A 114,857-nucleotide genomic window follows, 5' to 3' on the forward strand; every position below is an offset into this window, starting at 1 on the left:
ATACCAGGTGCTCGGCTTCATGATGGTGACCGCGGTGTTCATCATCGTGTTCAACCTGATCGCGGATGTCCTTTACGCCTACCTGGACCCGAGGATTCGCCTTGACTGAGATCGGTTCGCCTGTGGCGCAGGCTCCAACGCCCACCTCGGCCGAGGCAAGTCAGTTCGACACCACCTCGGCCCGCAAGCAGTGGCAGGTCATCCTGCGCCGCTTCCTGCGACACCGCGCCGCCGTCGTCGGCCTCGCGTTGTTCGTCGTGCTCGTGCTGTTCGCCTTCCTGGGCGGGCTGATCTGGAAGTACTCCTACACCGACCTGGGCTTCCAGCGGTACCTGCCGCCCAGCGGCGACCACCCGTTCGGCACCGACCGGCTCGGCGGCGACATGGTCGCGCTGATCATCCGCGGCTCGCAGTTCTCGTTGCAGATCGCGATCGTCGTCGCCCTGGTGTCCACGGTGATCGGTGTCGTGCTCGGCGCGCTCGCCGGGTACATGCGCGGCTGGGTCGACAGCCTGATCAGCCGGTTCATCGACCTGCTGCTGGTCATCCCCGCGTTCGTGATCGCGGCCGTGCTGGTTCGCAACAGCTTCGTGCTCTCCGTCGCGGGCGGCAGCGGCAGCAACTGGCTCATCGTGGCGCTGTACCTCGGCCTGATCGGCTGGCTGTCGATCGCCCGGGTGATCCGCGGCATGGTGCTGTCGTTGCGGGAGAAGGAGTTCGTCGAGGCGGCCCGCGCGCTGGGCGCGTCCACCTCGCGGATCGTCTTCCGGCACATCCTGCCCAACACCGTCGACGTGATCATCGTGAACGCCACGCTGGCGGTGGCCCAGGCGGTGCTGCTGGAGGCCGCGCTGTCGTTCATCGGCCTCGGCGTGCAGCCGCCGGACACCTCGCTCGGGCTGATGATCAGCCTGAACAAGAACGAGCTGACGCTGCACCCGTGGTTGTTCTTCATCCCGTTCGCCTTCATCGTGCTCATCTCGCTGTCGGTGAACTTCATCGGCGACGGGCTCCGGGACGCCTTCGACCCGAGGCAGAAGAGGGTGAAGGCATGAGTGAGGTGGACGTGATGGGCGCACCGGAGTCCTCGGCGTGGCAGAGCACCGCCGGGAGCGGTGAGAAGCTGCTGCGAGTCGAGAACCTGTCGGTGGACTTCCCGACCGACGACGGCACCGTGCACGCCGTGCGCGACGTGTCGTTCACCCTCGGCCCCGGCGAGGTGCTGGGCATCGTGGGCGAGTCGGGTTCCGGCAAGTCGGTGTCGTCGATGGCGATCATGGGCCTGCTGCCCAAGACCGCGAAGATCGGCGGGTCGATCAAGTTCAAGGACCGCGAGCTCGTCGGCCTGAACTACAAGGAGATGCAGCCGGTACGCGGCAACGGCGTCTCGATGATCTTCCAGGACCCGATGACCTCGATGAACCCGGTCTACACGGTGGGCTGGCAGCTCGCCGAGGCGCACCGGGCGCACCACGACGTGTCGAAGAAGGCCGCCTGGGCCAAGGCCGTCGAGGCGCTGGAGCTCGTGGGCATCCCGCAGCCGGACCGCCGCGCCGCGCAGTACCCGCACGAGTTCTCCGGCGGCATGCGGCAGCGCGCGATGATCGCGATGGCGATCATCAACGACCCGGACGTGATCATCGCGGACGAGCCGACCACGGCGCTGGACGTGACCGTGCAGGCGCAGATCCTGGACACGCTGCTGCGCATCCGGGACGAGACGAGCGCGGGCATCATGGTCATCACGCACGACCTGGGCGTGGTGGCGGGCATGGTGGACCGCGTGCAGGTCATGTACGGCGGCACGGTCGTCGAGCAGGGCGCCGTGGACGAGGTCTTCGAGGCCCAGCGGATGCCGTACACCGTCGGCCTGCTCGGCTCGATCCCGAACCCGAACATGCTGGGCAAGCGGCTCACGCCGATCAAGGGCGCCCCGCCGTCGCTGATGAACCTGCCGCGCGGCTGCTCGTTCTCGCCGCGCTGCCCGTTGGCGATCGACGAGTGCCGCGAGACCGAGCCGCTGCTGCTGGAGACCGACCGGGCCGGCCACTTCGCGCGGTGCCACCGCTCCGCGCACCTGGCGACCATCGAGAACCCGCAGCGGCTGTTCGCCCACGACGAGATCGGCGTGGTCGAGAACCCCGCGTCGCTGACCATGGCGAACCCGGACATCCCGGTGAGCGAGGACGTCGACGTGGTCGAAGCTCGGTTGCACGAAGAGGAGAAGCCGACCTCATGACCTCGACAGAGATCAACGCCCAGGCCGGTGGCCTCGAGTCCGGCGCACGTCCGGGCGAGTCACCGCTGCTGGAGGTCAAGGACCTGGTCAAGTCGTTCCCGGTGCGCGGCGGTGGCATCATCCCGCGCACGGTGGGGCAGGTCCAGGCGGTGTCCGGCGTCAGCTTCGCGCTGCACCAGGGCGAGACGCTCGGCCTGGTCGGCGAGTCCGGCTGCGGCAAGTCCACCACCGGTCGGGCGATCCTGCAGCTGCACAAGCCGACGTCGGGCTCGGTGAAGTTCGAGGGCCGCGAGCTGACCACGTTGCGGGGCAAGGGCCTGCGGTCCGTGCGCCGGGACATGCAGATCGTGTTCCAGGACCCGTACGCGTCGCTGAACCCGCGCTGGCAGATCAACGAGCTGATCTCCGAGCCGTTCAAGATCCACGGCATGCCCGAGGGCAGCGGCACGGACGTGCAGGGCCGGGTCAACGAGCTCATGGAGCTGGTGGGCCTGAACCCGGAGCACCGCAACCGGTACGCGCACGAGTTCTCCGGCGGCCAGCGCCAGCGCATCGGCATCGCCCGGGCGCTCGCGCTCAACCCGAAGCTCGTGGTGCTGGACGAGCCGGTGTCCGCGCTGGACGTGTCGGTGCAGGCGGGCGTGGTGAACCTGCTGGAGGAGCTGCAGGAGCGCCTGGGCCTGGCGTACCTGTTCGTGGCGCACGACCTGTCGGTCGTCCGGCACATCTCCGACCGGGTCGCCGTGATGTACCTCGGCAAGATCATCGAGATCGGCGACCGGGAGGACATCTACGCCCGGCCGATGCACCCGTACACGCAGGCGCTGCTGTCCGCGGTGCCGGTGCCGAACCCGAAGCTGGAACGCGGGCGTCAGCGGATCGTGCTCACCGGTGACGTGCCGTCGCCGGTGAACCCGCCGTCGGGCTGCCGCTTCCGCACCCGGTGCTGGAAGGCGCAGGACATCTGCGCCGTCGAGGAGCCCAAGCTGGAACGGCGCGGCGACGCCGAGGGCACGCTCTCGGCGTGCCACTTCGCCGAGGTGGCGCCCGCCTTCGGCGGCTGAGCCAGAGGTCCCCGCCGCTGCTCCGCCGCCTGCGGAGCAGCGGCGGTTCCCCACCGATTACTCTCTTCCGGTGACGCTCACCGCTCCACCACGGTTGCTGCTGGTACACGCACACCCCGACGACGAGAGCCTGTGGACGGGGGGCACCATCGCCCGCTACTCGGCGATGGGCGTGCACGTCACCGTGGTCACCTGCACCCTCGGCGAGGAGGGCGAGATCATCCCGCCGGCGCTCCAGGAGCTGACCGCGGACGCCGCCGATCAGCTCGGCGGGTACCGGGTCGCGGAACTGAGATCCGCCTGCGCGGCGCTCGGCGTGACCGACCACCGGTTCCTCGGCGGCATCGGCCGCTGGCGGGACTCCGGGATGGCGGGCGTCGAGGCGAACGGGCACCCGCGCGCGTTCGTCAACGGCTCGCCCGACGAGCAGGCCGCCGCCCTGGCGGAGATCATCGCGTCGGTGAAGCCGCAGGTCGTCGTCACCTACGACGCCTTCGGCGGCTACGGGCACCCCGACCACATCCGGGCGCACGAGATCACCATGGCGGCGGCGACGGACGTCGACCGGGTCTTCCACGCGGTGACCTCCCGGGCGGCGACCGAGGCGGGCGCGGCGGCGCTGGCGGAGATCCCCGACCTGCCGTGGCGGCTGCCCGCCGAGGGCGAGCTGGCGGTCACCGACGACGCCGCGATCACCACCACGATCGACATCTCCGAGCACCTGGTCGCGAAGCTCAGGGCGTTGCGCGCGCACTCCACGCAGATCAGCGTGTGGCAGGACGGCTCGGGCCGGGCCGCCTACGCGCTGTCCAACGGCATCGCGCAGCCCGTAGTGCAGGCCGAGCACTACGTGCTGGCCAAGGGGCCCGCGGAGGGCGCGGAGGCCGACCTGTTCGGAGGGCTCGATTGACCGATCGCCTGGCTCTCGTCGGGATCGGGCTCGCGGCGTTCGCGCTCGCGGTGCTCGAGCTGTTCTTCCTGCCGATGCGGTTGGACGGCACGCTGCTGCCGCGGGTGGACGACCTGCCGTTCCCGATCACGGTGGTGCTCGCGATCGTGACCACGCCGATGCTGGTCGTCGCCGCCTCGCGGCACGCGCACCGCACGTTGGCCGCCGTGTCGCCGCTGCTGGTGTGGATCGGCACGTTGCTGCTGTTCGGCCTGTTCGGCCCGGGCGGCGACGTGGTACTCCTCGAAGACTGGCGCACCCTGGTGCTGTTCGCCGGGGGCGCGCTGCCGGGCGCCATCGCGGTGGGCGCGCACATGGGGAGGACGGCCGGTGCCGGAGACGATCACTGACCGGGACGTGGTGCGGGCCCTGCGCCCGTTCGTGCGGGCCACCGGTCCTCTGCTGGACACCCTGCGCGACGCGAACCTGCTCGGCCTGCGCGACCGCGAGGCGGAGCGCGACGCCGACCGCAAGCTCGTCGACAAGCTCTGGGACCAGCTGGCCGCGGTGAAGGTGCCGGGCACGGCCGCGTGGACGCGCATGGACGTGCTCCAGCGCGACGAGTTCTGGCTCAACCGGGTCGGCCGGGTGGTGTCGCTGGTCGCCGCGCTGCCCGGCATCGGCGGCGTGCTGGCCGACCGGCTGCCGATCCAGTCGGCGCTGGGCGCGGCGGGGCAGGGGCTGCTGCTGTCGGCGATCGCGGGCGAGCACGGGTTCACCTCGACCGAGGACCGCGTGCGGCTGCTCGCGCACGTGCTGTTCCAGCGGGAGGTCGACGGGCTGCCGGTCGACTCGGCCAAGGAGGACGAGCAGACCGCCGTGCTGACCGAGGAGCTGCGGGAGCGGTCCACGTTCCGGGCGATCGGCGCGACGATCTGGAAGCTCGCCAAGGTCCTCTGGAAGCTGGAGGACGAGCTGGACAAGCGCCCGCAGGGCCGGCTGTACCACCAGGCGCTGGGCATGCTGCCGGTCGTCGGCGTGGTGGGCGACTACTTCGGCGAGCGCTCGGCGTTGAAACGGGTCCGCAAGGCCGCCTACGCGTGGTTCGACACCCAGTAGCGGTAGCGGTGGTGCTCGACGCAGCCCAGCGACTCGTAGAGCGTGATCGCGGGCTTGTTGTGCTCGGCCACCTGGAGCGCGCACGTCGTCGCGCCGCGGTCGACGCCCCACGCCGCCAGGCCGCCCATCAGCCGCCGTGCCAGCCCGAGCCGGCGCGCCTCGGGGCGGACGGCGAGCCGCGCCACGTGGAGCAGGTCGCCGACGACGGCGCCGCGCACGGCGGCGAGCACCCGGCCGTCCCCGACGACCGCGCCGAAACCGACCTGTCCGCCGGACGCCAGCACGTGCCGTTGCGCGGGGGTCGGGTCGGGTTGCGCGGCCAGCTCCCACCATCCGGGAGACGGGAAGTCCGAAATGACCACGTCGGCTTCCTTCGGGGTGGCGAACCCAGCCGTCGAGCCGGTCATCACCAGCGATTCCGCGCCGCCCGGGTGATCGACGTCGATCCGCCATCCGGCCGCTTCGACGCCCGCCTCGGCGGGTGCGCCGATCACCACGTGGGCGGCCGGCTTGATGCCGTTGGCGGTCGCGAAGTCGATCACCTCGGCGAGCGCGTCGGCGACCGGGATCCCCGGATCACCCGTGGTCAGGGCGCTGTTGGCACGTCCGGTGAAGCCGCCCGCGGCCCTGAGCCGCCACTGCCCGAGCGGCCGGTCGACCAGCGCCGGCCACGCGTCGGCACACCGTTGCTCCAACTCGGTGACGTGCTGCACCCCCGCATCGTGCACCGCGCAGGTGAGCGGCGGTCTGTGAGGTGGAGCACGGTGCTGATAAGGCAAGCCTGCGCGTTGGACAATCGACTCCGCCGCGTACTCTCCGGCTTGCGCGGTGTGGACCAGAACAAGAGCAGGAGAGCGCAGTGACCTATGTGATCGCCCAGCCGTGCGTGGACGTGCTCGACAAGGCGTGCATCGAAGAGTGCCCCGTCGACTGCATCTACGAAGGCGACCGGATGCTCTACATCCACCCGGATGAGTGCGTCGACTGTGGTGCTTGCGAGCCGGTGTGCCCCGTCGAGGCCATCTACTACGAGGACGACGTGCCGGACGAGTGGAAGGAGTACACGAAGGCGAACGTGGACTTCTTCGACGAGCTGGGCTCACCCGGCGGCGCCTCCAAGGTCGGCAAGGTCAGCGCCGACCCCGCGTTCATCAAGGCTCTCCCCCCGCAGGCGTCGCACGAGTGACGTCCAGCAGGAGGCTCCCGGACTTCCCCTGGGACTCGCTGGCCGACCACGCCGCCAAGGCGCGCACGCACCCCGGCGGCGTGGTCGACCTGTCCATCGGCACCCCGGTGGACCCGGTCCCGGAGCTGATCCGGCACGCCCTCGGCACGGTGGCCGACGAGCCGGGCTACCCGACCACGCACGGCACGCCCGCGTTGCGCGAGGCGGTCGTCGGCGCGCTGGCGCGGCGGCACGGCGTCGTCGGGCTCGACCCGGCGGCGGTGCTGCCGACCATCGGGTCGAAGGAGCTGGTGGCGTGGCTGCCGACGTTGCTGGGCCTGGGGCCGGGCGACGTGGTGGCCATCCCGGCGTTGGCGTACCCGACCTACGAGGTGGGCGCGCGGCTGGCGGGCGCCACCCCCGTGCGGCTGGCCGACGGCGAGCCGCCGCCGCCCGGGACGTCGCTGGTGTGGCTGAACTCGCCGTCCAACCCGACCGGTCGGGTGCTGTCGGAGGCCCAGTTGGCGCAGGCCGTGGCCGACGCGCGGGCGGTCGGGGCCCTCGTCGCGTCCGACGAGTGCTACTTGGCGCTCGCGTGGGACGCGCAGCCGGTGTCCGTGCTGCTGCCGTCGGTCAACGGCGGATCGTTGGACGGCGTGCTGGCCGTGCACTCGTTGTCGAAGTCGTCCAGCCTGGCCGGGTACCGGGCGGGGTTCGTGACGGGCGACCCGGCGCTGGTGGCGTCGTTGCTCGAGGTGCGCAAGCACGCGGGGATGATCGTGCCGCGGCCCGTGCAGGCGGCGATCACGGCGGCGATGAACGATGACGCGCACGTGGCCGAGCAGCGCGAGCGGTACCGGGCGCGGCGTGCCGTGCTGCTGCCCGCGCTGACCGCGGCCGGCTTCACCGTCGACCACTCGGAGGCCGGCCTCTACCTGTGGTCGACCCGCGACGGCGAGAACGCCTGGGACACCATCGGCTGGCTCGCGGACCGCGGCGTCCTGGCCGCCCCGGGCACGTTCTACGGCCCGACGGGCGACCGGCACGTCCGCATCGCGCTGACCGCCACCGACTCCGCCATCACCACGGCCATCGCCCGCCTGAGCGACTGACCGCCTCCTCCGCCCGGCCGTAACGTCCCGCCGCCTCACCCGATGGTGAGGTCGATGGCGCTCGGCACAACGGTGCCGCGGGTCACCGGAACGGCGGGACGGGCGTGGCACGCAGAACGACGGAGCAGGGCCTCCGATTACGCCGTGACGAGCGGTCGGGCAAGCACGTCTGGCGCTGGTCCGCCGCCGCGGTGTTCGTGGCGGGCGCCGCCGTCGTGCTCACGCAGGCGCCGCCGGCCGACCTCGGCAACGGGTGGACGGGGTCGGCTCCCCAGGTCAGCGCCGCCGCGGCCACGTGCGCCATGGTCGTCGCGCTGCTCACGTTCGTCTGCGTGCAGGTGCGGGAGACCCGCAAAGAGCGGCGCGAGCGGCGGGCGCGGGAGAGCGCCGAGTGGACGAGCTTGCGCGAGCACATCCACCTGTTCGTGGACGGCCGCTGCCCGACGGTGCGCGAGGTGACCGACCACGCCGCGGTGGGCGTGACCAGGTCGCTCGACCTGCCCGGTGCCGGTGGCGCGGCCGCTTACGTGCCGCGTGACCTGGATGAGAAGCTGGTCGCGCTGCTGAAGGAGTCCGCTTTCACGCTGCTGCTCGGGGAGTCGAAGGCGGGCAAGACGCGGACGGCGTTCGAGGCGGTCCGGGCCGCGCACCCCGATCGGGCGCTGGTCGTGCCGCGCACCCCGGGCTCGCTGGACGAGCTGATCTCCTTGGGGGTCGACTTCGGCGACTGCGTGGTGTGGCTGGACGACCTGGACCGCTACCTGGGCGCCGGTGGCGTCTCGTTGCAGACCATCACCGCCCTGACCGCCGGCACCTGCCGCGTCGTGGCCACCATGCGCAACAACGCCAAGAGGGTCTACGCGCCGGTCAACGGGCAGGACGGCCCGGAGTGGCGGGTCATCCGGCAGGCCGAGTCCCGGTCGCTGGAGCGGGTGCTCACCGAGGGCGAACTCGACCGGATGGCCGCGGTGCTGCCCCACGTCCCACCGTCCGCGCTGGCGGACCGGGGACTGGCGGAGTACCTGTCCGCGGCGCGTGACTTGGTCGACCGCTTCGACGACGCTGCCTCCGCCAACCCTTGCGGGCACCACCTGGTGCTGGCTGCGGTCGACCTGATGCGCTGCGGGCTCCGCGTCCCCACGACCGCCGACGTGTTCGCGGTGGCCCGGGCGATCCGGCCCGCCACCGAGCCCGAGTGGTCCGACGACGACCTGCACGAGGCGCTGCGCTGGGCGTGCGAGGCGGTCTACGGCACCAGCGCGCTGGTGCGGTCGGCGGACACGGGTCTGCGGGTCTTCGACTACCTGGTCGACGAGGTGGACGCCCGCCGCCAGGACGTCCGCGACGAGGCGTGGGAGTTCGCGGGGGCTGTGACCGGGGAAGCCGAGCGGGTCGACGTCCTGCGGGCCGCCATCGCCTACGAGCGGGTGGACGTCCTCGTGCCGCTGTGCCGCCGGCTGGCGACCAGCCCCGACCCGACGCTCGCCGGCAACGCCCTGTACAACCTGGCGATCCACGAGCGCCGCGGCGGTGACCGGGCGGAGGCCCTGCGGCTGCTGCGCGAGAGCCAGGCGCTCGACTTCCCGTTCGCCTACCACCGGGAGGCCGTGTGGGAGCTGCGGGCGAAGCACTGGCGGAAGGCCGACCGGCTCGCGGAGAAGGCCTTCAAGCTCGGCGACCGGGACGTCGCGTCCATGATGGGGCACCACGCGATGCGCCGGAACGACATGCCCCGGGCCCGGCTTTGGTTGGCGCGCGCGGCCGACCAGGGCAACCGCGACTGCCTGCGGCACCTGGTGGGCATCGAAGCCGAGCTGGGCGCGTCGCCGACCGCCCGGACCCGGATCGAGGAAGCGGCGCGTGACGGCGACCCGTTCAGCAGGTTGGCGTTCGCCGAGATCCTGATGCACGAGGGACGCCGGCGCGCGTCCCGCGCCCTGCTGCGCGACCTGCCGTCGGACGACGAGGCCTACCAGCGGCACGCGATGTTCATCGGGCGGATCCACGCCGGCACGGGCAGCACTGCGAAGGCGCTGGAGTGGTACCGGCTGGCCGTCGCGCGGGGCGTCGAAGCCGCCCGGGTGGACCTGGCGATGCTCCTGCTCAAGCGGCCGGGCGAGGCGGGGGAGGCCTGGGACATCCTCCAGGGCGAGGCGGCGGCCGGGTCGCGCAAGGCCAAGCGGGTGCTCGCGCGCGAAGCGGTGCGCCGCCGTGACTGGGCCGAGGCGGAGCGGTGGCTGGTCGAGCTGGCGGGGGGCGACGACCTGCGGTCGACGCACGACCTCGCCCGCCTCTACGAGGTCACCGGCCGCTTGGATGAGGCCGAGAAGCACTTCAGGCGCGCGTTCAAGCAGGGGCACCACCACTGCGCCGACCACGTGGCCGTGCTGGTCCTGGCCCGGCGCGGCTACGAGGAGGCCCGCACGTGGTTGGAGCGGGTGGCGCGCGGGTCGACGTCGATCGCGCGGGTCGTTCCCCTGATCGACGAGCAGTCGGCGCCGTTGATCGCCAGGATTGTCGGCTGGCAGTTCACGCCTCTCGGCCTGCGGGTCCAACGGCTGCTGTGGTCGTCACCGCTGCTGGGCCGCGTGCTGCGGAAGGTGACCGAGACCATGGACGTCCGCCTCTCGGACGTCAAACTCGTCGCCTTCCACACCGACGACTGACCGCGTGTCGAACGCTCAGGACCCCCGAGTTCGACGCTCAGGTCGCCTGAACGCGAACTCGGGGGTCCGACGCGCGGGGTCAGTCGTTGGCGTGCAGGGCGGCGTTCAGCTCGATGCCCGTGCCCTTGCGGGGCAGGACCTTGACGACGCCGGTGGTCGAGTCGCGGAGGAACAGCAGGTTCGACATGCCCGACAGCTCACCGGCCTTGACGACCGCGCCGTCCGCGCCGGTGACCTTCGTGCCCGCCGTGATGTAGAGGCCGGCCTCCACCACGCAGTCGTCGCCCAACGAGATGCCCACGCCGCCGTTCGCGCCGATCAGGCACCGTTCCCCGACCGAGATGACCTGCTTGCCGCCACCGGACAACGTGCCCATGATCGACGCGCCGCCGCCCACGTCCGAGCCGTCACCGACGACCACACCGGCCGAGATGCGGCCCTCCACCATGGACGTGCCGAGCGTGCCGGCGTTGAAGTTCACGAAGCCCTCGTGCATCACGGTCGTGCCCGACGCCAGGTGCGCGCCCATGCGCACGCGGTCCGCGTCCGCGATCCGCACCCCGGACGGCACGACGTAGTCCACCATCCGGGGGAACTTGTCGACCCCGTACACGGTCACCGGACCACGCGCCCGCAGCCGCAGCCGGGTCTGCTCGAACCCCTCCGCCGCGCACGGGCCGAAGTTCGTCCACACCACGTTGTTGAGCAGCCCGAACAGCCCGTCCAGGTTCGCGCCGTGCGGCCGCACGAGCCGCGACGACAGCAGGTGCAGCCGGAGCCACACGTCGTAGGTCGAGGTGGGCGCGTCGGCCAGCGAGCCGATGCCGACCCGGACGCCGACGACCTCGACGTCGCGCTCGGCGTCCGCGCCGAGCTGCTTGGCGGCGGCCTCACCGAGCGCGGCCGAGACCTCCGCGGACGACAGCAGCGCCACACCGGGCTCCGCGTCCCCGAGGGACGGCGACGGGAACCACGTGTCCAGCACAGCGCCGGTAGGGGTGACGGTGGCGAGTCCGACGCCGTACGCGCCGGTGGGGTTTGCGGTGCTCACGGGTGTCAACGGTAACGTGCGCCGCGTGGCCGACACCTTGCACCTCGCCGCCGATCCCGTCGAGCTGACCGCCGCGCTGGTCGACACGCCCAGCGTCTCCGAGGACGAAGCGCGGATCGCCGACCTCGTCGAACGGTCCCTCAAGGACCAGACCGCCCTCGAAGTCACCAGGTCCGGCAACGCCGTGCTGGCCCGCACGAACCTCGGCCGCCCGTCCCGCGTCGTGCTCGCCGGCCACCTCGACACCGTGCCGATCAACGACAACCTGCCGTCCCGCCTGGAGAACGGCATCCTGCACGGCTGCGGCACCGTCGACATGAAGGGCGGCGACGCGGTCATGCTGCACCTCGCCGCCACGGTCGCCGACCCCCGCCACGACCTCACCTTCATCTTCTACGACTGCGAGGAGATCGAGGCCGTCCGCAACGGCCTCGGCCGCATCGAGCGCGAGCTGCCCGAGTGGCTGCACGGCGACCTCGCGATCGTGTGCGAGCCGTCCAACGGCGTGATCGAGGCCGGCTGCCAGGGCACGATCCGCGTCGAGCTCCGCACGAAGGGCGTCCGCGCCCACACCGCGCGCGGCTGGATGGGCGTGAACGCCATCCACGCCATCGGCGACGCCCTGAACCGCCTGGCCGCGTACGAGCCGCGCCAGGTCGAGATCGACGGCTGCCTGTACCGCGAGGGCCTGCAGGCCGTGAAGATCAGCGGCGGCGTCGCGGGCAACGTCGTGCCGGACGAGGCCGTGCTCACGGTCAACCACCGCTTCGCCCCCGACCGCACCCCCGAGCAGGCCGAACAGCACCTGCGCGAGGTGTTCGAGGGCTACGACCTCACGGTCACCGACAGCTCGCCGGGCGCGCTGCCCGGCCTGAACGCGCCGACCACGAAGGAGCTGGTCGACGCCGCCGGCGGCACCCCCGTCGCCAAGCTCGGCTGGACCGACGTGGCCCGCTTCGCCGCCCTCGGCATGCCGGCGGTGAACTTCGGGCCGGGCGACCCGACGCTCGCGCACACGCAGCAGGAGAACGTCCCGGTGCACCAGATCCGGCAGTGCGCCGACGTGCTGCGCCGCTTCCTCGGCCCGGCGCGCGGCTAGACTCCGGCCAATGACGGACAGCGTGGACGAGCACCCCAAGGAGAAGCAGCGCGGACCGGTCGTCCTGCGGCGCGAACGCCGCGACGAGCTGACCACCACGGACCAACGGCTGCTGGACTCGCGCGGCCCGAGCGACTGGGTGCACACCGACCCGTGGCGCGTGCTGCGCATCCAGGCGGAGTTCGTCGAGGGCTTCGGCGCGCTGGCCGAGGTGCCCAGCGCGGTGACCGTGTTCGGCTCCGCCCGCACCGGCCGCGACCACCCCGAGTACGAGACGGGCCGCAAGCTGGGCGGCGCGCTGGCCGAGGCCGGGTTCGCGGTGATCACCGGCGGCGGGCCGGGCGCGATGGAGGCGGTCAACCGGGGCTGCTCGGAGGCGGGCGGGTTCTCCATCGGCCTCGGCATCGAGCTGCCGTTCGAGCAGGGCCTGAACCCGTGGGTCGACCTCGGCGTGAACTTCCGCTACTTCTTCGTGCGCAAGACCATGTTCATCAAGTACTCGCAGGCGTTCATCTGCCTGCCGGGCGGGTTCGGCACGCTCGACGAGCTGTTCGAGGCGTTGACGCTCGTGCAGACGAAGAAGGTCACCAAGTTCCCGGTGGTCCTGTTCGGCAAGGCCTACTGGCAGGGCCTCTACGACTGGGTCCGCGACTCCGTGCTGGCCAGTGGCAAGGTCGGCGAGAAGGACCTCGACCTGCTGTACCTGACCGACGACATCGACGACGCGGTGCGCGTGGTGAACGACGCGCACAAGGCGTGGGCGGACGCGCACTGACCTGGTGGGGTCGCGCGCGTCCCGTCAGCTGACGCGCGCCTCCTCCAGGCCTCGTGCGGCGGCCAACCGCGTCGCCTCCTCCGCGAACATCCCCACGTCCAGCGGCACGAACGGCGACACCTTGACGTCCAGCCGCGCGCCCGTCGCCCTGGCCTGCCAGGTGCCCAGGATCTCGCCGTCCACGAGCAGCGCGCCACGGCGGCCCAGGATGCGCCACACCTGCTTCTGGTGCGCCTTGTCCGGCACGAGCAGGTCGCGGTCGCGCGCGTTCAGGTAGGGGTCCAACGGCGGCAGCAACCGCACCACCTCGGGCTCCGGCGGGTTCTCGAAGGCCGCCATCCGATCGGCCGGCAACCACGCCCGCTTGGACACCGCCACCAGGTCGTCCGGCCACACGTCCTTCACCTCGCGCACCGGCGCGCCGAAGTAGTGCGCCACCTCGGACGGCCCGGCGGGACCGTGCAGCCGCAGGTAGTCCGCGATCAGCGCCTCGAAGCCCTCGTTCGCCCGGGGCACCTCGCGGCGGCCCTCCAGCGGCACGAACGTCACCGTCCTCTCCGCCGGGTCGAACCGCAGGCCGGCGGGCAGCACGGCGAGGCGAAAGACCGGGTCCAGCACGTGCGTGGCGTCGCACCCCCGGCACCAGGCGGTGACCTCCGGCCGCACCTTCGCGGTGAGCCGGGACGACGCCTCACCCTTCGTCATCGGCCCGCTCACCACCTCGCGCAACGCCGCCGCGACCTCGTGCAGCACCTCCAGCCCGTCCGCCACCGGCGGCCGGTTCATCCGGGTCACCGCGTCGGCGTCGCTCAACGGCCACAACCGAGCCGCCAACGCCGCCACCTCGTCGGTCCGGTGCCAGTGCGGCGCACCCCGCACGCTCCACGTGAGGGTGAACGCGTCCAACTCCGGCACCGTCGCCAACCGCGCCGCCAACCCCACCACCGCCGACCGCTCGGAGTCCTGGAGCCCGAGGTCGAACACCCGCAACCGGGACGCGTCGGTGACGGACCGGTCGAACTGGTGCGCCGCGACCCGGTACGCGATCACCCGTTCGCGGTCAGCCAAGGTCGGCGTCCAGGATGATGAGCTCGTGCTCCAACCGGGCCGTCCCGGAGATGCCGGCGAGCTCACCGGTCCCCGACCCGGGCACGATGTGCCCCCAGAACTGCGCCCCGTCCGGCGACATGATCGCGCCGTGCTGGAGCACGAACGTCCCAGCCTTCCCCTCAACCGTCCCGGTGAACCTCTCGGTGCCCACGTACCCGGCGGCGCCGTCCGACGGCTGGCACATCGTCAACTCGGCGGTGCTGGTGCCCTCCATCGCGCCGCTGTACGCCTTGTCCACGAGCGCCCGGCCCAGCTGCGGCTCCGCCTCGTCGTAGACGGTCTGGTCCCATCGGGTGATCTTGAACGTCGCCTTCGCTTCCATGCGGGTGATCCTCGCAGGAAATCCTGTCACCCGCTGTCAGCTACCCCCGTCCACTGACGCGCGTTGCCCACACCCTTCCCCAAAGGAAGGGCTTCGTGTCATCCCGCCGACCTGGCTCCGCCCTACCGCGCGTGTCAAGGGGGGCGCTGTTCACCGATGCCCGCACCGTCCACTGATGTCGCCCCCCTTGATACGTGTGGTAGCCCGTAGGAGGTCGGTGGGATGACACGAAACCCGACCAACAACGGACCCGGCACATCCCCACCCACCGGCCGTCATCCTGCTGATCTGCCCGTCCGGCGAGGACTCTTTAGCTTTCAGCTTTTCGGCCCTCAACCCTTCGGACCTCACCCGCCCGCGAACACTCACCCTCGCGGCACCGTCAACCACGACTCCGCCCCGAACGTCACCGACGACCCCAGCACGCTATACCCCTCGTACCGGGCATCCACGGTGTCCACGACCAGCACCAACCGGTTCCCGGCCGCCACGTCCCACACCACCGGCTCCAACTCCACGTCCACCACCCGCGTCCCGCTCCCCGCCACCGTCACCGGCTTGTGCGTGACCAACGCACCCAACCCCAGCGCGTTCACCTCGTACAGGTACGCGTACAACGTCGTCCGAGCCGCACTGGGCGTCACCGTCAAGCGCACCCGAGGCGTCCCGCTGACCGTCGTCCCGCGCCACTCCACCGGCCCCCGCCACACCGCCGCCGCACCCCGGTCGATCAACGGCGTGGCCACCCCGACCGGCACCCGCAAGAACCCCTGCAACGCCCCCGACACCAGCACCACCCCGCTCTCCGCGAGCGTCGGCCACCCAGCCGCGATCCGATCACCAGCTCCGAACCGATCCGCCGCCAACGCCACCACGTCCGTCCGAGCCGTCACCGCCGCCCACGACGCGAACGATCGCCAACCACCACCGTTGTTCGGCTTCACGTGCACGGGCAGCTCCCGCTCGACCCCGTTCGCCGCACCTTTCAAGTGGTGGTCGAACCAACGCCCCACCGACGTCCAGATCTCGTTCGGCAACCCGGCCGCCCCGAACAGCTCCGCCGTCGCGTGGTCACCCGGCGACAGCATCAACCGCTTCGGGCCGGTCAACGCGCCGAAGAAGTCCGTGATCTGGCTCGGCGGGAACAGCCCGTCGTTCCACGCGTTGCCGATCATCACCGCCGCCTTGATCGACGACACGTGCGAAGCGGGTGACCGCGGCGGCGAGATCGGCAGCACGTCGGCGAACCGGTCGTCCCGATAAGCGGCTTCGGCCTCGCGCAGCACCGGCCCCGGCCGTCCGGTCAGCTTCCCGGCCGCCAGCAGCAACTCCACCGCCTGCGCGCTGACCGTCTCGTTCGGGTACAGCGAGCGCCCGAGGTCGGTCCACGTGCTCAGCGCCGCCACCGCCTTGATCCGGGGGTCGCGCGCCGCGGCCAACAACGACTGGCCCGCCCCGTACGAGATCCCCCCGACGCCGATCCGCGCCGGGTCACCGCCCGCGTGCGCCAAGCCCCAGTCGATCACCCGGCTGACGTCGGCCACCGTGTCCGGCCCGGCCACGTCGATCTCACCCGCCGAGTCGTGGAAGCCGCGCGACGTGTAGCTGATCACCGAGTACCCGGACTCGTACGCCAGCTTCGCCGCCGCCCCGACGTACTCGATGTTGTTCACGCCCCAACTCGACGGCAGCACGATCAACGGGAACGGCCCGCTGCCCCGCCCGGTCGGCGTGACGACGAACGCCTTCAACGGCGTGCCACCCTCACCGGGAACGGTCTCGTACGCGACCGCGAACCCGGGCTCCACCGCCCGGACCGGCGGCGCCACCACGAGCGCCACCACAGCGGCGAACACCAGGGAAAATGATCGGCGCACGAGGTCCTCCTTGACCTTGCCCTTGACTGACCACACCCGCACCCGCACCCGCACCGGAACCAAAACCGGCACCCGCATCAGGACCGTGACCGTGACCGGGATCACGCACCACGCTACCGGCGAGTAAACACGAACCCTACTCACCAGTAGCAGTACACTGTGACACGGATCACGCCACCACCCGACATGGCACGATGCCGCTCATGCGGTTCGGCTCACGAGAAGTCCCCGGAGATCGCGCCCTGGTGATGGCGATCGTCAACCGGACGCGCGACTCGTTCTACGACCGCGGCGCCACGTTCTCCGACGACGCCGCGATGGCCGCGGTGGACCGGGTCGTCGCCGAGGGCGCGGACATCGTCGACATCGGCGGGGTCAAGGCGGGCTCCAAGGGCGAGGTGGTCGACGCCGCCGAGGAGGCGCGCCGCGTCGTGCCGTTCGTCGCCGCGGTCCGCGAACGGCACCCGGACCTGGTCATCAGCGTCGACACGTGGCGGCACGAGGTGGGCCGCGCGGTGTGCGAGGTGGGCGCGGACCTGATCAACGACACGTGGGCGGGCGCGGACCCGGCGCTGGCCGACGTGGCGGCCGAGTTCGGCGTCGGCATCGTCTGCTCCCACACCGGCGGCCTCCCGCCGCGCACCGACCCGCACCGCGTCCGCTACGCCGACGTGGTCGCGTCCGTGGTGGCGGAACTGGTCGAGCGGGCCGAGCGGATGGTGGCGCTGGGCGTGCCCGCCGAGGGCGTGCTGATCGACCCGACCCACGACTTCGGCAAGAACACCTGGCACGGCCTGGAACTGCTCCGCCGGCTGGACGAGCTCGTGGCCACCGGCTGGCCGGTGCTGATGGCGTTGTCGAACAAGGACTTCGTCGGCGAGACCCTGGGCGCCGACGTCGACGACCGGGTCGACGGCACGCTGGCCGCCACCTCCGTGGCCGCGTGGGCGGGCGCGAAGGTGTTCCGGGCGCACCAGGTGCGCCAGACCAGGCGCGTGGTCGAGATGGTGGCGAGCATCGCGGGCACGCGTCCGCCGGCGCGCGTGCTGAGGGCGCTGGCCTGATGGCGGACTGGTTCGCGGCGAACACCTGGCAGCATCCACAGTGGACTGTTCAAGAACTCCTGGCGCACAAGGGCACTCGCACGGTCAGCGTGGTCCTGCCCGCGCTCGACGAGGAGGGCACGGTCGGTGACGTGGTGGCCGTCGTGCGCCCGCTGCTCGGCGGCCTCGTGGACGAGCTCGTCGTCATCGACTCCGGCTCCACCGACAACACCGCCGAAGTCGCGGCCGCCGCCGGCGCGCGGGTCGTGCACCGGACCGACGTGCTGCCCGACCTGGAACCGCGCCCCGGCAAGGGCGAGGTCCTCTGGCGCTCGTTGGCCGCCACCACCGGCGACCTGGTCGTGTTCCTCGACTCCGACCTGGTCGACCCCGACCCGGAGTTCGTGCCCGCCCTGCTCGGCCCGCTGCTCACCCGCGACGACGTGCACCTGGTGAAGGGCTTCTACCGCCGGCCGCTGCGGCTGGAGAGCACCGGCGGCGGCCGGGTCACCGAACTGGCGGCACGGCCGCTGCTCAACGCCCTGCGGCCCGAGCTGGCGGGTGTCGTGCAGCCGCTGGGCGGCGAGTACGCGGGCACTCGAAACTTCCTCGAGTCGGTGCCGTTCGCGCCCGGCTACGGCGTCGAGATCGGCCTGCTGCTCGACGCGCACACCCGGTACGGCCTGGACGGGATCGCGCAGGTCAACCTGGGCGTGCGCAAGCACCGCAACCGCGACCTGCGCCAGCTCGGGCCGATGGCGGCTCAGATCGCGGTCACCGCGCTGCGCCGCTGCGGCGTGCCGGTGGCGTCGTCGACGCTGACGCAGTTCGTGCCGTTCGACGGCGAGTGGCTGCCGTCGCCGGTGGACGTGCCCGCCGAGGACCGGCCCGCCATGCGCTCGGTGCTCCAGCGGTCGCGGTAGTACCCGTCAACGGCGACCAACTCCTCGTGCGAACCCTCCTGCACCACCCGACCGCCCTCGAGCACCACGATCCGGTCGAAGTCGACCAACGGCGCCAGCCGGTGCGTGACCAGCACGACGGCGCCGACACGATCGAGCACCCGACGCAGCACGGCGTCACCGTGGTCGACGGCCAGGCCCTCGACCGGTTCGTCCAGCAGCAGCACGTCCGGGTCGGCCAACAACGCCCGCGCCAGCAGCAGGCGTTGCCGCTGACCGCCGGACAACGCGTCCCCGTCCTCACCCACGACGGTGTCCCACGGGACGTCCAGGTCCACCACCCGGGCGACCCGCTCCAGCTCCTCCCGCGACGCCTCGGGCCGGGCGAGCCGCACGTTCGCCTCCACGGTGGCGTGGAAGACGTGCGCGTCGTCCAGCACGCCCTTGGCGACGCCGGGGTGCGCGGCGGCCAACGCCCGCAGGAACGTGCTCTTCCCGGCCCCGCTGGCGCCCACCACCCCGACCCGGCCCACGGGCAACGCCACGTCCGGCACGGGCGCCGGCACCGCCCGCACCGCCTCCCGCACCCGCCCGACCGACCCGCGCACCTCGGCCCACCGCTGGGCCGCCGCCGCCAGCGGCACCGCCACCTCCAGCACCGCGACCGAGCCGAGCACGACGTGCGCCGGCGCGCCGGACCGCAGGAACGCCACCGCCACCCCGAACTGCACGACCACGGCCACCGCCGCCAACGCCGCCGCGCCGAACCCGCCCCGCCGCTCCCGTTCGGCCACCGCGTCGACCACCCGGCCGGTCGCGTCCAGCTCGCGGTCCAGGGCGCCGAACGCCGTCAGCTCCGCAGCGCCGTCCAGCAGCACGACGGTCCGCTCCGCCAACTCCGACCGCAACGGCGCCAGCGCCCTCAGGTGCCGCACCGCGAGCCCGTACGCGGCCCACGGCACGAGGAATACCGTCACCACCAACCCGATCGCCAACGGCCACGCGAAGCCCGTCGCGACCAACGCCACCGCACCCACCACGACCGCCACCGCGGCGGGCAACGCGCACCGCAGCAGCGCGTCCTGCACACCGTCCACATCGGACACCAGTCGGGTGAGCGCGTCGCCGTCGGCGAGCGGACGGCGCAGCAGCGCGTCGTACACCCGGCCGCGCACCTCCGCCAGGTGCCGCAGCACGGCCGAGTGCCCGGCCAGCCGCTCGGCGTACCGCAGGCCGCCGCGCGCCAGGGCCAGCGCCCGCACCGCCACGATCGCCACCGTCAACGCCGACAGCGGCGGCTGCCCGGCCGCGCGCACCACGAGCCACACGGCGGTGGTCATCAGCCCGATCCCGGCCAGTTCGGCGGCCACGCCGGCGACCACCGCGAGCGCCAGTCGCCTCATCCGAACGCCACCACCCGGTCCACCTCGCCGAGCATCACGGGCCGGTGCGCCACGACGACCGCCGTCCGCCCGGCCGCGAGCCGCCGCGTCGCCCGCAGCACCGCGTCCTCCGTCCCGCCGTCCAACCGGGACGTCGGCTCGTCCAGCAGCAGCATCCGCGCGTCGTCCCGCACCAGCGCCCGCGCCAACGCCACCCGCTGCCGCTCACCGGAGGACAACGGGTGCTCGGCGTCGACCAGGTGCGCCAACCCCATCTCGGCCGCCGCGGTCCGCACGTCTCCCGACGACCCCAGCGCGATGTTCTCGCCGACCGTGCCGGGGAACAGCGTCGGCCGCTGCGGCACCCACGCCACCTGCCGCAACCACGACTCGCGGTCGATCTCCCGCAGGTCCACCCCGCCGACCAGCACCCGTCCCGACGCGGGCGTCACGAACCCCATCAGCACGGCCAGCAACGTGCTCTTCCCGACCCCGCTGGGCCCCACCAGCCCGACCCGCTCACCGGCCGCGATCCGCAACGACACCTCGCCCAACGCCTCCCTGCCCGGGTACCGGACCACGACCCGCTCGACCACGATCTCGGCCGTCCGAAGATCGGGCGCACGCATCCCACCGACCACCACGGTGCTCGCCCGCGACGTGGCTTGCGCACCTGCGGAGGCCTGCGGCGTGGCCCGCGGCACGGCCTCCAGCACCGCCTGGCCCTCGGCGGAGGCGTGGAACTGCGAACCCGCCGCCCGCAGCGGCAGGTAGGCCTCCGGCGCCAGCAGCAGCACCAGCAGCGCCACCTGCAACGTCACCCCGCCGTGCAGCAGGCGCAACCCCACCGGCACCGCCACCAGCGCCACCGACAACGTCGCCACCAGCTCCAGCACCAACGCCGACAGGAACGCCACCCGCAGCGTCCGCATCGTCGCCGCCGCGTGCGCGCCCGCCATCGCCCGCACGGTCGCCGCCTGCGCCGTCGCCCGCCCGAACACCTTCAACGTCCCCAGCCCGCGCACCACGTCCAGGAAGTGCCCGCCCACCACCGCCAACCCGGCCCACTGCGCGCGCGTCCGATCACGGGTGTGCAGGCCGACCAGCGCGGCGAACACCGGCACCAGCGGCAACGTCACCAGCACCACCACCGCCGACGTCAGGTCCGCGAACGCCAACCGCACCACCACCGCGACCGGCACCACCGCCGCCGCCACCACCTGCGGCAGGTACCCGGCGAAGTACGGCTCGACCGCGTCCACCCCCTTCACCACCAGCGTGGTGACCGCCCCGGACGACCCCTCCGCCCCGGACGCCTTCGAAGCCCCGGACGCCCCCTCCGCCCCGGACGCCCCCTCCGCCCCGAACGACCCCTCCGCCCCGGAAGAAATGCAAGACCCCGAAAACTCACGCAACACCCGCTTCCGCAACGCACCCTTCATCGAACTCGCGCAGCGCTGCGTCACCACCCGCCCGCCCCACACCAAACCCCCGCGCACCAGGACCACCGCCATCACCCACCACGCCGACAACCCACCCGCCACCACCGCCGCCACCACCTCGGCCTGCGCCAACACCACCGCCGCCGTCAGCACCGCCAGCACCACCAAGACGACGACGTACCCCCGGTCAACGTGCCGCACGGGACATCCGCCAAGTCGCCCACTGGAACCCGAGCACCAACGGCACCACCACGACCGCCGCCCAGGTCAGCACCCGCAACGTCGACACCTCCGCCATCACCGACACCGTCACCACCGACCGCGCCCCGAACACCCCCACCACGGGCACCGCGCACAGCACCGCGCCGCACCCGAAAGCCACCCGGTACCGCCCCGCCCGCAACGCCGCCCACACCCCGCCCAACAACCCCAGCGCGACCACCGCCGCCACCCCGAACGCGGGCACGGGCACCGACCCGGCCGTGACCACCGCCGCCACCGCGAAACCCGCACCCGGCAGCACCAGGAACCCCGCGATCCGCACCGCCCGCGCCCGCAACCCGCCCGACAACCGCCAAGCCAGGAAAACCGCCCCGTGCAACGAGAACAACACCAGCATCCCCGCGCCCCACAACCACACCGGCCCGCCGAGCACCCGCCCCAGCAGCACGCCCCACCCCACGGCGACCACCAGCGCGCCGCCCACCAGCGGGACGTCCCAACCGGGTGACCGCAACTGCACCGCCACCGTGAAGCACACCAGCCCGGCCAGCAGCACCGCGAACACCGTGTGCTGCGACGACAGCAGCTCGCCCTCCAACCGGGGGAACGCGCCGAACAGCACGCCCACCGCCGCGACCAGCCACACCTCGTTGCCGAGGAAGAACGGCGTCACCGCGCGCAGCACCGCCCGTCGCGCCGGCTCGTCCCGCCCGACCAGCCGCAACAACACCCCGACCCCGTAGTCGAACCCGGCCAACGCGAAGTAACCGCAGGTCAGGAACGCCAGCAGGGCAACCCAGACACCTTCCACGACACACCCCTCACAGAGCCGGGACGAGCGGCGACACCGGCGCCTCGTCCGAGGAAACGGGTCCACGGCGCGCCAGCCGGGCGATCAGCACCCAGTCGGCGACCGCCAGCACCGCGAACACGGACGTGAACGCGATGAACGACACGAGCATCTGCTCCGCGCTCACGTGCGACATCGCGTCCTGCGTGGTCAGCACCCCCTGGATCAGCCACGGCTGCCGCCCGACCTCGCGGAACAGCCACCCGCCGATCGCCGCCACGAACGGCAGGGGGATGCCGAGCACCATCAGGTACAGCGGGAACCGCAGCCGCACCACCCAGTCGCGGACCAGCAGCGGCACGGTCGCCCAGCTCACCAGCAGCAGCACGAACCCGATCTGGATCATGAACCCGAGCCCGGCCCCGTCCAGCGCGCCGACCGTGTCGAGCTTGTCCGGCTGGTAGCGCTCCACGATCGGGAACTGCCCGAACCCGAACCCGATCAGCATCGGCGTGGCGAGCGCCGTGAGCACCACGCCCAGCCGCAGCGACCGGCGGAAGAAGTCGACCTCCGTCGTGCGCCGCAGGAAGTGGTAGGCGCTCACGCCGGTCAGGAACACGCCGCCGACGGTCAACGACGCGAAGCACACGTGCAGGAACGCCGTGCCGAACGTCGGGTTGGCCACCAGCGCCGAGAAGTCGACCAGCCGCAGCACGCCGTCCCGCGCCTCGTGCCCCGCCGGGTGCTGCAGGAACGCGTTCGCCATCATGATCCAGAACGCCGAGGCGAACGCGGTCAGCGCGACCAGCCAGATCAGCGCCAGGTGCGCCCACTTGTTCAGCCGGTCCCAGCCGAAGATCCACAGGCCGAGGAACGTCGACTCCAGGAAGAACGCCACCAGCGTCTCCAGCGCCAGCGGCGCGCCGAACACGTCGCCCGCGACCGTCGACAGGCCCGACCAGTTCAGCCCGAACTGGAACTCCATGACGATGCCGGTCGCGATGCCGAGCGCGTAGTTCACCACGTAGAGCCGACCCCAGAAGCGCGTCATCCGGGCGTGCACGGGGTCGGCGGAGAGCGTGGCCCGGGTCTGCATCACCGCCACCGACGTCACCAGTCCGAGCGTCAGCAGCACGAACAGGAAGTGGAACGACGTCGTGGTGGCGAACTGGAGCCGGGCCAGTCCGAGAGCATCCATGAGTAGGGACGGTATATGTAGGCAGACAACCCAACATCGGGGATGTCCCGGATTCCGACCCCGGCCCTGGATCAGTAGAGTGCCTACCCATGAAGTCCGACGCGTTGCGGGGGCATCTGGACGCGCTCCTGCTGGCCACGCTCGACGGCGGCCGGCTGCACGGCTACGCCATCATCGAGGCGCTGCAGCGGCGCAGCGGCGGCGCCCTCGACCTGCCCACCGGCACCGTCTACCCGGCCCTGCGCCGGCTGGAGACCGCCGGCCTGGTGGCCAGCGAGTGGAGCACCGTCGGCGGCCGGCAGCGCCGCACCTACCGGCTCACCAAGGCGGGCCAGCGTGCCCTGGCCGCCGAGCGCACCGCGTGGCGCGAGTTCACCACCGCCATCGAGGGCGTGCTGGGAGGTGGGCCGTGGCCGGCCCAGGCGTGATCGACGACTACGTGACCGCCCTGGACCGGCGGCTGCGCGGACCGGACCCGGTCAAGGACGACCTGCTCGCCGAGGCCAGGGACAGCCTCCACGACGCCGCCGCCGCGCACCGCGACCAGGGCTTGGCGGAGGAGGACGCGCAACGCCGCGCCGTCGCCGAGTTCGGCCCGGTCGCCGCCATCGCCCGCGAGTACCAGGGCCTGCTCGGCCTCGCCTACGGCGCCCGCACGCTGCGCTCGGTGATGCTGGTGATCCCCCTCGCGTACGTGATGTGGGAGCTCAACCGCCGGTTCTGGATCGGGGCCTGGAACGACTTCGACGCCCCGCCGCCCGACTGGTACCTCGTCGTCGCCCGGTTCAACGACACGTCGGCGTGGCTCGTGGCGGGCGTCGCGGTGCTCGCGCTGCTCGTCGGGCGGCGCCTGGCCCGCACGACGGTCAGCACCCTCACCCTGGCCCGGCTCGCCGGCGTGGTGGCCGTCGTCGCGGTCGGCGTGTCCCTGCTCGGCAACGTGGCGATCCTGGCCGCGACCGCCTACCTGGACGCGACGAGGCTGCTCATGTCGCCCCCGGTGGCCGCCGCGACCGCGTTCTCGTTCGCGATCGCGCTGCGGCTGGCCGTGCTCGCCCGGCGCTGTGTGGTGTTCTCCTCGGTCTGACCGGCGGGGCATGTGTCACGATCGTCACGTGACCTCAGCGCTCATCTACATCGTCGTCATGGCGCTCGTCGCGGCCGTGGTCTTCCTGCTGGCCGCGTTGGTGTTCGGGCGCGGCGAGGAACTGGCGCCGCTGCCGCCGGGTGCGTCGCCGACCCGCCTGCCGTCCGACGACGTGACCCCGGACGACGTGCGCGACCTGAAGTTCCAGCAGGTCCTGCGCGGCTACAAGATGACCGAGGTGGACTGGGCGCTGGACCGCCTGGCCGGCGAGGTCGAACGGCTGCGGGACCGCGTCGCGGAACTGGAGGCCGAGCTGGGCGTCGACCACCGGGCGGCGGCCGACCCCGACCAGGTGGCGGCCGACCCCGACCAGGTGGCGGCCGACCCCGAGCGGGAGCCGGAGCATGACCCGGCTTGACCTGCGCGTCGAGGTCGAGGCGCCGGCCGCGACCACCTGGGCCGCGCTGACCGACTGGGCGCGGCAGGGCGAGTGGATGCTCGGCACCACCGTCCGCGTGACCAGCGGCGACGGCGCGAGCGAGGGCAGCGGGCTGGCGGCGTTCACCGGCCTCGGCCCGCTCGGGTTCACCGACACCATGCGCATCACCGCGTGGGAGCCGCCGGTGCGCTGCGCCGTGGAGCACACCGGCCGGCTCGTGCGCGGTACCGGCGAGTTCGTCGTCGTCCCCCGCGGTGACGCGCGCAGCGAGCTCGTCTGGTCCGAGGACATCGCGCTACCGCTCAACCTGGCCTTCGCGCCGGGTGTGAAATGGTCGCTGCGCCGCTTCGCCGCCTTCGCCCGGGAGTACTCCGCATGACCGACCTCGTCCGCTGCCCGTGGGGCGACAGCACGCCCGACTACGTCGCCTACCACGACACCGAGTGGGGCGTCGAGCTGCACGGCGAGGCGGCCCTGTTCGAGCGGATGTCGCTCGAGTCGTTCCAGTCGGGCCTGTCCTGGATCACCATCCTGCGCAAGCGCGAGAACTTCCGGGCGGCCTTCGAGGGGTTCAAGCCCGAGCTGGTCGCGCAGTTCGACGCCGCCGACTTCGACCGGCTCATGGCCGACGCGGGCATCGTCCGCAACCGCGCCAAGATCAACGCCACGATCGCCAACGCCCGCGCCGTCGGCGAGCTCGACGTGCCGCTGGACGACCTGCTGTGGTCGTTCGCCCCCGAGCGGCACGAGCGCCCGGCCACGAGCGCCGACGTGCCCGCCGTCACACCCGAGTCGAAGGCGATGGCCAAGGAGCTCAAGCGCCGCGGCTTCGCGTTCCTCGGCCCCACCACCTGCTACGCGCTGATGCAGGCCACCGGCATGGTCGACGACCACATCGCGGCCTGCTTCCGCGCCGCGCCCTAGCCCCCCGGCCGTCCGCTCAGGAAGGGGGCCGACCACCCGCACGAGTGATCCGCCCTGGCCGGTCGAGCCGTCAGCGCCCGGTGAACGCCGGCTTCCGCTTCGCCACGAACGCGGCCACCGCCTCCCGGTGGTCGGCCGTCGCTCCCGCCTCCGCCTGCGTGCGCGCCTCCACGTCCAGCGCCGCCGCCAGCTCACCGGAGAACGCCATCGCCTCCTTGATCTTGGCGTACGCCGTGGTCGGCCCCGCCGCGAGCTGACGGGCCAGCGCCTGCGCCGTCGACAGCACCTCGCCGTCCGGCACGACCTGGCCCACCATGCCGATCCGCAACGCCTCCTCCGCGCCGACCGGCTGCGCGAGCAGCATCATCTCCATCGCCCGGCCGTGCCCGATCAGCCGCGGCAACGTCCACGACGCGCCCGAGTCCGCGGTCAGCCCCACGTTCGCGAACGCCATCAGGAACTTCGCCCCCGCCCCGGCCACCCGCAGGTCGCACGCGTACGCCAGCGACGCCCCCGCGCCCGCCGCCATCCCGTTCACCGCGGCGATGACCGGCTTCGACATGCCCACGATCGCCTTGATCAGCGGGTTGTAGTGCTTCTCCACCGTGGTCAACGGCGCCGGGTCGCCCGCCTCCAGCAGCGCGACGTGCTCCTTGAGGTCCTGACCGGCGCAGAACGCCTTCCCCGCGCCGGTGACGACCACCGCCCGCACGGCGTCGTCCGCGGCGGTCTCGACCACGGCCTCGAGGAACCGCTCCTTCAACGCCACCGTGAACGAGTTGAACGACTCGGGCCGGTTCAGCGTGAAGGTGCGAACGCCGTCAGCGTCGTCGATGAGGAGTTCGGACACGGGGTGACCTCCGGTTAGTGGTGTGCGAGGCAGTCGTCGACGAACTTGGCGACCGCCGGCGCGAGGCGGTTGGTGTGCCGGTCGAAGAACTCGGCCGCCTCCGCGCCCGGCCAGCCGGCGGACAGCAGCTCGCGCGGCAGGCCGGGGTCGCGGAACAGGAACTTGCGCCAGGCGTGCAGGAACCGCTGCGAAGCCGCGAACGCCGCCGCGGGCGACGTACCGTCCACAGCGGACATCACCGGCTCCCACTCGGCCACGAACCGCGCGTAGTCGCGCCCCAGCGTGGCCAGGTCCCACGCGCGGGCCGCCAGCTCCGCCGGGTCGCCCTCGTGCTCGCCGTGGAACGTGCTGCCCACCACGTTCTCCGCGGTGAGCACGTCCGCCAGCTCCGGCGACGGGCGCGGTGCGATCCACGTCACGGGGCCGAGCGCGCCGTAGCCGAGCAACTGCAGCGAGGAAGCGAGCCGGTCGCGCGCCTCGCGGGCCGGCAGCTCCTCCAGCACCACCACGTGCCACCGACCGTCCCAGGTGGACGGCCGGGTGCGGTAGATGCGGGCCGCCGCCTCGTCCAGCCGACGTTCCGCGCGAGGTGTCATCGCGTAGCCGGGGCCGTCCGGCAGGCGGACCGGTTCCAGCCAGCCCTGCCGCACGGTGCGCGACACGGCCGTGCGCACGGCGGGCGCGGCGAAGTCCAGCGGCTCCAGCAACCGGACCAGCGCGGCGATCGTCGCCGCGCCACCCCGCTCGCGGAGGTGGCCGCCGTAGACGTCGAAGAGCGCGGAACGGGCTCGCACGAGAGCCGAGTCTGTCAGGGCCACCCCGCGACACGCCACAAAGCGGTGCACGGTCACGACCAGGTGACGGTCGGCGGTCGTCGCGGAAGTCGTTGGCGCACGGCGATCCTGGCCGTGATCTGCGGCTTGGCGAAGATCGCCTGACCGTCGCCGGCGGGCCGGAAAGATCGGTTCGGTTTCGCTGCCGAGTCCGCATAGGGGAGAATGGCCGGAGTATCCGGCCCTGGTCGGACGGGGAAGATGTTGACGGAGGGAGCACGCGATGGCGGCCATGAAGCCCCGGACCGGCGACGGTCCCCTCGAGGTGACCAAGGAGGGGCGCGGCATCGTGATGCGCGTTCCGCTCGAGGGTGGTGGGCGCCTCGTCGTCGAGATGTCGGCGGACGAGGCCAACGCCCTGGGCGACGCCCTCAAGGCAGCCGCCGGCTGACCAGCCGGACAAGAGAAAGCGTCGACGCCCCGGTTTCCACTGTGGAACCGGGGCATCGCTACGTCGTGCCGCGCCGGTGACGTGCGCACTCGCCCGTAGGCGCTGATCTGCGGTTTCTCCAGTTCCACCCCCTGCCCGGCCCTATCGGAGGTCCCCCCGTGCGAGCACCCCTGCCCACCCCGCTGGTCACCGTCGAGGTGGCCGACACCCTCCGGCGAGGTGTGCCCGCGGTGCTCGTCGCGTTCCCCGGCGACCCGGTGCGGCTGGGGCCGGGCGCGGAGGACGTGGACGACCTCGGTGACGTGAGCGGCACGGCCGGTGCGACGTCCAGGCAGGGGCGGACCTGGGTCGTCGGCGTCGGCGACGGCGGGGCGGGTGACTGGCGCAAGGCGGGCGCGTCGCTGGTGCGGGCGCTGCACGCGGACGCCGAGAAGAAGGGCGGGACCACGTTCGACGTGCGGCTGCCCGCCGACGTGACGGCCGAGGCGGTGGCGGCGTTCACGCTGGGCGCGGCGGTCGGCGGCTACCGGTTCAAGGTGACCGCCGAGGAACCGCCGCCGCGGGTGAAGTCGTTGCGCCTGGTCACCGGGGGCGCCGGGCTGGCGGACGCGGTGCGGAAGGCGAACACGCTGGCCGCCGCGACGTCGTTGGGGCGCGACCTGGCGAACACGCCGTCAAATGTGAAGGATCCGTCGTGGCTGGCCGCCGCGGCGGTGAAGGGCGCGCGGGCCGTGCCGGGGCTGCGCGTCGACGTGCGGGACGAGAAGTGGCTGGCCGAGCAGCGGTTCGGCGGTGTGCTGGCGGTCGGCGGCGGCTCGGCCCGGCCGCCGCGGTTCATCGAGCTGACGTGGCCGGGCACCGGCGCCGGGCAGCCGCACCTGGTCCTGGTCGGCAAGGGCATCACGTTCGACACCGGCGGCATCTCGATCAAGCCGGCCGAGGGCATGCACCTCATGCGCACGGACATGTCCGGCGGTGCGGCGGTGGTGGCGGCCCTGGTGGGGATCGCCCGGCAGAGCCTGCCCGTCCGGGTGACGGGGCTGGTGCCGGCGGCGGAGAACCACGTGTCGGGCTCGGCGTACCGGCCGGGTGACGTGATCACCCACTACGGGGGCACGACGACCGAGGTGACGAACACGGATGCCGAGGGCAGGCTGGTCCTGGCCGACGCGCTGGCCTACGCGGTGCGGAACCTGCGGCCGGACGTGCTCGTGGACGTGGCGACCCTGACCGGTGCGATGAAGGTCAGCCTGGGGCTGCGCACCGGTGGCCTCTTCGCCACCGACGACGACCTGGCGGCACGCGTGGCCGAGGCCGGCACCCGCGTCGGCGAGTCGTGGTGGCGGATGCCACTGCTGGAGGACTTGGTCGAGGACGTCCGCAGCGACATCGCCGACGTCCGCCAGTGCCCGCCCGGACCCGGCGGCATCACCGCGGCGCTGTTCCTCAAGGAGTTCACGGGCGACGTCCCGTGGGCCCACCTGGACATCGCCGGTCCCGCGCGCGCCGACAAGGTCTACGACGAGGTGGTGGCGGGCGCCACCGGCTTCGCCGCCCGGACCCTCATCGAACTGGCCGAGACCTACGCGCCGTCGAACACGATCGGGTGATCATGGCCCGAAAATGTACGGAAACACCGTTACCGTCCCTCGGTTGAATCGAGGAACCGCAACCACCCCCAACCACGGCCTCACACGGATGGCGGGGCCTGCGCGGCGGACACGGGAAGGCGGGGTGCGAGCGGTGGGCGCGGACGGCGGGCGTGGACACCGGCGAGCGCGGACGGCGGGCGCAGATGCCGGCGAGCGCGGATGCCGGGCGCGGACGCCGGGCGAGTGCAGGCGCGGAAGCCAGACGGCACCCGAACCCGGAGCCAGACGACAGCCGGACCTGGGGCCAGTCGGGCAGCCGGACCGGGGCCAGTGCGGCAGCCGGACCGGACGCGGGTGGTCCAAGCGGCGAGCCGTGGGCGCGGACACCTGGTCGGGCCGAGTCGGGTCGGGTCGGGTCGGGAAACGCGATCAGGTCGCCAGCGCGTGGTCGCGGAAGGCTTGGACGGCGGGTGGCAGGGGTGCGTCGGCCGGCCAGACCAGCGCGATCTCCCGCGCCGCACGCGGGCTGAGCGGGATCTCCGGCAGGCCCGACGGCGAGTCGGCGTGCGGCAGCAGGGCGACGCCCAGGCCCGCGGCGACCAGGCCCCGGACGGTCTCGGTCTCCTGGCCCTCGAAGGCCGGCGTGGGCACGAAGCCGGCCGCCGCGCACAGGTCGTCGGTGATCTGCCGCAGGCCGTAGCCCGGTTCGAGGCCGACGAACTCCTCGCCCGCCAGCTCGGCCACCCGCACCGACGGCCGGCCGGCCAGGCGGTGGCCCGGCGGGACGACGAGGATCAGCTCCTCCTCGCGGACGACGGCGTGCGCGAACGCGGGGTCGGTCGGCGGCGGGGAGACGAGGGCCAGGTCGACGACGCCGTCGGCCAAGTGGGCGAGGATGTCCTGCCGCGAGTTCTGGACCAGGCGGAATCGCACGGACGGGTGATGTTCGCGGAAGCTGCTGACCAGGGCCGGGACCACCGACCTGCCCAGGAGGTGGAGGAAGCCCAGCGCCACCTGGCCACGTTCGGGTGACACCTCCTCCGCCGCGGCGCGGTGGCCCGCTTCCAGGACGGTCAGCGCGCGGTCGGCGGCTTCGCAGAGCAGGCGGCCTGCCCTGGTCAGGCGGACCCGTCGCCCCGATCGGATGACCACCGGCGCGCCCAGCGACGTGCCGAGCGCGGCCAGCCAGCGGCTCACGGTCGGCTGCGGCACGCCGGCCGCCTCGGCGGCGTGGGTCACGTGCTCGTCCGCGGCCAGCGCGCGGAGGACGGCCAGACGCTGGACCAATTCATCCATCACCGCATGGATTCTGGCAAACCGGCGCATTGGACGCATCGATTAGCGTCGAAGACGTGCCCAGCCGCCTCACCACCGCCGTCGCCGCCACCGGCCTGGCCACGTTCGCGCTGCTCTACGCGCCGCAATCGGTCCTGCCCGACATCGCCCGCGACTTCCACCTCACGCCGGCCGAAGCGTCCCTCGCCATCAGCGCCGCGACCGGCGCCCTGGCCCTCGCGATCATCCCGATGGCCGCCCTCGCCGACCGCGTCGGCCGACGCCGCGTCATCGTCTGGTCCGTCCTCACCGCCGCCGCCCTCGGCCTGCTCCTCCCGCTCGCCCCGACCTACGAAACCCTCCTCGCCGCCCGCGCCCTGCAAGGCGTCGCCACCGCGGGCGTCCCGGCCACCGCGATGGCCTTCCTCGCCCAGGAAGCACGCAAGGCGCACGTCGGCGCGGCCATCGGCGCCCTCGTCGCGGGCAACAGCGCGGGTGGCATGCTCGGCCGCCTCATCACCGGCTTCACCACCGACGGCACGTCGTGGCGCACCGCCCTGGCCCTCGCCGGCGCGTTCGGCGCGGCCTGCGCGATCACCGCCGCCCTCCTGCTGCCCCGCGGCCACCACGCCGAACGCCGCCCGAGCGCCCTCAAAGACGCCCTCACCGACCGCGTCCTGCTCTGCCAGTACGCGATCGCGATCCTCGCCGTGGCGGCGTTCATCTCCGTCTTCAACGTCATCGGCTTCCGCCTCACCACCGACCTGGGCCTGCCCACCGGCGTGGCCACCCTGGTCTACCTCGCCTACGCGGCGGGCGGCGGCACGTCCGCCGCCGCGGGCCGCCTGGCCGACCGCCACGGCCGCGCCCGCGTCGCCCTCGCCGGCCTGGCGCTGGCCGCCGCCGGGGCCGCGATCACCCTCCCCGACCACGTGGCCGCGATCGCGGTCGGCCTCACCCTGTTCACCGGCGGCTTCTTCGCCGCGCACGCGGTCGCGAGCGGCTGGGTCGGCGCCCACGCGCTCGAGCACGTCCGCGGCCAGGCCTCGGGCGTCTACCTGTTCGCGTTCTACGTCGGCAGCAGCACCGGCGGCACCGCGGGCAGCGCCGCCTACCAGGCCCGCGGCTGGCCGGGGTTGACCGCCCTGGTCGCGCTGTGGCTGGCGCTGGCGGCCGTCGCGGTCGTGACCGCGCGCAAAGCCCAGGCCGGTCAGAAGTCCAGCGGCACCTCGACCCCGGTCCCACCGGTCACCGCCACCTCGCCCAGCTGCGGCAACGACACCGTCCCCGGCGTGACCGAGAACGTCGCCGACCGCACGTCCTCCGGCACCTCGTACACGACCGCCACCGGCACCGTGTCGCCGCCGTAACGCGCGCCGACCTGCCGCGCCGCCTGCCCGCCCGGCACCGTCAAGGTCAGCAGCGGCGACGTCTGCCCCGCGCCGACCACGCTCGGCAGGCCGTGCCCGACCATCCGCAGCTCCACCAGCGCCATCCCGGCGCCGGCCGTCGCCAGCTCGTACTGCCCGCCCGCCGACACCGGCCGCTGCCGACCCACCTTCGCCCGCACGACCTCCACCGACCCGGCGGACGCGCCCACCGCCATGGGCGTCGACACCGAGATCGCCTCCGGCCCCGGCGCGCGCCGCAGCACCTTCGGCGCCTCGCCGACGACCACCCCGGTCGGCACCTCGACCCGCTGCTGCAGCGACTTGGCCCCCACGGTGTCGAGCACCAGCGACTCCTGCCCGCCCGCCACCGGCACGGTGTAGACGATCAGCGCCGACCCGTTGTCCGGCAGCCGGTCGGCCGGCAGGCGGTGCCGCCGACCCGGCACGTCCAGCGACAGCTCCGGCGGCTGCGGCAGCCACCCGCGCCACGGCGTCTGCCCGAACGCCGAGTCGACCTCGCTGTGCCGCGTCACCCGCACCCGCAGCACCCGCAGCGCCACCCCGTGCTCGGCCCGCAGGTCACCCTCCGCGGTCGGCCACACCGACGGTGACGCGTACCCCGTCACGTGCACTTCGAGCTGGTCGTCGCGCACCATCGCGGACGCCGCGTCGAGCACCTGCCCGTCGTCGGGCAGCACGGCCAGGAAGTCCGGCCCCGCCTGCCCGACGCCCTGGTCGGCGTCGGCCTCCCGCCCGTCGGTGCGCACCAGCTTCCCCACCGGCGTGCTCCGGGCGCCCTGCGCGGGCACCTGCGGCGGCTGGACCTCGAGCCGGATCCCGGCCGCGCTGCGCTCGACCTGCTTCAACGGCACCGGCACCCAGTCGGTGGCCGCGGCCGTGCCGGGCACCTGCACGGGACCGCACCACAACCGCGTGTCGACCTCGAACGCCTCACCCGTGCGCGCGAACCAGCAGCTCACCGCGTCCAGACCGGTCCGGGCGACGTACCCGAACGACAGCGTGTAGCTCAGCTCCGCCTCGGCTCGCGCCTGCAGGGCGGGCGCGTCCAGCACCGCCTCTCCCTCGATCGTCAACCTGACCTGCTCCGCGCTGAACGCGGGCGTGGCGCACCCACCGGCCACCAGCGCGAGCAGGAGCACAAGCCACCGCATACCGCCCCCAGTAGTCGCCCCTACTGGTTAAAGGCGGTCGGCACCCCATACCGTTGCATCACGATCGAGTGGCGCACATCACACCGTGCGGTCAGGTGATCACCGGGAGCCGTTGAGCGCCGCCGAGTACACCGCCACGGTCTGCTCGGCCACCGTCGCCCACGAGAACTCCTCGATCGCCCGCGCCCGCCCGGCCTCGCCGAACGCCGCCGCCCGCGCCGGGTCCCCGAGCACCTCGTTCACCGCGTCGGCCAGCGCCACCCGGTACGCCTCGACGTCCTTCTCGTCGTAGTGCACCAGCAGCCCGGTCCTCCCGTGGTCCACGACCTCCGGGATGCCGCCCACGTCGGAGGCCACCACCGCCGTGCCGCACGCCATCGCCTCCAGGTTCACGATGCCCAGCGGCTCGTACACCGACGGGCACACGAACACCGTCGAGTGGCTCAGGATCTGCCGCACCTCGGCCGGCTGGAGCATCTGCTGGATCCAGAACACCCCCGGCCGCGACGCCGCCAGCTCCGCCACCGCCAGGCGCGTCTCCTCGGCGATCTCCGGCGTGTCCGGCGCGCCCGCGCACAGCACGACCTGCGCGTCCGGCGAGATCCGGTGCGCGGCGGCGACCAGGTGCCCGACGCCCTTCTGCCGGGTGATCCGCCCGACGAACGTCACGATCGGCCGCGCCGGGTCGATGCCGTGCCGGAGCAGGGCGTCGGTCTCGGGCACGGGGTGGTAGGCCGACGTGTCGATCCCGTTGCGCACCACGTGCACGCGGGCCGGGTCCAGCGCCGGGTAGCAGTCCAGCACGTCGGCGCGCATGCCCTCGCTGACCGCGATCACCGCGTCCGCCGCCTCGTACGCGGTCCGCTCCACCCAGGAGGACACCCGGTAGCCGCCGCCGAGCTGCTCGGCCTTCCACGGCCGGCGCGGCTCCAGCGAGTGCGCGGTCACCACGTGCGGGATGCCGTGCAGCAGTTTCGCCAGGTGACCGGCCATGTTGGCGTACCAGGTGTGCGAGTGCGCCAGCTGCACGTCGCCCAGCGCGGCGGCCATCTCCAGGTCGACCGACAAGGTGGCCAGCGCGGCGTTCGCCTGCTCCAGGCCGTGCGCCGGGTTGTGCGCCCTGGCGTCCGCGCGCGGCCCGCCGAAGGCGTGCACGTCCACGTCCACCAGCTCGCGCAACCTCGGCACGAGGAAGCCGACGTGCACCCCAGCGCCGCCGTAGACCTCCGGCGGGTACTCCCGTGTGAGCAGTCCAATTCGCACGACGCTCACCGTAACCCGGTTGCCGGGGTCAGCCGGGTGAACGAGCGGAGTTTGCGTTACTTCGCCGTTGGTGGGGCGGTGCTCACCCGGTTAGGGTCGTTGTCGTGAAAGGGCAACCGCACGTTCTAGGAATTGTCCTCGCCGGTGGCGAAGGCAAACGGTTGTGGCCGTTGACCGCCGACCGGGCAAAGCCGGCGGTGCCCTTCGGCGGTAACTACCGGCTGGTGGACTTCGTCCTGTCCAACCTGGTGAACGCGGGTTTCGTCAAGCTCTGCGTGCTCACCCAGTACAAATCCCATTCCCTGGACCGGCACATCTCCACGACGTGGCGACTGTCCAATGTGCTCGGCCAGTACGTCACGCCGGTCCCGGCGCAGCAGCGGCTCGGGCCGCGCTGGTACACCGGCAGCGCCGACGCCATCTTCCAGTCGCTGAACCTCGTCAACGACGAGAAACCCGAGCACGTGATCATCTTCGGCGCCGACCACGTCTACCGGATGGACCCCGGCCAGATGGTGGAGCAGCACGTGGAGACCGGCGCGGGCGTCACCGTGGCGGGCATCCGGGTGCCGCGGGCGGAGGCCAAGGCGTTCGGCTGCATCGACTCCGATGCGACCGGGCTGATCACCCGTTTCCTGGAGAAACCGGCCGAGCCGCCGCACGTGCCGGACGACCCGGAGGTCACCTTCGCGTCGATGGGCAACTACGTGTTCACCACCGAGGCGCTGATCGACGCGTTGCGGGCGGACGCGTCGAACCCCGACTCCGACCACGACATGGGCGGCGACATCATCCCGATGCTCGTCGACCAGGGGCAGGCGCACGTCTACGACTTCGCCGACAACAAGGTGCCGGGCGAGACCGACCGCGACCGGGGCTACTGGCGCGACGTGGGGACCATCGACGCCTACTACGAGGCGCACATGGACCTGGTGTCGGTGCGGCCGGTGTTCAACCTCTACAACCAGGCGTGGCCGATCCGGACGGCGACCCCGCCGCTGCCGCCCGCGAAGTTCATCGCGGGAGGCAGCGCGGAGGACTCGATGGTGGGGCCGGGTTCGATCATCTCCGGCACCATCCACGGGTCGGTGATCAGCTCGGACGTGGTCGTGGAGTCCGGGTCGGTGGTGCAGGGGAGCGTGCTGCTGCCCGGCGTGCGGATCGGGCGCGGCGCGGTCGTGCGGCGGGCGATCCTGGACAAGAACGTCGTCGTGCCCGACGGTGCGCTGATCGGCGTGGACCCGGCGACGGACCGGCAGCGCTACACCGTGTCGTCCGGCGGGGTGACGGTGCTCGGGAAGGGCGTCACGGCGCACTGACCCGGTCGGGGACCGTCCTCGCGACGGTCCCCGCTTTCACCCACACGGGTGACCCCGGCCGGGTGAGGTTGCGGAGTTGTCCACAGCCCGCTTCCGCGCGCTCCACATCGTCGTACCCCGGTGGCAAGATCAAAGCAGGGGTCCCCTCGGCGAGGACCCCTGCGAAGCCTCAGCCGACCTTCGCGGCCACCAGCAGGCCGTCGCCCAGCGGCAGGATCACCGGCACCAGGCGGTCGTCCTCGCGGACCGAGCGCGCCACCTCCCGCATCGCGACCGTGTCCGGGTCGCGGTGCGACGGGTCGACCACCCGGCCGTGCCACAGCACGTTGTCGAACGCGATCACGCCACCCGGCCGCAGCAGCCGCACGCCCTCCGCCAGGTACTTCGGGTACTCCGACTTCGCCGCGTCCACGAACACCAGGTCGTACGCGCCGTCGGTGAGCCTGGGCAGCACGTCCAGCGCCCGACCCATGATCAACCGGGTCCGCGACACCGCGATGCCCGCCTCCGCGAACGCCACCCGCGCCGCGCGCTGGTGCTCCGGCTCCACGTCGATCGACGTCAGCACCCCCGCCGCGGGCATGCCGCCGAGCAGGTACAACGCGCCGACACCGGCCCCGGTGCCGATCTCCACCACGGCCTTGGCCTGCAACGCCGCCGCGAGGAACCGCAACGCCGCCCCGCCGCCGGACCCGATCGGCACGCACCCCAACTCGGCGCCACGAGCCCTGGCGGCCGTGATGACGGCGTCCTCGGGCAGGTAGCGCTCCACGTACTCGCGCGTCGGCGCATCCACAGCACGAAGGCTAACGCCGCCGGCGGCGGTTCGGGTGAATCTCGCCGACAACCCGGATTCTCAGCCTGCTCTCAGCCGCCTCTCACGATGGTTATAAGGGAGAAGGTCAGACTGGCTCCAACGCATGACGAGCAGGACCAACGGGAACACGTCAGGGGAGCCGAGCGTTGACCCGTGCAGCAGGGCAGCCAGCCCAGTGGAGGTGCTTAACCGCCCGATGCCAAAGCAGCCGACCGCCGCACTGACCGCGCCCATCGAGGACGCGGACTGGATCGCGCCCTCGTGGGACCAAGTTGTGCGCGAGCACGCCGACCGGGTGTACCGGCTGGCCTACCGCCTGTCCGGCAACCAGCACGACGCCGAGGACCTCACCCAGGAGACCTTCATCCGGGTGTTCCGCTCGCTCGCGTCGTACAAGCCCGGCACGTTCGAGGGCTGGCTGCACCGCATCACCACGAACCTCTTCCTCGACATGGCCCGCCGCCGCTCGCGCGTGCGCATGGAGGCCCTGCCCGAGGAGACCGACCGCATCCCCGGCGACGACCCGACGCCGGAGGAGATCTACGACGACACGCACCTCGACCCGGAGCTGCAGGCCGCGCTGGACGAGCTGCCGCCCGAGTTCCGCGCCGCCGTCGTCCTGTGTGACGTGGAAGGGCTCTCCTACGAGGAGATCGGCGCCACCCTCGGCGTCAAACTCGGTACCGTGAGAAGCAGGATCCACCGGGGCCGCCAGGCCCTGCGGGTCGCACTGGAACGCCGTCGGGGTCTGGCCCAGGAGGACTCTGCATGACCGACCTGCGAGGTTGGCAACTGCCCGAGCAGCACCTGCTGCCCGACGCGGTCGTCGCCTTCGTCGACGGCGAGCTGTCCGCCTCGGCGCACAACAGGGCGTCCGCGCACCTGCAGCGCTGCCCTTTCTGCGCGGCCGAGGCGTACTCGCAGCAGCAGGCCCGCTCCGCGGTGCGCGCCGCCGACGCGCCGTGCGCGCCCGCGAGCCTGCTGGCCAGGCTGGGCGCGATCCCGCAGGAAGTGGAGCTGCCCAGCGCGCCGGACGGCCTCGCGGTCAGCGAGGACGGCCAGCTCGTCACGGTCCAGCGGCCCGACCGGGTCGCGTTCGGCAGCGGTCCCGTGCTGGGGTCCGGCCGCCCTTTCGGAACCGGCGGCGGTAGCCGCTTCGGAGCCGGTCTGTTCGGGGGACGACGTGCCCGCCAAGGCGCCGGCGTCGTCGTCTCCGGTCTCATGCTCGGCGCGCTCGCCCTGGTCGCACCGGGCAGCGAGGACAACGCGCCGCCGCCCGCCCAGGGCAACTCGCCGCAGCCCTCGCCCGTGGTCGCGCCGTCGTTGACCGACGACCGCGAGCCCGTCGGCGTGCTGCGCCCGGCCGCGGACACCGGCCTGCCGGGCCGCTGACCGGCCCGCTGACGGCAACTTCACCGGTCACCCGGCACGATTGCCCCGCGACAACCATGGTGTGACGACGTGCGGGGAGCGATGAGCGAGCCAGAGCAGGGCAACGGGACCCCCAGGTCGGGCGTGGACGACGGGGCGCACCGCAGGCTCGCACCCCGTCCGCTGAACCGCCCGGCCGTCGACCTCGGTCAGCAGGCCGTGTTCGGTCGACCGCGGGGCGTGGCGGGCGCGTTCTCCGCCGACCGCCCGAGCCCGAACGGCAACTCGTCCGTGCGACTCGCGCCGCCGCCACCGGAAGCGCTGAGCACGGCGTTCGGCCGGCCCCGCGGCGAGGACGACACGCTGCTGCAACGCCCGCCGGTCGACCTGAACGGCGAGCCCGAGGTGGAGCCCGTCTTCTGGGAGGGCAAGCCGGCGGGCGACTCGTGGCGCGACCCGGGCGCGTCGGCCGTCATCGGCCCGCCCGCCGTCACGGAGCAGCCCGACACCGAACCCAAGCCGGAGCCGCCGGCCGGGCCGCAGCTCAGCGTGCCCGAACTGCTGTTCGGGCGGCGCGTCAAGCCGATGGCCCTGGTGCTGCTGATGGTGGCGGCGCTGGTGATCGGCGCGGGCGGCGGCGTGGTCGGCTGGCTGCTGGGCCGGGTCGGCAACCCGCTCACCGACGGCGGCGTCACGCTCGCCGAGGTCAAGCCGGGCAAGGAGCGCCCGGTCGGGTCGGTCGCCGAGATCGCCCAGCGCGTCACGCCCAGCGTCGTGTCGATCGAGTTCAAGGGCGCGAACGTGGCCGGCGTCGGCTCCGGCGTGGTCATCGACGGCGAGGGCTACGTGCTGACCAACGACCACGTGGTCGCCCCGGCGGTGCAGGACACGTCGGCGAAGCTGACCGTGGTCTTCACCGACGGCAAGCGGGCCGTGGCGCAGGTCGTCGGCCGCGACTCCAAGACCGACCTCGCGGTGATCAAGGTCGAGGTGGACAACCCGACCGTGCTGCAGTTCGGCGACTCCGACGAGCTGGCGGTCGGTGACACCGTGCTCGCGATCGGCTCGCCGCTGTCGCTGTCGAACACCGTGACCGAGGGCATCGTCAGCGCCCTGCACCGGCCCGTGACGGCGGCGGGCGAGAACGGCGGGCCGCAGGTCACCTACGACGCGATCCAGACCGACGCGGCCATCAACCCCGGCAACTCCGGTGGCGCGCTGGTCGACTCGTCCGGTGCGCTGGTCGGCATCAACTCGTCGATCCGGACCGAGACCGGCGGCTCGGTCGGCCTCGGGTTCGCGATCTCCGGCAACTACGCGCGCAAGGTGTCGCAGGCGTTGATCCGCGACGGCGAGGTCAAGCACGCGGACATGAACATCAACGTGCGGTCGGCGTCGGCGGAGACCGCGGAGGGCGCGCAGGTGCAGAACGTGCCCGAGGGCGGCGCGGCCGACGCGGCGGGCATCGAGGAGGGCGACGTGATCACGCGCGTCGGCGACCGGATGGTGCGCAACGCCGCGGAGCTGACCGTTGCGGTAAGGGACCATGAAATCGGCGAGACGGTGCCGGTCGTGCTGGCCAGGCAGGGTCGCGAGCTGACCGTGCAGGTGACTTTGCGGTCCGACTGACGGCTACGCTGGCGGTCAGGGCTTGGGGCGCGGAAGGTGGGGCACGAGGGTGTTCGACAGCATCGGGTGGCTTGAGATCCTCGTCATCGTCGTGGCGGGCCTGTTCATCCTGGGCCCGGAACGACTGCCCGACGCGGCCGCGTGGGTCGGCAAGACGGTCCGCCGGGTGCGCGACTACGCGACCGGCGCGCGGGAGCAGTTGAAGCAGGAGATGGGACCGGAGTTCGAGCAGCTGCGCAAGCCGCTCGAGGACCTCCGGGAACTGCGCAACTTCGACCCCAAGCGCGCGATCACCAAGCACTTGTGGGAGGACGAGCCGAGCGAGAAGCCGAACGGCCACCCCACCGTGCCGCCGGTGCGCGACACGACGAGCCGGGACCGTCCCCTGGAGCGCGGCGAGCGTCCCCCGTACGACCCGGACGCCACCTGACACGCACCCGGGCCGCCGCTGACCGCGGTGTGCCGAACGGGCTGTCCGCACTGTCACGGCCCGGAATTGTCGTACCCGGCCGGCAGAATCAAAGCAGGGGTCCCCTTGGCGGGGACCCCTGCGATGCGTTCGAGGGGGAGCGGGTCGGTCAGGCGACGCCCCGGCCGCGGTGGGTGGTGGTGGTCGGGGTGCCGGTGATGGTGAACTGCGAGCCCGGTTCGACGACGACCGCGCCGGCGGCGGAGTTGGTGATCCGCACGTTGGTCAGGGTCGCGCTGCCGCGGGCGCCGCCCATGGCCAGGATGCCCGCCCCGTTGTTCGAGCGGTCGATGAGGACGTTGCCGATCACCACGCCCGGCACGTTGCCGCCGCCCGTCTTGAACTGGATGCCGTCGTAGGTCGAGTCGTGGATCTCGGTGTCGCGGATCGTCACGCCGGTGATGTCGCGGCTCTGCGCGAACAACGTGATCGCGCCGAACTCCTGCGCCTCGCCCCAGAACGCGCCACCCGTCCGGAACAGGGCGTTGTTGGCGATCAACGTCTGCCCGGAGAACGGCAACGGGTCGTGGTCGGTCGCCAGCATGATCCCGGGGTAGTTCATGGTGTCGTGGATCAGGTTGTTCTCGACCCTGTTGCCGTAGCCGCCGTAGATCGCGACGCCGTTGGCCCGCCACGGCAGCTGGATCGTGTTGTTCACGAACGCGTTGTCGTGCGCGACGTCGACCGCCTGGTCCTTGACGTACCGGTTGGCCCACACCGCCAACGAGTCGTCGCCGGTCGTCCGGAACGACGAGTTGAACACCCGCGAGTTGCGCGTGCCGTTGGTGAAGTTGATGCCGTCGGCGTAGGTGTCGCGGATCCTCATGCCGCTGAACTCGACCCCGTCGGCGGGACCCCACAGCTCCGGGATGTTGTCGTAGTCACGACCGACCCACACGCCGACGTTGGCGTGCTCGATCCACACGTTCGTGATCTTCGTCCCGGCGCCGAACCGCCCGTTGAGGCCCACGCCGCCCTCGGCGCCGCCCGCGCCGCCGCGGATCCGGCCCGAGCCGAAGATCGCGATGTCCGAGATCTTCGTGTTGGCGTCGATGTCGAACCCGAAGTTGCCCTCGTGCGGGTGGTTGATGCCGCCCTGGGCCAGGTGCGGCTCGGTGAGCGTGTACAGCTGCGAGTGCCACATGCCCGCACCGCGGATGGTGACGTCGCGGATGCCCACCTGGTTGTGCTGCCCCCGGTCGAGCGGGTCGTCGGTCAGGATCTTCCTCTCCTGCCGCCACTGCCCGGCCGGGATCCACACGCAGCCGATCACGCCGTTCTGGTCGTCGGTCACGGCGCGCTGGATGGCGTCCGTGTCGTCGCCGCCGTCACCCGGCACGGCGCCGTAAGCGGTGATGGACGTGCAGCCGGCGGGCTGGTCGGTCGGCGGCGCCACCTGCTCCAGGTCGATCAGGTCGATGACGTAGAACGCCGCCGCGTCACCCGCGTCGCGTTGCAGCTTGAACCGGGTTCCGGCCGGGTAGGTCCGGGCCAGCAGGGCGTTCGCCTCGTCGAACAGCCGCCGCGCGTCGGCCTGCGGCGTGTTGGTGAGCCCTTCGGGGTCGTCGGTGTTGCCGTAGAGCCAGCTGTGCTTGGACGACAACGTCAACTTCCGCACGAACACGTCGTCGGCGTACAGGCTGATGGTCGCCTCGATGCCGCCGCCTCCGGGCGCGTCCGGGATCGAGTTGCGCACCACGATCGAGTTCGACGCGATCGTCGACGTGAACTCCACGAACTGGCCGGTGCCGTCCAGCCGCACGGACTTGCGGCCCGACGACTCGGTGGCGAAGTTGGTGTGCCCGAACCGCCGCAGCGGGTCGGCTTCCAGCAGGGTGCCCTGGTACCGGGCGGCTTCCGCCTCGTGCTCGACGTACGGCACCGCCGCGCCGCGACCGACCACGATCGACTGCGACGTCGCGTTGTTGGTCTCGTTCGTCTCGGCGACGACGCCGGTCGCGTCGGCGGTGGCGGTGATCGTCGCGCCGCCCGCGGTGGCCGTCCACGTGCCGCCGACCGGCACGGTCACCGTCGCGCCCGCCGCGATGGCCGGGCTCTGCCCGGTGAGCGTGACGCCGCCGACCGCGACCCGCGTGACGGTGCCCGCGCCGACCGCCGACGTGCCGCGGTTGTGCACCGACACGGTGAACGACACCGGCGCGCCGACGGCCGGGTTCGGCGGGGTGGGCGTGATGCCGACGACGGTCAGGTCCGGGCCGGGCGCCTGCGCCACCACCAGCGGTGACGGCGCGGTGTGCGCGTTGTTGCCGTTGTCCTGCTCGACGACGGCGTCGGTCGGGTCGACCACCGCCCTCACCGGGTAGCTGCCCGTCGCCCGCCTGCCCGCGTTCACCGACACCGCGGCCGACGCGCCCGCGGCCAGCCCGGCGACCGGCGCGCTGCCGACGACCGTGCCGCCGAGGCTGAAGTCGACCGAGGTCGCGCCGGCGGCGGCCGTGCCCGTGTTGCGGACCGTGGCCGTGAGGGTGACGGCGTCGAGCTCCGACGGACTGGCCGGCGTCCACGACACCGCCGCGACGGTCAGGTCCGGGTTCGGCGCCGGCGTGCCGACGACCTGGAACTCGGCCACCTGCCCGCCGGGCGCGCCGGTGTTGCCGAAGAACTCCAGCCGCACGTCCGCGACCCGGCCGGCGACCGCGACCGTCACCGAGTTCTGGTTGCCGGCCGGGCTGAACGCGTGCTCGGCGCGGGGGGCCAGCGACGTGAAGCCGGTCGCGCCCTGCTCGCGGCCCAGCACCTGGAAGCTCTGCGTGCGCGGCCCCCACACCGGGTCGGGGTTGAGCTTGACCACGACCGCGCTCACGTCGGCGTTCGCGCCGAGCTTCACGGTCAGGGTGGCCGACTGGCCGCCCGCCTCCCAGTACGTGGCGACGTTGCCGTCGTTGGCGTTGGTGGCGACGAACCCGAACGTCGACGACGACGCCTCGATCGGCTTGCCGGCCGCGAGGTTCGTGCCGCCGCCCTGGCCGACGCGCGTCACCGCGTTGCTGTCGCCGGACACGTTGCCCGCCGCGTCACGCGCCCGCACGGTGTAGGTCACGGTGGCGGTGGCCGGTTGGCTGTCGGTGTAGGTCAACGTCGTGCCCGGCACGGTGGCGCGCGCCGCGCCGTTGGCGAAGACGGTGTACCCGGTCACGCCGGTGTCGTCGGTGGACGCGGTCCAGCTCAGCCGGACCTGCCCGGCGGCGGGCTCGGTCAGCGACAGCCCGCCCGGCGCGGTCGGGGCCTGCCCGTCGCCGGTGGTGGCGCCGTAGACCTCGAACTCCGAGACCTGGGCGGCGGGCCAGCCGGTGTTGCCGGTGACGTGCAGCCGCACGTGCCGGGCGGCCCTGGCGGCGAAGTCGATGGTGGCCGTGTTGCCGCTCGCCGGGGTGAACACCCGTGCGGCGGACGGCGAGAGGTCGGTGAACGTGGCGCCGTCCGTGCTGCCCTGGACGGCGAGCGTCTGCGTGCGCTCGCCCCAGCCGGTCGGCAGCTTCAGCACGACCCGGCTCACGCCGGCGGTCGCGCCGAGGTCGACCTGGAGCCACTGCGGGAACGCGTGGTTCGCGCTCTCCCAGTAGGAGGCCTGGTTGCCGTCGGTGGCGTTGGCCGCGGGGTAGCCGGCCTGCGAGCCGCTCGCCGACGTGCTCTTGCCCGCGGCCAGGTCGACCGCGATGGCGGTGACGTCGCCGGGCGCTCCCGAGGCGGGGGAGAGGCCGAGCGCGGTCAAGCCGACCGCGAGGATGCCGCCGATCAGTCGCCGGCTGCGCTGCTTCCGTGTCATCGGTGTCCTCTTCGTTGGGGACGACGGTGCGCTGACGGCAGACTGCGGCGGAGCGCCTGCCGCTAAGTTGCGAGTCGATATGGAGATTTTGAGCTCTGACTGTCAACTTCTTGCGGGGTTGAGTACAAAGGTTTCAGACGGGCGGCGGTTCGTCAACGGCCGACCGGACGCGGGCAGCACGAAACGGGGGCCCCCGGATCGGGAGCCCCTGTCGTGGGGTTCAGGCCGTCAGCGGCCGGCGGGCGAGACGTTCAGCAGGCGGCCGGCGAGCCCGCGCGACCGCGTCGACAACTTGCCGGCCACGGTCGTCAGCACCTGTCCGGCGGCCGACTCCGGGTGCGCCAGCACGATCGGCGTGCCCGCGTCGCCCTGCTCGCGCAGCCGCGGGTCGAGCGGGACCTGGCCCAGCAGCGGCACGTCCGCGCCGACCGCCTGGGTCAGCGAGTCGGCCACGACCTGCCCGCCGCCCTCGCCGAACACGTCCATCCGGGTGCCGTCCGGCAGCTCCAGCCACGACATGTTCTCGATCACGCCGGCGATCCGCTGCCGCGTCTGCAACGCGATCGACCCGGCCCGCTCCGCCACCTCGGCCGCCGCCTGCTGCGGCGTCGTCACGACCAGGATCTCGGCGTTCGGCACGAGCTGCGCCACCGAGATGGCGATGTCGCCGGTGCCCGGGGGCAGGTCGAGCAGCAGCACGTCCAGGTCGCCCCAGAACACGTCGGCCAGGAACTGCTGCAACGCGCGGTGCAGCATCGGGCCGCGCCACACGACCGGCGTGTTGCCCGGCGTGAACATGCCGATCGAGATCAGCTTCACGCCGTGCGACTGCGGCGGCATGATCATCTTCTCGACCTGCGTCGGCCGCGCGTCCGTGCCCAGCATGCGGGGGATGGAGTGGCCGTAGATGTCGGCGTCCACCACGCCGACGGACAGCCCGCGCGCGGCCATCGCGACGGCCAGGTTCACCGTCACCGACGACTTGCCGACGCCGCCCTTGCCCGACGCGACGCAGTAGACCCGCGTCAGCGAACCGGGCTGGGCGAACGGGATCACCGGCTCCTCGACGCCGCCGCGCAGGGTCTTGCGCAGCTCGGTGCGCTGCGCGTCGCTCATCACGTCCAGCTCGACGCGGACGCCGGTCACGCCGTCGAGCGCGGACACGGCGCCGGTCACGTCGGCGGTGATCTTGTCGCGCAGCGGGCAGCCGGACACGGTGAGGAAGACCGCCACGTCCACGACCCCGTCGTCGCCGACCACGACGCCCTTGACCATGCCGAGGTCGGTGATCGGACGCCGGATCTCCGGGTCCTGGACACCGGCCAACGCCTTCTGCACGTCGTCAACGGTAGGAAGAGTCACGGGAACGCCTTCGCGAGAGGTGGTGGGACCGCCATGCTACGGCGGGCCGTGCACCTCCAAGCTACCGGTTGGTCACCTCGGATCCGGGGGCAGCGCGCACCCGGTTGCGTGCTTTCCGTAACATTGGTATCCGTGCCGGAAACCGGATCTGCCCGGTTGCCCACCCGTAGCGAGCTGGGGGTGTGGCGATCCTTCCTCCGGGCGCACGCGAGGCTCACACGGATCCTGGAAGCCGAACTGATCGCCGAGCAACGCCTGTCGCTCGCGGCCTACGACGTCCTGGTCCAGCTCGCCGAGGCGCCGCAGTACCGATTGCGGATGACCGAGCTGGCCGAGGCCGTGCTGCTGTCCCGCTCCGGCGTCACCAGACTCGTCGACCGACTGGAACGCGCGGGCCTGGTGCTGCGGGAACGCGCCGACGGCGACGGGCGCGGCGTGGTGGCCGTGCTCACCTCGCAGGGCCTCGAACGGCTGCGGGTGGCGTCCGGCACCCACCTCACGGGCGTGGTGCGCCACTTCACGGAGACGTTCGACCACGCCGAGCTGGAGGCGTTCGGCCGCACGTGCGACCGGCTGGGCGCCGACGAGCCCTGAGCGTCACGAGGACGGCACGTCGTCCTTGACGTCCGCGGCGGGGCTGTCCCTGCCGGCGCCGTCCTTGCCGGGGTTGTCCTTGCCGGGCCGCTTGCGCTCGCGGAACACGCGTTCCAGCTCGCTGCGCAGGTAGTCGCGGGTCACCACCTCGCCCACGGCGAGCCGCAGCGCGGCCAGCTCGCGGGCCAGGTACTCGGTGTCGGCCTTGGTCTGCGCGGCACGCGCCCGGTCCTCCTCCAACGACACCCGGTCGCGGTCGTCCTGCCGGTTCTGCGCCAGCAGGATCAGCGGCGCGGCGTACGCGGCCTGCGTGGAGAACGCCAGGTTGAGCAGGATGAACGGGTACGGGTCCCAGCGCAGCGTCACCGCGAACAGGTTCAGCGTGATCCACACGATCACCAGCAGCGTCTGCCAGAACAGGAACTTGCCGGTGCCGAGGAACCGGGCGAGCCGCTCGGAGAACCGGCCGAACGCCTCCGGGTCGAGCGACAGCCGGAACCGGCCCTCCGTGCGCGGCTGGTCGAGCCGTCGACGCGGCAGCAGCTCAGGCATGGGACAGCCCCGTTTCGCGCCAGTTGGCCGGCAGCAGGTGGTCGAGCACGTCGTCCACGGTGACCGCGCCGAGCAGGTGGTCGCTCTCGTCCACCACCGGCCCGCACACCAGGTTGTAGGCGGCGAAGTAGCGGGTCACGTCGCTGAGCGACGCCGTCGGCGACAACGTCGCCAGGTCCGTGTCCAGCACGCCCGCGACCAGGTCGGACGGCGGCTCCCGCAGCAGCCGCTGGATGTGCACGCAGCCCAGGTAGCGGCCGGTCGGCGTGGCCGTCGGCGCCCGGCACACGAACACCATGCTGGCCAGCGCGGGCGTCAGGTCCGGGTTGCGCACGTGCGCCAGCGCCTCGGCCACGGTCGCGTCCGGCGCGAGCACCACCGGCTCCGGCGTCATCAGGCCGCCCGCGGTGTCGAAGCTGTACTCCAGCAGCCGCCGCACCGGCTCGGACTCCTCCGGCTCCATCAGCTCCAGCAGCCGGTCCTTCTCGCCCTCGGGCAGCTCCGAGAGCAGGTCGGCCGCGTCGTCGGGGTCCATCGCCTCCAGGATGTCCGCCGCGCGCTCCTCGTCGAGGTAGGCCAGCAGGTCCTTCTGGTCCTCCTCGGCCATCTCCTCGATCACGTCGGCGAGCCGTTCGTCGTCCAGCGCCTCGGCCACCTCGTAGCGCCGCTTGAACGGCAGGCTGTGCAGGGCCAGCGCCACGTCCGCCGCCCGCATCGTCTCGAAGATCGCGACCAGGTGCTGCGCGCCCTGCGGCTGGCCCGCGAGCTCCGTCACCGACAGCCCGGTCAGGTCCTCCCAGTGCAGCACCTGCACCGGCCCGCGGCGGGCCAGCCGGCCGGTGCGCTCCCGGACCGCGACCCGCGTCATCCGCCAGTCCCGGGTGCGGCTGGGCTCCATCGCGGCGTCGACCAGCACCGCCGGCGCGCCGGAGGCGAGCGTGACGCGCGCGTCGAGCAGCTCGCCGACGACCAGCACCTCGTTGGCGCGCTGGTGGAACTGGCGCAGGTTGACCGACCCGGTGGCGAGCGTCACGGCGTTCGGCTCGATCGAGGTGACCCGCAGCATCGGCACGAAGATGCGCCGCCGGGTCGCCAGCTCCAGCACCAAACCGAGCACGCGGGGTGGCTGGCGGTCCACCCGCAGGCCGATGACCAGGTCGCGGACCTTGCCGATCGACTCGCCGTCCGGGCCGAAGACGGGCAACCCGGCGAGCTGAGCGGCGAAGACCCGGTTCACGGCAGGCACGTGATCAGGCTAGTCCGCCGGGTGCCCCGCCGCTGCGTTCCACTGTGGACGCCGGGGACCGGGTTCCCGGTCAGGGCCGCAACGCGTGCGTGATCGCCTCGACCGTGACGGCCATCTCGTCCAGCTCCTCCTCCAGGCACCACAGCCAGGTGTCGACGGCGCGGCAGAACGTCCAGGCGCGGGCGCGTTCGGCGTCCAGCTCGCCGATGTCGCACAGCGCGGCGAACCGGTCGCGCAGGCCGCGTTCGCCGTCGAGCTCGCCGAACCTGTTCCACAGCAACGGGATCACGCCGATCTCGCGGTCGCCGGCCAGCGGTTTCGGGTCGATCATCAGCCACGGCTCGCGGTCGCCGCGCAGCACGTTCTCGTAGTGCAGGTCCTGGTTGACCAGCGTGTTCCCGGCGTGCTCGACGAGGTGGCGGCCCAGTTCGCGCGCCTGCTCGACGACGGCGGACGGCAGCGGGCCGCCCAGGTCGGCGTTGCGCGTGCGCGGGTCGGCGAAGTCGTGGCGGTGGAACTGAGGGCCGGCCGGGACGCGCAGCCGGCGGAGCAGGCCGCCGGTGACGGCCAGCGCCTCCTCGATCGGCGCGTCGAGCAGCGACGCGGTGTGGTCGAGGCGTTCCAGCAGCAGCGCGCCGTGCCGGTCGTCGTGGTCGAGCAGCGCCACCACGCCCTGGCCGTCCCACGCCTCGAGGGCGGTCGGCTCGTGCCGCGTCTCGTCGTCCAGCCAGGTGAGCTTGAGCACGGCCGGGTGGCCGTCGGCGCGGCGCACCGGGAGGACGACGGCGATGTTGCCGTAGAGCAGCGCGCCGTCCGGGGCGAGGCGCCAGCGGGCGCAGAACTTCGTGGCCAGCGAGGGGAGCGAGGCCCGCCACTCCAACGCCTCCTCGCCCAGGATGGCGCCGAAGTCCTCGGGGACGGTGATCACGCGAACTCCAGGCGGTAGACCGACTCCCACGCCGGCCGGCCGTTGAGCCGGGCCGCTCGCAGCGCCGCCAGCGCCTCGTCGTCGGGATCGGCGAGGCGGGCGGTCGCCGTGGCGTCGACCAGGTGGGAGTGGGTGGTGGGCGAGCGGACGGTGACCGTGCACCGGACGCCGTCGGCCAGGCCCGGCACCTGCTGCTCCGTGCCGCCGACGGCGACGAGGAGGCCGCCGTCGCGCCACAGCGCCCACACCAGTCGCGGCTCGCGGCCGTCCGGTCGGATCCACACCGCCGCGGCCTTGCGCAGCGCGTTGTCCAGCACCTGCTCGATCTCCACCGGTTCAGCCTGCCACGGGCCTGTGAGTCGTGACTCACGAAATAGCGGGCGCTACGCGTGCGTGCCACCCTTCGCACAACAGGAGTTACCGGCCGGTACGAGGAGGTACCCACAGTGGTCGACCAGCAGCGTCCCCGTCGCTCGTGTCTGGCCGTGCCCGGCTCGAGCCAGAAGATGATCGACAAGGCTCGCACGCTGCCCGCGGACCAGGTGTTCCTCGACCTGGAGGACGCGTGCGCGCCGCTGGCCAAGCCGGACGCGCGCAAGACCATCGTGGCCTCGTTGAACGAGGGCGGCTGGGGTTCCCGCGCGCGGGTCGTCCGGGTGAACGACTGGACCACCGAGTGGACCTACCGCGACGTCACCGAGGTCGTCGAGGGCGCGGGCGCGAACCTGGACTGCATCATGCTGCCGAAGGTGCAGACCGCGGAGCAGGTGCACGCGCTCGACCTGCTGCTCACCCAGATCGAGAAGACCATGGGCTACGAGGTCGGGCGGATCGGCATCGAGGCGCAGATCGAGAACGCGCTGGGCCTGATCAACGTCAACGCGATCGCCACCGCGTCGCCGCGGGTGGAGACGATCATCTTCGGCCCGGCCGACTTCATGGCGTCGATCAACATGAAGTCGCTGGTCGTCGGCGAGCAACCGCCCGGCTACGACGTCGGCGACGCCTACCACTACATCCTGATGCAGATCCTGATGGCCGCCCGTGCGCACGACAAGCAGGCCATCGACGGGCCGTACCTGCAGATCCGGGACGTCGAGGGCTTCAAGCGCGTGGCCGGCCGCTCGGCGGCGCTCGGGTTCGACGGCAAGTGGGTCCTGCACCCGGGCCAGATCGACGCGGCGAACGAGGTGTACAGCCCGAAGCAGGAGGACTACGACCACGCCGAGAACATCCTCGACGCCTACGACTACTTCACCTCCGAGCAGGGCGGCAAGCGCGGTGCGGTGATGCTCGGCGACGAGATGATCGACGAGGCGTCGCGGAAGATGGCGCTGGTCATCTCGTCCAAGGGCCGTGCCGCGGGCATGGCGCGCACGAACGTGTGGTCGCCGCCGGAGGACTGACCTTCTCCCGGCTCCCGGTCGGCGCGTGGCCGTAGAGTGATCGCGTGGCCGACTGGGAGCTGACGTCGATCGAGGTGGAGGGGTACGCCTCGATCCGCTCGGCGCGGGTGGAGCTCGGCCGGCTGAACGTCCTGATCGGCGCGAACGGCGCGGGCAAGAGCAACTTCGTCCGCGTGTTCGAGCTGCTGGGCCGCCTGGTCGATTCGGACCTGGCCTACTTCGTCGGCTTGAACGGCGGCGCGTCGGCGCTGCTCACCTCCGGCGGGGATCACCTTCGGCTCGTGGTGACCGGTGCTCCGGGCGCCTACGAAGCCGTGCTGGCGCCGGCGAGCAACGACCAGTTCATCTTCGCGCGCGAAGCCCTCGACCTCGTGGATCACGGGATCGTCGAGCTGTCGAGGGGAGGGCGGGAGACCGAGCTGCCGATGGTCACCGACGCCGTGGGATCCGCGGCCCGGCTGGCCGACGCGCTGGGCGACTGCCGCGTCTACCACTTCCACGACACCAGCCGGAACGCGCCGGTCAAGCAACTCGTGCCCACAGCGGACAACGTGGCGCTGCGTCACGACGCGGGCAACCTCGCGGCCGTCCTGCTGGCGCTCTCCGACAGCGACCACCCGGCCGACAAGGCGGGCTACCGGCGGATCGTCGGGGTCATCCGCCAAGTCGCGCCGTTCTTCCGGGACTTCGTCCTCCGACCGGAGAAGAGCGACCGGTTGCGGTTGCGGTGGCGTCAGAACGACTCGGACGCGGTGTTCTCGGCCGACCAGATGTCGGACGGCACGTTGCGGTTCATCTGTCTCGCGACACTCCTCCTGCACCCGCGGTTGCCCTCGTTGGTGGTCCTGGACGAGCCGGAACTCGGGCTGCACCCGTACGCCGTCGTCCAGCTGGCCGGCTTGTTGAGACACGCGGCGGTGCGCAGCCAGGTGCTCATCGCCACCCAGTCCGTCACCTTGATGAACCAGTTCGAGCTCGACGACCTGATCGTGGTCGAGCGGGTCAACGGAGCTTCGGAGTTCGTCCGGCCGGACCGCGAACGGCTCGGTGCGTGGCTGGAGGAGTACTCGCTGGGCGAGCTGTGGGAGAAGAACCTCATCGGGGGCAGGCCGGGCGGGCAGACGTGACCGGTGCCTTCCGGCGGGTCCACCTGCTGGTCGAGGGGCAGACCGAAGAGGTCGTGGCCGACGCCGTCATCCGACCTCATCTCGAAGGGCTCGGATGGGTCACCAGCTTGTCGCTCGTGAAGACCAAGCGGCCTGCGGCAGGGCCGTCGCACAAGGGCGGCGTGACCGGCTGGAGGCAAATCCAGCGGGACATCGGGCTCCTGCTGAACGACACCAGCCTCGACGTGCTCACCACGCTGTTCGACTACTACGCGTTCCCGGCGGACTGCCCCGGCATGGCCGACCGACCGCCCGGTGACGTCTACGGGCGGGTCGGGCACGTCGAGCGGTGTCTGGCGGAAGCGGTGGGTGACCGGCGGTTCCGGCCGAACCTGGTGGTCCACGAGTTGGAGGCGTGGGTGTTCGCCGCCGCCGACGAGCTGGGGGAGTTCCTCGGCACCGGACTCGCCGACCGGCTGCGTGACGACGTCCGGGTAGCCGGAGGCGCCGAGCTGGTCAACGACGGGCCCGCCACCGCGCCGTCGAAGCGGCTGCTCGACTACTGCCCCGGCTACGTCAAGACGGTCGACGGGCCGCTGGCGATCCAAGGGCTGGGCCTGGCACGCCTGCGCGCCGGGTGTCCGCACCTCGACGGCTGGCTGCGCACGTTCGAACAGTGACCGGACGCGCACGGAACGCTGACCCCACCGGTGAGCATGGCCACAACGCGTGGTGCGGATTGGCGATCATGGGGTGCTGCCTGTGCATGGTGGTCGTCGTGTCCAGACATCGAACCCCGCGCAGGCCGTTGTTCCGCCGTCGCCGTGACGACCTGCTCGAGCGCAGCTTCCGGCCCTGCCCGGCCTGCTCGCACGACGTCCACGTGTTCGCCGAGGTGTGCCGCCACTGCGGCGGGTCGTTGGAGTTGACGCGGGCCTGACCAGTGGTCAGCGCGGCGTCGGGGTCGGCAGGTTCCCGACCTCGCGGTACAGCCACACCACCAGCACGACCCACAGCACGACCGCCAGCACCCACAGCACGGTCAGCACCACGCCGATGATGAGGCCGGCCGTCGCCATGCCCCAGCCCTGCTCACCGGTCCGCCGGATCTGCTTGCGCGCCACGATGCCCAGCACGATGCCCGCCGGCGAGAACAGGAACGCCGTGATCAGCGCGGCGATCGCCATCCCGTTGGTCTGCGTGGCCGGCGGCGGGTAGTAGCCCGGCTGCGGCTGGTACGGCTGCGACATGCGATCCCCCTGCGATTCGTGCGGGCGCACAGGTTATCCCGCTGTTTCGGTTCAGCGCGTGGCGATGAGCACCTTTGTCGCGCGAACGGGCGTTAACCCGGCCATACTCGCCGGTAACCCGAGAGCTACGAAGGGAAACGCGATGGCGCGCCTGGCCCGGACCGCAGGACTGACCGACGTCCAGGAGGAGATCCTGTCGACGGTTCGCACCTTCGTGGACAAGGAGATCATCCCGCACGCCCAGGCGCTGGAGCACGGCGACACGTACCCCGCCGACATCGTCGAGGGCATGAAGGAGATGGGCCTGTTCGGGCTCACCATCCCGGAGGAGTTCGGCGGGCTCGGCGAGTCGCTGCTGACCTACGCCCTGGTCGTCGAGCAGATCGCGCGCGGCTGGATGTCCGTGTCCGGTGTGATCAACACCCACTTCATCGTGGCGCACATGCTCAAGCAGCACGGCACGCCCGAGCAGCAGGCGAAGTACCTGCCGCGGATGGCGACCGGCGAGGTGCGCGGCTCGTTCTCGATGTCCGAGCCGGAGCTGGGCTCGGACGTGGCGGCGATCCGCACGCGGGCCGTGCGCGACGGCGACGACTTCGTCGTCAACGGCCAGAAGATGTGGCTGACCAACGGCGGCACGTCCAACCTCACCGCCGTGCTGGTGAAGACCGACGAGGGCGCGGAGAAGGCCCACCAGAACCTGACCACGTTCCTGGTGGAGAAGCCCGAGGGTTACGGCGAGGTCGTGCCCGGCCTCACCATCCCCGGCAAGATCGACAAGATGGGCTACAAGGGCGTCGACACGACCGAGATGGTGTTCGACGGCTTCCGGATCCCGGCGGAGCAGGTGCTCGGCGGCCGGACCGGCCGGGGTTTCCGGCACATGATGGACGGCGTCGAGGTCGGCCGGGTGAACGTGGCGGCGCGGGCGTGCGGCATCGCGCTGCGGTCGTTCGAGCTCGCGATCGAGTACGCGCAGCAGCGCAAGACCTTCGGCAAGCCGATCGCGGAGCACCAGGCCATCGCGTTCAAGCTGGCCGAGATGGCGACCAAGGTCGAGGCCGCCCACCTGATGATGGTGAACGCCGCGCGGCTGAAGGACTCGGGCGCGCGCAACGACGTCGAGGCCGGCATGGCCAAGCTCATCGCGTCGGAGTACTGCGCCGAGGTGACCCAGGAGGCGTTCCGCATCCACGGTGGTTACGGGTACTCCAAGGAGTACGAGATCGAGCGCCTGATGCGCGAGGCGCCGTTCCTGCTCATCGGCGAGGGCACCAGCGAGATCCAGAAGACCATCATCAGCCGGGGCCTGCTGCGCGACTACCAGTCGCGCGGCTGACGCGCGGTTGACCCACGGTTGACGCGCGGCCGGCCCTCGGGGTGGGCGTTGTGCCTGCTCAGGCCCTTAAAAGCTTAAAAGCGTCCTCGCCGGACGGGCAGATCAGCAGGATGACGGCCGGTTCGGTGGTTCTGTGCCGGGTCCGTTGTGGGTCCGGGTTTCGTGTCATCCCACCGACCTCCCTCCGGGCTACCACACGCGTCAAGGGGGCGGTTCCAGCCCATTGTTCCTGTTGGGTGGGGATGTGCCCCCTTGACACGTGCGGTAGGGCAAAGCCAGGTCGGCGGGATGACACGAAGCCCTCCCTTTGGGGAGGTAAGGGCATCAGCGGCCGCACCGCCGGGCCCGTCCGACCCCGGGCCCGACTCGCGACCCCCGACCCGTCCACTGGCACGCCCTTCTCCCAGAAGTAGGGCTTCGTGTCATCCCGCCGACCTGGCGCAGCCCTACCGCGCGTGTCAAGGGGGGCGTAGTTCGCCTTTGCCCACGGCTTCGACTGTGGGCGCCCCCCTTGATACGTGTGGTAGCCCTTGTGGAGGTCGGTGGGATGACACGAAACCCGGACCAACAACGGACCCGCGGCATCCAGCGGTAGTCGGGGTCATCCTGCTGATCTGCCCGTCCGGCGAGGACATGCTTTTCAAGCTTTTGATCTTTCAAGCTCCCACGGCACCCACCGACGGCACCCCACCCGACGGCACGCACGCACCGACCCGCCGGACCCACAATCGCCGGGTCGCCATCGGTCAGTACCACGGTCGGGTGACCTGGTCGGCACCACGATCGGGCGGTCCGGTCAGGACCCCGCACGGTGCGCGGGCCGCCGGGCGGAGGTCACGTTTCGCACCCCTTCCCGGCGACCTGTTTCGCGCCGGTCGCCCGGTGTTGGCAGGATGGGGAGATCAGCACCGCGAAGAGGTGGTCACCGTGACGAGTTCCTTCTCCGGCCAGAACCGACCCGGGGTGCCTCCCCGCCTGCCCACCCCGCCCACCGGCTGGCCCATCGGTTCGTACGGCACCTACGAGGAGGCGCAGCGCGCCGTCGACTTCCTCGCCGACGACGACTTCCCCGTCCAGGAGGTCACGATCGTGGGTGTCGACCTCATGCTCGTCGAACGGGTCACCGGCCGCCTCACGTGGGGCCGCGTGCTGGGCACCGGCGCGGCCTCGGGCGCCTGGTTCGGCCTGTTCGTCGGCGTCCTGCTCAGCCTGTTCAACACCACCCCCGGCAGCAGCCTCGGCCCCATCGTCGCGGGCCTGGTGGTCGGCATCGCGTTCGGCCTGATCTTCGCCGCAGTCGGCTACGGGTCGGCCCGCGGCAAGCGCGACTTCCAGAGCGCCAGCCAGCTCGTCGCGGGCCGCTACGACGTGCTCTGCCAGCCCCGTTCGGCCGAACGCGGCCGTGACCTGCTCGCCAAGCTCGCCATGCGCCCCTCCGACGCCGGCAAGGCCGGCCAGGACTGAGGTCGAAGACCGAGGTTTACCGCACCACCGGACCGGGTAAGGCCGTTCCGGGCTCCGGTGGTCGCGGCACCTGGTCACCGGGCCTACGTTCGTTCCACCGGTCGGTTCGGCCGACCGGTGGGCACGACGAGGTGCCGGGCGTCGCGGTCTGGCTCCTCCGTTGTCGGGAAGGAGGCAGGACCGATGAGGGGCAAGGGTCATCGGTTGGCCGCCGCAGGGGGCGCCGCGCTCATCGCGACGTCCGTGCTGGCGGGCTGTGGTTCGGGTGACGGCGGGATCACCATCAACGTCTACAAGTACCCGCAGGAGAACTTCCAGAAGATCGTCGACGACTGCAACGGGCGGGCCGCCGGCTACGAGATCGTCTACCACAAGCTCCCGCGCGAGGCGGACGGCCAGCGCGAGCAGCTGGTCCGCAGGCTCGCCGCCGGCGACGACGACATGGACGTGCTGGCCCTCGACGTCACGTGGACCGCCGAACTGGCCGAGGCCGGCTGGATCAGGGAGTTCACCGGCCCGACCAAGGAGCAGGTCGAGGACGGCACGCTGGAGACGCCGCTGGAGACCGCCCGCTACGAGGGCAGGCTCTACGGCGCTCCGGACAACACCAACGTCCAGCTCCTCTGGTACCGCGGCGACCTCGTGCCGACCCCGCCGACGACCTGGTCGGAGATGATCGAGATGGGGTCGCGGCTCGAAGCGGACGGCAACGACGAGACGCCCGGCCTCGTCGCCGCGCAGGGCAAGCAGTACGAGGGCCTCGTCGTCCTCTACAACACCCTGGTCAACACCGCCGGCGGGCAGATCCTGGACGAGAGCGGCACCAAGGCCGTCCTGGACGACGGCGCGGTCAAGGCGCTCGAGGTGCTCAAGCAGTTCGCCACCTCCGACGTGGTGGACCCGTCGTTCTCCAACGCCGCCGAGGACGACGCCCGCCTCGCCATGGAGAACGGCAAGGCCGCGTTCCAGCTCAACTGGCCCTACATCTACGCCGCCGCGCAGTCCGTCCCCGACCTCGCGCCGAACCTGAAGTGGGCGCCCTACCCCTCCATCGACGGCGGACCGGCCGAGGTCACCGTCGGCGGCATCAACTACGCGGTCAGCGCCTTCTCCCGGCACCCCGACGAGTCGTTCGACGCCATCACGTGCCTGCGCAGCGCGGAGCACCAGAAGTTCGCCGCCATCAACGACGGCGTGCCGCCCACCATCGAGTCCGTCTACGACGACCCGGAGATGGCCGAGCCGTACCCGATGAAGGAAGCGATCCTGGAGACGCTGAAGAACGCGGGCACCCGCCCGCGGACCCCCGCCTACCAGAACGTCTCGACCGTCATCTCCACGATCCTCTCGCCTCCGGCCGACATCGACCCGCGGCGCACGGCCGACCGGCTGCGCACCGAGCTCCAGGACGCGCTCGACTCGAAGGGGGTGCTGCCGTGAGCCACGCGCTGGACGCCGAACCGGCCGCCACCGGACCCAAGCCGTCGCCCCAGGCCAAGGCCGCGCTCAGCGAGGGCAAGAAGGCCGAACGCCGGCTCGGCCTGCTGTTGTGCGCGCCGGCGATCCTCATCATGGCCGCCGTCGCCGGCTGGCCGATCCTCTACTCGTTCTGGCTGTCGCTGCAGCGCTACGACCTGAAGTTCCCGGACCGCACCGAGTTCGTCGGCCTGGACAACTACGTCACCGTGCTGACCAACCCCTACTGGTGGAACGCCATGTGGGTGACGGTGCTCATCACGGTGGTGTCCGTGGCGGTCGAGCTGGTGCTCGGCATGGCGCTGGCGCTGATCATGCACCGCACGCTGGTCGGCCGGGGCATCGTGCGCACGTCCACGCTCATCCCGTACGGCATCGTCACGGTCGTCGCCGCGTTCTCCTGGCGCTACGCCTGGACGCCCGGCACCGGCTACCTGGCCGAGACGCTCGCGGGCGGCGAGCCGGTGCTCACCGAGAAGATCCCGGCGATCATGGTCGTGACGCTGGCCGAGATCTGGAAGACCACGCCGTTCATGGCGCTGCTGCTGATGGCGGGCCTGGCCCTGGTGCCCGACGACCTGCTCAAGGCCGCCGCGATGGACGGCGCGAGCGCGTGGCAGCGGTTCACCAAGGTCATGGTCCCGGTGATGAAGCCCGCGATCCTGGTGGCGCTGCTGTTCCGCACGCTCGACGCGTTCCGCATCTTCGACAACCTGTTCGTGCTCACGGCGGGCTCGCAGGGCACGTCGTCGGTGTCGATGCTGACCTACAACAACCTGATCAAGGGCCTGAACCTGGGCATCGGCTCCACCATGTCGGTGCTGATCTTCATCGCGGTGGCGATCATCGCGTTCGTGTTCGTGAAGCTGTTCGGGACCGCAGCGCCCGGCGGCGACGGCGGGGGGAGGCGCTGATGGCGGGCATCGGCGGGGCCGTGACCACGGGCCGCAAGGCGCGCTGGACCGTCCTGAACGTGCTGGTGGTGGCGTACGCGCTGGTCCCGGTGCTGTGGATCGTGTCGCTGTCGTTCAAGACCAAGGAGACCTTGGCGGACGGCAACTTCATCCCGCGCGCGTGGACGTTCGACAACTACAAGGCGATCTTCGCCACCACGGAGTTCGTCCGCGCGCTGGTGAACTCGATCGGCATCGCGCTGATCGCCACGGCCGTCGCGGTCGTGTTCGGCACGATGGCCGCCTACGCGATCGCCCGGCTCGACTTCCCCGGCAAGCGGCTGCTGGTCGGGGTGTCGCTGCTGATCGCGATGTTCCCGCAGATCTCGCTGGTCTCGCCGCTGTTCGAGATCGAGCGGTCGCTCGGGTTGTTCGACACCTGGCCCGGCCTGATCCTGCCCTACATCACGTTCGCGCTGCCGTTGGCGATCTACACGCTCTCGGCGTTCTTCCGCGAGATCCCGTGGGAGCTGGAGAAGGCGGCGAAGATGGACGGCGCGACGCCCGGCCAGGCGTTCCGCCGGGTCATCGCGCCGCTGGCCGCGCCCGGTGTGTTCACCACCGCGATCCTGGTGTTCATCTTCTGCTGGAACGACTTCCTGTTCGCGATCTCGCTGACCTCGACCGAGAGCTCGCGCACGGTGCCGGTCGCGCTGTCGTTCTTCACCGGCAGCTCGCAGTTCGAGGACCCGACGGGATCGATCGCCGCGGCCGCCGTGGTGATCACGATCCCGATCATCGGATTCGTGTTGTTCTTCCAGCGTCGGATCGTCGCCGGGTTGACCTCCGGCGCCGTCAAGGGGTGAAGCAATGGCCGAGATCGTTCTGGACAGCGTGACCAAGCAGTACCCCGACGGCGCGGTGGCCGTGCGGGACGTGGACATCGAGATCGCCGACGGCGAGTTCATCATCCTGGTCGGCCCGTCGGGCTGCGGGAAGTCCACGACCCTCAACATGATCGCCGGCCTGGAGGACATCACGTCCGGCGAGCTGCGCATCGGCGGCGAACGGGTCAACGAGCGCGCGCCCAAGGACCGCGACATCGCGATGGTGTTCCAGTCCTACGCGCTCTACCCGCACATGACCGTGAAGGAGAACATGGCCTTCCCGCTGCGGCTGGCCAAGGTGGACGACGCGACCGTGGAGAAGAAGGTCCGCGACGCCGCCGAGATCCTGGACCTGACCCACCACCTGGACCGCAAGCCGTCGAACCTGTCCGGCGGGCAGCGGCAGCGGGTCGCGATGGGGCGGGCGATCGTGCGCAACCCCAAGGCGTTCCTGATGGACGAGCCGCTGTCGAACCTCGACGCCAAGCTGCGCGTGCAGATGCGCACGTCGGTGTCGCGGCTGCAGAAGCGGCTCGGCACCACCACCGTGTACGTCACGCACGACCAGACCGAGGCGATGACCCTCGGCGACCGGGTCGTGGTGATGCGCGGCGGGGCGGTGCAGCAGATCGGCGCGCCGCAGTCGCTCTACGACAACCCCGCCAACCTGTTCGTCGCCGGGTTCATCGGCTCGCCCGCGATGAACTTCGTGCCGGCGGCGCTGGAGCACGGCGTGCTGCGGTCGGCGCTCGGCGACGTGCCGCTGACCGACCGGGTGCGCGGGCTGCTGGAAGGCGCCGACGCGCCCCGCGAGGTGATCATGGGGTTGCGGCCCGAGCACTTCGAGGACGCCCGGCTGGTGGACGACGCCGTTCGCTCGAAGGGCGTCACGTTCACCAACCACGTGGACGTGCTGGAGTCGATGGGCTCCGACAAGTTCGCCTATTTCAGCCTCCAGGGTGAACAGGCGACCTCGGCGGAGCTGGCCGAGCTCGCGGCCGACGCGGGCTCGGCCGACGTGCCCGGCGGCGGCGTGTCCCTGGTCGCCCGGATCGCCGCGACGTCCACCGCGGTGGCGGGTGAACCGGCCGACATCTGGTTCGACGCCGATCAGGTGCAGCTGTTCGACCCGGCCAACGGCCGCAACCTCACCTACCGCGGCTGAGCACCGCGCCGGCAGGCCGCCCCCGGTGGTTCGACGGGGGCGGCCTTTCACACTTTCAGGCGAAGCTCAACGGGAGGTTTCCGGAGGTCACGGGCCGTTGCCGACCAGTCCGGACCATCGGCAGGGACGAACTCCATAGGCCATTCAGCGCAGCAAACGCACACCTCGTCGCATTTGTGGCGCTCCGGGTGCCGGCGATCCCCACGCTGGTCGAAGGCGGAAACGACTCCGGCCGTAAAGGGCCCGGGGCAGGGGAGTCCGCCGAGCACAGAGAAGAGCGCGAGATGGGGATTCTTGACGGCAAAGCGGTCGTGATCACCGGGGCGGGACGGGGTTTGGGCGAGGCCTACGCGATGCACGCCGCGCAGGCCGGCGCCGCGGTCGTGGTCAACGACATCGATGCTGACCAGGCCGAACAGGTGGCCGAGCACATCCGCGCCTACGGCGGGCGGGCGGTGGCGAGCACGGCGACGGTGGCCGATCCCAGCGAGGCGGAGAAGATCGTGGGAATGTGCCAGGCCGAGTTCGGCCGGGTCGACGGCCTGGTCAACAACGCCGGGCTCAACTACGAGACGCTGCCGTGGGAGGACGAGCCGGAATCCATCCGGCGGATCGTCGAGGTCAACCTGCTGGGAGTCATATACACCGGAATGGCCGCGATGCGCGTGATGCGCGAGCAGGGCCACGGCTCGATCGTGAACATTTCGTCAGGGGCGTTTCTCGGCCAGCGCAAACTCGCCACCTACTCGGCCACCAAAGGCGCGGTGGCCTCGCTCAGCTCGTCGTGGGCCCTCGACCTGGAAGGGGACAACATCCGGGTCAACGCCGTCTGCCCGGTCGCCCACACCCGGATGGTGTGGAAGTCGGAGCGCTCGCTGCGGGCCATCCCCGCCGACCGCACCCCCGGCAAGGTCGCGCCGCTCGTGCTGTTCCTGCTCAGCGACGCGGCCCACGGCATCACGGGCCAGATCGTCCGGTGCAACGGCCGGCAGCTGCACCTCGTCGGCCACCCGTACTTCAAGCAGCCGATCCTGGAGAGCGACACCTGGGACACCGCGTCGGTGAAGCGGGCGTTCGACGGCGTGCTCCAAGCCCACCTGGAACCGTTCGGCCTGGAGAAGCGCATGCCGCCGCGGCTGCGCGAGCTGGTGGAGCCCGGCCGCACGGCCTGAGCTGCGACCCGGTGGTGGAGCAGGGGAAGCGCCTTGGCGGACCGGCGCTTCCCCGCTCTGCGGCCAGGTTCACCTGTTTGCCCGCCCTTCAACCGCTCCCAGCGCGGTGATCACACCTTCGGGTGATCGCCTGATCGGTGGGTCTTCCTGCGACGATGCTGGACGTGGGCACGCGCACACCCCGGGTCACGGACTGGCGGCTGGTGGTGCAGTCGCGGCTCGACCGCGTGCGCGCCGACCTCGCCGCGCTCGGCCCGCCGGACCCGCTCGACCCGGAGAGCGACCAGTGGCGCGCGGTGGCCGAGCAGGAGGCCGCCACGGTCGAGGACATGATCACGCGCGCCGAGTCGCGGTGGCGGACGGTCGCGTCGTGGTGGTCGGGCTGGCACATCGAGCGCGCCTGGCGGTCGCTGCACGAGGCCGAGATCGCGGTCGTGGCCGCGGGCAACGGGTTCCTCGGGCGGCTGCCGGGGCTCAAGGCCCGGGTCGCGGAGAACCTCGACGAGGACGACCCGCGCCGCGTCGCGCTGGAGGAGCTGCGGCCCGGCGAGTTCCCCCTCTCCGTCGAGCGGGAAATCGTGGTCGACGCGCTGAGGGCCGCGTTCGACGCCTCCGACTTCGCCCACGCCGGGTCGCGGGCGCTGCGCAACAAGCTGATCGCCACGTCCGTGGTGCTGTTCGTGGTCAACACCGCGCTCGGCGTCATCGGCCTGCTCAAGCCCGGCCTGATCCCGATGTGCGTGAGCGCGGAGAAGCTGCCGACGGTGTGCCCGTCGGGCAAGTCGGCGACCGGCGCGGACGTGTGGCTGTCGCAGGTGTTCGGCGCGTTCGGGGCGGTCCTGTCGGCCGTCGTGCTGCTCCTGCGCCGCCGGCCCAGCCTCTCGCCGTACGTGATGGTCGGCTACCAGGCGCTGATCAAGGTGCTGCTCGGCGCGGCGCTCGCGGTGGTCGGCATCCTGGGCCTGGGCGCGGGCGTGACGACCGGCCTCATCGGCGTGGCGTCCCAGGCCGCGCTGCTGCTGTGGGCCGTGATCCTCGGGTACGGCCAGCAGGTCGCGACCCGCCTGCTCGACACCTACACCGACCGGGTGATGGACCAGGCCCGGCCGCTGCCCCGGCTGGAACGGCAGCGCTAGCGGCGCGACCGCAGGGTCGAGATGACGTCGGGGTCCCACCGGTGCGTGCGGATCAGCCGGTACCGCTCCGCCGCCACCCACAGGTACGCCTCGGTCTCCGTGCGGTCGCCCACCAGGTCCGCCTGCCGCAGCATCCCGACCACCGGCTGGTACTCCTCGGCGTACCAGCGCCCGGCGACCGCGGCCCGGTCCAGGAGCACGCCCTCGTCCTGCATCAGCCGGAAACCCCACGCCTCCACGTGCTCGCCCAGCTCGGCGTAGTCCCACGGGTCCGACAGCAGCACGGCCGCCCGCGCCTGCCCGCCCAACGGCACCCGCTCCAGGAACAGCCGCCGGTAGTCCTTCACGATCAGGTCGCCGCGGTGCCGGATGCCGTGCGCCGCGATCCGCGTCACGACCTCGGTCACGTACGCGTCGATCACCTCCAGCCCCAGCGCGTGCGCCACCGACACCCGGTGGTGCCCGTCCTGGACGAAGTGCAGGTCACCCACCCGGTACACCTCGATCGGCGGCACCGCCTCGCCCCGCCGCTGCGCCAGCGCCAGCCGCTGCCACCGCTCCCGCACCCGCGCCGACGTCGGCCGGAACCGGCGGTCGAAGTCACGGGTCCGGTCCACGCTGCCGACGATCGAGTCCAGCCGGACCGCGCGCAGCCCGAGCCGCCGCTCGCCGAGCATCCCCAGCGACTCGACCACCTCGTGGAACGGCAGCATGATGTTCACGTCGTCCGGCTCGCGGCGCAGCCAGGCGGCCAACCGCGACAGCACCTGGCGGCGGCGGGCGCGCTGGAAGTCGTTCTCCGCGTCGGCCTGCGGGAAACCGGTGTCACGGGGCACGGCACTCCTCCTCAGGGCACTGGGACGTCCAAGACCTGGTAACCCACGACGTTCACCACGCGGGTCGAGCCGAGCACGCGGTCCGGCTTCACCTGGCCGTGCGGGTGGATGTGCCCGTGCAGCATGACCGGTGGCCGCAACCGCCGCACGGCCTCGTGCAGGCAGGCGAACCCCCGGTGGGGCGGGTCGGGCTCGTCGCCGCAGCCCAGCGGCGGCGAGTGGGTGAGCAGCACGTCCACCCCGCGCCCGTCGCGCAACCGCCGCCACCGGGCCGCCCGCAGCACGCGGCGCAGCCGACGCGCCTGCTGCCGCTCGGTCCACTGGTTCGGCCCGCCGCTGTACCGGACGGACCCGCCGAGCCCGGCGATCCGCAGCCCGGCGACGTCCACCACCCGCTCGTCCGCGTTCACGCCGCCCGCCGGACCGGGCCAGCGCGCCGGCAGGCCCGCCTTCGTCCACAGGCCCCGGACGTCGGCGTACCCGGTCAGGTCCGCGTCGTGGTTGCCCGGCACGAACACGCACGGCCGGTCCAACGCGCCGGCCAGGAACTCCAGGTAGTCGAACGGCAGGTCGCCGGCCGCCACGACGAGGTCGACGTCGTGGCGGCGCACCCGGTCGGTCCACAGCGCCTCGACCACCTCGTCCGCCACCGCGAGCACCCTCGGCATCCACCGAGCCTAAGCGCCGGCGCGGTCGGAGACACCTCGTCGGTGAAAGGGTGAACCACGCCTTCCTCCCCCTGCCGCACAAGGGAAATCGGGCTAACGTCACAGGGTGCTCGCCGAGCTGTTCCTCGACGCGTCCCGCGCCTGCGAAGTCCACAGCCCGCTCACCCGCACCCTGCTGGTGGCCGCGGCGGACGACCTGGCCCGCGGCGGCATCACCGCGCGGGTGATGGCGGGCGCCGAGTGCGACCGGCACGGCACCGTGCCCGGCCTGCGGTTCGCCGGCGCCCTGCACCGGCTCGTCCTGGAGGGCCGCGCGCCCACGCTGGCCAAGCACTACCCGACGGTCGGCGGCAGGCCCGACCTCGACACGCTCTGGGACGACGCGCGGACCGTGCTGCACGAGCACACCGACGAGCTGCACGCCCTGGTCACGTCCACGGTCGTGCAGACCAACGAGCCGGGCCGCAGCGCGCCCCTGTTCGGCGGCCTGCAGACCGCCACCCACCTGGCCGCGGCCGAGGTCGGCAGGCGTGCCACGTTCCCGATCCGCCTGCTGGAGGTCGGCGCGTCCGGCGGCCTGAACCTGCGCCCGCACCACGTCGCCTACCGGGTCGACGGCGAGGTGTTCGGCGACCCGGGCAGCCCGTTCGCCCTCGACCCGCGGTGGACCGGCAGGCCGCCCGTCGACCTGCGCCACAACCTGCGCCTGGTCCGGCGCGCGGGCTGCGACCTCAACCCGGTGGACGTGTCCACAGAGGACGGGCGGCTGCACCTGTCGTCGTTCGTCTGGGCCGACCAGCAGGCCCGCTTCGACCGCCTCCAGGCCGCCGTGGAGCTCGCGCGGCTCGACCCCGTCCCTGTGCGGCGGGCGACCGGCCCCGAGTGGCTGGCCGAGCAGCTGGCCCGCCCGGAGCGCGACGTGCTGACCGTCGTCTGGCACTCGGTCGTCTGGCAGTACGTGTCACCGGCCGACCGCGCCATGGGCCGCGCGATCCTGGCCGACGCCGCCTCCCGGGCCACCCCGATGGCGCCGCTGGCGCTGCTGGTCTACGAGCCGCGCCGCACGCACACCGCGGGCGCGTACGAGTTCCGGCTGCTGCTCAAGCTGTGGCCGGCGGGCGTCTCGCTGCGCCTGGGCACGGGTGTGGGGCACGGCATCCCGTTCACCTGGGACACCGCGCCCTGGAACTGAGCGGTCAGCTCCCGTTCGCGATCAGCAGGGTCACCGTGGCGAGCCAGCCGATCAGGAAGGTGAGCACCCAGAACCGCAGGTTCGTGAACATCCTGGACATGGGGGGACATCCCGTCGCGGGAAGGGGAGGGAGGGGGTCTACAGCCAGCGGTTGCGACGGAATATTCGGTACAGGGTGAGGCAGACCACGAGGATCACGGCGATCACCATGGGGTAGCCGTACTTCCAGTGCGTCTCCGGCATGTAGTCGAAGTTCATGCCGTACACGCCGACCACCATGGTCGGCACGGAGATGATCGCCACCCACGCGGCGAGCTTGCGCATGTCCGAGTTCTGCTGGAGCGTGATCTTCGCCAGCACGGCGTTGACCAGCGTGGTCAGCAGCTCGTCGAAGTTGATCACGCGTTCGGACACCTCGGTGAGGTGGTCGTCCACGTCGCGGAAGTAGGAGCGCACCTGCTCGGGGATCAGCGGGGTGTAGCCCTCCGCCAACCGCCGCAGCGGCACGGCCAGCGGCATCACCGCCCGGCGCAGCTCCAGCACCTCGCGCTTCATCAGGTAGATCTGGTCGGCGCTGACCCGGCTGCGCGGCTGGAAGACCAGCGCCTCCATCTGGTCGATGTCGTCCTCGATGTGGTCGGTCACGTCGAGGTAGTTGTCGACCACGTGGTCGGCGATCGAGTACAGCACCGCGGCCGGCCCCGAGCGCAGCCGGTCCGGCTCCTCCTCCAGCTCGCGCCGCACGGCCGCCAGCCCCGAGTGGTTGCCGTGCCGGACCGTCACCACGAAGTCGCGGCCCAGGAACACCATGATCTCGCCGCTCTCGACGATCTCGTTGGCGGTGTCGGGCGACGAGTTCTGGATGTACCGGACCGTCTTGAGCACCATGAACAGCATGTTGTCGTAGCGCTCGAGCTTGGGCCGCTGGTGCGCGTGCACGGCGTCCTCGACGGCCAGCTCGTGCAGCCCGAACGTGTCCGCGACGCCCTGGATCTGCTCCTCGTCCGGCTCGTGCAGCCCGATCCAGACGAACCCGTCGCCGCGCTTGCGCACCTCCTCGACCGCGTCGACGTGCGACCAGCGGCCGGGCAGGCGCGTGCCGTCGACGTACACGCCGCAGTCCACGACGTACCGCGCCAGCGGCACGGGGATGGGCACCGCGGGTCGGTCCTGCGCGCGGCCTCTCAGGCCGCCGAGCGAGGGCAAGCTGGGCACGGGTCCTCCAGGTGGGGAGCGTCGACTCGACGAACGACGACGGCACGTCCCGACCGGTACCGCTGGGCCTAGCTGTGGAAAGCCGGCTCCCCGATGAGGACGCGCGAGGTACTCGCAGGATGGGGGTCGTTACTCATCGGTAGTCCTCACCTCCTCGGGTCGGCTGGCCGCGGCGGTGTAGTCGCTCACAGACCAGTTGCCGAGGGTACTCCCCCGGTGCTCACACTGTCGTCCCGGTCGGCGTGGTCCTCGATCACACCGACCTCACACTGGTAGCCGGCCAACGGAGGCGTGCGGTGCAGTTCGGGCGTTACTACGAGGAGTTCGAGGTCGGCGCGGTCTACAAGCACTGGCCCGGCAAGACGGTCACCGAGTACGACGACCACCTGTTCTGCCTGCTCACGATGAACCACCACCCGCTGCACCTGGACGCGCACTACGCGGCGGAGACCACCGACTTCGGCAAGAACGTCGTCGTCGGCAACTACGTCTACTCGCTGCTGCTGGGCATGTCGGTGCCCGACGTGTCGGGCAAGGCCATCGCCAACCTGGAGGTGGAGTCGCTCAAGCACGTCAAGCCCACGTTCCACGGCGACACCATCTACGGTGAGACCGAGGTGCTGGACAAGACGCCGTCGAAGTCCAAGGACGACCGCGGCGTGGTCTACGTCGAGACGCGCGGGTACAAACAGGATGGAACGGTCGTCTGCGTGTTCCGCCGGAAGGTCATGGTGCCCAAGCGCTCCTACGGCGAGGCGCGCGGCGGCGAGCAGCCGGGCAGGCCCGAACCCAAGGAGTGACGTGACCTCGCTGGATCTGGTGCGGCAACGACTGGCCCGGTTCGCGAAGAGCGAGGCGCACGGCGTCTCGCCGCTCTACGAGCACCTGGCCTCGCACGCCGCCGACGATCCGGAGGTCGCCGGCCTGCTGACCGCCGCCCCGGAGCGGTTCGCGCACGCGACCCTGCTCCTGGCGGCGGCGCACCGGCTGGTGCAGGCCGAGCCGTTCCACGAGCTGTCCAACTACTACCCGTCGCTGGGCGGCACGTACGGGGCGGACGAGAGCACCTGGCGGTTGTTCCGGGAGTTCGTGCTGGAGCGGGCCGACAAGGTGCGCGAGCTGGTCGCCACCAGGACCGTGCAGACCAACGAGGTGCGGCGGGCCACGCTCGTGTACCCGGCGTTGGCGCGGGTCAAGGGGCCGGTCGGGCTGCTGGAGGTCGGTTGCTCGGCCGGCCTGCTGCTCGGCCTGGACCAGTACGGCTACCGCTACCAGACCCAGCAGGCGGGCCAGCTCGTCGCGGGACCCGCCAAGGCGGCGCTCGGGCTGCACTGCGCGCTGGAGCTCGCGCCCGGCGCGGAGCTGCCGAAGATCCCCAAAACGGTGAAGATCGCGGCCAAGGTGGGGCTGGACCGGGCGCCCGCCGACCTGACCGACGAGGACACGTACGCGTGGCTCGAGGCGTGCGTGTGGGCCGACCAGCCGGAGCGGCTGCGGCTGTTCGGCGTGGCCGCCACCGTGCAGCGCAAGTCGCCGCCCGAGTTCGTGGTCGGCGACGCGGTGGCGGACCTCGGCAAGGCCGCCGACCGCGTGCCCGATGACCTGCCGCTGGTGGTCCTGACCAGCAACGTCCTGCCGTACGTCGCGGGGGAGGAGTTCGTCGGCGCGCTGCGCGGGCTCGGCCGCCCGGTGTGGTGGTTGAGCCACGAGGGGTACGCGGCGGGCCTCGTCCACGTGCTGCCGGGGCGGGACGACCTGCGGCCCGGCGCGGACGAGCCGGCGTTCGGCGTGGTCGGGCTGGTCCGGTTCGAGGACGGCGAGGTGCGGTCGGCGCAGGCGTTGGCCAGGACGGCTCCGCACGGCCAACGGTTGGTGTGGCTCCCCTGATCGGGGGAGCCGATCACGAACGGGGGAGTTGGCCCCAGGCGTCGAGGGTCTCGCGGAGCATCCCGGTCAGTGGAAGTGTGGCCAAGATCGCAGCGTCCACCCAGCGCGCGTCCACCGCGTCGTCGCCTGGTCGGAGGACGCCGGATCGCACCTGGCAGGCGTAGTCGTGGATCTCGTAGACACCGCGTGGCGCCGGGCGGGTGACGCTGCCGATCAACGCCCCGACGGTCACGGAGAGTCCCGTTTCCTCGCGCAGTTCCCGCACAATTGCGGTCTCGTCGGATTCGCCGGGCTCGACTCGGCCACCCGGTATCGACCACAGTCCCTCACCTGGAGCATTGCCCCTCCTCACGAGTAGCAGTCGCCCGTTCGGGTCGTGCACGATGCCGCCGACACAGCGGATCCGGGGCTCACGTTCGGCCGTCACGATTACCAAGCGTAGTCACACCGGGTTGGCGGTGCAGGACGCTGACCCAAGTGCGGTACAAATCTCCCGACGTGTCGCGGAGTGCGGTACAACGGTTTTCACTGGCGCCAAACGGGTGCGGTAGCGAACGGGGTTGATCACCGTGAATCTGAAGAAGATTCTCACTTTCGCCGGGGTCGGCTTGGTCCTGTTCTTCCTCATCGCGGAGCCTCAGCAGGCGGCTCAGCTGGTGCAGAACATCCTGGGCACCCTGCGGGAAGCCGCTGAGGCGCTCATCACCTTCGTGAAACAATTGTTCTGAGTCGACCGGCTCCTCCCTCCCACGGCGAGAGGTCGAAGGCATGTTCGCACCACGGGACCCCGACGAGTACCTGCTCCCCACGGAGCGTCGGGTCATCCGGGTACGCAGGCACTGGAGCAGTCTGCTCTGGGATCTCCTCGAGGCGGGCGCGCTGCTCGCCGGCGCGATGATGATCTCGTACCTGCTGCCCGACAACGCGGGCATCATCCAGAACATCCTCTGGTACGCCTCGCTGTTCGTGCTGCTCAGGCTGGCCTACTTCGTCATGGAGTGGTGGGTGGAGCGGATCGTCGTCACCGACAAGAGGTTCATGATCTCCTCGGGGGTCTTCGAGACCAAGGTCGCCATGATGCCGATCAGCAAGGTCACCGACCTCACCTACGAGCGTTCGGTGCTCGGGCGCATGTTCGGCTTCGGCACCCTGGTCGTGGAGTCGGCGGGTCAGATCCAGGCCCTCAACCGGATCGAGTACCTGCCCAACCCCGAGGAGGTCTACGACGCCATCTCGGAGCTGACCTTCGGCGACAAGAAGGCCCAGGCGGAGCGCTTCTCGATGATCAAGGCGCAGCGGGCGGCGCGCGGCAAGAAGATGGTGCCGTAGCCCGGAGCAGGCCGTCGTGGAGACTGGCAGGGTGCGCATCGACCTGCACACCCACTCGACCGAGTCCGACGGCACCGACACGCCCGCGGAGTTGGTGGCGGCCGCGGCCGCCACCGGCTTGACCGCGGTCGCGCTCACCGACCACGACACCGCAGCGGGCTGGGCGGAGGCGGCCAACGCGCTGCCACCCGGCTTGAAGCTGGTGCGCGGCGCCGAGCTGTCCTGTGCCTCCGACGACGGCCGGGGCCGGGTCATCACCGTCCACCTGCTCGCCTACCTGTACGACCACACCTCGCCCGCGCTGGTCGAGGAGCAGCTGCGGCTGCGCCTCGAACGGCGGCACCGGCTGCGCCGGATGGCCGAGCGGATGGTCGCCGACGGGTTCCCCATCGACCCCGACGAGCTGATGGCGGCCATGCCGACCGACGCGCCCGCCGGACGTCCGCACCTCGCCATGGCGTTGATCCGGGCCGGCGTGGTGTCCACGGTCGACGAGGCGTTCGCCCGGTACCTCACGGGCGGCCGGTACTACGTGCCGCGCACCGACACGCCCGTGGCGCGGGCGATCGAGATGATCACGGAGGCGGGCGGCGTGACCGTCCTGGCACACCCCTTCGCGACCTCGCGGGGCCCGATCGTGACCGACCAGGTGGTGGCCGACCTGGCCGGCCTGGGGCTGGCTGGCGTCGAGGTCGACCACCCCGACCACGACCCGGCGACGCGGGTGCGGCTGCGCGGCCTGGCGGGGGAGCTGGGCCTGCTGACCACGGGGTCCAGCGACTACCACGGCACCAACAAGACGGTGCGGCTCGGCGCGGAAACCACGTCACCGGACGTGCTGGACGCCTTGGCCGATCGGGCAACCGGGTGCAAGGTGCTGGTCGGTTGACCCGTCAGGATCCCTCTCGGATCCCTCGGTCGACCACCGAACCGCGAGGTCGCCCGCGACGCCGGAGGCGGCGCATCCAACACTGTCGGACCCCCTCGGTAGCGTGAGGGCGTGCAGGAACAGCTGGGGTTCGACTTCGGGGCGATGCCGAAGAAGCTCGTGCGGGTGACGCCGGCGAAGCTCGCCACGTGGGCCGACTGCCCGCGTCGCTTCCGCATGGCCTACCTCGACCGGCCGTCGCCGCCGCGCGGTGGGGCGTGGGCGCACAACACCCTGGGCGCGGTCGTGCACAACGCGTTGAAGGCGTTGTTCGACCTGCCCGCCCAGCGCCGCACGCCCGAGCAGGCGGTCGCGCTGCTGCACCGCCAGTGGAAGAACGACGGGTTCCGGGACGCCGAGCAGGCGGGCGTGTACCGGGACCGGGCGGTCGGGTGGGTGCGCGACTACGTCACCGAGCTGGACACGTCGATCGAGCCGGTCGGCATCGAGCGCTGGGTGTCCACGCCCACGTCGAAGATCGTCGCCGAGGGCCGCGTCGACCGGATCGACCTGCGCGACGGCGAGCTGGTGATCGTCGACTACAAGACCGGGCGGCACGCGCTGACCGTGGACGACGCGCGGGGCTCGCAGGCGCTGGCCCTGTACGCGCTGGCGGCCCGGCGGACGCTGCGCAAGCCGTGCCACCGGGTCGAGCTGCACCACCTGCCCACGGGCACGGTGTCGGTGTGGGAGCACACCGAGGAGAGCCTGGGGCGGCACGTGTCGCGGGCCGAGGAGGCGGCGGACGAGCTGCGGCTGGCCACCGACACGCTGGAGGCGGGCGGCGACCCGGAGATCCTGTTCCCGCCGCGCACCGGCAACCAGTGCACGTGGTGCGACTTCCGCCGGTCGTGCCCCGAAGGTCAACGCGCGGCGCCCTCGCTCGACCCGTGGGCGCTGCTCGCGCCGTAGAGTTGGCCGCGTGACGATGGTGGACAGCGGACCCGAACCACGCCTGGCCAGGCTGTGGCGCGGCGTCAGCGGCGCGCTCGCCGTCGGCTTGGTGCTGCTGACGTTGGGCTTGATCGGCGTGCAGGTCTACGCGGGCTCCCGCGACCTGCCCGGACCGGGGCTGGACGTGGTGGCCGGGCACGGCGTGGCGGCCGTCGCCGCGGTGGTGGCGCAGGTCGTGGCCGACCGGCGCCGGGGCTGGGCGGTGGCGTTGTGCGGCCTGCTGGTCGTGCTGCTGGCGGCGTCGACCCTGTGGTTCTTCTGGTGGGCGTGACCTGATCGCGGCGCGCGGTCAGGAGAGCCAGGCGCGCCAGGTCGGCAGGAGCGTGGCCAGCAGGGCGTCCGGCGCCTCGGTGTTCGGGTTGTGCATGACGCCGGGCAGCACGGCGAAGTCGGCGTCGAGGCGTTCGGCCATGTCCCGCTGGCTCGCGGCCGACCAGGCGTCGTCCAGGTCGCCGCACACCACCAGGCACGGGATGCCGCCGGACCGGGCGACCCGGGCCAGCTTGGCGACCAGGTCCGGTTCGGCGCGCAGCGCCTCGCCCATGCCGAGCAGCCCGACGGGTGACGAGCGGACGAACCGCTCGCGGTAGAAGTCCTTCAGCTCCTGGGGGACCATCCGCCAGCGCGGGTTGAGCGCTTGGCGGGTCTCGTTGACCTCGTGCGACGCCTCGACGCCCTGCTCGCGGAGCACGATCTCGCCGTAGTCCAGCGCGGTGCGGCGCTCGCCCGGCGGCAGCTCGGACGGGCCGGACGCCATCAGCGTCAACCCCGAGACCGGCGCCCCCGCCAGCACCGCGCCGCGGGCCACCAGTCCACCGAACGAGTGACCCAGCAGCAGCACCCGCCTGCCCTCGGCGGCCAGTTTCGCGACCAGTTCGGCCACCGACGCGCCCAGCGCCTCGGGCCGGTAGTCGGATTCGAGGAGCGGGCCGGGCGACTCGTACTGGCCAGGCAGGTCGATCGCCACGACCTCGATGCCGGCGTCGGCTATCGGGTCGACCAGCGGCGCGAAGTCCTCCTTGGATCCCGTGTAGCCGGGGATCAGGAGCGCCGTCGCGCCGAGGTCGAGTCCGGCGGCGGGGGCGTGCAGGGCCGCGATCGGTCCGTGCCTGCCGGGCAGGTCCACGCGTTGCGCCCGGTGCGGGCTGAACTGCGAGTGCACGTCTCGCAGTCTGCCGCACCGGCCGCGTGGGCGCGTTACCGCAGTGCGACGAGCGTGCCGCCGCGCTGCTCCAGCACGACCGGGCCCTCGGTGGCCATCTCGATCGGGCCGGTGTGGTCGCCGCGGTCGACCGGGACCGAGGCGATCTCCTCGCCGGTGATCTGGTCGAGCACCTTCAGCCCGGCGTCGACCGGCAGCAGCAGCCGCCCGGCGAGCGTGGTGCCCGCGCCGAGGGTGTCGTTCGCGGTCCACAGCGGGTTCAGCTCGGTCAGCGACAGCGCGACCGTCTTCGACCCGGTGAACCAGTAGACGTTCGCGGTGCTGGTGAACGTCGACGCCACCCGTCCGGGCGGGTCGCCCGCGAGCTCCTCGGCGGTGACGTCGACCGGGTAGCTGCCGATCGAGGCGCCGGTCTCGGAGTCGAACACCACGATCCGGCCCGGCACGGCCAGCGCGACCCGGTTCGCCGTCACGGCGATCACCCGGGCGCCGTTCTCGCCGGTGACGGTGGAGCTGATGACCTGCGGCTCGTCGGACTTCTCGGGGTTGGGCTTGAGGATGGTGAGGCGGTCGGACGGGTCGAGGGCCGGGCAGCGCTCGATCAGCGCGATCTTGCCGCCGGTGACCGCGAACGAGTGGTACGTGCAGCCGGTGCGCGGCTGCTTGTTCGGGTTCACGATCGCGCGCAGGGCGCCGTACTCCATCGAGCGGACCAGGTCGTCGCGGCGGTAGACCTCGACGTACGTGCCGCCGGTGGTGAGCACGTGCGAGCCCTCGTTCAGCAGGCGGGTGCCGAGCTCGGCGTCGCCGTTGCGCTGCGGTCCGCGCTTGCCGGAGGCGTTCTCGAGGGTGGTGACCTCGGAGCAGTTGGTGTCCTTGCGGTGCACCGCGAAGATCCGGCCCCAGGCCGTGGAGACGGTGCACAGGGGCAGGTCGCGGGCGTAGCGCCAGCGGACGTCGCCGGTGAGCGCGTCGCGGCCGACGACCTCGCCGCCGTCGCCCGTGACGACGACCGAGTCGAGGTTCACCGGGACCGGCGTCGCGCCGCTGGGGGCGCGCCAGATCTCGGACAGCGTCGGCGGCATCGCGGTGGCGGGCTGCAGCGGGGTGATCTCGGACGGGCCGGTCTGGCTGACGGTGTTGCGGGCGTCGCTGGTCAGCCACAGCACGAGGCTCGCCACCAGCACCGCGACCACGACCAGGGTCAGGCCGATGAAGTCGCCCCTGGTGCGCCAGGACCTGGACGGCACCGGCTCGTGCGGCTCGGTGTCGTGCGGCTCGTCGTCGTGCTGTCCGCCGCCGTCGTGCGGCTCGACCTGGGGTTCGACGGGCTTCGCCAGGACGTCTTCCTCGTCCAGCACGACCTGCCCGTTCGAATCCGCCTGCTCCGGCTGGCCCACTGCCCGGCTCCCGATGGTCGGTGATCTATCGCGTTCGGTCTGGCGACATGCTGCCACCACCGGGAAGAGGTCGGTGTGAGGCGGCGGCACCTACCGTTCCCCGCGGCGTTCCGCTACCCGCGGCCCACCCGTTCCGGCGCGGTGCTGACGCGGCTCCGGCGCGGCCCTGACCGCGCCGGCGCGAGCCGCTTCCGGCCCTTGCGCTGCGGGCCGCCTCCGGCGGTTCCGGCCCTTGCGCCGCAGGCCGTTGCAGGCGGCTTCGCCCGTTGCGCCGCGGGCCGTTGTCCAGCCAACCCTGCCGTTCCGGCGCGGGCCGTGTCCAGCGGCTCGACCGTTGCGGCGCGGGCTGTTGCTGTCCGCGGCCTGACCTGGCCTGGCCTCGCCCGGCCTGGCCCGGGTCCGTTCACCCGGGCTGGTCCGGCCCGGCTCCGTGGACCCGGCTTGGCCCACCCCTGGGTCCGTCCACCGCTGTCCGGTGTTCGGGCCGGGCGTCGTGCCGTGCCCGGCGGGGTGGCCTGCCGTCCGTTCCGGCGGCCCGGTGGCCGCTGGTCCGAGTCTCCCCGTCCGTCCCGTCCTGGTGGCCCGGTCGCCGTGGCGGGCGGCGGGTGGGTGGCCCAGGGATCCGGGTTGGTTCGGGGCTCCTCGTTTTCAACCGAGGTGCGGTAACAGTGTTTCCGTACATTTTCGGGCGATGATCACCCGATCGTGTTGCGGTCGAGTCGGGCAGCGCTTGGGTTGCGCTGCCCACCACGATTGTTCCCTACTCGGCCGGTGCCGACTCCGCCGACTCGCCGCCCGTGCGGCGACGCCTGCGCCTGCGGGGGCGGTCGGGGTCGGCGGTGGACGAAGTCGAAGACGACTCCGGCGCGCCTGCGGTGACCTCGGCCGATGCCTCGGTGGCTGCACCGTTCTCGCCGGACGCCGACACGCCACCACGACTGCGGCGGCGCTTGCGCGGCCTGGTGCCGCCCTCCTCGCCCGACCCGGAGCCGGTGGTGCTGCCGCCGCCGTTGCCGGACTCGGTGGCCGGGGCCGCGTCGCCCGCCCGGCCGCTACGCCGGCGCTTGCGCGTCTTCTTCTCGCCCTTCAGGTTCTCCTCCGGCTCGGCCTCCAGGCCCGCGCGCGTGCGCAGCCCCAACGGCAGCCGACCGGTCGAGCCCGCCGGGATGTCCAGGTCCGCGAACAGGTGGTCCGACGTCGAGTACGTCTCCACCGGCTCCGGCTTGCCCAGGTCGAGCGCGTCGCTGATCATCTTCCACCGGGGCATCTCGTCCCAGTCGACCAACGTGACCGCGACGCCCGTGCGCCCCGCCCGACCCGTGCGGCCGATGCGGTGCACGTAGGTCTTCTCGTCCTCGGGGCACTGGTAGTTGATCACGTGCGTGACGCCCTCGACGTCGATGCCGCGCGCCGCCACGTCGGTGGCCACCAGCACGTCGATCTTGCCCGAGCGGAACGCCCGCAGCGCCTGCTCGCGCGCGCCCTGCCCCAGGTCACCGTGCACGGCCGCCGCGGCGAAACCGCGCTCGACCAGGTCGTCGGCCACCTTCTGGGCGGTGCGCTTGGTCCGGGTGAACACCATCGACAGGCCGCGCTCACGGGCCTGCAACGCCCGCGCCAGCAGCTCCGACTTGTCCAGCGCGTGCGCCCGGTAGACGAACTGCTCGGTGCGCTCGTGGATGGCGCCCGCGTCGTTCTCCTCCGCCCGCACGTGCGTGGGCTGGTTGAGGAACGTGCGCGCCAGCGTGATGATCGGGCCGGGCATGGTCGCCGAGAACAGCATGGTCTGCCGCTCGTCGGGCACCATGCGCAGGATCCGCTCGATGTCGGGCAGGAAGCCCAGGTCGAGCATCTCGTCGGCCTCGTCCAGCACCAGCCCGCGCACCTTGCCGAGCACCAGGTGGCGCTGCTCGGCCAGGTCGAGGAGCCGGCCGGGCGTGCCGACGACCACGTCGACGCCCTTGCGCAGCGCCGCGATCTGCGGCTCGTACGGCCGGCCGCCGTAGATGGCCAGCACGCGCACGTTGAGGTGCTTCGCCGCGTCGGTCAGGTCGTGGGTGACCTGAAGGCACAGCTCACGCGTCGGCACGACCACCAGCGCCTGCGGCGTGCCGTCACCGGGCGTGACGATGCGCTGGAGCAGCGGGATGCCGAAGCCCAGCGTCTTGCCGGTGCCGGTGCGGGCCTGGCCGATGACGTCGTCGCCGGCCAGCGCCAGCGGCAGCGTCAGCTCCTGGATGGCGAACGTGCGGTGGATGCCCGCCTCGGCCAGGGAGCGCACGATCTCCTCGCGCACGCCGAGCTCGCCGAACGTGGGCGCATCGGGTTTGACCGGGGCGTCGGCCACGAGCGGGTGCGAGGTGTCGTCTTCCGGGACACCCGCCTCGCTGTGCTCCAAGGCCACCGGGTCGATATGGGTCTCTTCGTTCGTCGCGGTCAGGATGATCGCCTCTCTCGTACCAGCGCGCCACGGCCTGTACGGGCCGCTCGACCGCGTCACCGCCACTCGGGCCACCGCAAGGGGCCGGGCGGGTCGCGGGAGGGCCAGCGAGGTGTGTGCGCGCACCCTCTCCTGGCGGCACGGTGCCGCCGCAGTTCAGCCTTCGGCACCGCTGCGAGCCCCCACTGGGCCGCGCCGCGCCGGGCGTCATCTGTCGAGTCTACCCGCCGACTAGGCCGATCGGGGTGGTTCGCGGCGTCGAGTGCGGTTTCGCGTGCCCAGGGTGTTGTCAACGACACCCGACTAGGCTCCGTGGCATGAGCGACCCGGGAGTGGATGCAGCGGTGGGCCAGGTTGCGGTGGGTGACGGTGGCCAGGTGGCGGAGGGTGTCGTCGACCTCCTCGGCGCGCTCGCGTACGGCGAGCTGTCGGCGTTCGACCGGCTCGCCGAGGACGCCAGGACCGCGCCCACGCTGTCCGGGCGCGCCGCGCTGTCGCAGATGGCGGCGGCCGAGATCGGTCACTACGCGCTGCTGGACCGGTACCTGGCCGAGCGCGGCCACTCGCTGGAGGAGGCCATGCGGCCGTTCGCCGCGGGCTTCGACGGCTTCCACGCCTCCACGGCGCCGCGCACGTGGCTGGAGTCGCTGGTGAAGGCCTACGTCGGGGACGCCCTGGCGGCCGACTTCTACCGCGAGGTCGCCGAGTGGCTGGACGAGCCGACCAAGGAGCTGGTGCTCGCGGTGCTGGCCGACACGGGCCACTCGGCGTTCGCCGAGCGCGAAGTCCGGTCCGCCTGCGACGACGACCCGAAGCTGCGAGACCGCCTCACGTTGTGGGGTCGCCGGCTGCTCGGCGAGGCGTTGACGCAGGCCCAGTACGTGGTGGCGGAGCGCGACGGGCTCGCGGAGCTGATCGTGCGCGGCTCGGGCGACCTGGCGGGCATCGCGGCGCTGTTCCGACGCCTCCAGCAGAGCCACACGCGACGCATGGCGGCGCTCGGGCTCGGCTAGGGTTGGTGTTCGAAAGCCATCAACGCCGCACGGAGGTCAGCGTGGAGGTCAGGGTCGGGATCGCGGACAGCCCGCGGGAGCTCGTGGTGTCCAGCGGGCTCACCCCCGAAGAGGTCGAGGCGCAGGTCGCGGACGCGCTGAAGGCGGGCACCGGGCAGCTCGTGCTGGTCGACCAGAAGGGCGCCCGCTACGTGGTGCCCGCGGCTCGCATCGCGTACGTGGAGATCGGTCCGAGCGACTCGCGCCGGGTCGGGTTCGTCTCCGGCGACTGAGGCGTCCGCGCGGCACGCAGCCGAGCGAACTTCGCCGCCCGGGTGACCGGGCACGAGAAGGGGCACCCGATCGGGTGCCCCTTCCGCGTTTCCCGCCCTGGTCAGCCCACCGTGAACGGCGGCGTTGAGGTGCCCGCCACGCGGTAGCGCCGCCAGGGGTCGGGGTCGGTCAGCGAACCGGTCGCCGAGCCGTCGGGCGTGCGCAGCAGCGCGGTCCGCGCACCACCCTCCACCAGCTCGGTGACCTGCTCGTTCGCGCCGACCCGGCCGTACCAGTGGTAGCGGCCGTCGATGGGCTGGAAGTAGCCGCGCAGCTCGACGCTGACCGGCACCTCCCGCTCGTCGAACACCAGCACGGCCGCGCCGGTGTACCCCTCTTCGTCGTGCTCGTGCTCTTCGGACATCACGCCTCCTCGACGTCGACGACCCGCAGCCGGGGTCCTTCGTGCCGGTCACCGTCGGTGAACCCGGTGGTCAGCGGCGCCTCCGGGTCGAGGTCCACGCCCGCGGAGCGGAGCAGGCCGTCGATGGCGTGCCAGATGATGGTGGTCAGGTAGTCGCTCAGGCTCGCCCGCGTCATCGACTGCCGGTCGAGCCACCAGTCGCCCGCGTTCTGCACCATGCCGACCAGCGCGTGCGCCCACGGCTCGGCGCCGCCGGAGTCCATGTCGAACGCCCGCAGGTAGTCGCCGAGCAGCCGGGCCAGGGCCGCCGCGATCAGCTGCTTGTCCTCGTTGACCACGTCCTGCTCGACCGGCCGGTCGGTGAACGACTTGCGCACCACGAACCGGTACAGGTTGGGGTGCTCCTCGATCACCGACAGGTACGCGTCGACGATGCCCTGGATGCGGGGGCGGATCGGACCGTCGAGGTCGATCGCGGGCCCCATCTTGTCCATGAGCATCTCGGTGCCGCGCCGGCCGACGGCGAGGTAGAGGTCGGACTTGTCGGCGAAGTGCCGGTAGAGCACCGGCTTGCTGACGCCCGCCTCGGCGGCGATCTCGTCCATGCCCACGTCCGGGCCGTGCTTGGCGACGGCGCGGATGGTGGCCTCCACGAATTCGGCGCGCCGCGCCTCGCGGTGCCCCTTCCACCGTTCCCGGCGGGCGTCGGTTCCGCCCTTGACAGTTCGAGCCATGTGACGCACGCTACCAGAAGTAACCGTTACCTCAAGTTACAGATAACTCGAGTTACAGATAACTCTCCCCGGGAGGGACCACCGATGACGAAGGCCTTGAAGGTCGCGGACCGCGAGAAGACCGCCGAGCGTCTGCTCAACTCCTCGGCCGACAAGTTCTACGACCCCGAGGTCGACATCGACTGGTCCGCGCCCCTGGTCGACGGCCTGCGGTACACGCCCGAGCACCGGTGCTCGCTGTACGGCACCGAGCTGTGGGACCGGATGAGCCCCGAGCAGCGCGTCGACCTGTCGCGGCACGAGGTCGCGAGCGTGGCCAGCGTCGGCCTGTGGTTCGAGATCCTGCTGATGCAGATGCTGCTCAAGGAGGTCTACCGCTCGGACCCGACGACCAAGCACGCGCAGTACGCGCTGACCGAGGTCGCCGACGAGTGCCGGCACTCCACGATGTTCGCCCGGATGGTCGAGGCGATCGGCTGCCCGCCCTACGGCCCCCGCCAGTACACCTACCAGCTGGGCAAGCTGCTGCCCGTGATCGGCTACGGGCCCGCCCTGTACGGGTCGATCCTGGTCGCCGAGGAGATGCTGGACCGGTTGCAGCGCGAGACGATGGCCGACGAGACCGTGCAGCCGCTGGTGCGCATGGTCAACCGGATCCACGTGCTCGAAGAGGCCCGGCACGTGCGGTTCGCGCGCGAAGAGGTCGTGCGCGGGATGGCGAAGCTGACCAAGAAGGAGCTGCCCTACCAGCGGTGGCTGCTCGCGACCACGTCGATGTTCATCACCCGGTCGCTGATCAACCCGGACGTGTACGCGGCCGTGGGGCTGGACAAGGACCAGGCGCACAAGGCCGCGCTGGGCAACCCGCACTGGCAGGAGAGCATCCGCTGGTCGGGCGAGCGGATCATGAAGTTCCTGGACGAGGTCGGGCTGGTCGGCAAGCCGGGCATGCGCGCGTGGCGCCGCTCGTTCCTGCTCGGATGAGGGCTCGGGTGGACGCGCCGGCCGTCGGGGGCGAGGGCCGCACGCGGGAGGCGGGCCCGCGGTTCGTGACCTCCGACGGCACGGCGCTGCACGTGGTCGACAGCGGGCCGCCGGACGCCGAGGTGACCACCGTGCTGCTGCACGGCTGGACGCTGGACCACACGTCGTGGGACGCGGTGGCCCCGGCGCTGCCGGGGCGCGTGCTGCGGTACGACCACCGGGGTCACGGCGCCTCGGCGCCCGCGCCGGTCGGGACGGCCACGATCGCGCGGTGCGCGGACGACCTGGCCGAGCTGGTGGCGGCCCGCGTGCCGACCGGGCGGCTCGTGCTGGCCGGTCACTCGATGGGCGGCATGACGATCATGGCGTTGGCCGAGCAGCACCCCTCGCTGCTCGACCGCGTGGACGGCGTCGTCCTGATCGCCACCTCTTCGGGTGAACTCGCCGGGTCGACGCTGGGGCTGCCTGGACCGTTCGGCCGGGCGTTCGTGGCGGGGGAGAAGGCCGTCAACCGGCAGATCGTCCGGTTGCGGCGGGCCGAGCTGCTCAAGCGCACCGAGGTGGTCCGGCCGGGCCTGCGGTGGTTGCTGTTCGGCAAGCGCCCGTCGTGGCGGGAGGTGGCGATGACGGCCGCGATGGTCGGCCGCTGCCACCCGGTGAGCATGGTCGGGTTCCGCGACTCGCTGGACGAGCACGACCGGCGCAGGGCGCTGGCCGGGCTGGCGGGCATCCGGACCGTCGTGCTGGCGGGCGCGGAGGACCGGCTGACGCCGTTGCGGCACGCGCGCGTGCTGGCGGACGAGCTGCCGCACGCCGAGCTGGTGATCCACCTGGGCGCCGGCCACATGCTGCCCCTGGAGAGGGCGGACGAGGTCACAGCACACATCACGGCGTTGCATTGACCCGCCTCCGGCAGGTCGGCGAGGCCGCCTGGAAGTCGGCAGGTCGAGCCTGATTTCGCGACGATCGAAAAGCGTGATCGCCACGAAATGGGTCTCGACCTGCCGACGCAGCATCGCGCTGCTGTGAGCGCGGGTTGAGGGCCGTCGTCGGGGACGGCCCTCAACCCGGTCCTCAGTGCTGGAGCGGGAAGCCGCCGCCGATGCCCCGCCAGGCGAGGTTCGAGATCAGGGCGACCGCGTCCTCCTTCGCGAGCTTCCGGTCGTCCGCGAGCCACGCGCGTGCCGTGACCTGCGACAACCCCACCAGGCCGACCGCGAGCAGCCGCGCGCGGTGCTCGTCGAGGCCCGCGTCGGCGGTGATCGTGTCGGTGATGGCCTCGACGCTGTCGGTCGTCGCCCGCTCCACGGCGCGGGCCACCGCCGGCTCGCCGCGCAGGTCCGACTCGAACACCATCCGGAACGCCTGGCCCTCGCCGTCCACGAAGTCGTAGAACGCGGCGACGGCGGCCTTCACCCGCTGCTTGTTGTCCGTCGTGGACGCCAGCGCGCCGCGCACGCGGTTCACCAGCTCGTCCACGTGGGACTCCAGCAGCGCCATGTACAGCTCGAGCTTGCCGGGGAAGTGCTGGTAGAGGACCGGTTTGCTGACCCCCGCGCGTTCCGCGATCTCGTCCATCGCGGCGGCGTGGTAGCCGTTGGTCACGAACACGTCCTGCGCCGCGGCCAGCAACTGGGCACGTCGCGCGGTCCGCGGGAGCCGTACACCCCGCCCCGCCGCGCCGCCGTGGTGCCCGACCGCAGTCTGGGCCGTCTCCGTCATGGTGCCTCCAGCCAACCAATCACTTCGCGGAACCGGGAAAGGGGTTGCCCTTCCGGCTCGTCGGCAACCTTACTCGCTGGTAGCTGCGTTCCAAGCATGCTTCCCGTTTCGTAGGACGCCCGGCCAGGCATCCTGGGGTGGTGACCGAGACGCTGGAGGCCCGCAGGACCGCCATCACCCACGTGCCCCTGTCCACCGCGCCGCTACCTCCGCTGGACACAACGATCCAGCCGTGGCCTGGTGACTACGTCGAGGTGGGCGGGCACAGCGTGCACGTCCGCCGCACCGCGGGACCGGCCGGGTCGAGGGCGGTCTACGTGCACGGGCTGGGCGGCTCGGCGACGAACTGGACCGACCTGGCCGCGCAGCTGCGCGAGCACGTCGAGGGCCACGCGCTGGACCTGCCCGGTTTCGGCCGCTCCGAACCGATCGACGGCTACGACTTCCGGATGGCCACGCACGCTCGGGTCGTCACCGAGTACATCGAGTCGCTCGGCGGCGACCCGGTGCACCTGTTCGGCAACTCCATGGGCGGCGCGATCACGCTGATGGTCGCCGCCACCCGGCCCGACCTGGTACGCACCCTGACGCTGGTCTCACCGGCCGTGCCGGACCTGCGGCCGAGCCTGCGCCGGGTGTCGGACCGGCGGCTGCCGCTGGCGTTCCTGCCGGTCGTCGGCCCGCGGGTGCAGGCGCAGCTGGCCGCGATGACGCCGCGTGAGCGCACCCACCAGATGCTTCGGCTGTGCTTCGCCGAACCCCACTCGGTGCCGGCGAACCGGATCGAGCAGAGCGAGCGGGAGTACACCGAGCGGTCCGCGCAGGCGTGGGCCGGCAACGCGCTCAGCGCCAGCACGGTCGACCTGATCCGCTCGTGGCTGGTCCCGAGGTCGAAGTCGATGTGGCTGCTGCCGCCGAAGATCACCGCGCCCACGCTGGTCGTGTGGGGCACGGAGGACCGGCTGGTCAGCGTGCGCAAGGCGCCGAGGGTGGCCAGGCTGATCCCGCGCGGGCGGCTGCTCGTGCTGCCGCGCACCGGGCACGTGGCGCAGATGGAACGGCCGGTGTCGGTCGCGCGGGCCGTGGCGGGCATGTGGGAGGCGGTCGAGCGGCGGGCGTGGTGACGCGTGATCGGTTCAGCCGACCGGTGACGCGCAGGTCACCTGGAGTCCGCCGCCGGGGTGCGGTTGTGGCACCCTGGTCGGCGTGAACCGGACGTCGCAGGGCGCGCGTGACACGCCGCCGTCCTCTGATGACCGGCCGCCGCTGCCCGAGGACCGCTACCGCCGCGGCACGCGCCGCACCGGCGCCGAGCCGCTGGCCGCGGCCTGGGAACCGGCCGGTCGGAGGCGTCGCAAGCGCCGCAGGGGTGTGAAGGGCCTGGTCGCGGGCTACGGCTGGCGGATCTACGCCATCCCCGTGCTGCTCGTGCTCACGGCCCTGGTCGTGCTGGACACCGCCGCGCCCTCCACGTCCGCCGGTGGCGAGACCAACCCCACCACCGGCTCGTCCGCGCCGCCGTCCAGCTCCGGGCCGCCCGAGGCGACCGAGAAGCCGCCGGGCGACATCGACCTGAAGAACTTCCCCACCGCGCAGCTGCCGGACGGGCCGAAGTTCTCCGAGCAGGGCGCGGGCACGTTCGCCGTGGTGCCGGGCAGCACCCAGCCGGCGGGCACCGGCGGCAAGCTCTACCGGTACGCGATCGCCATCGAGGACGGCGTGGAGCCGGCGGACTACAACGGCGACCGCGAGGCGTTCGCCCGCACGGTCGACGGCATCCTGGCCGACCCGCGCAGCTGGATCGGCACCGGCCAGACGACCATGCAGCGCGTCGACACCGGACCGGTCGACTTCACCGTGAGCTTGACCACCACCAGCACCACGCACGCCCTGTGCGGGTTCCAGATCCAGTTCGAGTCGTCGTGCTGGCACACCGGCACCAAGCGGGTCATCATCAACACGGCCCGGTGGGTGCGCGGCGGCAAGGTCTACGGCAACGACATCAGCGCCTACCGGACCTACGCGATCAACCACGAGGTCGGCCACGTGCTGAAGAACCCGCACGAGGGCTGCAAGGAGAACGGCAAGGCAGCGCCGGTGATGATGCAGCAGTCGTTCGGGGTGGCCAACGACTACGTCGCCCAGCTCAACTCGGTGGACTCCTCGAACCGGTACGCGGTGGAGGCCAACGGCCTGGTGTGCACGCCCAACCCGTTCCCGAACGCACCGCAGTAGCCGTCCCGCGCCTTGGGACGACTTCCCATCCGGGAAGACGGAGGGGCAGGCTGGTGTTGTCCGTCGGTAGAGGACATGTTTCGTCGAGGAGGACTCAGATGGCGCTTCCGCCGCTCGTGGAGCCCGCAGCGGAGCTGACCAAGGAAGAAGTAGCGCGCTACAGCCGCCACCTGATCATCCCGGACGTCGGGGTCGACGGGCAGAAGCGGCTGAAGAACGCGAAGGTCCTGGTCGTCGGGGCGGGCGGCCTGGGCAGCCCGGCCCTGCTCTACCTCGCGGCGGCCGGTGTCGGCACGCTCGGCGTGGTCGACTTCGACGTCGTCGACGAGTCGAACCTCCAGCGTCAGGTCATCCACGGTCAGTCGGACGTCGGCAAGCCCAAGGCCGAGTCGGCCCGGGACTCGGTGGCCGAGATCAACCCGTTCGTGAAGGTGGTCCTGCACCAGACCCACCTGAACTCGGAGAACGCGCTCGACATCTTCCGCGACTACGACCTGATCCTGGACGGCACGGACAACTTCGCCACCCGGTACCTGGTCAACGACGCGGCCGTGCTGCTGGGCAAGCCGTACGTGTGGGGCTCGATCTTCCGGTTCGAGGGCCAGGTCAGCGTCTTCTGGGAGGACGCGCCGAACGGCCAGGGCCTGAACTACCGCGACCTCTACCCCGAGCCCCCGCCGCCCGGCATGGTGCCGTCGTGCGCCGAGGGCGGTGTGCTGGGCGTGCTGTGCGCGTCGATCGGCTCGGTCATGGTGACCGAGGCGATCAAGCTGCTGACGGGCATCGGCGACCCGCTGCTCGGCCGGCTCATGGTCTACGACGCCCTGGAGATGTCCTACCGGACCATCAAGATCCGCAAGGACCCGGAGAGCCCGAAGATCACCGAGCTGATCGACTACGAGGCGTTTTGCGGTGTCGTGTCCGACGACGCGCAGCAGGCCGCCGCGGGCAACACGATCACGCCGCTGGAGCTGAAGCAGAAGCAGGAGAGCGGCCAGGACTTCCTGCTGGTGGACGTCCGCGAGCCGCACGAGTACGAGATCGTGAAGATCCCGGGCTCGGTGCTGATCCCGAAGGACCGCATCCTGTCGGGCGAGGCGTTCGCGGAGCTGCCGCAGGACAAGCAGGTCGTGCTGCACTGCAAGTCGGGCGCTCGCTCGGCCGAGGCGCTGGCCGTGCTGCACCAGGCCGGGTTCAAGGACGCGGTGCACGTGGGCGGCGGCGTGCTCGCCTGGGCCCGCGAGGTCGACCCCTCCCTGCCGACCTACTGAACTGACGACCGACGCCGGGGCAGCCTCCTGAGGTTGCCCCGGCGTCGTGCGCTCACGGCTCGGTCACCTCGGCCAGGAACAGCAGCAGGCCCGTGCGCCGGTGGCGCACGGCCAGCAGGAACGGCCGGTCGAACCGCACCACCAAGGCCTCCTCGGGGTCGTGCCACCCCATGGCGGCGATCATCGTCGTGGCCGCGGCGCCCTCGACCCCGCGCTCGTCGAGCGTGAGCTTCGCCTGGTGCAGCACCTGCTCCACCAGCAGCCACGAGTCGAACAGCGGCCCCGCCCCGAGCGCGCGCAGCGGCTCCACGAGTTCCGTGGTCGCCTCCAGGGTCACTTTGGGCAGGTACAGGTCGACCTCGGTGAACCGCACGCCGGTGATCAGGTCGGCGAGCGCCTCCCCGTCGAGCTCCGCGGTCGCCAGGGGCTGGTCGGGCAGCAGGGCGACGACGTCCAACGCCTCCTCGCACGGGATCAGCACGGACCGCCAGCCGTGCCGCGCGGCGTAACCCAATGCGCCGGTCCGGTGCATCGTCGGCACCATCCGCTTGCCCGACGGCGTCCGGAACTTGCGGGGCCGCGTGTCGTCCTCGGGGAACTCCTCCACCCACGCGCCCTTCGCGTGCAGCGCGTTGACCAGGACGGCGAGGGCGCCGGGCGTGATCGCCCCGGGCGGAACGGCCTGCCGGACCAGGCCGCGGGTCAGCTCGCGCACCGCCTCGTTGATCACGACGTGCGCGTGCTCGTCCAGCACGAGCCGCCGCACGTCCGGGTGCTCCACCGCCGGCGCGGCCGGGTCGACCCAGATGGTGTCGGCCGAAGTCACGGCGGGCTCGTCGGCCGCGACGGCGAGCAGCTTCGCCGTCCGGTCGACGTCGGCGCGCAGCACGTCGGCCACGGCGGGCGCGGTGTCCTCGCCGGCCACGTCCGCGGCCCGGCACAGGGCCGCGGCCACGGAAAACGGCGACCAGCAGCGGTCGCCCTCGGGCAGCGCCCGGAGCAGGGCGAGCGCGAAAGCGGCGTGCGTGGCTTCGGTCACAGCGCAAATCCCCCCAATCGAGACCGCAATTATGCGGTTAGGCCGAATGCGTGGACACCACGTGTTCGAACGCCCGAGGTCCACCAACGGAAGGCCCGGTGCAGGTAGCGTGCCGGCCGTGACCACTCCGGAGCCGCCACCGTCGCACGTGCGCGCGGCGTTCGGCGCGCGCGACGCCGAGCCGGAGTTGATCGACGGCGGCCCGGTGTGGCGGTGCGGCGACGCGGCGATCCGGCCCGCGGGCAAGCCGGCCGAGGCCACCTGGGTGGCCAAGACCCTCGACGCGCTCGACGTCGACAACGTGCGCGTGGCCAGGCCGTTGCGCTCCACCGACGGCCGCTACGTGGTCGGCGGCTGGGCGGCGACCAAGTACCTCTCGGGCCGGGCCGAGCCGCGGCACGACGAGGTCGTGGACGTGGCCGTGAAGCTCCACCGGGCGACCGCCGAGCTGCCCAGGCCCCGGTTCCTGGACGCGCGGGTCGACCTGTTCGCCACCGCCGACCGCTGCGCGTGGGACGAGGAGAAGGCCGACCTCGACCCCGACCTCGGCGGGCGGCTGTTCGACCTGACCGCCGGCTACCGCAAGCCCGTCGCGCTCAAGCCGCAGGTGGTCCACGGCGACCTGTTCGGCAACGTGCTGTTCGCGGGCGACGCCGCCCCGGCGATCATCGACTTCGCCGCCTACTGGCGCCCTGCGCCCTACGGCGCGGCCGTGGTCGTGGTCGACGCGCTGTCCTGGGGTGGCGCGGATCACGGTCTGCTCCAGCGCTGGGCGCACCTGGACGAGTGGCCGCAAATCCTCCTGCGGGCGACCCTGTTCCGCCTCGCGGTCCACGCGCTGCACCCCCGTTCGAGCAGACAATCTCTCGTGGGACTGGAGCGGACGGCGGCGCTCGTCGTCGACCTGCTGTGAACTCACCCTCACCGCGCGATCCCTGAGCTGTGAAGTTCGCGTGGACGAAACATTCCACGTTCTGCCGTTAACAGCGGCTTCTTACCGTCGGGCTCGTGACCGCCTCCGCGAGCATCGACACGCACTGCCCGTACTGCGCGCTGCAGTGCGCGATGTCCATCGAGAACGGCAAGGTGTCGCCGCGGGAGTTCCCGACCAACCGAGGCGGGCTGTGCCAGAAGGGCTGGACGTCGGCCGAGCTGCTGACCTCGCCCCACCGGCTCACCACGCCGCTGGTCCGCCGGGACGGCGAGCTGCGGGAGGCCACCTGGGACGAGGCGCTGGACCTGGTCGCGGCCAAGCTCGCGGACCTCCGCGCGACCTACGGGCCGGACTCGGTCGGCGTGTTCGGCGGCGGCGGGCTGACCAACGAGAAGTCCTACCTGCTCGGCAAGTTCGCCCGGGTCGCGCTGGGCACCTCGCAGATCGACTACAACGGCCGGTTCTGCATGTCGAGCGCGGCGGCGGCGGGCCTGAAGGCGTTCGGGCTCGACCGGGGCATGCCGTTCCCGGTCACCGACCTCGACCGCGCGGACGCGATCCTGCTGGTCGGCGGCAACCCGGCGGAGACCATGCCGCCGTTCGTTCAGCACCTCAAGAACGCCGAGCTGATCGTCATCGACCCCCGGCGCACGCCCACCGCCGAGCTGGCCACCCTGCACCTGCAGCCCGCGCCCGGCACGGACCTCGCGCTGGCGCTCGGCCTGCTGCACACCGCCGTGGCCGACGGCTACCTGGACAAGGAGTACGTGGCCGAGCGCACCACCGGCTTCGACGACGCGTGGCGCATCGCGGCGACGTGGTGGCCGGAACGGGTCGAGCGGGTCACCGGCGTGCCGGTCGCCGACCAGCGGGCGGCGGTGCGGATCCTGGCCGAGGCGCACAACGCCTTCGTCCTCACCGGCCGCGGCACCGAGCAGCACGCCAGCGGCGCGGACACCGTGTCGGCGTGGATCAACCTGGCGCTGGCGCTGGGCCTGCCCGGCCGGAAGTACTCCGGCTACGGCTGCCTCACCGGCCAGGGCAACGGCCAGGGCGGGCGCGAGCACGGGCAGAAGGCCGACCAGCTGCCCGGCTACCGCAAGATCGACGACCCGGCGGCCCGCGCGCACGTCATGGACGTCTGGGGCGTGGACGACCTGCCCGGACCGGGCCGCTCGGCCTACGAGCTCCTCGACGCGCTCGGGCAGCCGAACGGCCCCAAGGCGCTGCTGGTGTTCGGCAGCAACGTGATCGTCTCCGCGCCGCGCTCGCAGCACGTCGCCGACCGGCTCAAGGCGCTGGACCTGCTGGTCGTGGCCGACCTGGTGCTGTCGGAGACGGCCGCGGTCGCCGACGTCGTGCTGCCGGTCACGCAGTGGGCCGAGGAGAGCGGCACGATGACCAACCTCGAGGGTCGCGTCCTGCTGCGCCAGGTGGCCGTGGCGCCGCCGGAGGGCGTGCGCAGCGACCTGGACGTGCTGCGCGGCCTGGCGACCCGCCTCGGCCAGCCCGCCGAGCGGTTCCCGACCGAGCCCGAGGTGGTGTTCGAGGAGCTCCGGCGGGCGTCGGAGGGCGGCGCCGCCGACTACTCCGGCGTGACCTACGAGCGCCTGCGCCAGGGCGAGGCCCTGCACTGGCCCGTGGTCCGGGAGAGCACGCCGCGCAACTTCCTCGACCGCTTCGCGCACGCCGACGGCCTGGCCAGGTTCGTGCCCGTCGAGCACCGCGGACCCGCGGAGGTGCCCGACGTCGACTACCCGTTGCAGGCGACCACCGGCCGGGTGCTCCAGCACTACCAGTCCGGCGCGCAGACCCGGCTGGTGCCCGAGCTGAACGAGGCCGAGCCCGAGGCGTACGTGGAGGTCCACCCGGACACCGCGACCAGGGCGGGCCTGCGCGACGGCGGGATGGCGTCCGTCGTCTCGCGGCGCGGCCGGACCGTGGCGCGGGTGCGCTGCGTGGCGTCGATGCGGATCGACGTCGTGTTCCTGCCCTTCCACTACGCGGGCGAGGGCCGGGCCAACCTGCTGACCAACCCGGTGCTGGACCCGACCAGCCGGATGCCCGAGTTCAAGGTGTGCGCGGTCCGATTGGAGTCGCTATGAGGAACGTTGTCATCGTGGGCTACGGCATGGCCGGCGCCCGGCTGGCCGACGAGATCCGCCGCCGCGACCCGAAGGCGGAACGCGTCTCGGTGACCGTGCTGGGCGACGAGGCGCACCACGCGTACAACCGGGTGCTGCTGTCCAGCGTGGTCGCCGGGTCGCTGACGCCCGACGCGGTGCGGCTGCACGACGCCGACTGGGCCGCCAAGCACCACGTCGACCTGCGGCTCGGCGGCACGGTCAGCAAGATCGACCGGACCCGCCGGGTCGTGCACGTCGACGACACCGAGGTGCCCTACGACGCGTTGGTGCTGGCCACGGGCTCGCGGTCGTGGGTGCCGCCGACGCCCGGCCTGCTCGACGGCAACGGCGACCTCGCGTCCGGCGCGGTGGCGTTCCGCTCGCTGGACGACTGCGCCGAGATCGTGGCCAAGGCCTCGCCCGGCACGCCGGTCGCGGTGCTCGGCGGCGGCCTGCTCGGGCTGGAGGCCGCGCGCGGCCTGGCCGGCCGGGGCTGCCTGGTCACCGTGGTGCACCCCGTCAAGCACCTGATGGAACGGCAGCTCGACGCGGGCGCGGGTCGGGTGCTCGCCACCACGTTGAACGGCCTGGGCATCGAGTTCCGGCTCGGCGTGCTGGCCACCAGGTACGTGCCGGGCGACGGGCTGGAGCTCGACGACGGCACGCACGTGCCCGCGGACCTGGTCGTCGTCTCGGCGGGCGTGCGCGCGGAGACCTCGCTGGCCGAGGAAGCGGACATCGAGGTCGACCGGGGCATCCTCGTGGACGACGCGCTGCGCACCAGCGACCCCCGCGTGCACGCCATCGGTGACTGCGCCCAGCACGTCGGCACGGTGTCCGGCCTGGTGCAGCCCGCGTGGGAGCAGGCGGCCGTGCTCGCCGACCGGCTCACCGGCGTCGCGCCCGCCGCCCGCTACTCCGGCACCACCGTCGTGACCAGGCTCAAGGCCCGCGACGTCGACCTGGCCGCGTTGGGCGACGTGCACGTGGGCGTCGACTCGGTCGACGACGAGGTGCTGTGCTTCCAGGACCCGGCGCGTGGCCGGTACGCCAAGCTCGTGCTGCGCGACGACAAGGTCACCGGCGCGATCGTGCTCGGCGCGCCGGACGCGGCGGCGGCCATCACCCAGCTGTTCGACCGCGGCCTGCCCGCGCCGACCGACCGGCTCGCGCTGCTGCTGGGCCGCGCGCTGCCCGCCGAGAACGAGGCCAGCCCCGCCGACCTGCCCGCGTCCGCGGTGGTGTGCCGGTGCAACACGGTCAGCAAGGGCCAACTGGTCAGCGCCTGGCGCGGCGGCGCGACGACGTTGTCCTCGATCGCCGAGGTCACGCGGGCCAGCACGGGCTGTGGCGGCTGCAAGGACGCGGTGTGCGGGATCGTCGACTGGCTCGCGGCCTCACAGCCCCAATCCGCTTGATGTGCGCGGGAGTTGCCGCCGACGACACCTGTCCGAACGTCGGGGTAACGGACCGTTCTTACGGTTCCTGCAACGGGAAATCGGTGTCCAGGAGGGTCCAATGAGCACGGTGATGGAGACCAAGGGCGTTGCGCCTCAGGCCAAACGCGGTGGTCGGTGGATCGAGCACTGGGAGCCGGAGGACCCGTCGTTCTGGGAGACGACCGGCAAGAAGGTCGCCCGCAAGAACCTGGTCTTCTCGATCCTGGCGGAGAACCTGGGCTTCACGGTGTGGAGCCTGATGAGCATCGTGGTCGTGAGCCTGGGCTCCGTCGGCTTCAGCTTCAGCGTCGGCCAGACGTTCTGGCTGCTCATCGTGCCGAACCTGGTCGGCGCGGTGCTGCGCATCCCCTACACGTTCGCGGTGCCGAAGTTCGGCGGGCGGGCGTGGACCACGATCAGCGCCGGCCTGCTGCTGATCCCCACCACGATGCTGGCGATCGCGGTGAGCAACCCCGGCACGCCGTACTGGTTCTTCCTGCTCACGTCGGCCGCGATGGGCTTCGGCGGCGGCAACTTCTCGTCCTCGATGGCGAACATCTCGTTCTTCTACCCGGAGGGCAAGAAGGGCCTGGCGCTCGGGCTCAACGCGGCGGGCGGCAACCTCGGCGTGGCCATGGTGCAGCTCGTCGTGCCGATCATCATCTCCCTCGGCACCGGCATCAACCTGGCCTACGCGGCCCTGTTCTGGATGCCGTTCATCATCGTCGCCTCGGTGTGCGCGTGGTTCCTGATGGACAGCCTCACCCAGGCCAAGCCGGACGGCTCGTCGTACAAGAAGGCGATGTCGAACAAGCACACGTGGGTGATGTCGTTCCTGTACATCGGCACGTTCGGCTCGTTCATCGGCTTCTCGTTCGCGTTCCCGTCGCTGATCAAGCTCAGCTTCGTCGACTACAAGAGCTTCGTCGGCCTGGCCTTCCTCGGCGCCCTCATCGGCTCGGTGAGCAGGCCGTTCGGCGGGTGGCTCGCCGACCGGTTCGGCGGCGCGCGGATGACCATGGCGGTGTTCCTGGGCCTGGCCGCCGGCACCGTCAGCCTGCTGGTCAGCATCGAGATCCGCAGCTTCGCGCTGTTCTTCGGCTCGTTCATCGCCCTGTTCGTGCTGGCCGGCGTGGGCAACGGCTCGACCTACCGGATGATCCCGGCGATCTTCGCCGCGCAGACGGAGGACATGCGCTCGGCCAAGCGGCAGGCCGCGGCCGTGGTCGGCATCGCGGGCGCGATCGGCGCGTTCGGCGGCGTGCTGGTCAACCTGGTGTTCAAGTTCTCGCTCGAGGGCAGCAAGACGCTGGCGCCCGCGCTCACCGCGTTCCTGGTGTTCTACGGCCTCTGCATGGCCACCACCTGGTGGTTCTACATGCGGCGACGGGTGTTCGCGCGCGTGCCGAGCCTCGCCTACGCCGGCGTGTGACGCACACAACCCTCTGAAGTGCGGCGTGAGGCTGCTTTAACGCCTGCGCAACATTCGCGACCTTGGCACGACACGGTGCCCGGTGAGCATTGACCTGGGCGGAAGAAGGGATTGGTCCCATGACGCGAACGCTGGTGGTGGTCGGTCACGGCATGGTCGGTCACCGGCTCGTGGAGGCCCTCCGCGAGAAGGACGTGACCGGTCAGTGGCGGATCGTCGTGTTCGCCGAGGAGACCCGTCCGGCCTACGACCGGGTCGCGCTGTCGTCCTACGTGGACAACTGGGACGCCGGGTCGCTGAGCCTCGCGCCGCACGACGACGACGCGGTCGAGCTGCACCTGGACGACAAGGTGGTGCACCTCGACCGCGACAACAAGGTCGTGCGCACCGCCAAGGGCCGGGTGCAGCCCTACGACGCGCTGGTCCTGGCCACCGGCTCGGTGCCGTTCGTGCCGCCGGTGCCCGGCCGCGACCTGCCGGGGTGCCACGTCTACCGCACCATCGACGACCTGGACGGCATCCGCGCCACGGTCGAGTCGGCGCGCGCGGCGGGCCGGCACGCGGGCATGGTGCTCGGCGGCGGCCTGCTCGGCCTGGAGGCGGCGAACGCGCTGCGCGGCATGGGCATCTCGCCGCACGTGGTCGAGCTCGGCCCGCGGCTGATGCCGCTGCAGGTGGACGAGGGTGGCGGCGGCCTGCTCAAGCGCCTGGTCGAGAAGCTGGACCTGACCGTGCACACCGGCACGTCCGCGTCCTCCATCGAGCAGGACCGCGGGCGGCTCATCGCCAAGCTGTCCAACGGCGTCGAGCTGGACCTGGACGTCGTGGTGTTCTCCGCGGGCATCCGGCCGCGCGACGAGCTGGCCCGCTCGTTCGGCCTCACCGTCGGCGAGCGCGGCGGCATCATCGTCGACAAGGCGTGCCGCACCTCCGACGAGCACATCTACGCCATCGGCGAGTGCGCCAACCTCGACGGCATGGTGTACGGCCTGGTCGCGCCGGGCTACTCCATGGCCGAGGTGGTCGCCGACCGCCTGCTCGGCGGCGCCGCGGAGTTCCCGGGCGCCGACATGTCCACCAAGCTCAAGCTCCTCGGCGTGGACGTGGCCTCGTTCGGCGACGCGCACGCCAAGGAGGAGGGCGCGCTGGAGGTCGTCGTCAACGACGCCGTGGCCGGCACCTACGCCAAGGTCGTGGTGTCCGACGACGCGAAGACCCTGCTCGGCGGCATCCTCGTCGGCGACGCGTCCAAGTACATGTCGCTGCGGCCGCTGGTCGGCAGGCCCGTGCCCGGCGACCCGGTCGCGCTGATCGGGCCGGAGGGCGGCGTCGAGCTGACCCTGCCGCACGACGCGCAGGTGTGCTCGTGCCACGCGGTCACCAAGCAGCAGATCGTGGACGTGGTCAACTCCGGCGAGGCCGTCGACGTGCCGGGCATCAAGTCCTGCACCAAGGCCGGCACCGGCTGCGGCTCGTGCGTGCCGATGCTGAAGAAGCTGCTCTCCGAGTGCGGCGTCGAGCAGTCCAAGGCGCTGTGCGAGCACTTCGACCAGTCCCGCGCCGAGCTGTTCGAGATCGTCCGCTCCACCGGCGTCACCACCTTCTCCGAGCTGGTCTCCCGGCACGGTCGCGGCCACGGCTGCGACATCTGCAAGCCCGCCGTCGCCTCGATCCTCGCGTCGCTGGACAACGGGCACGTGCTGGAGGGCGAGCAGGCCACGCTGCAGGACACCAACGACCGCTTCCTGGCCAACATGCAGCGCAACGGCACCTACTCGGTCGTGCCGCGCATCCCCGGCGGCGAGATCACGCCGGAGAAGCTGATCGTCATCGGCGAGGTCGCCCGCGACTTCGGCCTCTACACCAAGATCACCGGCGGGCAGCGGATCGACCTGTTCGGCGCGACCGTCGACCAGCTCCCGCTGATCTGGAAGCGCCTGGTGGACGCCGGTTTCGAGTCCGGGCACGCCTACGGCAAGGCGCTGCGCACGGTGAAGTCGTGCGTCGGCACCACGTGGTGCCGCTACGGCGTGCAGGACTCCGTGTCGCTGGCCATCGCGCTGGAGCTGCGCTACCGCGGCCTGCGGTCGCCGCACAAGCTCAAGTCCGCCGTGTCCGGCTGCGCGCGCGAGTGCGCCGAGGCGCGCGGCAAGGACTTCGGCATCATCGCGACCGAGAACGGCTGGAACCTCTACGTGGGCGGCAACGGCGGCTTCACCCCGCGCCACGCCGACCTGATCGCGTCCGATGTGGACACCGAGACCCTGATCAAGCTGATCGACCGGTTCCTGATGTTCTACATCCGCACCGCGGACCGGTTGCAGCGCACCTCGACGTGGATCGAGTCGCTGGAAGGCGGGCTTGACCACCTGCGCGACGTCATCGTCGACGACAGCCTCGGCATCTGCGCCGACCTGGAAGCCGCGATGGCCAAGCACGTGGACAACTACGCCGACGAGTGGCGCGGTGTGCTGGAGGACCCGGAGAAGCTGTCCCGCTTCACCTCGTTCGTCAACGCGCCCGGCACGCCCGACCCGACGATCACGTTCCGCGAGGAGCGCGGCCAGAAGGTGCCGGTCCTGTTGGGCGTTCCCACTGTCGGCCAGGCGGAGGTTTCCCGATGACACCCGTGTGCGAGTTGAGCGCCCTGCGCCCCGACCAGGGGGTGGCGGCGCTGCTGCCCGACGGTTCCCAGGTGGCGGTGTTCCTCACCTCGGCCGGGACCGTGCACGCGCTGGGCAACATCGACCCGTTCAGCGGCGCGGCCGTGATGTCGCGCGGCATCGTGGGCGACCGCGGCGGCGTGCCCGTCGTGGTGTCGCCGGTGTACAAGCAGGCGTTCGAGCTCTCCACCGGCAAGTGCCTGGACGACCCCTCGACCGGCGTGCCGGTGCACCCCGTGGTCGTGGCCGACGGCGTCATCCAGGTCGGGTCACCGTGAACGCCGCCCCGCTGGCCGGGTACACGGTCGGTGTGACCGCCGCCCGGCGGGCCGACGAGCTCGGCGCCCTGCTGGAGCGCAAGGGCGCGACCGTGCTGCACGGTCCCGCCATCCGGATCGTGCCGCTGCCCGACGACGCGGAGCTGCTGGCCGCGACCAGGGCCGTGGTGGAGGAACCGGTGGACGTCGTGGTGGCGACCACCGGCATCGGCTTCCGCGGCTGGGTGGAGGCCGCGGAGGGCTGGGGGCTCGGCGCGCGCCTGCTCTCGCGGCTGTCCGGGGCGCGGGTGCTGGCCCGGGGGCCGAAGGCGCGGGGAGCGGTGCGTGCCGCCGGGTTGGTGGAGACGTGGTCGCCGGAGGGCGAGAGCAACGCCGAGCTGCTCGACCACCTGCTGCGGGCCGGCGTGGCCGGTCAGCGCATCGCCGTGCAGCTGCACGGCGAGCCGTTGCCGGAGTTCACGTCGACCTTGCGCGCGGCGGGCGCCGTGGTCGTCGAGGTGCCCGTCTACCGCTGGACCGGCCCGTCCGACCCGGCGCCGCTGGAACGGCTGCTGGAGGCCGTGCTCGCCGGTCAGGTGGACGCGCTCACGTTCACCAGCGCGCCCGCCGCGGCCTCCGTGCTGCGCGTGGCGGAGGCGATGGGCAAGCAGGCCGAGCTGATCTCGTTGCTGCGCCGGGAGGTGCTGGTGGTGGGCGTCGGCTCGATCACCGCCGGACCGCTCGTCGGCGCCGGCGTCCCGGTCGTGCAGCCGGCCCGGGCCCGGATCGGCGCGCTGGCCCGTGAACTGGCGCTGGAACTGCCCGCCAGGGCGACGCGGCTGCGGATCGCGGCCCGTGACATCGAACTGCGCGGCCAGGCCGTAGTGGTGGACGGCGAACTGCGCCCCGTGCCGCCGGCGCCGATGGCGGTGCTGCGGGTGCTGGCCGCCGCGCGTGGCCGGGTGGTGTCCCGGCGCGACCTGCTGGCGGCGCTGCCCAGCGGCGGCGAGGAGCACGCCGTGGAGACCGCCATCGGTCGCCTGCGCTCGGCGCTGGGCGAGCCGCGCATGGTCGCCACCGTCGTGAAGCGCGGCTACCGCCTGGCCATGGACCCCGCCGGAGTGGCCGTATGACCCTGGTCCTCGTCGCGCACGGCACCCGTGACCCCGCCGGGGCCGTTGTCGTGGAAGAGATCGCGTCCCTGGTGCGGGCACGGCTGGGTGGCGTGCCCGTGCGGGTCGCCTACGCCGACGTGCGGCAGCCCGACGTCACCTCCGTGCTGGAGTCCGTCTCCGGCCCGGCCGTCGTGGTCCCCGCGTTCCTGGCCGCCGGTTACCACGTCCGGGTGGACATCCCGGCGCAGGTCGAGGCGTCCGGCCACCCCGACGCGGTGATCACGGACCCGATCGGCCCGGCCCTGCTGCCCGCGCTGCTGGCGCGGCTGACCGAGGCCGGGTGGACGCCGGGCGACTCGGTGGTGCTGGCGGCCGCGGGTTCGTCCGATCCCCGTGCCCTGGCCGACGTGCGGGCCGTGGCCACCGCGCTGTCCCGCCGGGTCGGCCCGGTGACCATCGGCTACGCCGCCACCGCCGAACCCCGCATCGGTGACGTGGTCGCCGCCGCGGCCGGGCGGGTGGCCGTCGCCTCGTGGCTGCTGGCCCCCGGCCTCTTCCACCGCGTCGTCGCCGACTCGGGCGCGGCCGTCGTGGCGGCGCCGATCGGCGCGCACCTGCGGGTGGTGGAAGCCGTCCTGCTGCGCTACTACGAGGCTCGCTGCTTCCAAGACGTGGCCTGACCGCGTGCGTCCCACGTCGCGGGCACCCCGAGTCGAACGCTCGGGTGCCCGCGGCGTGCGACGACGGGCGCGGAATAGTTGAGGGTTCAATCAGGTTGACGCGGGTGAGACCGCCGAACCCGGGCGGTCACCGTCCGAGGAGGCAGTCATGCCCGCCGTCACCGCCGACACCCTGACCCTGCCGCGCCTGCCCCGGTTGCCCGAGGCCGCGACCGAGTGGCGCGGCGTGCGCCGGGTCGTGCGGGCGCGGCGGTTCCTCGAAGGCGAGGGCTTCCAGGTCCGCCGCCCCTTCCCGGGCGTGGAGCTCGCCGACGCGGACCCGTTCCTGCTCCTCGACCACATGGGCGCCGTCGAGTACGGCCCCGGCGAGGCGAAGGGCGCGCCCTGGCACCCGCACCGCGGCTTCGAGACCGTCACCTACATGATCGACGGCGTCTTCGAGCACCGGGACTCCACCGGTGGCGGCGGGGTGATCACCAACGGTGGCACGCAGTGGATGACCGCCGGTTCCGGCGTGCTGCACTCCGAGCTGCCGTCGCAGGAGCTGGTGGCCAGGGGCGGGCTGTTCCACGGCGTGCAGCTGTGGGTCAACCTGCCGAAGGCCGCCAAGTGGACCCCGCCCCGCTACCAGGACATCAACCCGGCCGACACCGTGCTGCTGTCCAGCGACGACGGCGGCGCGCTGGTCCGCGTGATCGCCGGCGACGTGGCGGGGCACCAGGGCCCTGGCATGACGCACACGCCGATCACCTACCTGCACGCCACGCTCAGCCCGCACGCCCACCTGACCCTGCCGTGGCCGGAGGACTTCACCGCGATGGTCTACGTCCTGTCCGGTCGCGGCACGGTCGGCGCCGACCACCGCCCGCTCGACGAGGGGCAGCTGGCCGTGTTCGAGGACGACGGCGCCGCGCTCACCATGCGGGCCGACACGACGTGGGACGTCCTGGTGCTGGGCGGGCTGCCGCTGCGCGAGCCGGTCGCGCGCTACGGGCCGTTCGTGATGAACACGCGGGCCGAGATCCTGCAAGCCGTCGAAGACTTCCAAGCCGGGCGACTGGGCGTCACGCACGTGCCGCACGTCACCGCGGCGGACGAGGAGCTGTCATGACCGACGTTCGCGAACTGCTGCGCAAGGGACGGATGTTCCGCGTGTCCGGCGACCCGAGCGGCGCGGCGCGCTACCTGGCCGAGGCGGCCGAGCACGTGCCGACCGACCGGACCGTGCTGACCGAACTCGCGCTGGCGCACTTCCAGTCCGCCGCGCTGGGCAAGGCCGAGCGGGTGCTGACCGCGTTGGTCGACCTCGACCCGTCCGACGGCTACGCGCGCCTGCTGCTCGGCCGCACGCTCAGCCGCCAGAGCAGGCACGCCGAGGCGCTGCCGCAGCTGCGCCTGGCCGCCGCGATCACCCGGGACCCCGAGGTGGAGTCCGAGGTGGCCCGGGTCGAGGCGCGGGTCAGAACAGGGCCGGAGGCTCGTCCGCCTTCTCCTTGACCGCGTCCTCCCAGCGGTACGTGCGCAGGTCGACCTTGCCGCCGTCGACCACCACGCCCTCCTCGCGCAGCAGTTGCAGCTGCTCGTCGGCGATGTGGGGCGCGCACGTGCCGTTGGCGCGCAGCACCCGGTGCCACGGCAGGTCGTGCCCGTCCTGGTTGAGCACCTGCCCGACCAGGCGGGGCGACGGCGCGCGGGCGATGTCGGCGACGTCGCCGTAGGTCGCCACCCGGCCGCGCGGGATCCTGCGCACCACCGCGCGGACCATCTCGTGCAACTCTTCGTCCACCCACACAGCTTTCCACGCACCCCCTCACACCCCACGCATCCCCTGGCACACCCCGCCCCCCGCGCACACCCCGCCCCCCGCGCACACCCCCCACCCCTCGCACACACCCCCTCGCGCACACTGCGAGGTCGCGTCGATCGTTCGCGTCCTCATTCCCGGCGATCACGCTTTTCGATCGTCGGGAATCAGGGCGCGAACGGTCGACTTCCAGGCGACCTCGCCCGCGACGCCGGAGGCGGCGCAATCCAACACTGTGATTGCATGACCCCCGTGGCAGTGAACAGGGCGCCGTTGCTGGTGCGCCGGGTGCGGCAGGAGGAGCCCCGGCGCCACTGGGACGCGCCCGCACGCGCCGTGCTCGACCACTCCGGCGGGCCGTTGCGGGTGCTCGGCGGCCCCGGCACGGGCAAGACGACGTTGCTGGCCGAGGTGGTGGCGCACCGGGTGCTGCACGGCGGCGTGCACCCCGAGAACGTGCTCGTCCTCACCCCCAACCGGCGCGCGGCCGAGGCGATGCGCGCCCACATCACCCGCCTGCTGACCGGCGCCCGCGCCGACGGCGTCCTGCCGACCACGCAGGAACCGCTGGTGCGGACCGTGCACTCGTACGCCTTCGCGGTGCTGCGCGCGCAAGCCGTCCACCAAGGCGAACCCGCGCCCCGCCTGCTGTCCGGCCCCGAGCAGGACGCGGTGGTGCGCGAACTGCTCGCCGGCGACGTGAGCATGGGCGCCCCGAAGTGGCCGGAACGCCTCCGGCCCGCCCTCGCGCTGCCCGCGTTCGCGCACGAGCTGCGCGACCTGATGCTGCGCGCCACCGAACGCGGCTTCGCGCCGGAGGACCTCACCGAGCTCGGCCGCCGGCACTCCCGCGAGGAGTGGGTCGCGGCCGGCCTGTTCGCCACCCAGTACGAGCAGGTCAACCTGCTGGCCAGCAGCGGGCAGGGCCACGCGCCCTCGTTCGACGCGGCGGAGCTGGTCGGCAGCGCGCTGCTCGCCTTCCAGACCGAACCGGACGTGCTCGCGGGCGAGCAGCGGCGGGTGAGGCACCTGCTGGTCGACGACGCGCAGCACCTCGACCCGTTGCAGCACGAGTTCATCCGCGTGCTGGGCGCGGCCGCGCAGGAGTTCGTCCTCGCGGGCGACCCCGACCAGGCCGTGTTCTCCTTCCGCGGCGCCGATCCGACCCTGCTGTCGCAGGCGGGCGGCCCGGCGGTGGTGCTCACCACGGGTTACCGGATGGCGCCGGAGATCAGGGCCGCGGTGGGCAGGCTCGCCGGCCGCCTGCCCGGCGCGTCGCCGACCCGCGAGGTCTCGCCGGCCGACGGCACGGGCAACGTCCAGGTCCGCCTGTTCGCCTCCGCCGCGCAGGAGGCGGGCTGGGTGGCCGACCAGCTGCGCCGGGCCCACCTGATCGACGAGGTCCCGTGGTCGCACATGGCCGTGGTGGCCCGGTCGGCGACCAGATCGCTGCCGGTCCTGCAACGCGCCCTGCTCGCGGCCGGCGTCCCGGTGGCCGTGCCGCGCGACGAATTGCCGCTGGCGCGCCAACCGGCGGTGATGCCGTTCCTGGCGCTGCTGCGCTGCGCGGCCGTGCCCGGCACCCTCGACGAGGACACCGCCGCGATGCTCCTGTCGTCACCGCTGGGCGGCGCGGACCCGTTGGCGCTGCGGCGGTTGCGGCGCGGCCTGCGCCGGCTGGAACTGGCCGCGGGCCGCGACCGGCCGAGCGGCGAGCTGCTGGTCGAGGTGATCGAGTCGGACGACCGCCTGGCCGCGCTGGAGGACGCCGAGGCGCAGCCGGCGCGCCGCATCGGCGGGCTGCTGCGCAAGGCGCGCAAGGGGATCGCGGACGGCCTGACCGTCGAGCAGGTGCTGTGGGAGCTGTGGCAGAGCACCGGCCTGGAGCTGCGCTGGGTGGCGCAGTCCGCGCGGCACGGCACCGTCGGCATGCAGGCCGACCGGGACCTGGACGCGATCGTGGCGCTGTTCGAGGCCGCGGCGAAGTACGTGGACCGGCTGCCCGGCTCGGGCGCCGAGGGCTTCGCGGACTACCTGGCCGCGCAGGAGATCGTCGGCGACACGCTGGCCGCCGCCGCGCCCACCGGCGAAGCGGTGTCGGTGCTGACCGCGCACGCCGCCGCCGGTCGCGAGTGGACGGTCGTGGCGGTGCCGGGCGTGCAGGAGGGCAGCTGGCCCGACCTGCGGCTGCGCGGGTCCCTGCTGGGCGTGGAACGCATGGTCGACGTGGTCGCGGGCGTGTCGGCGGAGACGGCGTCCGCGGTCGCGCCGATCCTGGCCGAGGAACGGCGGCTGCTGCTCGTCGCGGCGAGCCGGGCCCGGCGGACGTTGCTGGTCAGCGCGGTGCGCGGGGAGGACGAGCAGCCGTCGCGGTTCCTGGACGAGATCGAGGAGCTGTCCACCGAGGAGCCGGAGCGGCCGACGTTCACCCCCGAGCGCGGGCTGGTGCTGGCCGAGCTGGTCGGCGAGCTGCGGCGGGTCGTGTGCTCCGACGACGAGCCGGCCGACCGCCGGGAGCGCGCGGCCGTCCAGTTGGCCCGGTTGGCGGCGGAAGGCGTGCCGGGCGCGCACCCGGACTCCTGGTACGGCTTGGCGGACGTCACCACGGAGAGTCCACTGTGGACCGAGGAGCACACGGTGAGCGTGTCGCCGTCCACGGTGGAGACGCTGGCGAAGTGCCCGCTGCGCTGGGTCGTCGAGCGGCACGGCGGTCAGGACCCGGCCGAGCTGGCGTCGATCACCGGCACGCTCGTGCACGCGCTGGCGCAGGCCGCCGCGACCGGCGCGGACGAGAAGGAGCTGCGGGTCAAGCTGGACGAGGCGTGGGCCGCGGTCGACGCGGGCGCGCCCTGGTTCTCCCGCCGCGAGCGGATCCGGGTGGAGCGGATGCTCGACACGTTCCTGGCGTGGCTCGCGTCCAGCCGCTCCCAGCTCACCCAGGTCGCGGTCGAGGAGGAGATCTCCGTCGAGATACCCCGACCCGACGATGGCCCGAAGCTGCGCGTGCGCGGCCGGGTGGACCGGCTGGAGACCGACCGGGACGGGCGGCCGGTCGTGGTGGACGTGAAGACCGGCAAGTCCCCGGTGAGCAAGGACAAGGCGCAGGAGCACCCGCAGCTCGCGGTCTACCAGCTGGCGACGGCGCTGGGCGGCTTCACGCACCTGGGCCTCGGCACCGACCCTGGCGGCGCGCGCCTGCTCTACGTGGCCAAGGAGGACCGCAAGACCGGCGCGGTCGAGCGCGAGCAGGTGCCGCTGGACGAGCAGGGCGTGCGGGTGTGGCTGGAGGCCGTGCAGCTGGCCGCCGGGTCCAGCGTCGGGCCGTCCTACCAGGCGACGGAGAACGCGGACTGTGATCGCTGCCCGGCCCGCACCACCTGCCCGGTGCACGCGTCCGGTCGTCAGGTGAGCCACTAGGGCGGTTCTGACCAGCCATTTCGGTCCCGCCCTGCGGGTCGCCGAAGCCGGCCGGGCCCGACCACGGAGAATGCGGGACGTGGTCGTGCCGAGCGGGGTCGAACGGGTGGCGGGTGAGCCGGTGTCGCTCGCGAGCCCGTTCGAGGTCGCCGAGGCGCTCGGCCTGCCCAGGCCGACGCCCGAGCAGGCCGCCGTCGTCGCCGCGCCCACCGCGCCCGCGCTGGTCGTGGCCGGTGCCGGCGCCGGCAAGACCGAGACGATGGCCGCCCGCGTGGTGTACCTGGTCGCCAACGGCTTCGTCACCCCCGACCGGGTCCTCGGCCTGACGTTCACCCGCAAGGCCGCGCGCCAGCTCTCCGACCGGGTGCGGCTGCGGCTGCGCCGGCTCGGCGGCTCGCCGCTGCTGGACCGGCTCGACCCCAGCGGCCAACGGCGGGCCGCGGTGCTGACCACCGAGCCGGTGATCCTGACCTACCACGCGTACGCGGGCCGGCTGGTGGGCGAGCACGGCCTGCGGCTGCCCGTGGAGCCGGGCGTGCGGCTGCTCACCGAGACCGCCGCGTGGCAGCTCGCGCACCGCGTCGTGTCGACGTGGAACGACGACCTGGACACCGACAAGGTGCCCGCGACCGTCACCGGCTACCTGCTCGCGCTGGCCGGCGAGCTGGGCGAGCACCTGGTCGACCCGGTCACGCTGTGGCGGCACGCCGAGCGGCTGTGCGCGGTGATCGAGAACGCGCCCAAGACGGCACGGCAGCGCGACGGCCTGCCGGAGTCGCTGAAGGCCGTGGTGAGCGCCCAGCGGCTGCGGGTCAACCTGATCCCGCTGCTGGAGGCCTACCAGGCGCGCAAGCGGCGTGAGGCGGCGATGGACTTCGCCGACCAGATGTCCCTGGCCGCCCGGCTCGCGTCCGAGCACCCGGAGGTCGTGCGGGGCGAGCGCGAGCGCTACGGCGCCGTGCTGCTGGACGAGTACCAGGACACCGGTCACGCGCAACGCGTGCTGCTGCGGTCGTTGTTCGGGCGGGGCGAGCCGATGCCCGTGACGTCGGTGGGCGACCCGGCGCAGGCGATCTACGGCTGGCGCGGCGCGTCGGCGGCGAACCTGCCCCGGTTCGTGCACGACTTCCCGCCTGCGCGGAAGTACGGCCTGCTCACCAGCTTCCGCAACCCGCCGGAGGTGCTGGCCCTGGCCAACGCCGTGTCCGCGCCGCTGCGCGCGATGGGCCTGGACGTGGACGAGCTGCGGGCCCGCGAGGGCGCCGGGCCGGGTGACGTGCGGGTGGCGTTGTTCGACGACGTGCGGCAGGAGCTGGACTGGGTGGCCGACACGGTCGCCGCGCAGTGGGAGCAGCACCTGGACAGCAGCGACGAGCCACCGACCGCCGCGGTGCTGGTGCGCCGCCGTTCGGACATGGCGAACATCGCGGCGGCGCTGCGGGAACGCGGCCTGCCGGTCGAGGTCGTCGGTCTGGGCGGGCTGCTGGACGAGCCGGAGGTGCGCGACCTGACCAGCGCCCTGCGCGTGCTGGTGGACCCGCTGGCCGGCACCGCCGCCGCCCGGCTGCTCACCGGCTCGCGCTGGCGGATCGCCGCGTACGACCTGGCGGCGCTGTGGGCGCGGGCCCGTGAGCTGGCGGGCGCGCCGAGCAGGCAGGCGGTGGCGAACGACCCGCTGGCCGTGATCGCGGACGCGTTGCCGGGCGAGCACTCCGAGCAGGCCGGTCTCGCGGACGCGCTGGACGACCCGGGCGACCCGACCGCGTACTCCGCCGAGGGGTACCGGCGGATCCGGCGGCTGGGCGCGGAGCTGTCGTCGTTGCGCCGCCGGTTGGTCCAGCCGCTGCCCGAGCTGGTCGCGGACGTCGAGCGCACCCTGCTGCTGGACATCGAGGCGATGGCGCGGCCGGGCGGTGTCGGTCGGGCGCACCTGGACGCGTTCGCCGACGTGGTCAACGACTTCGCCGCCGCCAGCCCGTCGGCCACCCTGCCCGCGCTGCTCGACTACCTCTACACCGCCGAGCAGGCCGAGGACGGTCTGGAACCCGGCGAGGTGGAGGTGGCCGAGAACCGGGTGCAGGTGCTGACCATGCACTCGGCCAAGGGCCTGGAGTGGCACATCGTCGCCGTGCCGCACGTGGTGAAGGACGTGTTCCCGGGTCGGAAGAAGTCGTCGAGCTGGCTGCGCTCGGTGGCGGAGCTGCCCGCCGAGCTGCGCGGTGACGCCGAGGACCTGCCGAAGCTGCGCATCGCGCCCGACGCCAACCGCAAGGAGGTGGAGGAGGCGCTGGCCGGGCACGAGGACGACTTCGACGCACGGCGGCTGGTGGAGGAGCGGCGGCTGCTGTACGTGGCGCTGACGCGGTCCGAGCACAGCCTCCTGGTGTCGGGGCACTGGTGGGGCGAGACGGGCGACAAGCCGAAGGGGCCGTCGGCGTTCCTGACCGAGATCCGGGAGTCGGTGCTGGCCGCCGACCACCCGCCCGCCGACATCGCCCACTGGGCGGCGCGCCCGGCCGACGACGAGCCCAACCCCCTCGCGTCGCAGACGAAGACGGCCCAGTGGCCGACCGACCCGCTGGGCAAGCGCCGCGCCGCCGTGGCCGAGGGAGCCGAGCTGGTCCTGAACGCCCTGGACCGCCACCTGGCCGCACCACCCGCCCCCGACCTGCCGCCCACCCCACCCGCGGAACCCGAGTACGACCTACCGCCCGAACCGCCCGCGGAACCCGACCACGACCTGCCGCCCGAACCGCCGGCCGACGACCTGCCCCCGGACCCTTTCGACCTGCCCGACCCCCCAGACCACGAGCCGGACCACGAGCCGGACCACGAGCCGGACCACGAACCTGTCGCCGAACCGGACTTCGAGCCACCGCTGCCCGACGAAGCCCCCGACGACGACGTCCTCCCCGACGAAGTCCCTGGCGAAGCCCGCGACGTCCTCCCCGACCACCCCGAAGACGACCCGGACGGCTGGGCCCGGGACGTCGACGTGCTCCTCGCCGAACGCGCCGCCGCGGCCGACCGCCGGGAACGCGTCGTCCTGCCCGAGCACCTCTCGGTCAGCCAGCTGGTCGAACTCGCGGCCGACCCGGACCTGCTCGCCCGCCGGCTGCGCCGTCCCCTGCCGTTCCCGCCCAACCCGCTGGCCCGCCGCGGCACGGCGTTCCACACCTGGCTGGAGCAGCGGTTCGGCGCGAGCCGCCTGTTCGACCTCGACGACCTGCCCGGCGCGGCCGACGAGGGCGCGGCGCCGGACAGCGACCTCACCCGCCTCCAGGAGGCGTTCCTGGCCAGCACGTGGGCCGACCGCGTGCCGCACGACGTCGAGGTGCCGTTCGAGGCGGAGATCGACGGCCTGTCCGTGCGCGGCCGGATGGACGCGGTGTTCGCCGACGACGACGGCGGCTGGACGGTGGTCGACTGGAAGACCGGCGCGGTGCCGGAGCCCGACCGCCTGCCCGCGCTGTCGGTGCAGCTCGCGGCCTACCGGCTGGCGTGGGCGGCGTTGACCGGGACGCCGGTGGAGAAGGTGCGGGCGGCGTTCCACTACGTCCGCCAGGACCACACGCTGCGCCCGGCCGACCTGCTGGACGCGGACGGCCTGCGCGCGCTGATCCGCTCGATCCCGGCCTAGGAGTTCACCCGCGCGTGCGCGGGCACTTCCTTCAACACCCGGTCGTAGAGCACTTCCAGCAGCCACCGCCCGAACAGCGACGGCCCGAACTCCGTCGACCGGTCCTCCGGCGGCACCAGCAGCTCGGCCGCGCCCGCCGAGTCGACCGCGACCACGCCGATGCCGTAGTAGTCCAGCTCGATCAGCGGCCACGACTGCTTGCCCAACGGCGCCGGGAGCACCACCGAGCAGGGCGCGAGGGTCATCAACGTGCCGCACGACTGCAACGCGCGGTCCACCGTGGACTCACCCACCAGCACACCGACCAGCTCGACGGCGGGCACGGGGAGCCGGTCGTGCGCCGCCGGCTCGAACCACGAGCGGAACCACGAGGGGTCGGCCTGCGGCGGCCAGCCGTTCGCGCTGCGCCACTCGTGCACGTCGGCACGAACCCGCACGACGGCTGACACCTGATGGCCCAGCACGGCGACGTCGGGCACGACGATGCCGCGCCAACCCAACGCCGTCGCGGCATGGTGGAGGAGCGGTTGCACTCGGGCATCCTAGGACTGGTTGCGGTTTCAATGACAGTCCCCCGGCAGCGCTGGGTGTCGAACCCGCTGCCGAGAGTGATCAGGGAGTTGAGCGCCCTACGCGCAAGGCCCACAGGATGAGCGGCACCTGCAACGGCAACCGGCCGTACGCGACGGCCCTCACCCTGGGTGACTTCGTGCGGTAGTCGTAGGCCATCTTGACGTTGGCCGGGAAGACCGCCGCGAAGAACCCGGCCGCCAGCTTCGCGCCCACGCCCCGCGTGCGCGGCACGGCGACCGCCGCCGCCAACGCCACCTCGACGGCCCCGGACAGGTACGTCCAGGTCCGCGGCTTGCCCGGCAACGCGCGCGGCACGATCGCGTCGTACGGCTTCGGCTTGGCGAAGTGCGTGACACCCGCGGCGCCGAGCAACCCGGCCAGCGCGAGCGCCGACCGGGAACGGGAACGAGTGGGTTCCATGCGACCACCCTGTCACGTCGTCCGGCGAACGGCGCTCCCAGGGTTCTTCCGGGGTTATCCTCCCGCACCGTGAGCGGTGATCCCGAAAATCCCGAACGGGCGGCCGTGGCCGCGTTCGCCGACGACTTCCTGGCCGACCTGCGCGAGTGGCTGGCCATCCCGTCGATCGGCGCCGACCCGGCGCACCACGGCGACGTGGCCGCCTCCGCGCACTGGCTGGCCGACGCGTTGCGCCGCGACGGGTGGTCCGACGTGCGGGTCTGGGACGAGGGCCCGGCACTGCCCGCCGTGTACGCCTGCCGGCCCGCGGCGGACCCCGACGCGCCGACCGTGCTGGTCTACGGCCATCACGACGTGCAACCGGTCGACCCGGTCGAGCAGTGGCACCACCCACCGTTCGAGGCGACGGTGATCGGCGAGGAGCTGTTCGGTCGGGGCGCCAGCGACGACAAGGGCCAGGTCGCGATGCACCTGCTCGGGATGCGGGCGCACCTGGCGGCGACGGGCGCGACGCAGCCCGCGGTGACCGTGAAGCTGTTCGTGGAGGGCGAGGAGGAGTCCGGCTCGCCGCACCTGACCCGGCTGCTCGACGACCACCGCGACGACCTCGCGTGCGACCTCGTGGTGTTCACCGACACGCCGCTGTACGCGCGTGACGCGCCGACCGTGTGCACTGGTCAGCGCGGGGTCTACGGGGCGGAGGTCGTGTTCACCGGCGGGACGTCCGACGTGCACTCCGGGCGGGCCGGCGGCAGCGTGCCGAACCCCGCCACCGCGATCGCGCGGCTCGTCGCGGCGTTGCACGACGAGGACGGGCGCGTGCGGTTGCCCGGCTTCTACGCCGACGTGACCGAGCCCACGGCGGCCGAACGTGCCGACTACGCGGCGCTGCCGTTCGACGAGACGGTGTGGCTGGCGAACGCCGGCGGCGCCCAAGGGCTGGCCGGTGAACCCGGTTGGTCGACCCTCGAACGGGTCTGGGTGCGGCCCACCGCGGAGGTCAACGGCATCCACGGCGGCTACACCGGGCCGGGGCTGAAGACGATCGTGCCCGCGCGGGCGTCGGTGAAGCTGTCGTTCCGGCTCGTGCCCGACCAGCGGCCGGAACGGGTCGCCGACGCGTTGCGCGAGTTCGTCACCCGGCACACCCCGGCCGGGCTGCACGCCGAGGTGATCCCGTCCGGTGACGGCGCGCCGCCCTACGCGGTGGACGTGTCCCACCCGGCCGTGGGAGCGGTGCGCGACGCCGTGCAGGCCGCGTTCGACCAGCCCGTGCGGTTCAGCCGGACGGGTGGCTCCGGTCCGGCGGCGCTGCTGCACGGGTGGCTCGGCGTGCCGGTGGTGTACCTCGGGGCGACGTTGCCGGATGATCGGATCCACGCGCCCAACGAGCGCGTCGTCGTGCCGCTGCTGCTCCGCGGCGCCGAGGCCGCCGCCCGGTTGTGGCGACTACTGCCGGAGAGGTTGTCATGATCCGCCGCACCAACCCGGGCGAACCGCTGGCCGACCGGCCCGGCCACTCGCTCGTCGGCGTGATCAGGATGCCGGACACGGTGCAGAGCCCGGTCCGCGCGATCCTGAAGCGGGTGATCGGCGCCCTCACCGCTCTCTTCGCGGCCGTGCTGATCGTCTACCTCGACCGCGACGGCTACCGTGACGTCAACAACGACGGACTGTCCTTCCTGGACGCGGTGTACTACGCGACGGTGTCGCTCTCCACCACCGGATACGGTGACATCGCCCCCGCCAGTTCGTCGGCGCGGCTGGTCAACGTCCTGGTGATCACCCCCTTGCGGGTGCTCTTCCTGATCGTCCTGGTCGGTACGACCCTCGAAGTGCTCACCGAGCGTTCGCGGCAGGCGCTGCGCATCCAGAAGTGGAGGACCAAGGTGCGGGACCACGTGGTCGTCATCGGGTACGGCACGAAGGGCCGGTCCGCCGTCAGCGCCCTGATGGGCGACGGCGCCGAGCCGGGCTCGATCGTCGTGGTCGACACCACCCAGGAGGCCCTGGACGCCGCGTCCTCGATCGGCCTCGTCACCGTCCACGGCTCCGGCACGAGCAACGACGTCCTGCGCGTGGCAGGGGTGCCCCGGGCACGTGCCGTGGTGGTCGCCGCGAACCGCGACGACACCGCCGTCCTGGTCACCCTCACCGCCCGCGAGCTGGCCCCGAAGGCCCAGATCGTCGCCTCGGTGCGGGAGCGCGAGAACGAACACCTGCTCCGCCAGTCCGGCGCGGACTCGGTGGTGGTCTCCAGCGAGACGGCGGGCCGGCTGCTGGGCATGGCCACCGCCACCCCGTCCGTGGTCGACATGGTGGAGGACCTGCTGACCCCCGACGCGGGCCTGGCCATCGCCGAACGCGACGTGGAGCCCTCGGAGATCGGCGGCTCGCCCCGCCACCTGCCGGACATAGTGCTGGGCGTGGTGCGCGACGGCACCCTGTACCGGGTGGACGCCCCGGAAGCCGACGCCGTAGAAGCCGGCGACCGCCTCCTCTACGTCAAGAAGGTCACCCCACCGAGGGACGCCTAGCCTCCGCCACCCCCACCCCTCACCCGGCGCTCTTACTCAGCCAACGGAATCCGCACCACAAACGCGGCCCCAACCGAACCGACCGCCCCGCGCCGCGCGCTGTCCTGCGGGCCGGTGGTGAGGCTGCTCGCCCCGGCTACCTCCGCGACCGGAGCGGGCCGTGCGGCGCCCGCATCCCACACGTCTGCGGCCTGCGGGCTGTCGACTCGGAGCGCGTCGCCGACCGGAGTCGGTCGCGCTGCGTCTCCACCACCGACCCCACCTCGCGCGTCGGCGGCCGGGTTGCGGTCGTTGGGCGCGTCGGAGATCCCGCCGTGGTGTTCGGCGCTCGCGGCTGGGTGGCCTCCGCGCGACCCGTCGGCACCGGCCCGGTCCACCTTGGGGCCCGCCCCGTGTTCCAAGGAACCTGCGCCCAAGGAACCTGCGGCCAGGGCATCGGCGGCCGGGGGATCGGCGGCCGGGGGATCGGCGGCCGGGGGATCGGCGGCCGGGGGATCGGCGGCCGGGGGATCGGCGGCCGGGACATCGGTGGTCATGGCGTGGGTGGCCGTGCGCGATCGCGTCGGGTCGCTGGGGCCGGCGGCGCGTGCGTCCGTGTTGTCTGTTGTGTCCGAGGCTGCGGAGGGCGGCTGTGTGGTCGTCGTCGGCGTCGATGGAGTCGGCGCAGCGGGCACACCTGGCACCACTGGCGCGGTCGGTGGGCTTGGCGGGCCGCCGGGGCTCAGGGCTGGGTTGCCCGCCGACGGTGGTGGGCTGTGGGTTTCGGCCTCGTGCGAGTCGTCGCCGGGGGTGGTGCACGACAGCTCGCCGCCGTGCGCGCGCACGACACCGCGGGCGATCGGCAGCCCGAGGCCCGATCCGCCGGAACGCTGGTCCCTCGCCTCGTCCAGCCGTACCAGCCGGTCGAAGATGCGTTCCCTCTCCTCCGGCGGCACGCCCGGACCGTTGTCGGACACGACCAACCGCGCGAAGCTGCCCACCCTGGACACGCGCAGCCGCACCCTGCCCGACGGGCCGGTGGCCTGGCGGGCGTTGTCGGCCAGGTTCGCCAACACCTGCGCCAACCGTTGCGGGTCGCCCGAGACGAACGCCGACTCGCCCTCCGCGGCGATGTCGAAGTCCGGCGCGAGCAACTGCGTCCGCCCCACCTCGGCCTCGGCCAACGCGAGCAGGTCGACCCGCTCCCGGTGCAGTTCGAGCCCGGCCTCGATGCGCGCCAACGCCAGCAGGTCGTCGACCAGCCGCCCGGCCCGCCGCGACTCGCGCACGAGCAGAAGGTTCAACCGCTCCCGCTCCTCGGCGCCGGCGGTCTGCATCAACGCCTCCGCGACCGCCTGCACGCCCGCGATGGGTGTCCTCAGCTCGTGCGCCGCGTCGGCCACGAACCGTTTCGTGCGCTCCTCCGATCCCTCCAACGAGTCCAGCATGTCGTCGAACGCGGCCGCCGTCCGACCGAGTTCGTTGTCCGCCCGCGACGGGTTGAGCCGGTACCCGCGGTTGCCGCGCGCGATCGACCGGGCCAGCGTGGTCATCGCGTCCAGCGGCGCCAACGCCCGCCGGACCACCAGGACCATCGCCCCGGCCGTCACGGCCAGCGCGCCGACCCCGGCCAGCAGCAACAACCGCCGCAGCCTGGTCTGCGCCGCCGTGATCACCGACGACTCGGCGTACACCGTGATCTTCGACCCGTCGATCAACTGCCGACTGACTTCGTTCGCCACCTCCTCGTCCGGCGCGTTCCCGAACACCGTCCCGTCCGGCATGACCAGCCGGACCTCCACGCCCCGGCCTTCCAGCCGGTCCACCAGTTCCGCCCCGCGCACCCGCTGCTTGACCAGCTGCTGCGCCACCCGCGCCTTCTCCAGCAGCGCGGTGTCGACGTCCCGCTTGGACTGCGCCGCGAACAGCGCGTCCACCAACAACACGACCCCGATCAGCACCACGCCGAGCAAGCCGATCGCGGACAAGGTGACCCGTCGGCGCAGGGAGACGGTCCGCAAGCTCACGCCTCGTCCGCCCTGAGCACGTAGCCCAGCCCTCGCACGGTGTGCAGCAACCGCGGCCCGTGCTCCTCCAACTTCCGGCGCAGCGCGCTGACGTGCACCTCGACCAGGTTGGGGTCGTAGTCCTCGTAACCCCACACCGCGGTGAGGATCTGCGTCTTGCCCACCACCCGCCCGCGCTGCGCGGCCAGGTACCGCAACAGGCGCAGTTCGGTGGCGGTCAGCTCGATCGACGCGTCGCCGCGCAGCACCACCGCCGACTCGGCGTCCACGACCAGATCGCCGATCTGCACGGTCGACGGCGTCCGCCCCAGCCGCCGCAGCACCGCGCTCACCCGGGCGACCAGCTCGGCCAGCACGAACGGCTTCACCACGTAGTCGTCCGCACCCCGGTCGAGCCCGCGCAGCCGGTCGGACACCCCGTCCCGGGCGGTCAACATCACCACCCCGGCCCCGCACGTCCGCCGGATGACCTCCAGAAGCATGAAGCCGTCCCGGCCGGGCAGCATCACGTCGAGCACCACCAGGTCCGGTCGGAACCGGACCAGGTCGCCCTCCAGGTCACGACCGTCCGGCCGGACCTGCACCTGGTAACCCGCGTCCCGCAAGGCGGAACTCACCGCGGCGCCGATCGCCTCCGCGTCCTCGATCACCAGCACCCTGGCAGCAGTCGACACCTCCATATTCTGCGTCGCGTCGCCCACCACGGCCGCAAGGCCGTGACGAGCCTGGACAAAATGACGGTCACTCGTCGGCACCCGGCCGGTTACCTGCGGTCGCTCGTTGCCGGGCGGTCAGCGGTCGACAGCGGAGGGCGATGTGCCGGAGGTCGGGGCCGGCCTCTCCGTGGGCGCGGATGGGAGAGACCGGCCGTCTGCGGATCCCGGTGCCACCTCGGGTCGTCGCCGGTGCGGCGACCAGTGCGGCTCGGGATGCGAATGGCTGATCCGATGTGGACACGGACACAGGCGATACGGGACAAGAGCAATAGGGCCAGGGACAACAGGGGACAGGACGGGGGCGGCTCAGGGGCGGCTGGGTCGGCCTCGTCGTGGCTGGGGTGGTGACCCGGGCGGGTGGCTCGTCTGCTGACGGGGTTGAGCGCGGCCCCGGCGGTCGTGCCACCCGTGGAGCGCGAGACCGAACGCCGGGTGCTGGGCGGTGACGCGGTCCCGTGGGCGGGCGCGGGCGGTGCCGGGCACGGCTGGCCGAGGCGTCAGGAGTTGCTCAGGTCGGCGCACGCACCCGGCACGGTGACCGTGTCGGTCGGCGGGTGCCCGACGGTGGCCGAGTTCGAGAGCTCCACCAGGACCCTGGACCTCTCCGGCGCGGCACCCGGGTCCAGGGATGCAGATCCCGTCGCGGTGCGCGGTGCGGCATCCGGCGAAGTGCTCGTGGTCGAACGGGTTCCGGAAGTTTCGTCGAGTGAGGCATGGCTCTAGTGTCGAACAACAGTTCGAGGGTGTGCAAGATCACGATCAGGTGATGTTTGAACGGGCGGCGGAGCCACCGGCCCCCACGACAACCGGCCTCCCCGTCTGCGACCATCCACGCTGTGGCGGTTCCGCGAAGCCCGGTCAGGTGGGCGCTGGTGCTGCTGGTCGTGGGCCTGGTGGCCGTCGCGGCAGCGGTCGCGTTGTGGTGGCCGCGCACGTCCGCCGAGGTCCAGCGGACCGCCGCCACCGTCGTCGCACCGGCCTCCTGCGGCGACGCGGAGGCCTACGACCGGGTCGAACTGACGATCGGTGACCGGACGCACACCGCCAAGCTCGACGGCTGCGGCCATCAGCAGGACGAGGTCGTCGAAGTCGTCGTCCCCGCCGACACCAGCGGCGAGTTCACCGTCCAGGCGGCCGCCAGCACGCCCGTCGGCATGCCGTTCGACGTCAGGCTGACCACGTTGCTGATGTGCCTGAGCGGCCTCGCCGGCGGCCTCTACGCCTACCTGCTGACCAGGCGTTCTCAGCCGACGGCCGCCGCCGGGGCCGCATAGGTGTTGCACGACGACGTCACGCCCGTCGTGTAGCCCTGCGACGCCCATTCGGACTGGTTGTCAGGGCTGCCGTGGGCGTTCTTCTCCGGCGGCTCCTCCACGGCGTACTGGAAGTCGTCCGCCGCCTCCTGCGCCAACCCGGACCCGATCGACCCGGACGCCGCCACCAGGAACATCCCGGCGAAGCAGTTGGCCTGCAGCTCGATCCGCCGCGACATCTCCAGCCCCGCCGGCGTCTCCTCGCCCGCGTCGACGATCTTGGTGTCCGCCGCGCGCAGCATCCCCGTCAACGCCTGCACGTGGTGCCCGTACTCGTGCGCCAACGTCGCCAGGTGCGACCCCGCGCGCTCGCCGCCGCCGTTGTCACGCAGCCGCCGCGTGGGCATGTAGATGGTCCTGTTGCGACCGCAGTAGTACGCGACCGCCTCGCTCTCCGCGGGCGCCGAGCCGCACGGCCCCTCGGTCAGGTCGGGCGACGTGTCCAGCGCGGGCGTGTCGAACGGCAGGTTCGCCTGCTCCAGCACCGGCCGCCACGCCTGGTCCAGGCACACCACACCGGCCTTGTAGTACGCCGACAGCTCCGCGTCCGACACCCCGAACCCCGGCAACGCGCACGTCACCGCGGGCAGCCGAACGGGCGCGGTGAGCAACGGGTGGTCGGCCAGCCGGTGCACGGCACGCGGCCGCGGGGCCTCCGTCTCCGTGGACTGCACGACCGTCACGCCCGGCGCGGCCACCGCACGGCCGTTGATCCGTCGGGACGTCTCGAGCTGCGTGATGCCGCCGAGGCCCAACACGCACAACACGATCAACGAGAACACGCCGATGAGGACGATCGGGTTGTTCTTGGGGGGCTCCTCGGGCGTGTGCACGGTCCTCCAGTCGGGTCAGCTGACGTCCGCCGCGCTCGCCACCCAAGTGTTGCACGCGCTCGTCTCGTTGTTTTTGAACCCGTGGTTGACCCACGCGGCGTTCCGCTCGGGCGCGCCGTGGTCCCGGTTGGGGTAGATCGGGTAGTCGCCCCGGTTACCCGCGTCCGTCAGCGCCACCGAGATGACGTCGGCGGGCACCGCGCCGTGCGACAGCGGCGCGAGCGTCATCCCGCCGAAGCACGTGGCCTGCAGCTCCTTGCGCCGGTTCAGGTCGAGGCCCTCGGGGGTGTCCCAGCCGCCCTTCTCGTACTGGGCCTGGCCGGACGCCCGCAGGATGCCGGAGAGCCACTGGACGTGGTGGCCGTACTCGTGCGCGAGCTGGCCCAGGTACTTGCCCGGGTGGTTGGGGTTCGCCGCACCCTGTTCGTTCGCGTAGTGGTTCGGCGTCCAGTAGATGGTGCCGTCGCAGTACATGGCCGTGCGGTCCGGGCCCATGGAGCCGCACGTGTTGGTGATCTGGGACGTCACCATGACCAGCTCTACCGGCTGGTAAGGCAGGTTCGCCCGCTCGAACGACGGCTTCCACATCGCCTCGATGCACGGCAGCGACGCCCTGAGGAAGCGGTCCTGGCCGGCGGGCGAGTAGTCCATCGCCGGCAGGGGGCAGCCGCCGATGTTGAACGCGCCGAGGCCCGCCGCGTGGATCGGGTTGTCACCCAGCGCGATGACGGCTTTCGGGCCGGCCTTCGGCGTGCTGGTCGACGTGGTCCGCTTGCTGCTCGAGGTCGTGGACGTCGTCGTCGTGGTCGTCGTGGTGGTGGTGGGTTCGGGCGTGTACGTGTAGCTGTCGTACCCGGCGTTGGCCGAGTCGCTCGTCTTCTTGGAGCCGCTGTTCGCAGCCACGAGGCCGATCGTGGCCACGCCCAGCACGAGGAAGCCGACGACCAGCGCGGCCACCAGGGGGCCCTTGCTCTTCTGCCGCGGCAGCGGCGGGTACGGCATCGGGGCCGGGCCCCAGCCCTGGGGCGGTCCGGGCGGCGGGCCCCAGTTGACCGGCGGCGGCTGCGGCGGGGCCATGGGCGGCATCTGCCGCGGGGTCATCGGCGGCGGCATGGCGGGCGCCTGCCCGGGCCAGGACGGCGGTGGCGGCGGCTGCTGGGCGGGCCACTGCTGGGGCTGTTGTGGGTGGAGCGGGGCGGGCATCGGCGGCGGCCC

General features: G+C 72.3%; 108 protein-coding genes and 2 pseudogenes (1 of these 110 running past the window's edge). 71 read left to right on the forward strand and 39 right to left on the reverse strand.

The annotated features are described in order from the left end of the window. From AB0I91_RS09160 to AB0I91_RS09190, 7 genes are all read left to right on the forward strand, one after another. Positions 1–109 carry the 3' portion of an ABC transporter permease gene (locus AB0I91_RS09160; RefSeq protein WP_498774644.1) on the forward strand. Its footprint begins 890 nt before the window's first position, so 109 of the gene's 999 nt are visible here — the last part of the coding sequence; its start codon lies beyond the left edge, outside the window; its stop codon occupies positions 107–109. After that, positions 102–1,055, forward strand: coding sequence for an ABC transporter permease (locus AB0I91_RS09165; protein ID WP_498774302.1), 954 nt, complete (start codon positions 102–104; stop codon positions 1,053–1,055). The genes AB0I91_RS09160 and AB0I91_RS09165 overlap by 8 nt, the downstream gene beginning before the upstream one ends. Then, positions 1,052–2,239 (forward strand): ABC transporter ATP-binding protein, encoded by a 1,188-nt coding sequence (locus AB0I91_RS09170; RefSeq protein ID WP_498774304.1) that lies wholly within the window; start codon positions 1,052–1,054, stop codon positions 2,237–2,239. The genes AB0I91_RS09165 and AB0I91_RS09170 overlap by 4 nt, the downstream gene beginning before the upstream one ends. After that, positions 2,236–3,303, forward strand: coding sequence for an ABC transporter ATP-binding protein (locus AB0I91_RS09175; RefSeq protein ID WP_498774306.1), 1,068 nt, complete (start codon positions 2,236–2,238; stop codon positions 3,301–3,303). The genes AB0I91_RS09170 and AB0I91_RS09175 overlap by 4 nt, the downstream gene beginning before the upstream one ends. Positions 3,304–3,373: 70 nt before the next feature. Continuing rightward, entirely contained in the window at positions 3,374–4,213 is an 840-nt protein-coding gene (gene mshB, locus AB0I91_RS09180) for an N-acetyl-1-D-myo-inositol-2-amino-2-deoxy-alpha-D-glucopyranoside deacetylase (RefSeq protein WP_498774308.1), read from the forward strand. Then, complete coding sequence (locus AB0I91_RS09185) at positions 4,210–4,602, forward strand: hypothetical protein (protein WP_499636257.1); 393 nt, start codon at positions 4,210–4,212, stop codon at positions 4,600–4,602. The genes mshB and AB0I91_RS09185 overlap by 4 nt, the downstream gene beginning before the upstream one ends. After that, positions 4,583–5,311 carry a hypothetical protein gene (locus AB0I91_RS09190; protein WP_498774312.1) on the forward strand — a complete coding sequence of 243 codons (729 nt, stop codon included), beginning with the start codon at positions 4,583–4,585 and terminating at the stop codon, positions 5,309–5,311. Before AB0I91_RS09185 ends, AB0I91_RS09190 begins: the two co-directional genes overlap by 20 nt. Here the strand turns inward: AB0I91_RS09190 and AB0I91_RS09195 are convergent. Continuing rightward, a complete protein-coding gene (locus tag AB0I91_RS09195) occupies positions 5,287–6,024 on the reverse strand; it encodes a GNAT family N-acetyltransferase (RefSeq protein ID WP_498774314.1) in 738 nt (245 codons plus the stop codon). The genes AB0I91_RS09190 and AB0I91_RS09195 overlap by 25 nt on opposite strands. A 146-nt stretch (positions 6,025–6,170) precedes the next feature. Between AB0I91_RS09195 and fdxA the strand changes: the two genes are divergently transcribed. The 3 genes from fdxA to AB0I91_RS09210 all read left to right on the forward strand — a co-directional run bounded on the left by fdxA (position 6,171) and on the right by AB0I91_RS09210 (position 10,254). Beyond that, a complete protein-coding gene (fdxA, locus tag AB0I91_RS09200; RefSeq protein ID WP_053716290.1) occupies positions 6,171–6,497 on the forward strand; it encodes a ferredoxin in 327 nt (108 codons plus the stop codon). Beyond that, a complete protein-coding gene (dapC, locus tag AB0I91_RS09205; protein WP_498774316.1) occupies positions 6,494–7,588 on the forward strand; it encodes a succinyldiaminopimelate transaminase in 1,095 nt (364 codons plus the stop codon). The genes fdxA and dapC overlap by 4 nt, the downstream gene beginning before the upstream one ends. A gap of 104 nt (positions 7,589–7,692) precedes the next feature. Then, a complete protein-coding gene (locus tag AB0I91_RS09210; RefSeq protein ID WP_498774318.1) occupies positions 7,693–10,254 on the forward strand; it encodes a tetratricopeptide repeat protein in 2,562 nt (853 codons plus the stop codon). Between the two features lie 79 nt (positions 10,255–10,333). Here AB0I91_RS09210 and dapD read toward each other — a convergent pair whose 3' ends face one another. Further along, positions 10,334–11,305 (reverse strand): 2,3,4,5-tetrahydropyridine-2,6-dicarboxylate N-succinyltransferase, encoded by a 972-nt coding sequence (gene dapD / locus AB0I91_RS09215; RefSeq protein WP_499636259.1) that lies wholly within the window; start codon positions 11,303–11,305, stop codon positions 10,334–10,336. A 25-nt stretch (positions 11,306–11,330) separates the two neighbouring features. Between dapD and dapE the strand changes: the two genes are divergently transcribed. Together dapE and AB0I91_RS09225 are read left to right on the forward strand one after the other, a co-directional pair. Further along, positions 11,331–12,404, forward strand: coding sequence for a succinyl-diaminopimelate desuccinylase (dapE, locus tag AB0I91_RS09220; RefSeq protein ID WP_498774322.1), 1,074 nt, complete (start codon positions 11,331–11,333; stop codon positions 12,402–12,404). A gap of 10 nt (positions 12,405–12,414) precedes the next feature. Beyond that, positions 12,415–13,179, forward strand: a complete 765-nt coding sequence (locus AB0I91_RS09225; RefSeq protein ID WP_498774324.1) for an LOG family protein — start codon at positions 12,415–12,417, stop codon at positions 13,177–13,179. Positions 13,180–13,203: 24 nt separating this feature from the next. Here AB0I91_RS09225 and AB0I91_RS09230 read toward each other — a convergent pair whose 3' ends face one another. From AB0I91_RS09230 to AB0I91_RS09240, 3 genes are all read right to left on the reverse strand, one after another. Beyond that, the gene (locus AB0I91_RS09230; protein ID WP_499610236.1) at positions 13,204–14,247 is read right to left on the reverse strand and encodes a DNA glycosylase AlkZ-like family protein; all 1,044 of its coding nucleotides are present in this window, start codon (positions 14,245–14,247) and stop codon (positions 13,204–13,206) included. Then, positions 14,240–14,611, reverse strand: coding sequence for a DUF3224 domain-containing protein (locus tag AB0I91_RS09235; RefSeq protein ID WP_498774328.1), 372 nt, complete (start codon positions 14,609–14,611; stop codon positions 14,240–14,242). Before AB0I91_RS09235 ends, AB0I91_RS09230 begins: the two co-directional genes overlap by 8 nt. Before the next feature lie 365 nt (positions 14,612–14,976). After that, complete coding sequence (locus tag AB0I91_RS09240) at positions 14,977–16,566, reverse strand: CocE/NonD family hydrolase (RefSeq protein ID WP_499636261.1); 1,590 nt, start codon at positions 16,564–16,566, stop codon at positions 14,977–14,979. Between the two features lie 116 nt (positions 16,567–16,682). Between AB0I91_RS09240 and folP the strand changes: the two genes are divergently transcribed. Both folP and AB0I91_RS09250 read left to right on the forward strand, forming a co-directional pair. Continuing rightward, positions 16,683–17,552 carry a dihydropteroate synthase gene (gene folP / locus AB0I91_RS09245; RefSeq protein WP_498774332.1) on the forward strand — a complete coding sequence of 290 codons (870 nt, stop codon included), beginning with the start codon at positions 16,683–16,685 and terminating at the stop codon, positions 17,550–17,552. After that, positions 17,552–18,454: a glucosyl-3-phosphoglycerate synthase gene (locus AB0I91_RS09250; protein ID WP_499636263.1), complete on the forward strand. Its 903-nt coding sequence runs from the start codon at positions 17,552–17,554 to the stop codon at positions 18,452–18,454. Before folP ends, AB0I91_RS09250 begins: the two co-directional genes overlap by 1 nt. A gap of 194 nt (positions 18,455–18,648) precedes the next feature. Here the strand turns inward: AB0I91_RS09250 and AB0I91_RS09255 are convergent. From AB0I91_RS09255 to AB0I91_RS09270, 4 genes and pseudogenes are all read right to left on the reverse strand, one after another. Then, a pseudogene (locus AB0I91_RS09255) lies at positions 18,649–19,836 on the reverse strand (ATP-binding cassette domain-containing protein); the annotation flags it as partial. Beyond that, positions 19,833–21,458: a thiol reductant ABC exporter subunit CydD gene (gene cydD, locus AB0I91_RS09260; RefSeq protein ID WP_499636265.1), complete on the reverse strand. Its 1,626-nt coding sequence runs from the start codon at positions 21,456–21,458 to the stop codon at positions 19,833–19,835. The pseudogene AB0I91_RS09255 and the gene cydD, both read right to left, overlap by 4 nt. Continuing rightward, complete coding sequence (locus tag AB0I91_RS09265; protein WP_499636267.1) at positions 21,445–22,290, reverse strand: cytochrome d ubiquinol oxidase subunit II; 846 nt, start codon at positions 22,288–22,290, stop codon at positions 21,445–21,447. Before AB0I91_RS09265 ends, cydD begins: the two co-directional genes overlap by 14 nt. Before the next feature lie 10 nt (positions 22,291–22,300). Further along, on the reverse strand, positions 22,301–23,467 hold the full coding sequence (locus AB0I91_RS09270) for a cytochrome ubiquinol oxidase subunit I (protein WP_498774340.1): 1,167 nt from the start codon (positions 23,465–23,467) through the stop codon (positions 22,301–22,303). A gap of 89 nt (positions 23,468–23,556) precedes the next feature. On the opposite strand from AB0I91_RS09270, the gene AB0I91_RS09275 reads away from it, so the two are divergent. From AB0I91_RS09275 to AB0I91_RS09295, 5 genes and pseudogenes are all read left to right on the forward strand, one after another. Continuing rightward, complete coding sequence (locus tag AB0I91_RS09275; RefSeq protein ID WP_499636269.1) at positions 23,557–23,895, forward strand: PadR family transcriptional regulator; 339 nt, start codon at positions 23,557–23,559, stop codon at positions 23,893–23,895. Further along, the gene (locus AB0I91_RS09280) at positions 23,877–24,554 is read left to right on the forward strand and encodes a permease prefix domain 1-containing protein (RefSeq protein WP_498774344.1); all 678 of its coding nucleotides are present in this window, start codon (positions 23,877–23,879) and stop codon (positions 24,552–24,554) included. Before AB0I91_RS09275 ends, AB0I91_RS09280 begins: the two co-directional genes overlap by 19 nt. Before the next feature lie 28 nt (positions 24,555–24,582). Next, positions 24,583–24,879, forward strand: a pseudogene (locus tag AB0I91_RS09285) (DivIVA domain-containing protein); the annotation flags it as partial. 79 nt (positions 24,880–24,958) lie between these two features. After that, complete coding sequence (locus tag AB0I91_RS09290; protein ID WP_498774348.1) at positions 24,959–25,372, forward strand: SRPBCC family protein; 414 nt, start codon at positions 24,959–24,961, stop codon at positions 25,370–25,372. Beyond that, positions 25,369–25,917, forward strand: a complete 549-nt coding sequence (locus tag AB0I91_RS09295; protein WP_499610214.1) for a DNA-3-methyladenine glycosylase I — start codon at positions 25,369–25,371, stop codon at positions 25,915–25,917. Before AB0I91_RS09290 ends, AB0I91_RS09295 begins: the two co-directional genes overlap by 4 nt. Positions 25,918–25,987: 70 nt before the next feature. Here AB0I91_RS09295 and AB0I91_RS09300 read toward each other — a convergent pair whose 3' ends face one another. Both AB0I91_RS09300 and AB0I91_RS09305 read right to left on the reverse strand, forming a co-directional pair. Continuing rightward, positions 25,988–26,767: an enoyl-CoA hydratase-related protein gene (locus AB0I91_RS09300; RefSeq protein ID WP_499636271.1), complete on the reverse strand. Its 780-nt coding sequence runs from the start codon at positions 26,765–26,767 to the stop codon at positions 25,988–25,990. A gap of 14 nt (positions 26,768–26,781) precedes the next feature. Beyond that, the gene (locus tag AB0I91_RS09305) at positions 26,782–27,561 is read right to left on the reverse strand and encodes a PaaX family transcriptional regulator (RefSeq protein WP_499636273.1); all 780 of its coding nucleotides are present in this window, start codon (positions 27,559–27,561) and stop codon (positions 26,782–26,784) included. Positions 27,562–27,823: 262 nt separating this feature from the next. Between AB0I91_RS09305 and AB0I91_RS09310 the strand changes: the two genes are divergently transcribed. Further along, on the forward strand, positions 27,824–27,991 hold the full coding sequence (locus AB0I91_RS09310) for a DUF3117 domain-containing protein (RefSeq protein ID WP_012783412.1): 168 nt from the start codon (positions 27,824–27,826) through the stop codon (positions 27,989–27,991). 158 nt (positions 27,992–28,149) lie between these two features. After that, on the forward strand, positions 28,150–29,601 hold the full coding sequence (locus AB0I91_RS09315; RefSeq protein WP_499636275.1) for a leucyl aminopeptidase family protein: 1,452 nt from the start codon (positions 28,150–28,152) through the stop codon (positions 29,599–29,601). 411 nt (positions 29,602–30,012) lie between these two features. On the opposite strand, the gene AB0I91_RS09320 is transcribed toward AB0I91_RS09315, so the two are convergent. Beyond that, entirely contained in the window at positions 30,013–30,879 is an 867-nt protein-coding gene (locus AB0I91_RS09320) for a LysR family transcriptional regulator (protein WP_499636357.1), read from the reverse strand. A gap of 56 nt (positions 30,880–30,935) precedes the next feature. On the opposite strand from AB0I91_RS09320, the gene AB0I91_RS09325 reads away from it, so the two are divergent. Continuing rightward, positions 30,936–32,228, forward strand: a complete 1,293-nt coding sequence (locus AB0I91_RS09325; protein ID WP_499636277.1) for an MFS transporter — start codon at positions 30,936–30,938, stop codon at positions 32,226–32,228. Between the two features lie 1,292 nt (positions 32,229–33,520). On the opposite strand, the gene glgA is transcribed toward AB0I91_RS09325, so the two are convergent. Then, entirely contained in the window at positions 33,521–34,684 is a 1,164-nt protein-coding gene (gene glgA / locus AB0I91_RS09330; protein WP_498774360.1) for a glycogen synthase, read from the reverse strand. Positions 34,685–34,788: 104 nt separating this feature from the next. Between glgA and glgC the strand changes: the two genes are divergently transcribed. Continuing rightward, positions 34,789–36,003, forward strand: a complete 1,215-nt coding sequence (glgC, locus tag AB0I91_RS09335) for a glucose-1-phosphate adenylyltransferase (RefSeq protein ID WP_053716266.1) — start codon at positions 34,789–34,791, stop codon at positions 36,001–36,003. Between the two features lie 169 nt (positions 36,004–36,172). On the opposite strand, the gene AB0I91_RS09340 is transcribed toward glgC, so the two are convergent. Continuing rightward, complete coding sequence (locus tag AB0I91_RS09340) at positions 36,173–36,799, reverse strand: O-methyltransferase (protein WP_498774362.1); 627 nt, start codon at positions 36,797–36,799, stop codon at positions 36,173–36,175. 217 nt (positions 36,800–37,016) lie between these two features. Here AB0I91_RS09340 and sigE point away from each other — a divergent pair, with 217 nt between their 5' ends. From sigE to tatB, 4 genes are all read left to right on the forward strand, one after another. Then, positions 37,017–37,592, forward strand: a complete 576-nt coding sequence (gene sigE, locus AB0I91_RS09345) for an RNA polymerase sigma factor SigE (RefSeq protein WP_498774364.1) — start codon at positions 37,017–37,019, stop codon at positions 37,590–37,592. Beyond that, the gene (locus tag AB0I91_RS09350) at positions 37,589–38,212 is read left to right on the forward strand and encodes an anti-sigma factor family protein (protein WP_498774366.1); all 624 of its coding nucleotides are present in this window, start codon (positions 37,589–37,591) and stop codon (positions 38,210–38,212) included. The genes sigE and AB0I91_RS09350 overlap by 4 nt, the downstream gene beginning before the upstream one ends. An 81-nt stretch (positions 38,213–38,293) precedes the next feature. After that, positions 38,294–39,820 (forward strand): S1C family serine protease, encoded by a 1,527-nt coding sequence (locus AB0I91_RS09355; RefSeq protein WP_499636279.1) that lies wholly within the window; start codon positions 38,294–38,296, stop codon positions 39,818–39,820. Between the two features lie 49 nt (positions 39,821–39,869). After that, a complete protein-coding gene (gene tatB / locus AB0I91_RS09360) occupies positions 39,870–40,250 on the forward strand; it encodes a Sec-independent protein translocase protein TatB (protein ID WP_498774370.1) in 381 nt (126 codons plus the stop codon). 148 nt (positions 40,251–40,398) lie between these two features. Here the strand turns inward: tatB and AB0I91_RS09365 are convergent, their stop codons facing one another. Together AB0I91_RS09365 and AB0I91_RS09370 are read right to left on the reverse strand one after the other, a co-directional pair. Then, entirely contained in the window at positions 40,399–44,076 is a 3,678-nt protein-coding gene (locus AB0I91_RS09365) for a CARDB domain-containing protein (protein ID WP_499636281.1), read from the reverse strand. Positions 44,077–44,304: 228 nt separating this feature from the next. Further along, on the reverse strand, positions 44,305–45,438 hold the full coding sequence (locus AB0I91_RS09370; RefSeq protein ID WP_498774374.1) for an Mrp/NBP35 family ATP-binding protein: 1,134 nt from the start codon (positions 45,436–45,438) through the stop codon (positions 44,305–44,307). A gap of 132 nt (positions 45,439–45,570) precedes the next feature. Between AB0I91_RS09370 and AB0I91_RS09375 the strand changes: the two genes are divergently transcribed. Beyond that, entirely contained in the window at positions 45,571–46,032 is a 462-nt protein-coding gene (locus AB0I91_RS09375; protein WP_499610201.1) for a MarR family winged helix-turn-helix transcriptional regulator, read from the forward strand. A 3-nt stretch (positions 46,033–46,035) separates the two neighbouring features. On the opposite strand, the gene AB0I91_RS09380 is transcribed toward AB0I91_RS09375, so the two are convergent. The 4 genes from AB0I91_RS09380 to AB0I91_RS09395 form a co-directional block, all read right to left on the reverse strand. Beyond that, positions 46,036–46,584, reverse strand: a complete 549-nt coding sequence (locus AB0I91_RS09380) for a DUF1003 domain-containing protein (RefSeq protein WP_499610199.1) — start codon at positions 46,582–46,584, stop codon at positions 46,036–46,038. Then, positions 46,577–47,830: a magnesium transporter MgtE N-terminal domain-containing protein gene (locus tag AB0I91_RS09385; RefSeq protein WP_498774380.1), complete on the reverse strand. Its 1,254-nt coding sequence runs from the start codon at positions 47,828–47,830 to the stop codon at positions 46,577–46,579. The genes AB0I91_RS09380 and AB0I91_RS09385 overlap by 8 nt, the downstream gene beginning before the upstream one ends. Before the next feature lie 70 nt (positions 47,831–47,900). Next, positions 47,901–48,758 (reverse strand): aminoglycoside phosphotransferase family protein, encoded by an 858-nt coding sequence (locus AB0I91_RS09390; protein ID WP_498774382.1) that lies wholly within the window; start codon positions 48,756–48,758, stop codon positions 47,901–47,903. After that, positions 48,755–49,090 carry a hypothetical protein gene (locus tag AB0I91_RS09395; protein WP_498774384.1) on the reverse strand — a complete coding sequence of 112 codons (336 nt, stop codon included), beginning with the start codon at positions 49,088–49,090 and terminating at the stop codon, positions 48,755–48,757. The genes AB0I91_RS09390 and AB0I91_RS09395 overlap by 4 nt, the downstream gene beginning before the upstream one ends. Positions 49,091–49,204: 114 nt before the next feature. Between AB0I91_RS09395 and AB0I91_RS09400 the strand changes: the two genes are divergently transcribed. The 4 genes from AB0I91_RS09400 (at position 49,205) to AB0I91_RS09415 (ending at position 52,210) form a co-directional block, all read left to right on the forward strand. Continuing rightward, positions 49,205–50,164, forward strand: a complete 960-nt coding sequence (locus AB0I91_RS09400) for an HpcH/HpaI aldolase/citrate lyase family protein (protein WP_498774386.1) — start codon at positions 49,205–49,207, stop codon at positions 50,162–50,164. 44 nt (positions 50,165–50,208) lie between these two features. Beyond that, a complete protein-coding gene (locus AB0I91_RS09405; RefSeq protein WP_499636283.1) occupies positions 50,209–51,291 on the forward strand; it encodes an AAA family ATPase in 1,083 nt (360 codons plus the stop codon). Then, positions 51,288–51,950: a DUF4276 family protein gene (locus tag AB0I91_RS09410; RefSeq protein WP_499636285.1), complete on the forward strand. Its 663-nt coding sequence runs from the start codon at positions 51,288–51,290 to the stop codon at positions 51,948–51,950. Before AB0I91_RS09405 ends, AB0I91_RS09410 begins: the two co-directional genes overlap by 4 nt. A gap of 98 nt (positions 51,951–52,048) precedes the next feature. Continuing rightward, positions 52,049–52,210: a hypothetical protein gene (locus AB0I91_RS09415; RefSeq protein ID WP_157620094.1), complete on the forward strand. Its 162-nt coding sequence runs from the start codon at positions 52,049–52,051 to the stop codon at positions 52,208–52,210. Positions 52,211–52,217: 7 nt separating this feature from the next. On the opposite strand, the gene AB0I91_RS09420 is transcribed toward AB0I91_RS09415, so the two are convergent. Then, entirely contained in the window at positions 52,218–52,520 is a 303-nt protein-coding gene (locus AB0I91_RS09420; protein WP_053716250.1) for a DUF4190 domain-containing protein, read from the reverse strand. Between the two features lie 142 nt (positions 52,521–52,662). Here AB0I91_RS09420 and AB0I91_RS09425 point away from each other — a divergent pair, with 142 nt between their 5' ends. The 8 genes from AB0I91_RS09425 (at position 52,663) to AB0I91_RS09460 (ending at position 62,052) form a co-directional block, all read left to right on the forward strand. Continuing rightward, entirely contained in the window at positions 52,663–53,859 is a 1,197-nt protein-coding gene (locus AB0I91_RS09425; RefSeq protein ID WP_498774396.1) for an acyl-CoA dehydrogenase family protein, read from the forward strand. Between the two features lie 918 nt (positions 53,860–54,777). After that, positions 54,778–55,323 carry a YflT domain-containing protein gene (locus AB0I91_RS09430; protein WP_498774398.1) on the forward strand — a complete coding sequence of 182 codons (546 nt, stop codon included), beginning with the start codon at positions 54,778–54,780 and terminating at the stop codon, positions 55,321–55,323. A gap of 183 nt (positions 55,324–55,506) precedes the next feature. After that, positions 55,507–56,763: an ABC transporter substrate-binding protein gene (locus tag AB0I91_RS09435; protein ID WP_498774400.1), complete on the forward strand. Its 1,257-nt coding sequence runs from the start codon at positions 55,507–55,509 to the stop codon at positions 56,761–56,763. Then, positions 56,760–57,713 carry a carbohydrate ABC transporter permease gene (locus AB0I91_RS09440; protein ID WP_499610181.1) on the forward strand — a complete coding sequence of 318 codons (954 nt, stop codon included), beginning with the start codon at positions 56,760–56,762 and terminating at the stop codon, positions 57,711–57,713. Before AB0I91_RS09435 ends, AB0I91_RS09440 begins: the two co-directional genes overlap by 4 nt. Continuing rightward, positions 57,713–58,558, forward strand: coding sequence for a carbohydrate ABC transporter permease (locus tag AB0I91_RS09445; RefSeq protein WP_498774404.1), 846 nt, complete (start codon positions 57,713–57,715; stop codon positions 58,556–58,558). Before AB0I91_RS09440 ends, AB0I91_RS09445 begins: the two co-directional genes overlap by 1 nt. A gap of 4 nt (positions 58,559–58,562) precedes the next feature. Continuing rightward, a complete protein-coding gene (locus AB0I91_RS09450; protein ID WP_499610178.1) occupies positions 58,563–59,744 on the forward strand; it encodes an ABC transporter ATP-binding protein in 1,182 nt (393 codons plus the stop codon). A 284-nt stretch (positions 59,745–60,028) separates the two neighbouring features. Further along, positions 60,029–60,916 carry an SDR family NAD(P)-dependent oxidoreductase gene (locus AB0I91_RS09455; RefSeq protein WP_498774408.1) on the forward strand — a complete coding sequence of 296 codons (888 nt, stop codon included), beginning with the start codon at positions 60,029–60,031 and terminating at the stop codon, positions 60,914–60,916. Between the two features lie 164 nt (positions 60,917–61,080). Next, positions 61,081–62,052, forward strand: a complete 972-nt coding sequence (locus AB0I91_RS09460; RefSeq protein ID WP_498774410.1) for a hypothetical protein — start codon at positions 61,081–61,083, stop codon at positions 62,050–62,052. Here AB0I91_RS09460 and AB0I91_RS09465 read toward each other — a convergent pair. Continuing rightward, positions 62,049–62,888: a chromosome partitioning protein ParB gene (locus AB0I91_RS09465; protein ID WP_498774412.1), complete on the reverse strand. Its 840-nt coding sequence runs from the start codon at positions 62,886–62,888 to the stop codon at positions 62,049–62,051. The two genes, AB0I91_RS09460 and AB0I91_RS09465, sit on opposite strands and share 4 nt — an antisense overlap. A gap of 11 nt (positions 62,889–62,899) precedes the next feature. After that, entirely contained in the window at positions 62,900–63,556 is a 657-nt protein-coding gene (locus AB0I91_RS09470) for a metallophosphoesterase family protein (protein ID WP_499636288.1), read from the reverse strand. A 106-nt stretch (positions 63,557–63,662) separates the two neighbouring features. Between AB0I91_RS09470 and AB0I91_RS09475 the strand changes: the two genes are divergently transcribed. Then, positions 63,663–64,748: a DUF2332 domain-containing protein gene (locus AB0I91_RS09475; protein WP_498774416.1), complete on the forward strand. Its 1,086-nt coding sequence runs from the start codon at positions 63,663–63,665 to the stop codon at positions 64,746–64,748. A 138-nt stretch (positions 64,749–64,886) separates the two neighbouring features. Here AB0I91_RS09475 and corA read toward each other — a convergent pair whose 3' ends face one another. Beyond that, positions 64,887–65,963, reverse strand: coding sequence for a magnesium/cobalt transporter CorA (corA, locus tag AB0I91_RS09480; RefSeq protein WP_498774418.1), 1,077 nt, complete (start codon positions 65,961–65,963; stop codon positions 64,887–64,889). 296 nt (positions 65,964–66,259) lie between these two features. Between corA and AB0I91_RS09485 the strand changes: the two genes are divergently transcribed. Together AB0I91_RS09485 and AB0I91_RS09490 are read left to right on the forward strand one after the other, a co-directional pair. Further along, positions 66,260–66,763: a MaoC family dehydratase gene (locus tag AB0I91_RS09485; RefSeq protein ID WP_498774420.1), complete on the forward strand. Its 504-nt coding sequence runs from the start codon at positions 66,260–66,262 to the stop codon at positions 66,761–66,763. Between the two features lies 1 nt (position 66,764). Further along, positions 66,765–67,850 (forward strand): DUF2332 domain-containing protein, encoded by a 1,086-nt coding sequence (locus AB0I91_RS09490; protein WP_499610171.1) that lies wholly within the window; start codon positions 66,765–66,767, stop codon positions 67,848–67,850. 13 nt (positions 67,851–67,863) lie between these two features. On the opposite strand, the gene AB0I91_RS09495 is transcribed toward AB0I91_RS09490, so the two are convergent. Then, complete coding sequence (locus AB0I91_RS09495; protein ID WP_498774424.1) at positions 67,864–68,277, reverse strand: NUDIX hydrolase; 414 nt, start codon at positions 68,275–68,277, stop codon at positions 67,864–67,866. Positions 68,278–68,419: 142 nt separating this feature from the next. Between AB0I91_RS09495 and AB0I91_RS09500 the strand changes: the two genes are divergently transcribed. From AB0I91_RS09500 to AB0I91_RS09520, 5 genes are all read left to right on the forward strand, one after another. Next, positions 68,420–68,578 (forward strand): hypothetical protein, encoded by a 159-nt coding sequence (locus AB0I91_RS09500; RefSeq protein ID WP_170185132.1) that lies wholly within the window; start codon positions 68,420–68,422, stop codon positions 68,576–68,578. Positions 68,579–68,618: 40 nt separating this feature from the next. Next, positions 68,619–69,179 carry a PH domain-containing protein gene (locus AB0I91_RS09505; RefSeq protein ID WP_073896001.1) on the forward strand — a complete coding sequence of 187 codons (561 nt, stop codon included), beginning with the start codon at positions 68,619–68,621 and terminating at the stop codon, positions 69,177–69,179. A gap of 31 nt (positions 69,180–69,210) precedes the next feature. Then, positions 69,211–70,068: a PHP domain-containing protein gene (locus AB0I91_RS09510; protein ID WP_498774648.1), complete on the forward strand. Its 858-nt coding sequence runs from the start codon at positions 69,211–69,213 to the stop codon at positions 70,066–70,068. 111 nt (positions 70,069–70,179) lie between these two features. Continuing rightward, positions 70,180–71,019, forward strand: coding sequence for a RecB family exonuclease (locus AB0I91_RS09515; protein ID WP_230567256.1), 840 nt, complete (start codon positions 70,180–70,182; stop codon positions 71,017–71,019). A 10-nt stretch (positions 71,020–71,029) separates the two neighbouring features. After that, the gene (locus AB0I91_RS09520; RefSeq protein ID WP_498774427.1) at positions 71,030–71,332 is read left to right on the forward strand and encodes a hypothetical protein; all 303 of its coding nucleotides are present in this window, start codon (positions 71,030–71,032) and stop codon (positions 71,330–71,332) included. Between the two features lie 18 nt (positions 71,333–71,350). Here the strand turns inward: AB0I91_RS09520 and AB0I91_RS09525 are convergent, their stop codons facing one another. The 3 genes from AB0I91_RS09525 to AB0I91_RS09535 all read right to left on the reverse strand — a co-directional run bounded on the left by AB0I91_RS09525 (position 71,351) and on the right by AB0I91_RS09535 (position 76,027). Then, positions 71,351–72,223 (reverse strand): alpha/beta fold hydrolase, encoded by an 873-nt coding sequence (locus AB0I91_RS09525; protein WP_499636290.1) that lies wholly within the window; start codon positions 72,221–72,223, stop codon positions 71,351–71,353. A gap of 35 nt (positions 72,224–72,258) precedes the next feature. Beyond that, a complete protein-coding gene (locus AB0I91_RS09530; protein WP_499636292.1) occupies positions 72,259–73,623 on the reverse strand; it encodes an Rv3212 family protein in 1,365 nt (454 codons plus the stop codon). 760 nt (positions 73,624–74,383) lie between these two features. Further along, complete coding sequence (locus AB0I91_RS09535; protein ID WP_498774433.1) at positions 74,384–76,027, reverse strand: DEAD/DEAH box helicase; 1,644 nt, start codon at positions 76,025–76,027, stop codon at positions 74,384–74,386. 353 nt (positions 76,028–76,380) lie between these two features. Here AB0I91_RS09535 and AB0I91_RS09540 point away from each other — a divergent pair, with 353 nt between their 5' ends. Together AB0I91_RS09540 and AB0I91_RS09545 are read left to right on the forward strand one after the other, a co-directional pair. Further along, positions 76,381–77,076 carry a ferritin-like fold-containing protein gene (locus AB0I91_RS09540; protein ID WP_498774435.1) on the forward strand — a complete coding sequence of 232 codons (696 nt, stop codon included), beginning with the start codon at positions 76,381–76,383 and terminating at the stop codon, positions 77,074–77,076. Between the two features lie 41 nt (positions 77,077–77,117). After that, complete coding sequence (locus AB0I91_RS09545; protein ID WP_230567250.1) at positions 77,118–77,348, forward strand: DUF3107 domain-containing protein; 231 nt, start codon at positions 77,118–77,120, stop codon at positions 77,346–77,348. Positions 77,349–77,449: 101 nt separating this feature from the next. Here AB0I91_RS09545 and AB0I91_RS09550 read toward each other — a convergent pair whose 3' ends face one another. Together AB0I91_RS09550 and AB0I91_RS09555 are read right to left on the reverse strand one after the other, a co-directional pair. Continuing rightward, entirely contained in the window at positions 77,450–77,752 is a 303-nt protein-coding gene (locus AB0I91_RS09550; protein WP_498774437.1) for a DUF4873 domain-containing protein, read from the reverse strand. Then, complete coding sequence (locus tag AB0I91_RS09555) at positions 77,752–78,486, reverse strand: TetR/AcrR family transcriptional regulator (RefSeq protein WP_498774439.1); 735 nt, start codon at positions 78,484–78,486, stop codon at positions 77,752–77,754. The genes AB0I91_RS09550 and AB0I91_RS09555 overlap by 1 nt, the downstream gene beginning before the upstream one ends. An 84-nt stretch (positions 78,487–78,570) precedes the next feature. Between AB0I91_RS09555 and AB0I91_RS09560 the strand changes: the two genes are divergently transcribed. Together AB0I91_RS09560 and AB0I91_RS09565 are read left to right on the forward strand one after the other, a co-directional pair. Beyond that, positions 78,571–79,470, forward strand: coding sequence for an AurF N-oxygenase family protein (locus AB0I91_RS09560; protein WP_498774441.1), 900 nt, complete (start codon positions 78,571–78,573; stop codon positions 79,468–79,470). Next, positions 79,467–80,372 carry an alpha/beta fold hydrolase gene (locus tag AB0I91_RS09565; RefSeq protein ID WP_499636294.1) on the forward strand — a complete coding sequence of 302 codons (906 nt, stop codon included), beginning with the start codon at positions 79,467–79,469 and terminating at the stop codon, positions 80,370–80,372. The genes AB0I91_RS09560 and AB0I91_RS09565 overlap by 4 nt, the downstream gene beginning before the upstream one ends. A gap of 172 nt (positions 80,373–80,544) precedes the next feature. Here the strand turns inward: AB0I91_RS09565 and AB0I91_RS09570 are convergent, their stop codons facing one another. Then, the gene (locus AB0I91_RS09570) at positions 80,545–81,192 is read right to left on the reverse strand and encodes a TetR/AcrR family transcriptional regulator (RefSeq protein WP_053716225.1); all 648 of its coding nucleotides are present in this window, start codon (positions 81,190–81,192) and stop codon (positions 80,545–80,547) included. Between the two features lie 140 nt (positions 81,193–81,332). Here AB0I91_RS09570 and AB0I91_RS09575 point away from each other — a divergent pair, with 140 nt between their 5' ends. The 3 genes from AB0I91_RS09575 (at position 81,333) to moeZ (ending at position 84,698) form a co-directional block, all read left to right on the forward strand. Beyond that, positions 81,333–82,316: an alpha/beta fold hydrolase gene (locus AB0I91_RS09575; RefSeq protein ID WP_498774445.1), complete on the forward strand. Its 984-nt coding sequence runs from the start codon at positions 81,333–81,335 to the stop codon at positions 82,314–82,316. 82 nt (positions 82,317–82,398) lie between these two features. Further along, complete coding sequence (locus tag AB0I91_RS09580; RefSeq protein WP_498774447.1) at positions 82,399–83,427, forward strand: DUF3152 domain-containing protein; 1,029 nt, start codon at positions 82,399–82,401, stop codon at positions 83,425–83,427. A 98-nt stretch (positions 83,428–83,525) separates the two neighbouring features. Beyond that, positions 83,526–84,698, forward strand: a complete 1,173-nt coding sequence (gene moeZ, locus AB0I91_RS09585; protein WP_230567243.1) for an adenylyltransferase/sulfurtransferase MoeZ — start codon at positions 83,526–83,528, stop codon at positions 84,696–84,698. Positions 84,699–84,750: 52 nt separating this feature from the next. On the opposite strand, the gene AB0I91_RS09590 is transcribed toward moeZ, so the two are convergent. After that, a complete protein-coding gene (locus tag AB0I91_RS09590; protein WP_499636296.1) occupies positions 84,751–85,737 on the reverse strand; it encodes a serpin family protein in 987 nt (328 codons plus the stop codon). A 118-nt stretch (positions 85,738–85,855) separates the two neighbouring features. Here AB0I91_RS09590 and AB0I91_RS09595 point away from each other — a divergent pair, with 118 nt between their 5' ends. The 10 genes from AB0I91_RS09595 to AB0I91_RS09640 all read left to right on the forward strand — a co-directional run bounded on the left by AB0I91_RS09595 (position 85,856) and on the right by AB0I91_RS09640 (position 97,880). After that, on the forward strand, positions 85,856–86,650 hold the full coding sequence (locus AB0I91_RS09595; protein WP_498774452.1) for a TIGR02569 family protein: 795 nt from the start codon (positions 85,856–85,858) through the stop codon (positions 86,648–86,650). A 152-nt stretch (positions 86,651–86,802) separates the two neighbouring features. Beyond that, positions 86,803–88,776, forward strand: a complete 1,974-nt coding sequence (locus AB0I91_RS09600) for a molybdopterin oxidoreductase family protein (RefSeq protein ID WP_499636359.1) — start codon at positions 86,803–86,805, stop codon at positions 88,774–88,776. Beyond that, entirely contained in the window at positions 88,773–90,215 is a 1,443-nt protein-coding gene (locus AB0I91_RS09605) for an FAD-dependent oxidoreductase (RefSeq protein ID WP_499636298.1), read from the forward strand. The genes AB0I91_RS09600 and AB0I91_RS09605 overlap by 4 nt, the downstream gene beginning before the upstream one ends. 100 nt (positions 90,216–90,315) lie before the next feature. Continuing rightward, entirely contained in the window at positions 90,316–91,668 is a 1,353-nt protein-coding gene (locus AB0I91_RS09610) for an MFS transporter (RefSeq protein ID WP_498774456.1), read from the forward strand. Positions 91,669–91,787: 119 nt separating this feature from the next. Then, positions 91,788–94,292 carry a nitrite reductase large subunit NirB gene (gene nirB / locus AB0I91_RS09615; protein WP_499636300.1) on the forward strand — a complete coding sequence of 835 codons (2,505 nt, stop codon included), beginning with the start codon at positions 91,788–91,790 and terminating at the stop codon, positions 94,290–94,292. Continuing rightward, positions 94,289–94,609, forward strand: coding sequence for a nitrite reductase small subunit NirD (gene nirD, locus AB0I91_RS09620; protein ID WP_498774460.1), 321 nt, complete (start codon positions 94,289–94,291; stop codon positions 94,607–94,609). The genes nirB and nirD overlap by 4 nt, the downstream gene beginning before the upstream one ends. After that, positions 94,606–95,721, forward strand: coding sequence for a uroporphyrinogen-III synthase (locus AB0I91_RS09625; RefSeq protein ID WP_499636302.1), 1,116 nt, complete (start codon positions 94,606–94,608; stop codon positions 95,719–95,721). Before nirD ends, AB0I91_RS09625 begins: the two co-directional genes overlap by 4 nt. Then, positions 95,718–96,383 (forward strand): sirohydrochlorin chelatase, encoded by a 666-nt coding sequence (locus AB0I91_RS09630; protein ID WP_499636304.1) that lies wholly within the window; start codon positions 95,718–95,720, stop codon positions 96,381–96,383. The genes AB0I91_RS09625 and AB0I91_RS09630 overlap by 4 nt, the downstream gene beginning before the upstream one ends. A gap of 148 nt (positions 96,384–96,531) precedes the next feature. After that, entirely contained in the window at positions 96,532–97,494 is a 963-nt protein-coding gene (locus AB0I91_RS09635; RefSeq protein WP_498774466.1) for a pirin family protein, read from the forward strand. After that, entirely contained in the window at positions 97,491–97,880 is a 390-nt protein-coding gene (locus tag AB0I91_RS09640; protein ID WP_499636306.1) for a tetratricopeptide repeat protein, read from the forward strand. Before AB0I91_RS09635 ends, AB0I91_RS09640 begins: the two co-directional genes overlap by 4 nt. Here the strand turns inward: AB0I91_RS09640 and AB0I91_RS09645 are convergent. Then, positions 97,843–98,169 (reverse strand): MGMT family protein, encoded by a 327-nt coding sequence (locus tag AB0I91_RS09645; RefSeq protein ID WP_498774470.1) that lies wholly within the window; start codon positions 98,167–98,169, stop codon positions 97,843–97,845. The genes AB0I91_RS09640 and AB0I91_RS09645 overlap by 38 nt on opposite strands. 261 nt (positions 98,170–98,430) lie before the next feature. Here AB0I91_RS09645 and AB0I91_RS09650 point away from each other — a divergent pair, with 261 nt between their 5' ends. Both AB0I91_RS09650 and AB0I91_RS09655 read left to right on the forward strand, forming a co-directional pair. Further along, positions 98,431–101,604: an ATP-dependent helicase gene (locus AB0I91_RS09650; RefSeq protein ID WP_498774471.1), complete on the forward strand. Its 3,174-nt coding sequence runs from the start codon at positions 98,431–98,433 to the stop codon at positions 101,602–101,604. Between the two features lie 70 nt (positions 101,605–101,674). Next, positions 101,675–105,244, forward strand: coding sequence for an ATP-dependent helicase (locus tag AB0I91_RS09655; protein ID WP_499636308.1), 3,570 nt, complete (start codon positions 101,675–101,677; stop codon positions 105,242–105,244). Here AB0I91_RS09655 and AB0I91_RS09660 read toward each other — a convergent pair. Together AB0I91_RS09660 and AB0I91_RS09665 are read right to left on the reverse strand one after the other, a co-directional pair. After that, entirely contained in the window at positions 105,241–105,777 is a 537-nt protein-coding gene (locus tag AB0I91_RS09660; protein WP_498774475.1) for a hypothetical protein, read from the reverse strand. The two genes, AB0I91_RS09655 and AB0I91_RS09660, sit on opposite strands and share 4 nt — an antisense overlap. Positions 105,778–105,856: 79 nt before the next feature. After that, positions 105,857–106,237: a DoxX family protein gene (locus tag AB0I91_RS09665; RefSeq protein WP_498774477.1), complete on the reverse strand. Its 381-nt coding sequence runs from the start codon at positions 106,235–106,237 to the stop codon at positions 105,857–105,859. Between the two features lie 69 nt (positions 106,238–106,306). Between AB0I91_RS09665 and AB0I91_RS09670 the strand changes: the two genes are divergently transcribed. Then, a complete protein-coding gene (locus AB0I91_RS09670; RefSeq protein ID WP_499636310.1) occupies positions 106,307–107,710 on the forward strand; it encodes a M20/M25/M40 family metallo-hydrolase in 1,404 nt (467 codons plus the stop codon). Beyond that, positions 107,707–108,774 carry a potassium channel family protein gene (locus AB0I91_RS09675; RefSeq protein WP_498774481.1) on the forward strand — a complete coding sequence of 356 codons (1,068 nt, stop codon included), beginning with the start codon at positions 107,707–107,709 and terminating at the stop codon, positions 108,772–108,774. Before AB0I91_RS09670 ends, AB0I91_RS09675 begins: the two co-directional genes overlap by 4 nt. 32 nt (positions 108,775–108,806) lie before the next feature. Here the strand turns inward: AB0I91_RS09675 and AB0I91_RS09680 are convergent, their stop codons facing one another. Together AB0I91_RS09680 and AB0I91_RS09685 are read right to left on the reverse strand one after the other, a co-directional pair. After that, positions 108,807–110,780 carry a sensor histidine kinase gene (locus tag AB0I91_RS09680; RefSeq protein ID WP_499636312.1) on the reverse strand — a complete coding sequence of 658 codons (1,974 nt, stop codon included), beginning with the start codon at positions 110,778–110,780 and terminating at the stop codon, positions 108,807–108,809. Further along, complete coding sequence (locus AB0I91_RS09685) at positions 110,777–111,454, reverse strand: response regulator transcription factor (protein WP_498774485.1); 678 nt, start codon at positions 111,452–111,454, stop codon at positions 110,777–110,779. The genes AB0I91_RS09680 and AB0I91_RS09685 overlap by 4 nt, the downstream gene beginning before the upstream one ends. Before the next feature lie 399 nt (positions 111,455–111,853). On the opposite strand from AB0I91_RS09685, the gene AB0I91_RS09690 reads away from it, so the two are divergent. Both AB0I91_RS09690 and AB0I91_RS09695 read left to right on the forward strand, forming a co-directional pair. After that, positions 111,854–112,219 carry a hypothetical protein gene (locus AB0I91_RS09690; RefSeq protein WP_499636314.1) on the forward strand — a complete coding sequence of 122 codons (366 nt, stop codon included), beginning with the start codon at positions 111,854–111,856 and terminating at the stop codon, positions 112,217–112,219. Positions 112,220–112,332: 113 nt separating this feature from the next. Then, the gene (locus AB0I91_RS09695) at positions 112,333–112,770 is read left to right on the forward strand and encodes a hypothetical protein (RefSeq protein WP_499636316.1); all 438 of its coding nucleotides are present in this window, start codon (positions 112,333–112,335) and stop codon (positions 112,768–112,770) included. Here AB0I91_RS09695 and AB0I91_RS09700 read toward each other — a convergent pair. Then, complete coding sequence (locus tag AB0I91_RS09700; protein ID WP_498774491.1) at positions 112,740–113,642, reverse strand: neutral zinc metallopeptidase; 903 nt, start codon at positions 113,640–113,642, stop codon at positions 112,740–112,742. The two genes, AB0I91_RS09695 and AB0I91_RS09700, sit on opposite strands and share 31 nt — an antisense overlap. Positions 113,643–113,657: 15 nt before the next feature. Then, on the reverse strand, positions 113,658–114,845 hold the full coding sequence (locus tag AB0I91_RS09705; protein ID WP_498774493.1) for a neutral zinc metallopeptidase: 1,188 nt from the start codon (positions 114,843–114,845) through the stop codon (positions 113,658–113,660). Positions 114,846–114,857: the final 12 nt, after the last annotated feature.

The sequence above is a fragment of the Actinosynnema sp. NPDC049800 genome (assembly GCF_040656635.1).
In the GTDB taxonomy this organism is placed as follows: domain Bacteria; phylum Actinomycetota; class Actinomycetes; order Mycobacteriales; family Pseudonocardiaceae; genus Actinosynnema.

Bases quoted from the DNA above. Each gene is read 5' to 3' on its own strand.
- AB0I91_RS09310 (WP_012783412.1), top strand. From the start codon at position 27,824: ATGGCGGCCATGAAGCCCCGGACCGGCGACGGTCCCCTCGAGGTGACC.
- AB0I91_RS09560 (WP_498774441.1), top strand. From the start codon at position 78,571: ATGACGAAGGCCTTGAAGGTCGCGGACCGCGAGAAGACCGCCGAGCGT.
- AB0I91_RS09665 (WP_498774477.1), bottom strand. From the start codon at position 106,237: ATGGAACCCACTCGTTCCCGTTCCCGGTCGGCGCTCGCGCTGGCCGGG.
- AB0I91_RS09605 (WP_499636298.1), top strand. From the start codon at position 88,773: ATGAGGAACGTTGTCATCGTGGGCTACGGCATGGCCGGCGCCCGGCTG.
- AB0I91_RS09355 (WP_499636279.1), top strand. From the start codon at position 38,294: ATGAGCGAGCCAGAGCAGGGCAACGGGACCCCCAGGTCGGGCGTGGAC.
- AB0I91_RS09320 (WP_499636357.1), bottom strand. From the start codon at position 30,879: ATGGATGAATTGGTCCAGCGTCTGGCCGTCCTCCGCGCGCTGGCCGCG.
- AB0I91_RS09455 (WP_498774408.1), top strand. From the start codon at position 60,029: ATGGGGATTCTTGACGGCAAAGCGGTCGTGATCACCGGGGCGGGACGG.
- AB0I91_RS09365 (WP_499636281.1), bottom strand. From the start codon at position 44,076: ATGACACGGAAGCAGCGCAGCCGGCGACTGATCGGCGGCATCCTCGCG.
- AB0I91_RS09565 (WP_499636294.1), top strand. From the start codon at position 79,467: ATGAGGGCTCGGGTGGACGCGCCGGCCGTCGGGGGCGAGGGCCGCACG.
- AB0I91_RS09425 (WP_498774396.1), top strand. From the start codon at position 52,663: ATGGCGCGCCTGGCCCGGACCGCAGGACTGACCGACGTCCAGGAGGAG.
- folP (WP_498774332.1), top strand. From the start codon at position 16,683: ATGCCGCTCATGCGGTTCGGCTCACGAGAAGTCCCCGGAGATCGCGCC.
- nirB (WP_499636300.1), top strand. From the start codon at position 91,788: ATGACGCGAACGCTGGTGGTGGTCGGTCACGGCATGGTCGGTCACCGG.
- moeZ (WP_230567243.1), top strand. From the start codon at position 83,526: ATGGCGCTTCCGCCGCTCGTGGAGCCCGCAGCGGAGCTGACCAAGGAA.
- AB0I91_RS09175 (WP_498774306.1), top strand. From the start codon at position 2,236: ATGACCTCGACAGAGATCAACGCCCAGGCCGGTGGCCTCGAGTCCGGC.
- AB0I91_RS09380 (WP_499610199.1), bottom strand. From the start codon at position 46,584: ATGCCTGAGCTGCTGCCGCGTCGACGGCTCGACCAGCCGCGCACGGAG.
- AB0I91_RS09290 (WP_498774348.1), top strand. From the start codon at position 24,959: ATGACCCGGCTTGACCTGCGCGTCGAGGTCGAGGCGCCGGCCGCGACC.
- AB0I91_RS09435 (WP_498774400.1), top strand. From the start codon at position 55,507: ATGAGGGGCAAGGGTCATCGGTTGGCCGCCGCAGGGGGCGCCGCGCTC.
- AB0I91_RS09705 (WP_498774493.1), bottom strand. From the start codon at position 114,845: ATGCCCGCCCCGCTCCACCCACAACAGCCCCAGCAGTGGCCCGCCCAG.
- AB0I91_RS09295 (WP_499610214.1), top strand. From the start codon at position 25,369: ATGACCGACCTCGTCCGCTGCCCGTGGGGCGACAGCACGCCCGACTAC.
- AB0I91_RS09550 (WP_498774437.1), bottom strand. From the start codon at position 77,752: ATGTCCGAAGAGCACGAGCACGACGAAGAGGGGTACACCGGCGCGGCC.
- AB0I91_RS09570 (WP_053716225.1), bottom strand. From the start codon at position 81,192: ATGACGGAGACGGCCCAGACTGCGGTCGGGCACCACGGCGGCGCGGCG.
- AB0I91_RS09635 (WP_498774466.1), top strand. From the start codon at position 96,532: ATGCCCGCCGTCACCGCCGACACCCTGACCCTGCCGCGCCTGCCCCGG.
- AB0I91_RS09235 (WP_498774328.1), bottom strand. From the start codon at position 14,611: ATGGAAGCGAAGGCGACGTTCAAGATCACCCGATGGGACCAGACCGTC.
- AB0I91_RS09170 (WP_498774304.1), top strand. From the start codon at position 1,052: ATGAGTGAGGTGGACGTGATGGGCGCACCGGAGTCCTCGGCGTGGCAG.
- sigE (WP_498774364.1), top strand. From the start codon at position 37,017: ATGCCAAAGCAGCCGACCGCCGCACTGACCGCGCCCATCGAGGACGCG.
- AB0I91_RS09540 (WP_498774435.1), top strand. From the start codon at position 76,381: ATGAGCGACCCGGGAGTGGATGCAGCGGTGGGCCAGGTTGCGGTGGGT.
- AB0I91_RS09655 (WP_499636308.1), top strand. From the start codon at position 101,675: ATGCGGGACGTGGTCGTGCCGAGCGGGGTCGAACGGGTGGCGGGTGAG.
- nirD (WP_498774460.1), top strand. From the start codon at position 94,289: ATGACACCCGTGTGCGAGTTGAGCGCCCTGCGCCCCGACCAGGGGGTG.
- AB0I91_RS09505 (WP_073896001.1), top strand. From the start codon at position 68,619: ATGTTCGCACCACGGGACCCCGACGAGTACCTGCTCCCCACGGAGCGT.
- AB0I91_RS09250 (WP_499636263.1), top strand. From the start codon at position 17,552: ATGGCGGACTGGTTCGCGGCGAACACCTGGCAGCATCCACAGTGGACT.
- AB0I91_RS09640 (WP_499636306.1), top strand. From the start codon at position 97,491: ATGACCGACGTTCGCGAACTGCTGCGCAAGGGACGGATGTTCCGCGTG.
- AB0I91_RS09350 (WP_498774366.1), top strand. From the start codon at position 37,589: ATGACCGACCTGCGAGGTTGGCAACTGCCCGAGCAGCACCTGCTGCCC.
- AB0I91_RS09270 (WP_498774340.1), bottom strand. From the start codon at position 23,467: ATGGATGCTCTCGGACTGGCCCGGCTCCAGTTCGCCACCACGACGTCG.
- AB0I91_RS09240 (WP_499636261.1), bottom strand. From the start codon at position 16,566: ATGCGGGTGCCGGTTTTGGTTCCGGTGCGGGTGCGGGTGCGGGTGTGG.
- AB0I91_RS09445 (WP_498774404.1), top strand. From the start codon at position 57,713: ATGGCGGGCATCGGCGGGGCCGTGACCACGGGCCGCAAGGCGCGCTGG.
- AB0I91_RS09420 (WP_053716250.1), bottom strand. From the start codon at position 52,520: ATGTCGCAGCCGTACCAGCCGCAGCCGGGCTACTACCCGCCGCCGGCC.
- AB0I91_RS09600 (WP_499636359.1), top strand. From the start codon at position 86,803: ATGTCCATCGAGAACGGCAAGGTGTCGCCGCGGGAGTTCCCGACCAAC.
- AB0I91_RS09610 (WP_498774456.1), top strand. From the start codon at position 90,316: ATGAGCACGGTGATGGAGACCAAGGGCGTTGCGCCTCAGGCCAAACGC.
- AB0I91_RS09675 (WP_498774481.1), top strand. From the start codon at position 107,707: ATGATCCGCCGCACCAACCCGGGCGAACCGCTGGCCGACCGGCCCGGC.
- AB0I91_RS09275 (WP_499636269.1), top strand. From the start codon at position 23,557: ATGAAGTCCGACGCGTTGCGGGGGCATCTGGACGCGCTCCTGCTGGCC.
- AB0I91_RS09555 (WP_498774439.1), bottom strand. From the start codon at position 78,486: ATGGCTCGAACTGTCAAGGGCGGAACCGACGCCCGCCGGGAACGGTGG.
- AB0I91_RS09470 (WP_499636288.1), bottom strand. From the start codon at position 63,556: ATGCCGAGGGTGCTCGCGGTGGCGGACGAGGTGGTCGAGGCGCTGTGG.
- AB0I91_RS09450 (WP_499610178.1), top strand. From the start codon at position 58,563: ATGGCCGAGATCGTTCTGGACAGCGTGACCAAGCAGTACCCCGACGGC.
- AB0I91_RS09650 (WP_498774471.1), top strand. From the start codon at position 98,431: ATGACCCCCGTGGCAGTGAACAGGGCGCCGTTGCTGGTGCGCCGGGTG.
- AB0I91_RS09630 (WP_499636304.1), top strand. From the start codon at position 95,718: ATGACCCTGGTCCTCGTCGCGCACGGCACCCGTGACCCCGCCGGGGCC.
- AB0I91_RS09225 (WP_498774324.1), top strand. From the start codon at position 12,415: ATGACGGACAGCGTGGACGAGCACCCCAAGGAGAAGCAGCGCGGACCG.